At 45.8% G+C, this 115343-nt stretch carries 109 protein-coding genes and 4 tRNA genes (1 of these 113 running past the window's edge); 82 read left to right on the forward strand and 31 right to left on the reverse strand.

The features are described 5' to 3' along the window. The 3 genes from HNR50_RS18955 to epsC form a co-directional block, all read right to left on the reverse strand. The coding region (locus HNR50_RS18955) for a PPi-type phosphoenolpyruvate carboxykinase family protein (protein ID WP_184748380.1) at positions 1-2796 on the reverse strand (2796 nt) is incomplete at its 3' end. A gap of 114 nt (positions 2797-2910) precedes the next feature. After that, positions 2911-3207 carry a helix-turn-helix transcriptional regulator gene (locus HNR50_RS18960; RefSeq protein WP_184748381.1) on the reverse strand — a complete coding sequence of 99 codons (297 nt, stop codon included), beginning with the start codon at positions 3205-3207 and terminating at the stop codon, positions 2911-2913. 58 nt (positions 3208-3265) lie between these two features. Further along, complete coding sequence (epsC, locus tag HNR50_RS18965; protein WP_184748382.1) at positions 3266-4159, reverse strand: serine O-acetyltransferase EpsC; 894 nt, start codon at positions 4157-4159, stop codon at positions 3266-3268. 93 nt (positions 4160-4252) lie between these two features. Between epsC and HNR50_RS18970 the strand changes: the two genes are divergently transcribed. The 5 genes from HNR50_RS18970 to HNR50_RS18990 all read left to right on the forward strand — a co-directional run bounded on the left by HNR50_RS18970 (position 4253) and on the right by HNR50_RS18990 (position 10267). Further along, the gene (locus tag HNR50_RS18970) at positions 4253-5320 is read left to right on the forward strand and encodes a KamA family radical SAM protein (protein WP_184748383.1); all 1068 of its coding nucleotides are present in this window, start codon (positions 4253-4255) and stop codon (positions 5318-5320) included. Continuing rightward, positions 5320-5883, forward strand: a complete 564-nt coding sequence (locus HNR50_RS18975; RefSeq protein ID WP_184748384.1) for an NUDIX hydrolase — start codon at positions 5320-5322, stop codon at positions 5881-5883. The genes HNR50_RS18970 and HNR50_RS18975 overlap by 1 nt, the downstream gene beginning before the upstream one ends. A gap of 79 nt (positions 5884-5962) precedes the next feature. Continuing rightward, complete coding sequence (locus HNR50_RS18980) at positions 5963-7900, forward strand: ATP-binding protein (RefSeq protein ID WP_184748385.1); 1938 nt, start codon at positions 5963-5965, stop codon at positions 7898-7900. Continuing rightward, a complete protein-coding gene (locus tag HNR50_RS18985) occupies positions 7893-8345 on the forward strand; it encodes a response regulator (protein WP_184748386.1) in 453 nt (150 codons plus the stop codon). The genes HNR50_RS18980 and HNR50_RS18985 overlap by 8 nt, the downstream gene beginning before the upstream one ends. Further along, entirely contained in the window at positions 8345-10267 is a 1923-nt protein-coding gene (locus HNR50_RS18990) for a response regulator (RefSeq protein ID WP_184748387.1), read from the forward strand. The genes HNR50_RS18985 and HNR50_RS18990 overlap by 1 nt, the downstream gene beginning before the upstream one ends. Before the next feature lie 76 nt (positions 10268-10343). Here the strand turns inward: HNR50_RS18990 and HNR50_RS18995 are convergent, their stop codons facing one another. The 7 genes from HNR50_RS18995 to hisC all read right to left on the reverse strand — a co-directional run bounded on the left by HNR50_RS18995 (position 10344) and on the right by hisC (position 15372). Beyond that, positions 10344-11114 (reverse strand): metal ABC transporter substrate-binding protein, encoded by a 771-nt coding sequence (locus HNR50_RS18995; protein WP_184748388.1) that lies wholly within the window; start codon positions 11112-11114, stop codon positions 10344-10346. Next, a complete protein-coding gene (locus HNR50_RS19000; RefSeq protein WP_184748389.1) occupies positions 11111-11917 on the reverse strand; it encodes an iron chelate uptake ABC transporter family permease subunit in 807 nt (268 codons plus the stop codon). Before HNR50_RS19000 ends, HNR50_RS18995 begins: the two co-directional genes overlap by 4 nt. Continuing rightward, complete coding sequence (locus tag HNR50_RS19005) at positions 11911-12972, reverse strand: DUF1893 domain-containing protein (protein WP_184748390.1); 1062 nt, start codon at positions 12970-12972, stop codon at positions 11911-11913. The genes HNR50_RS19000 and HNR50_RS19005 overlap by 7 nt, the downstream gene beginning before the upstream one ends. 377 nt (positions 12973-13349) lie before the next feature. Further along, positions 13350-13422, reverse strand: a tRNA-Met gene (locus HNR50_RS19010). A 73-nt stretch (positions 13423-13495) separates the two neighbouring features. Then, positions 13496-13568: transfer RNA gene (locus HNR50_RS19015), tRNA-Met, on the reverse strand. 92 nt (positions 13569-13660) lie between these two features. Further along, positions 13661-14320: a PrsW family intramembrane metalloprotease gene (locus HNR50_RS19020; RefSeq protein ID WP_246434130.1), complete on the reverse strand. Its 660-nt coding sequence runs from the start codon at positions 14318-14320 to the stop codon at positions 13661-13663. Further along, a complete protein-coding gene (hisC, locus tag HNR50_RS19025) occupies positions 14317-15372 on the reverse strand; it encodes a histidinol-phosphate transaminase (RefSeq protein WP_184748392.1) in 1056 nt (351 codons plus the stop codon). Before hisC ends, HNR50_RS19020 begins: the two co-directional genes overlap by 4 nt. 142 nt (positions 15373-15514) lie before the next feature. Here hisC and HNR50_RS19030 point away from each other — a divergent pair, with 142 nt between their 5' ends. Both HNR50_RS19030 and clpB read left to right on the forward strand, forming a co-directional pair. Further along, a complete protein-coding gene (locus tag HNR50_RS19030) occupies positions 15515-15949 on the forward strand; it encodes an Lrp/AsnC family transcriptional regulator (protein ID WP_184748393.1) in 435 nt (144 codons plus the stop codon). A gap of 300 nt (positions 15950-16249) precedes the next feature. Next, the gene (gene clpB, locus HNR50_RS19035; protein WP_184748394.1) at positions 16250-18817 is read left to right on the forward strand and encodes an ATP-dependent chaperone ClpB; all 2568 of its coding nucleotides are present in this window, start codon (positions 16250-16252) and stop codon (positions 18815-18817) included. Positions 18818-18820: 3 nt separating this feature from the next. Here the strand turns inward: clpB and HNR50_RS19040 are convergent, their stop codons facing one another. Then, a complete protein-coding gene (locus HNR50_RS19040; protein WP_184748395.1) occupies positions 18821-20374 on the reverse strand; it encodes a hypothetical protein in 1554 nt (517 codons plus the stop codon). A gap of 96 nt (positions 20375-20470) precedes the next feature. After that, positions 20471-21550 carry a metallophosphoesterase family protein gene (locus tag HNR50_RS19045; RefSeq protein ID WP_184748396.1) on the reverse strand — a complete coding sequence of 360 codons (1080 nt, stop codon included), beginning with the start codon at positions 21548-21550 and terminating at the stop codon, positions 20471-20473. A 140-nt stretch (positions 21551-21690) separates the two neighbouring features. On the opposite strand from HNR50_RS19045, the gene trxA reads away from it, so the two are divergent. Together trxA and argH are read left to right on the forward strand one after the other, a co-directional pair. Then, positions 21691-22047 (forward strand): thioredoxin, encoded by a 357-nt coding sequence (gene trxA / locus HNR50_RS19050; RefSeq protein ID WP_184748397.1) that lies wholly within the window; start codon positions 21691-21693, stop codon positions 22045-22047. 330 nt (positions 22048-22377) lie between these two features. After that, positions 22378-23760, forward strand: a complete 1383-nt coding sequence (argH, locus tag HNR50_RS19055) for an argininosuccinate lyase (protein ID WP_184748398.1) — start codon at positions 22378-22380, stop codon at positions 23758-23760. Here argH and HNR50_RS19060 read toward each other — a convergent pair. Beyond that, positions 23735-25021, reverse strand: coding sequence for a FecR domain-containing protein (locus tag HNR50_RS19060; RefSeq protein ID WP_184748399.1), 1287 nt, complete (start codon positions 25019-25021; stop codon positions 23735-23737). The two genes, argH and HNR50_RS19060, sit on opposite strands and share 26 nt — an antisense overlap. Before the next feature lie 58 nt (positions 25022-25079). Between HNR50_RS19060 and HNR50_RS19065 the strand changes: the two genes are divergently transcribed. Then, complete coding sequence (locus HNR50_RS19065; RefSeq protein WP_184748400.1) at positions 25080-25436, forward strand: diacylglycerol kinase family protein; 357 nt, start codon at positions 25080-25082, stop codon at positions 25434-25436. Here HNR50_RS19065 and HNR50_RS19070 read toward each other — a convergent pair. Together HNR50_RS19070 and HNR50_RS19075 are read right to left on the reverse strand one after the other, a co-directional pair. Further along, entirely contained in the window at positions 25424-25741 is a 318-nt protein-coding gene (locus tag HNR50_RS19070; protein WP_184748401.1) for a hypothetical protein, read from the reverse strand. The genes HNR50_RS19065 and HNR50_RS19070 overlap by 13 nt on opposite strands. A gap of 21 nt (positions 25742-25762) precedes the next feature. Next, complete coding sequence (locus HNR50_RS19075) at positions 25763-26674, reverse strand: histidine phosphatase family protein (protein WP_184748402.1); 912 nt, start codon at positions 26672-26674, stop codon at positions 25763-25765. Between the two features lie 107 nt (positions 26675-26781). Between HNR50_RS19075 and HNR50_RS19080 the strand changes: the two genes are divergently transcribed. Continuing rightward, positions 26782-27849 carry a 6-phosphofructokinase gene (locus tag HNR50_RS19080; protein ID WP_184748403.1) on the forward strand — a complete coding sequence of 356 codons (1068 nt, stop codon included), beginning with the start codon at positions 26782-26784 and terminating at the stop codon, positions 27847-27849. Then, entirely contained in the window at positions 27849-29897 is a 2049-nt protein-coding gene (ppk1, locus tag HNR50_RS19085; protein WP_246434122.1) for a polyphosphate kinase 1, read from the forward strand. Before HNR50_RS19080 ends, ppk1 begins: the two co-directional genes overlap by 1 nt. Before the next feature lie 62 nt (positions 29898-29959). Here ppk1 and HNR50_RS19090 read toward each other — a convergent pair whose 3' ends face one another. The 4 genes from HNR50_RS19090 to HNR50_RS19105 form a co-directional block, all read right to left on the reverse strand. Then, positions 29960-31612, reverse strand: coding sequence for a Na/Pi cotransporter family protein (locus HNR50_RS19090; RefSeq protein ID WP_184748404.1), 1653 nt, complete (start codon positions 31610-31612; stop codon positions 29960-29962). Beyond that, a complete protein-coding gene (locus HNR50_RS19095) occupies positions 31612-32169 on the reverse strand; it encodes a hypothetical protein (protein WP_184748405.1) in 558 nt (185 codons plus the stop codon). Before HNR50_RS19095 ends, HNR50_RS19090 begins: the two co-directional genes overlap by 1 nt. Positions 32170-32447: 278 nt before the next feature. After that, positions 32448-33830, reverse strand: coding sequence for a sigma-54-dependent transcriptional regulator (locus HNR50_RS19100; protein WP_184748406.1), 1383 nt, complete (start codon positions 33828-33830; stop codon positions 32448-32450). Then, a complete protein-coding gene (locus HNR50_RS19105; RefSeq protein ID WP_184748407.1) occupies positions 33823-35490 on the reverse strand; it encodes a histidine kinase dimerization/phospho-acceptor domain-containing protein in 1668 nt (555 codons plus the stop codon). The genes HNR50_RS19100 and HNR50_RS19105 overlap by 8 nt, the downstream gene beginning before the upstream one ends. Before the next feature lie 398 nt (positions 35491-35888). Here HNR50_RS19105 and HNR50_RS19110 point away from each other — a divergent pair, with 398 nt between their 5' ends. The 4 genes from HNR50_RS19110 to HNR50_RS19125 all read left to right on the forward strand — a co-directional run bounded on the left by HNR50_RS19110 (position 35889) and on the right by HNR50_RS19125 (position 41465). Next, a complete protein-coding gene (locus HNR50_RS19110) occupies positions 35889-37934 on the forward strand; it encodes a sodium-translocating pyrophosphatase (RefSeq protein WP_221439936.1) in 2046 nt (681 codons plus the stop codon). Positions 37935-37946: 12 nt separating this feature from the next. After that, positions 37947-38732, forward strand: a complete 786-nt coding sequence (locus HNR50_RS19115; RefSeq protein ID WP_184748408.1) for a hypothetical protein — start codon at positions 37947-37949, stop codon at positions 38730-38732. 113 nt (positions 38733-38845) lie between these two features. Then, positions 38846-39874: a membrane lipoprotein lipid attachment site-containing protein gene (locus tag HNR50_RS19120; RefSeq protein WP_184748409.1), complete on the forward strand. Its 1029-nt coding sequence runs from the start codon at positions 38846-38848 to the stop codon at positions 39872-39874. A 91-nt stretch (positions 39875-39965) separates the two neighbouring features. Further along, complete coding sequence (locus HNR50_RS19125; RefSeq protein ID WP_184748410.1) at positions 39966-41465, forward strand: hypothetical protein; 1500 nt, start codon at positions 39966-39968, stop codon at positions 41463-41465. A gap of 53 nt (positions 41466-41518) precedes the next feature. Here HNR50_RS19125 and HNR50_RS19130 read toward each other — a convergent pair whose 3' ends face one another. The 3 genes from HNR50_RS19130 to HNR50_RS19140 all read right to left on the reverse strand — a co-directional run bounded on the left by HNR50_RS19130 (position 41519) and on the right by HNR50_RS19140 (position 44625). Further along, positions 41519-43021: a tripartite tricarboxylate transporter permease gene (locus HNR50_RS19130; RefSeq protein WP_184748411.1), complete on the reverse strand. Its 1503-nt coding sequence runs from the start codon at positions 43019-43021 to the stop codon at positions 41519-41521. A gap of 10 nt (positions 43022-43031) precedes the next feature. Continuing rightward, positions 43032-43595 carry a tripartite tricarboxylate transporter TctB family protein gene (locus tag HNR50_RS19135; protein ID WP_184748412.1) on the reverse strand — a complete coding sequence of 188 codons (564 nt, stop codon included), beginning with the start codon at positions 43593-43595 and terminating at the stop codon, positions 43032-43034. Between the two features lie 85 nt (positions 43596-43680). Further along, the gene (locus HNR50_RS19140; RefSeq protein ID WP_184748413.1) at positions 43681-44625 is read right to left on the reverse strand and encodes a Bug family tripartite tricarboxylate transporter substrate binding protein; all 945 of its coding nucleotides are present in this window, start codon (positions 44623-44625) and stop codon (positions 43681-43683) included. Positions 44626-44821: 196 nt separating this feature from the next. Between HNR50_RS19140 and HNR50_RS19145 the strand changes: the two genes are divergently transcribed. After that, complete coding sequence (locus tag HNR50_RS19145; protein ID WP_184748414.1) at positions 44822-45910, forward strand: DHH family phosphoesterase; 1089 nt, start codon at positions 44822-44824, stop codon at positions 45908-45910. Positions 45911-45955: 45 nt separating this feature from the next. On the opposite strand, the gene HNR50_RS19150 is transcribed toward HNR50_RS19145, so the two are convergent. Continuing rightward, complete coding sequence (locus HNR50_RS19150; protein ID WP_184748415.1) at positions 45956-46870, reverse strand: LysR family transcriptional regulator; 915 nt, start codon at positions 46868-46870, stop codon at positions 45956-45958. Positions 46871-47000: 130 nt separating this feature from the next. Here HNR50_RS19150 and HNR50_RS19155 point away from each other — a divergent pair, with 130 nt between their 5' ends. From HNR50_RS19155 to HNR50_RS19165, 3 genes are read left to right on the forward strand one after another with little or no spacing between them, the layout of a single operon-like run. Then, on the forward strand, positions 47001-47645 hold the full coding sequence (locus tag HNR50_RS19155) for a DUF47 domain-containing protein (RefSeq protein WP_184748416.1): 645 nt from the start codon (positions 47001-47003) through the stop codon (positions 47643-47645). A gap of 11 nt (positions 47646-47656) precedes the next feature. After that, positions 47657-48709 carry an inorganic phosphate transporter gene (locus HNR50_RS19160; RefSeq protein WP_184748417.1) on the forward strand — a complete coding sequence of 351 codons (1053 nt, stop codon included), beginning with the start codon at positions 47657-47659 and terminating at the stop codon, positions 48707-48709. Positions 48710-48736: 27 nt separating this feature from the next. After that, positions 48737-49378: a hypothetical protein gene (locus HNR50_RS19165; RefSeq protein ID WP_184748418.1), complete on the forward strand. Its 642-nt coding sequence runs from the start codon at positions 48737-48739 to the stop codon at positions 49376-49378. A 132-nt stretch (positions 49379-49510) separates the two neighbouring features. Here HNR50_RS19165 and HNR50_RS19170 read toward each other — a convergent pair whose 3' ends face one another. The 6 genes from HNR50_RS19170 to HNR50_RS19195 all read right to left on the reverse strand — a co-directional run bounded on the left by HNR50_RS19170 (position 49511) and on the right by HNR50_RS19195 (position 57016). Then, on the reverse strand, positions 49511-51157 hold the full coding sequence (locus tag HNR50_RS19170) for a Na/Pi cotransporter family protein (protein ID WP_184748419.1): 1647 nt from the start codon (positions 51155-51157) through the stop codon (positions 49511-49513). Between the two features lie 254 nt (positions 51158-51411). Beyond that, positions 51412-52473 (reverse strand): butyrate kinase, encoded by a 1062-nt coding sequence (gene buk / locus HNR50_RS19175; protein ID WP_184748420.1) that lies wholly within the window; start codon positions 52471-52473, stop codon positions 51412-51414. Positions 52474-52564: 91 nt separating this feature from the next. Further along, positions 52565-53383, reverse strand: coding sequence for an ABC transporter permease (locus tag HNR50_RS19180; RefSeq protein WP_184748421.1), 819 nt, complete (start codon positions 53381-53383; stop codon positions 52565-52567). Next, positions 53380-54444 carry an ABC transporter permease gene (locus HNR50_RS19185; protein ID WP_184748422.1) on the reverse strand — a complete coding sequence of 355 codons (1065 nt, stop codon included), beginning with the start codon at positions 54442-54444 and terminating at the stop codon, positions 53380-53382. The genes HNR50_RS19180 and HNR50_RS19185 overlap by 4 nt, the downstream gene beginning before the upstream one ends. After that, positions 54441-55988 (reverse strand): ABC transporter ATP-binding protein, encoded by a 1548-nt coding sequence (locus HNR50_RS19190; protein WP_343060245.1) that lies wholly within the window; start codon positions 55986-55988, stop codon positions 54441-54443. The genes HNR50_RS19185 and HNR50_RS19190 overlap by 4 nt, the downstream gene beginning before the upstream one ends. Then, positions 55976-57016, reverse strand: coding sequence for a BMP family ABC transporter substrate-binding protein (locus tag HNR50_RS19195; protein WP_184748424.1), 1041 nt, complete (start codon positions 57014-57016; stop codon positions 55976-55978). The genes HNR50_RS19190 and HNR50_RS19195 overlap by 13 nt, the downstream gene beginning before the upstream one ends. Positions 57017-57168: 152 nt before the next feature. On the opposite strand from HNR50_RS19195, the gene prs reads away from it, so the two are divergent. The 47 genes from prs (at position 57169) to HNR50_RS19430 (ending at position 93384) form a co-directional block, all read left to right on the forward strand. After that, a complete protein-coding gene (gene prs, locus HNR50_RS19200) occupies positions 57169-58410 on the forward strand; it encodes a ribose-phosphate diphosphokinase (RefSeq protein WP_184748425.1) in 1242 nt (413 codons plus the stop codon). A gap of 1 nt (position 58411) precedes the next feature. Then, positions 58412-59803, forward strand: a complete 1392-nt coding sequence (locus tag HNR50_RS19205; RefSeq protein WP_184748426.1) for a xylulokinase — start codon at positions 58412-58414, stop codon at positions 59801-59803. An 84-nt stretch (positions 59804-59887) separates the two neighbouring features. Continuing rightward, a tRNA-Thr gene (locus HNR50_RS19210) sits at positions 59888-59960 on the forward strand. Between the two features lie 46 nt (positions 59961-60006). After that, the gene (gene rpmG / locus HNR50_RS19215) at positions 60007-60183 is read left to right on the forward strand and encodes a 50S ribosomal protein L33 (protein ID WP_184748427.1); all 177 of its coding nucleotides are present in this window, start codon (positions 60007-60009) and stop codon (positions 60181-60183) included. 12 nt (positions 60184-60195) lie between these two features. Further along, positions 60196-60269 (forward strand) — tRNA-Trp (locus tag HNR50_RS19220). A 26-nt stretch (positions 60270-60295) separates the two neighbouring features. Further along, positions 60296-60475 carry a preprotein translocase subunit SecE gene (gene secE / locus HNR50_RS22875; protein ID WP_184748428.1) on the forward strand — a complete coding sequence of 60 codons (180 nt, stop codon included), beginning with the start codon at positions 60296-60298 and terminating at the stop codon, positions 60473-60475. 22 nt (positions 60476-60497) lie between these two features. Further along, a complete protein-coding gene (nusG, locus tag HNR50_RS19230; protein ID WP_184748429.1) occupies positions 60498-61052 on the forward strand; it encodes a transcription termination/antitermination protein NusG in 555 nt (184 codons plus the stop codon). A 58-nt stretch (positions 61053-61110) separates the two neighbouring features. Beyond that, positions 61111-61542, forward strand: a complete 432-nt coding sequence (gene rplK, locus HNR50_RS19235; RefSeq protein ID WP_184748430.1) for a 50S ribosomal protein L11 — start codon at positions 61111-61113, stop codon at positions 61540-61542. Position 61543: 1 nt separating this feature from the next. Beyond that, the gene (rplA, locus tag HNR50_RS19240; protein ID WP_184748431.1) at positions 61544-62221 is read left to right on the forward strand and encodes a 50S ribosomal protein L1; all 678 of its coding nucleotides are present in this window, start codon (positions 61544-61546) and stop codon (positions 62219-62221) included. 17 nt (positions 62222-62238) lie between these two features. Next, complete coding sequence (gene rplJ, locus HNR50_RS19245) at positions 62239-62850, forward strand: 50S ribosomal protein L10 (protein WP_184748432.1); 612 nt, start codon at positions 62239-62241, stop codon at positions 62848-62850. A 207-nt stretch (positions 62851-63057) separates the two neighbouring features. Then, entirely contained in the window at positions 63058-63438 is a 381-nt protein-coding gene (gene rplL, locus HNR50_RS19250; protein WP_184748433.1) for a 50S ribosomal protein L7/L12, read from the forward strand. A gap of 88 nt (positions 63439-63526) precedes the next feature. After that, positions 63527-67027 carry a DNA-directed RNA polymerase subunit beta gene (rpoB, locus tag HNR50_RS19255; RefSeq protein WP_184748434.1) on the forward strand — a complete coding sequence of 1167 codons (3501 nt, stop codon included), beginning with the start codon at positions 63527-63529 and terminating at the stop codon, positions 67025-67027. 8 nt (positions 67028-67035) lie between these two features. Further along, the gene (rpoC, locus tag HNR50_RS19260; RefSeq protein ID WP_184748435.1) at positions 67036-71247 is read left to right on the forward strand and encodes a DNA-directed RNA polymerase subunit beta'; all 4212 of its coding nucleotides are present in this window, start codon (positions 67036-67038) and stop codon (positions 71245-71247) included. Between the two features lie 162 nt (positions 71248-71409). After that, a complete protein-coding gene (gene rpsL / locus HNR50_RS19265) occupies positions 71410-71784 on the forward strand; it encodes a 30S ribosomal protein S12 (RefSeq protein ID WP_184748436.1) in 375 nt (124 codons plus the stop codon). A gap of 15 nt (positions 71785-71799) precedes the next feature. Further along, complete coding sequence (gene rpsG / locus HNR50_RS19270) at positions 71800-72270, forward strand: 30S ribosomal protein S7 (RefSeq protein WP_184748437.1); 471 nt, start codon at positions 71800-71802, stop codon at positions 72268-72270. 381 nt (positions 72271-72651) lie between these two features. Next, the gene (gene tuf, locus HNR50_RS19275) at positions 72652-73839 is read left to right on the forward strand and encodes an elongation factor Tu (protein WP_184748438.1); all 1188 of its coding nucleotides are present in this window, start codon (positions 72652-72654) and stop codon (positions 73837-73839) included. Positions 73840-73889: 50 nt separating this feature from the next. Then, the gene (gene rpsJ / locus HNR50_RS19280) at positions 73890-74198 is read left to right on the forward strand and encodes a 30S ribosomal protein S10 (RefSeq protein ID WP_184748439.1); all 309 of its coding nucleotides are present in this window, start codon (positions 73890-73892) and stop codon (positions 74196-74198) included. A gap of 33 nt (positions 74199-74231) precedes the next feature. Next, positions 74232-74852: a 50S ribosomal protein L3 gene (gene rplC / locus HNR50_RS19285; protein WP_184748440.1), complete on the forward strand. Its 621-nt coding sequence runs from the start codon at positions 74232-74234 to the stop codon at positions 74850-74852. 9 nt (positions 74853-74861) lie between these two features. Continuing rightward, the gene (rplD, locus tag HNR50_RS19290; protein ID WP_184748441.1) at positions 74862-75485 is read left to right on the forward strand and encodes a 50S ribosomal protein L4; all 624 of its coding nucleotides are present in this window, start codon (positions 74862-74864) and stop codon (positions 75483-75485) included. An 8-nt stretch (positions 75486-75493) separates the two neighbouring features. Further along, on the forward strand, positions 75494-75808 hold the full coding sequence (rplW, locus tag HNR50_RS19295) for a 50S ribosomal protein L23 (RefSeq protein ID WP_184748442.1): 315 nt from the start codon (positions 75494-75496) through the stop codon (positions 75806-75808). A 14-nt stretch (positions 75809-75822) separates the two neighbouring features. Further along, positions 75823-76647, forward strand: coding sequence for a 50S ribosomal protein L2 (rplB, locus tag HNR50_RS19300; protein WP_184748443.1), 825 nt, complete (start codon positions 75823-75825; stop codon positions 76645-76647). A gap of 9 nt (positions 76648-76656) precedes the next feature. Continuing rightward, the gene (gene rpsS, locus HNR50_RS19305) at positions 76657-76932 is read left to right on the forward strand and encodes a 30S ribosomal protein S19 (RefSeq protein WP_184748444.1); all 276 of its coding nucleotides are present in this window, start codon (positions 76657-76659) and stop codon (positions 76930-76932) included. A gap of 10 nt (positions 76933-76942) precedes the next feature. Then, positions 76943-77305: a 50S ribosomal protein L22 gene (gene rplV / locus HNR50_RS19310; protein ID WP_184748445.1), complete on the forward strand. Its 363-nt coding sequence runs from the start codon at positions 76943-76945 to the stop codon at positions 77303-77305. After that, positions 77306-78007 carry a 30S ribosomal protein S3 gene (gene rpsC, locus HNR50_RS19315; protein ID WP_184748446.1) on the forward strand — a complete coding sequence of 234 codons (702 nt, stop codon included), beginning with the start codon at positions 77306-77308 and terminating at the stop codon, positions 78005-78007. It abuts the gene before it with no gap. Then, positions 78007-78417: a 50S ribosomal protein L16 gene (rplP, locus tag HNR50_RS19320; protein WP_184748447.1), complete on the forward strand. Its 411-nt coding sequence runs from the start codon at positions 78007-78009 to the stop codon at positions 78415-78417. Before rpsC ends, rplP begins: the two co-directional genes overlap by 1 nt. An 8-nt stretch (positions 78418-78425) precedes the next feature. Further along, positions 78426-78626: a 50S ribosomal protein L29 gene (gene rpmC, locus HNR50_RS19325; protein ID WP_184748448.1), complete on the forward strand. Its 201-nt coding sequence runs from the start codon at positions 78426-78428 to the stop codon at positions 78624-78626. Between the two features lie 8 nt (positions 78627-78634). Beyond that, on the forward strand, positions 78635-78895 hold the full coding sequence (gene rpsQ, locus HNR50_RS19330; RefSeq protein ID WP_184748449.1) for a 30S ribosomal protein S17: 261 nt from the start codon (positions 78635-78637) through the stop codon (positions 78893-78895). Positions 78896-78909: 14 nt separating this feature from the next. Continuing rightward, positions 78910-79278: a 50S ribosomal protein L14 gene (gene rplN / locus HNR50_RS19335; protein ID WP_184748450.1), complete on the forward strand. Its 369-nt coding sequence runs from the start codon at positions 78910-78912 to the stop codon at positions 79276-79278. Positions 79279-79288: 10 nt separating this feature from the next. Further along, a complete protein-coding gene (gene rplX / locus HNR50_RS19340) occupies positions 79289-79606 on the forward strand; it encodes a 50S ribosomal protein L24 (protein WP_184748451.1) in 318 nt (105 codons plus the stop codon). Continuing rightward, positions 79606-80163, forward strand: coding sequence for a 50S ribosomal protein L5 (gene rplE, locus HNR50_RS19345; protein ID WP_184748452.1), 558 nt, complete (start codon positions 79606-79608; stop codon positions 80161-80163). The genes rplX and rplE overlap by 1 nt, the downstream gene beginning before the upstream one ends. A 13-nt stretch (positions 80164-80176) precedes the next feature. Further along, entirely contained in the window at positions 80177-80362 is a 186-nt protein-coding gene (locus tag HNR50_RS19350; RefSeq protein ID WP_184748453.1) for a type Z 30S ribosomal protein S14, read from the forward strand. 9 nt (positions 80363-80371) lie between these two features. Then, complete coding sequence (gene rpsH / locus HNR50_RS19355; RefSeq protein WP_184748454.1) at positions 80372-80770, forward strand: 30S ribosomal protein S8; 399 nt, start codon at positions 80372-80374, stop codon at positions 80768-80770. 14 nt (positions 80771-80784) lie between these two features. Then, a complete protein-coding gene (gene rplF, locus HNR50_RS19360) occupies positions 80785-81321 on the forward strand; it encodes a 50S ribosomal protein L6 (RefSeq protein ID WP_184748455.1) in 537 nt (178 codons plus the stop codon). A gap of 12 nt (positions 81322-81333) precedes the next feature. After that, positions 81334-81696, forward strand: coding sequence for a 50S ribosomal protein L18 (gene rplR / locus HNR50_RS19365; protein WP_184748528.1), 363 nt, complete (start codon positions 81334-81336; stop codon positions 81694-81696). Positions 81697-81706: 10 nt separating this feature from the next. Next, a complete protein-coding gene (gene rpsE, locus HNR50_RS19370) occupies positions 81707-82210 on the forward strand; it encodes a 30S ribosomal protein S5 (RefSeq protein WP_184748456.1) in 504 nt (167 codons plus the stop codon). A gap of 2 nt (positions 82211-82212) precedes the next feature. After that, the gene (rpmD, locus tag HNR50_RS19375; protein ID WP_184748457.1) at positions 82213-82404 is read left to right on the forward strand and encodes a 50S ribosomal protein L30; all 192 of its coding nucleotides are present in this window, start codon (positions 82213-82215) and stop codon (positions 82402-82404) included. Next, positions 82404-82847: a 50S ribosomal protein L15 gene (gene rplO / locus HNR50_RS19380; protein ID WP_184748458.1), complete on the forward strand. Its 444-nt coding sequence runs from the start codon at positions 82404-82406 to the stop codon at positions 82845-82847. Before rpmD ends, rplO begins: the two co-directional genes overlap by 1 nt. 27 nt (positions 82848-82874) lie before the next feature. After that, positions 82875-84206, forward strand: coding sequence for a preprotein translocase subunit SecY (gene secY, locus HNR50_RS19385; RefSeq protein ID WP_184748459.1), 1332 nt, complete (start codon positions 82875-82877; stop codon positions 84204-84206). A 12-nt stretch (positions 84207-84218) separates the two neighbouring features. Continuing rightward, positions 84219-84332 carry a 50S ribosomal protein L36 gene (gene rpmJ / locus HNR50_RS19390; RefSeq protein WP_184748460.1) on the forward strand — a complete coding sequence of 38 codons (114 nt, stop codon included), beginning with the start codon at positions 84219-84221 and terminating at the stop codon, positions 84330-84332. A gap of 10 nt (positions 84333-84342) precedes the next feature. Further along, positions 84343-84708 (forward strand): 30S ribosomal protein S13, encoded by a 366-nt coding sequence (rpsM, locus tag HNR50_RS19395; protein WP_184748461.1) that lies wholly within the window; start codon positions 84343-84345, stop codon positions 84706-84708. A gap of 16 nt (positions 84709-84724) precedes the next feature. Beyond that, positions 84725-85111, forward strand: coding sequence for a 30S ribosomal protein S11 (rpsK, locus tag HNR50_RS19400; protein ID WP_184748462.1), 387 nt, complete (start codon positions 84725-84727; stop codon positions 85109-85111). 117 nt (positions 85112-85228) lie between these two features. Further along, positions 85229-86269 (forward strand): DNA-directed RNA polymerase subunit alpha, encoded by a 1041-nt coding sequence (locus tag HNR50_RS19405; RefSeq protein ID WP_184748463.1) that lies wholly within the window; start codon positions 85229-85231, stop codon positions 86267-86269. Between the two features lie 2 nt (positions 86270-86271). After that, positions 86272-86835: a 50S ribosomal protein L17 gene (gene rplQ / locus HNR50_RS19410; RefSeq protein ID WP_184748464.1), complete on the forward strand. Its 564-nt coding sequence runs from the start codon at positions 86272-86274 to the stop codon at positions 86833-86835. A 440-nt stretch (positions 86836-87275) separates the two neighbouring features. Continuing rightward, positions 87276-90161: a hypothetical protein gene (locus HNR50_RS19415; RefSeq protein ID WP_184748465.1), complete on the forward strand. Its 2886-nt coding sequence runs from the start codon at positions 87276-87278 to the stop codon at positions 90159-90161. 71 nt (positions 90162-90232) lie between these two features. Further along, on the forward strand, positions 90233-91765 hold the full coding sequence (rny, locus tag HNR50_RS19420) for a ribonuclease Y (RefSeq protein ID WP_221439938.1): 1533 nt from the start codon (positions 90233-90235) through the stop codon (positions 91763-91765). A 45-nt stretch (positions 91766-91810) separates the two neighbouring features. Beyond that, entirely contained in the window at positions 91811-92608 is a 798-nt protein-coding gene (locus tag HNR50_RS19425) for a TIGR00282 family metallophosphoesterase (protein WP_184748466.1), read from the forward strand. Next, entirely contained in the window at positions 92608-93384 is a 777-nt protein-coding gene (locus HNR50_RS19430; protein ID WP_184748467.1) for a TlyA family RNA methyltransferase, read from the forward strand. The genes HNR50_RS19425 and HNR50_RS19430 overlap by 1 nt, the downstream gene beginning before the upstream one ends. Here the strand turns inward: HNR50_RS19430 and HNR50_RS19435 are convergent. Next, a complete protein-coding gene (locus HNR50_RS19435) occupies positions 93371-94195 on the reverse strand; it encodes a GerMN domain-containing protein (RefSeq protein WP_184748468.1) in 825 nt (274 codons plus the stop codon). The two genes, HNR50_RS19430 and HNR50_RS19435, sit on opposite strands and share 14 nt — an antisense overlap. An 89-nt stretch (positions 94196-94284) precedes the next feature. Between HNR50_RS19435 and ptsP the strand changes: the two genes are divergently transcribed. From ptsP to HNR50_RS19475, 8 genes are all read left to right on the forward strand, one after another. Continuing rightward, entirely contained in the window at positions 94285-96027 is a 1743-nt protein-coding gene (gene ptsP / locus HNR50_RS19440) for a phosphoenolpyruvate--protein phosphotransferase (RefSeq protein WP_184748469.1), read from the forward strand. Further along, on the forward strand, positions 96008-97342 hold the full coding sequence (gene der, locus HNR50_RS19445; protein ID WP_246434125.1) for a ribosome biogenesis GTPase Der: 1335 nt from the start codon (positions 96008-96010) through the stop codon (positions 97340-97342). Before ptsP ends, der begins: the two co-directional genes overlap by 20 nt. 6 nt (positions 97343-97348) lie before the next feature. After that, positions 97349-98680 carry a hypothetical protein gene (locus HNR50_RS19450; protein WP_184748471.1) on the forward strand — a complete coding sequence of 444 codons (1332 nt, stop codon included), beginning with the start codon at positions 97349-97351 and terminating at the stop codon, positions 98678-98680. An 83-nt stretch (positions 98681-98763) separates the two neighbouring features. Beyond that, the gene (locus HNR50_RS19455) at positions 98764-99402 is read left to right on the forward strand and encodes a MotA/TolQ/ExbB proton channel family protein (protein ID WP_184748472.1); all 639 of its coding nucleotides are present in this window, start codon (positions 98764-98766) and stop codon (positions 99400-99402) included. 4 nt (positions 99403-99406) lie between these two features. Then, the gene (locus tag HNR50_RS19460) at positions 99407-99823 is read left to right on the forward strand and encodes an ExbD/TolR family protein (RefSeq protein ID WP_184748473.1); all 417 of its coding nucleotides are present in this window, start codon (positions 99407-99409) and stop codon (positions 99821-99823) included. Next, entirely contained in the window at positions 99820-100815 is a 996-nt protein-coding gene (locus tag HNR50_RS19465; RefSeq protein ID WP_184748474.1) for a prolipoprotein diacylglyceryl transferase, read from the forward strand. Before HNR50_RS19460 ends, HNR50_RS19465 begins: the two co-directional genes overlap by 4 nt. A gap of 249 nt (positions 100816-101064) precedes the next feature. After that, positions 101065-101721 (forward strand): HAD family hydrolase, encoded by a 657-nt coding sequence (locus tag HNR50_RS19470; protein WP_184748475.1) that lies wholly within the window; start codon positions 101065-101067, stop codon positions 101719-101721. Positions 101722-101738: 17 nt separating this feature from the next. After that, positions 101739-105575 carry a SpiroCoCo family coiled-coil protein gene (locus tag HNR50_RS19475; protein WP_184748476.1) on the forward strand — a complete coding sequence of 1279 codons (3837 nt, stop codon included), beginning with the start codon at positions 101739-101741 and terminating at the stop codon, positions 105573-105575. 188 nt (positions 105576-105763) lie between these two features. Here HNR50_RS19475 and HNR50_RS19480 read toward each other — a convergent pair whose 3' ends face one another. Next, positions 105764-106045, reverse strand: coding sequence for a hypothetical protein (locus HNR50_RS19480; protein WP_184748477.1), 282 nt, complete (start codon positions 106043-106045; stop codon positions 105764-105766). 120 nt (positions 106046-106165) lie between these two features. Between HNR50_RS19480 and HNR50_RS19485 the strand changes: the two genes are divergently transcribed. From HNR50_RS19485 to nuoF, 7 genes are all read left to right on the forward strand, one after another. Beyond that, positions 106166-108118, forward strand: coding sequence for an AMP-dependent synthetase/ligase (locus tag HNR50_RS19485; RefSeq protein WP_184748478.1), 1953 nt, complete (start codon positions 106166-106168; stop codon positions 108116-108118). 87 nt (positions 108119-108205) lie between these two features. Further along, positions 108206-108856, forward strand: coding sequence for a nucleotide exchange factor GrpE (gene grpE / locus HNR50_RS19490; RefSeq protein ID WP_184748479.1), 651 nt, complete (start codon positions 108206-108208; stop codon positions 108854-108856). 97 nt (positions 108857-108953) lie between these two features. Further along, a complete protein-coding gene (dnaK, locus tag HNR50_RS19495) occupies positions 108954-110867 on the forward strand; it encodes a molecular chaperone DnaK (protein WP_184748480.1) in 1914 nt (637 codons plus the stop codon). A 16-nt stretch (positions 110868-110883) separates the two neighbouring features. After that, positions 110884-112005, forward strand: coding sequence for a molecular chaperone DnaJ (dnaJ, locus tag HNR50_RS19500; RefSeq protein ID WP_184748481.1), 1122 nt, complete (start codon positions 110884-110886; stop codon positions 112003-112005). A gap of 102 nt (positions 112006-112107) precedes the next feature. Then, positions 112108-113622 carry a methyl-accepting chemotaxis protein gene (locus HNR50_RS19505; RefSeq protein ID WP_184748482.1) on the forward strand — a complete coding sequence of 505 codons (1515 nt, stop codon included), beginning with the start codon at positions 112108-112110 and terminating at the stop codon, positions 113620-113622. 82 nt (positions 113623-113704) lie between these two features. Then, complete coding sequence (gene nuoE / locus HNR50_RS19510) at positions 113705-114208, forward strand: NADH-quinone oxidoreductase subunit NuoE (protein ID WP_184748483.1); 504 nt, start codon at positions 113705-113707, stop codon at positions 114206-114208. Further along, positions 114205-115343 carry the 5' portion of an NADH-quinone oxidoreductase subunit NuoF gene (nuoF, locus tag HNR50_RS19515; RefSeq protein ID WP_184748484.1) on the forward strand. 661 nt of this gene lie beyond the right edge of the window, so 1139 of the gene's 1800 nt are visible here — the first part of the coding sequence; its start codon is at positions 114205-114207; its stop codon lies beyond the right edge, outside the window. Before nuoE ends, nuoF begins: the two co-directional genes overlap by 4 nt.

Genomic DNA, 115343 nt, shown 5'->3' on the forward strand with positions numbered 1-115343 from the left:
ATCATGATCGACTTTGTAATCCGTCCCGATGTATCCCGCGGCGGATGTGAATCCGTTGTAACCCGTGAGGATGAAAGAAAGCAGAGCGTTGTTCAGGTCGGTCGTTGCCGTCAGAGCGTTGAAAGGCGCTTTGGTCAGAGCTCCTTCCGAACCGGCTCCCGTTGTCGAAGGCGATTTTCCCGTGAGGGAGCAGATGAAGTCCATAAACAGCTCGGGCAGTTCCTGGAAGTGGATCGGTCCGTAAACCGCCAGAGGACGGATTCCCGCCTTGTGGTCCGCCGGGTTGTTCCGTCTTCCCGCCAGAATGGCGTTGACCGGAACGGAAAGGGGCGATCCCGCAGGAATTTTCCTGAACAGGCGCATTCCCACTTCGCCGAGGTATTTGGATGTACCGTCCACATGATCCGGTCTGAGCTGGAGATATCTCTGGTTCTTCGTCGGTACTCCATCGACAATTCTCGGGTGGGAGGAGGAGATAAAGTACTCACCCTCTTTTCCTTTCTGAGCGAATTTCTTAATGACTTTTCGCATCGGTTCGGTATAGGCGTAGTAACCGGCGGTCTTTTCATAAAGATCAACGGCGTTTTCCTTATTCAGGGGCTCGAAGTTGCAGATGAAGTTCCCTCTGGAAGCGAGATCCGCTTCGGCCTGCTTGTCCAGACCGCGGTGAATGGCGTCATCGGGCCTCTGGAAGAAGCGGTTTTCGCAGTTCTCCACGATCTTGATACTGGGGTAGGTGTTGGTTTCGGAAAGTCCCTGAACCTCCCGGGAAGGAACAACGATGGACGCCGATATATCGTCTTCCATCTGAACCTTGACCGCCGGCATGAAATCGAGGCGCAGCTTGTTGGTTACCCAGCTGCCGTTCTTGTCCGTACCCACTTTCAGGTAACTGCCCACCAGCTCGCGGTTCTCGAACTTGAGGACATGGCCCGGTTCGGAGTTGATAATATCGACGGAGAACTTGTCCCGCCAGTTTTTGCCCCATTCAGGCTGATAGAACCGTTTGACGACGAAAACAAGAGCTTTTACCCTCAAGGGAATCGTAGCCAGCCACTGGTTGAACTCATCGGTGTTGTTCGACGAAGGAGAGAGGAGCTTGATAACCGAACCGAGAGACCGCTCTTCGCTGAGAAGGGGTCTGGTCGTATGCCCCGGTTTCAGGGTTTTTCTGTATTCGGGTTTGAATCTCTCGCCGTAATTGTAATTGATGATCTCTTCGGCTTTATCCATATCGGTCTTGAAATCGCCGATAAAAACGGAGCCGTAGGTCATGGCGTCGCTGATGGATTTGGAAATCTCCGATTTACCGCCGCCGGAAACCGTACAGGGTTTGTGGCAGAAGGTTCCCTCGGCAACAGTTCCCACAAGTCTCCAGGCGGGAGATGCGGGATGTTTTTCCATCCGCACTTTGTAGCCCGAAGGATGAACGTAAATATTGTCGGGAAGAACTCTGAGCGATCTCTTTTTACCCTCGTGTGTCCAATGGGCTTTCTGGGTTTCCAGATCGATACGGGCATCCTCGGGAATGTAGATGATATTGCTGAAGTTCCGGTCGATCCCGTAGCCCTCTTTCTGCTCGACGAAATCCTCGCCCAGTACGGCCTTGAAGTTGTCGAAGCTGTGGTCTTTCTCCAGGTGGAGAAAATGCATATTTGTATCGGGAAGGAACTGGGCTCCCAGGTTGAAACTGGGGAAAGCCAGGGCTCCGCCGGCATGTTCCTCCTCGGCCAGACCGAGAAGGTTGGCCGAATAGCCGATCTGGGTCTTCACTTCTTTTTTGGAATAGCCGAAATAGTTGTCGGCGATAAGAGTGACGATAACACCGCTCTCATCGCGTGCCGTCAGTTTGAAGGGAGAACCGTCGTTGTAAAGCTCCTCTTCCGACTCCCAGCACATCCCTTCCGCTTTCTGGCGGTCAGTCGCTTCACTGATATGGGGCAGGCCGACCTCTTTTTTCGTTGTTTCAATAAGATGGGGCGCCAGGATAACACAGCCCGTATGGCCGGTCCAGTGCTCCGGATCGAGAGCCGCATCGTGCTCCGGCAGATAGGGGTCCCCGGCATTTCCGAAGATGGATTCGACGAAATCGAGGTTGCTCACCAGATTCCCGGGAGCGAAAAACCGGATCTCCATGGTTTTTCTCGGTGTAAACCCTTCCACTTCGGGAACGACGACCGGCCTCAGAAGGAGAGAGAGAAAAACGCGGGCTTTTTCATCCTGCTCCGATGTAAAGGGGAGGACTTTAAGGTCTGCCGGCGCATCATTTATAGCTTTGCTCAATAAAGCGGCAAAAGTCTGCTTTGGAACGGATTTTTTATCGAAAGGAACGGGGAGCCCGCCTTCGGCCACATGAAAAGACCCCTTTGTCGTTCTCCTGTCGTTCTTCGGGTTATTCAAAACACCCTGTTTCACTCTGTAGGAGCTGATGATATCGGTGATAAATTCGTTTTTCTCCGGAGGGAGGCTCAGTTCCCGCGCCAGTCCGTAGCGGTCCAGGACAAGTGAATCTGTCGGAAGTTCCGGTTTGGAATCAAGATTCAAATCATCGAGATACCTGTCCAGGAAATTCTGAATCCTCTGGTCTACGGGACAGAGATAGGTAGAGAGAAGGCGATTCTTCTCTTTGTAGTTTTCAATCAGGTCCCGGGCAATTTCCAGTTCCGACGAATCCTGTGTATCCTGCACTGGAAGTCCGAGGGATGCCAGTTTAAGGTTGATGTACCTGATAATCCTCTCTCTCTCTACTGGGGCGTCACCGGAACCGATGATACCGAGAGTTCTTATTTTATCCATAAATCAATCTACTCCTTTTAGAGTTTTTTTTAAGTCTACAGAACTGTAATTCCAGAGTCAAGCTACATGAAAAAGAATACATGAAAAATAATTCGTGTTTTGAAATAAAAAAAATCAGCTGTAAATCAGATTGATCAGATCGTCGATTTTTCTGTGCGATTCAATTTTGTGCTTGAGCTGCAAGTCTCTGTTGATCTTGTAGATATTGTTGCGCCCTCTCTTCTCTATGCTGATATAGCCGCATTCGGTCAGTTCCGAAATAATCCGCTGTACCGCTCTTTCCGTAATGCCGACTTCCAGAGCGATATCCCGGATTCTCATAGCCGAATCGGCGGCCAGACAGAGGAGAACATGGGCATGATTGGTCAGAAATGTCCAGTTGCCGCAGCTGTTCTCTTTTTTTTCCGCCATGAATCCTTCCTGTTGTTTTATTTGCTCATTTTATATACTACAGTCTACAGGGGATCTGTCAAGCCAAGCCGTTTTTTATAATGTATTCCGGCGGCTTGAGGTAAATCCGGCTGTTAGCCGGTACGGAGCTGGTTATCCACACATTACCGCCGATTGTCGTATTTTCCCCTATCACCGTTTCGCCGCCGAGAATGGTGGCTCCCGAATAGATTGTCACATTGTCATCGATCGTGGGATGGCGCTTCACTTCCGCTTCCTCTTTAACAACTTTGAGAGCACCGATGGTCACACCCTGATAGACGCTGACATTGTTTCCGATAATGGTTGTCTCTCCGATAACGATACCCGTGCCGTGGTCCATGAAAAAGCGTTCGCCGATGGTCGCTCCGGGATGGATATCGATCCCTGTGTGGCGGTGTATGTATTCGTTCATCATACGGGGGATAAGGGGAACTTCTTTCAGATACAGCTCATGGGCGAACCGGTGGACCACAATGGCTTCCAGTCCCGGATAGGAGAGAATGACTTCTTCGCTGGACCTGGCCGCCGGGTCTCCCGCCAGAGCGGCTTCCACATCGAGGAGGATTTTTTCACGGAGTTCGGGAATCTTGTTGAGTATGGCGAGAGTTATCTGTTCAGCGCTTTCGGCACATACGGTGCAATGCTCCGTTTTATGTTTCATTCTGCAGCCGAACTTCAGGCTCTTGCGGATTTCCAGGGTCAGATCTTTGGCCAGCTGCTGGATTTTCGCTCCGATGGTGTAGGAAATCAGTTCGCTGTCCAGATTTTCCTCCGATTCGAAACCGGGAAAAATTATAGACTCGTAATTCCGGATTATCTCGCGGATGCTCTTTCTCGACGGTAGGTTGGGGCCTTCCAGATGGTTGAGAACCCCTTTCTCCTTATAGGTCTGTATAATCATTTCCGTGATACGGTCCATAGAATCATTCATTTCTTTAATATAGAGAAAGTCCCGCTTAAAGACAACATAAACCTCGGGACGGGACTATCGAATAAAAAGCGAAACTGGTATATTATCGCGGTTATGGCAGATTCCGAGTGGTCAGATATATTAAAAAAATCATGGCGGAGATTGAGCGATCTTAAGGGTTTCACTCTCACAGAAGAGGAAAAGGCTTTCTTCTCTCACCAGGGGAAGGAGGACAACCTTCAGTTTCTCGTCAATCCCTATTACGCCTCTCTTGCAGAGGATGTTCCCGATGATCCCATCCGCCGGCAGTTCCTTCCCCTCCTTAGTGAATACACCATACTGGAGCGGGAGCTGACCGACCCTCTCGGCGAAAAGTCCTACAGCCCCGTTCCCCGATTGATTCACCGGTATCGCGACAGAGTTCTGCTGCTGGTCACCGATAGCTGCGCCATGTACTGCCGCCACTGCTTCCGCCGGTCTTTCGCCGGCCATGAAGGGCGCATAGTCTCATCCGGAGAAATGGAGCGAATTGCCGCCTACCTAGCGGATCACCGGGAGGTTAATGAGATTCTTCTCTCCGGGGGCGATCCGCTTACATGCACCGACGGCAGACTGGAATCCATTCTCAAGGCCATCAGAGAGGTCCGGCCCGATATGGCTATTCGTCTGGCGACGCGGATCCCCGTTGTTCTCCCCCAGAGGATAACCCCCGAACTGGTGGACATCCTGCGCAGGAATGGTCCGCTATGGGTTGTCACCCAGTTTAATCACAGTCGGGAAATAACTGCACAATCGGAAAGGGCTGCGGCCCGGCTTGTCGACGGGGGAATACCGGTCCTCAATCAGTCCGTTCTGCTCCGGGGGGTCAATGATTCGGTTTCGGCCCTCGAAGATCTTTTTCAGTCTCTGGTGCGTTTGAGAATCAAACCCTATTATCTCTTTCAGGGAGATCTGGCCGCGGGAACCTCTCATCTCAGAGTTCCTCTGAAAAGAGGACGGGAGCTGATGAAAGAGCTGAGAACACGAATCTCCGGACTGGCTCTTCCCGTATATGCTGTCGATATGCCCGGCGGCGGCGGAAAAATCCCCCTGACCGAGGATTATTCCGTCGGGGAAGATGAAGAAAATTACTATTTCAGGAATATAGAGGGACAGGAATACGCCTATCCCAGGGAGAACTAATGGATAAAGACCATCTTTTATGGGAGACCGACAGCCAGAAAACCGAAATGGACTGCCGGATCTTCAAAGTGAAAAGCATATGGAGGACGGCGGCTGAAAACCGCAAGGGGAAATTCACCCTGATAGATTCGCCCGACTGGGTCACCATTCTCCCCATCGTGAAAAACAGCCGGGGAAAAGACTGCTTTCTCATTGTTCAGCAGTTTCGCCACGGATGCGCCTCCCTGACCAAAGAATTCCCCGCAGGCCTTATCGACTCAGGAGAATCCCCTCTGGATGCGGCCAGGCGGGAACTGGAAGAAGAAACGGGCTACCGCGCCGGCAAAATGACGCAGATCGGCACCATCAATCCCAATCCGGCTTTTATGAATAATCATTCCCACACCTTTCTGGCTGAAGAGCTTGTTCCCCTGGGACAGCGAAATCTCGATGAGCATGAAATGATCGATATGGAACTGGTTCCTGTCGAGGAGCTGGCGGCTGAGATCGGGACAGGTCCTTACAACAGCGCTATTACACTGCAGGCCTGGTTCTGGTACCTGAGGCATAGAGGAAAAGCCTGATTATCCTCAGGATAATGACACTGCCGGGGAAAATTTATACATTTTTTTAAAGAGCTCTCTTCTGTACTATAATGATAGCATGATGAAAGCCGTTCCTTCAGCGATTATCCTTTTTCTTCTTTTTCTCGCTTTGCCTCTTCCCCTTTTGGCAGACCCCTACAGCGATATCGATAAAACTGTCAAAGTCGGAATATTTCCCTTTGAACCGATGAATTTTATCGATGAGGACGGCCGGGCGGCCGGTCTCTATCCCGATCTGCTCCGGGAAATGTCGAGAGAGGAACCCTGGGGGTTTGTTTTTGTTCCGGGAAGCTGGGCTGAGGGGCTGGAGAGACTCCAGACTGAGGAAATCGATCTTATGATCTCCGTCGCCTATTCGGAAGAGCGTGATGAAATCTTGGATTTTAACACAGTTTCCGTTATCGAATTGTGGAGCCAGGTGTTCACCCGGCCGGAAGAGCAGTCAATCAATATAAACGATCTTGCCGGTCAACGGGTCGCTATAATGGCCAAAGACATTAACGGCCAGCACTATATAGATACGGCGGCCGAACTGGGAATTGAGAGCATCATCGTGGAATATCCCACACACAGTGATGTTTTTGAAGCCGTTCGAAAAGGCGAGGTTCTGGCCGGTGTGGCCCCCCAGCATTTCGGTCTCCGTCATGCGGAGCAGTATGATCTCATTCCCAGCAGCATACTCTTTTCCCCTTTTTCCATTTATTTCGCAGCGAAAGAAGGGAAGATGGCGGATGTCCTCCGCCATATTGACTATCATCTGATCGAGTGGAAAGAGCAGAAGGACTCTTTCTACTACAGAACTCTCAATTTCTGGATGACCGGTAAGGAATTGCGGCTGGTCGTCATTCCCCCCTGGCTTATTGCCGCCCTGGCGGTTCTCTTCATAATGGCAGTCCTTTTCTTCCTCTTTGTCATTGTGCTCCGTCATCAGGTGAACCTGAGAACCGGGGAACTGATCATACAGAAGCGGCAGTATGAATCCCTTGTAAAATACGCCAGCACCATTATTCTCCGGCTCAACAGCAGCGGAGAGGTCATAACAGTCAATCGGTACGGGGAGGAGTTCTTTTCTCTGAAGCAGGGGCAGCTCAAAGGGCGGAATCCCGTGGGGACGATTTTTTCTGAAGAATGCGGACTCTCCGAAAGGCTGAAGAAAAACAGCGACAACTTTGTCGACAGGCTTATCCTTCAGGAAGGCCGCGATTCCTTTATCCAATGGAACCTGAAATATATAAGAGATGACAGCCTGAATCTGAAAGAGACACTCTGTATCGGCACGGATATAACGGAGCGGCTGGATATTGAAAAAAATCTCAAAGAGACCAATGAACAGCTGGAAGAGATGGTTTATATTGCCTCCCATGATCTTCAGGTTCCCCTGGTATCCATGAACGGATACGCCGGCGAGCTACTGGAAAATTACGGCGACAGGTTCGACGAAGAAGGGTTATTCTGCCTGGAGAGGCTGCAGGTAAACTCCATGAGGATGCAGAAGCTTGTCCATAGCCTGCTCGACCTTTCGCGGCTCAATACGGAAAAGAAAAACATTTCGCGGTTTTCCCTCAATGAACTTATCGGGAAAATTGAAAATGATATGGCCATACTGCTGGAGCAGGAGAAGGTTAAGATCCATTGCGGTTCTCTTCCCGTTATTTCGGCGGACCGTGCCAGGATCGAAGGGGTTTTCCGGAATCTCATCCTGAACGCTGTTATGTATGAGGGGAAGAATGTGGATATAAGCGCTTTGGAAAACAGAGTGCTGATAAAAGATGACGGACTGGGCATCCCCTCATCTCAGCTGGAGAAGATTTTCAAGCCCGGCGAAAGGTTGAAAATGAATAATTCAGAAGGTGTGGGAATGGGACTGACTTTCAGTAAAAAAGTGATTGCGCAGCACGGAGGAACTATCAGTGCAGACTCAGCGGGAGAGGGCAGGGGAAGTACCTTTACCATTGAGTTCCCCGCCGCGGTTTTATCGGGGGACGATCATGATTGATGTTGACAGAGCTCCTGTCCTTCTCGTCGAAGATGAAGAGGATCATGCCCGTTTTATCGTCCGGACCATTACCGCATTGAAGGGGAACACACATCCAGTCATCCATCTGAAAAACGGTAAGGAAGCCCTGGATTTTTTCATTAAGAACAGCCGATATCAAGAGGGGATGGATAGGTTGCCTCTGTTTATCCTTCTCGACATAAATATGCCAATGATCGACGGTTTTGAAGTTCTGGAAGAAATTAAAAAGAATGAGACCCTCAGGATGGTCCCTGTAATAATGTTGACCACGACTTCCCGCGCTGAGGATATAAAGAGAGCCCTGAACCTGGGAGCTAATGATTTTATCGTAAAACCGGTCAGTTTCAGCGATTTTACAGACAAGATCAGACAGCTTGCCCTTTACTGGGGTTTCGTTAGCGATATAAAGGAGATTTTCTGCTGATGAGTTCTTTTATTGAAATACTGATCGTTGAAGATAATCAGGATGACCTTTTTTTTATTGAGAAAGCATTACAGTCATCGAAGTACAGAACAAAAGTAATTTCTTCAGGTCTGGAAGCCTACACTTATCTCAATGAGGGAACGGGATCTCCCGATATCGTCCTTCTCGACTACCGCCTTCCCGGTATGGACGGTCTGGAAATTCTCGACGCTCTGGGAAGGAAAGACCGCGATTACTCTTTTATCTTTCTCTCTGTGGACAGTTCCATCGGAACAGTTGTCGAGGCAATGAAAAGGGGAGCTCTCGATTTTATCGTCAAATCGGAAACGCTGAAAAAGGAGCTGCCCTCCAAAATCGATAAAGTCTATGATCTCCACCTTTCGCGTATGCGGAAGAAGAAAATGGAAGCAGAACTACTGGAAGCCAAAACCGCTGCGGAAAACAACGAACGGAAATACCGGATTCTTGTAGACGCCGTATTCGACGCCATTATTGTGACGGAAGAGGGTGTTATCGTAGAAGCCAATAGCCGCGCTGTCGAGAATAGCGGTTTCTCCTATGATTATTTATTGGGAAAAAGAGCCCTGGATTTTATAGAAACCGATGACCCCGCCATTTTTTCCGAACCGGAAGACCGGGACTGGAGAAATGTGGAAGGAAGGATACGCTGCGCTTCCGGGGAAATCAAAATGGTGATCATCAATTCCAGAACCACCGAACTGAAAGGACGAAACGTGGTTATTTCTTCCATTCACGACATTACGGAGAGCCGGATTCTCGAGGAAAAGCTCAGGCAGTCTGAAAAAATGAACGCTATCGGACAGCTTGCAGGGGGGATAGCCCACGATTTCAATAATCAGCTCTCTCCGATCATCGGTTACGCCGATATGCTCTGCCATCAGCTGGAGAACCCGCAATACAGGAAATTCGCCAACAACATTCTCCACAGCGCCCTTCGATCCGCCGATTTGACAAAAAAGCTTTTATCTTTTGCACGCAAAGGGCAGGTTATGCTCGAATCTGTGGATATCAATGACAAACTTACCGGTCTGCTCAGCGAAATGGAACGGGAAATCCCCTCTTCCATTACCATCCAAGAGAAATTGGATCCTCTCTGTAACGTGGTAAAAGGGGACCCCAATCAGCTGGAACAAGCTTTCCGCAATATTATTAAAAACGGAATCGAAGCCATGTCCGAAGGAGGCAGGCTTACCGTTGAAACAATCTGTCTGGAGATAGAGAAGGAAGAGGATCTGGTTTTATCCAATCATCTGGAACCGGGACATTATGTCAGAATTAAAATAAGTGATACGGGATGGGGAATACCTTCCGAACTGAAAAGGAATATCTTCGAGCCTTTTTTTACCACGAAAGATACCGGTCAGGGATCGGGCATGGGACTGGCTTCGGCTTACGGTGCCGTGGTGGAACACGATGGCTACATCACTTTCGCCAGTGAAGAGGGCATGGGAACGGACTTTGTCATATATCTGCCACTGGATAGAGATTCGGATTACTTTATGGAAATACAGAAAAATGTCGAAGACATGACAGCCAGAAACAGTACGATTCTCATTGTCGACGACGAGATGATGCTGAGAAACATGCTCGAGGATATTCTCATCAGCGATAATCATTCTATTATCAGCTGTGCCAGCGGGGAAGAAGCACTGGAGACATACAAAGAAAATAAAAACCGGATTGATCTTGTTATCCTCGATATGGTCATGCCGGGTCTGGATGGTTTTGAAACATTCACCCGACTGAAAGAGATGAATCCCCTTGTGAAGGTGCTTATTTCGAGCGGCTACAACATGAAGAGGGAAATCAAAAAACTGCGTGAAGCCGGAGCTCTGGGATTTCTCAAGAAACCTTTTAAAATGAATGAACTTCGAAAACAGCTGAAAAATATTCTGGGTTAAAAAAGATGATGCCCTATCCCGAAAAACGGGATAGGGCGGGAATCCTTATGTTCCTATCCGTTTTCCGGAACAGGGTCTACAGGTTGTATTTCAGTATTTCTTCCAGATTTCGTTCAGCCACAGAGGGCAGATCCGATGGCGTTTCCCTTCCCCCTTCCATGGGAAACCCGGGGAAATTGATCAGAACGACTGCGTCCAGATTGAGAATCTCTTCAAGGGGAGCCGCCATGGGATTGTGTATGTTGTCGAGAATCAGTTCCGGCTCGAGACGACCCAGTTCTGCAATCGCTCGGGGATTCAACGGCTGGGGACCGAACACTCCCAGAATATTAAAGCCCAGAGCCTGAGCGAATGGCTTCTGGTGAAAGTTGACCAGTACATCTCTTCCGAAAATGCCCTTCTCTTTAAGTCGGTTTTGGCTCTCTGTGATAAACTTCCTGTATTCCGCGATATTTTTTTCCGCAACGGATCGGGTTCCGATCTTGTCGGCGATAGCCAGCACCGATGCTTCAAGCGTTCCCGATTCATAGCTGGTCGTGATTTGAATCATCCGGTCTTCCGGTTTTTTAAAACTTTCGAGCACGGTTTTCATAAGAGCTTCATACCCCGCATATACCAGAAAATCGGCATCGCGGATTTTAACCACATCGGACACTTTCAGCTCGTATTCCGGCGGGTGGACCATGTCGGCCGGAGCAAGGAGTTCGGCATTTCCTCCCGCCATTTTGACGAATGCGGCTGTCCAGGCATTGGTCGCCAGAACTTTCGGAACAGACTGGGCGGAAAGACCGGCTGTCGCTGCAAAAGCCAGAACCACTATTGAAACAATGGAAATCATTTTCTTCATGTTTTTTTTCCTCGTTTGAAAAATATAATTATGATAAAAACCGCAGCTGCCGGTATGGCAATACCGGCGCTGACGGGGATATCGAACAATAGGGCGGTGAAAAATCCTATGAGAGAGAAGGCCCCTCCGAAAAGACAGGAATACACCATAGTCTGTTTTAACCCTGAAGCGATGAGCCCCGCTATGACAACAGGAAGTATCAACTGGACATCGAGAAGCAGGGCTCCCATCAGGTTCATGGCCGATGCGACTGCCAGCGATGTGATCAGCATTATTGCCAATTCGAAGCGGGAGACTCTGATTCCCATCGAAGATGCTACCTGTTTGTCGTGAAAAATTACTGTCAGCTTCCTGAAATTCAATACTGAAAAGAGGACGAGCGAAGCACTGACAGCACCGGTTATCGCAACCGTAAGGGGGGAGCTGGCATAGAGGCTGCCCCAGAGCAGAGTCAGGGTGTCTTTGGCCGGTACATGAAATACCGATGTGATAATAGATGCCGCCGCAACGGAGAAAACCATGAAAAACATAGTCAGATGACCGTATCCTGTTTTCAACTTCCGGGAGCTCTGATTGAGAATGATAATCATGAAAACATTCACAGCCACGCTTACTAGCGAGGGGTTCCAGCGAAGGGCCAGGCCCAGGGCGCCGCCGAGCAAAACGCCATGCATCAGCAGATAACGGATCGGCAGGAGGTTCATCCGCAGGACAAAAACTCCTGCCAGAGGAAAGGTGAATCCAGAAAAAACAAGCAGCATCAGGCCACGGTATATGGGAGGATAGGATAGCAGTTCTAACACAGGACTCCGTCCTTCAGTTCCCTGACAGCCCATCCCAGCTTTTCAATCCACTGGTGATCGTGGGAAACCATGAGAACCGTAGGGCTTGTGCTGGCGATCACCTGATTGAGGATTTCCAGAAAGTCTTCTTTTGAATCCCTGTCCAGGTAGGAAGTCGGTTCATCCAGGAGAATCAGCCGGGCCTGCTGACAGAGGCATCGGGCCAGAGCGACTCTCTGGTTTTCCCCTCCGGAAAGAGTGTTTACATCGCGGTTCTTCAGATGATGGCAGCCGGTTCGCTTCATGGCTATCTCAATACGGTTTTTCTGTTCTGTCCTGCTGATCCGGGTTCCGATCAGTCCCAGGGAAACAATCTCCCCGGCTGTTGTGGGAAACGACGAGTCGGGGCGTCCCTGATTGACATATCCAATAGGAGAGGGGCCGCTATTTCTCTTTAAATCTGTCCCGTCGAGGAGAATTTTACCTGAAATGACTGGTTGAACCCCGATCAGGGTTTTCAGTAGGGTCGATTTTCCCGTTCCGTTGTCTCCGGTAATGACGAGATGCTCTCCTGCTTCGACAGTGAGATCCAGCCCCCTGAGAACGTCATGAGAACCATATCCGGTCCACAGATTCTGTATCTCCAGAGATAGTCCCATTGCATATCCCGCTCTCTTGCGGATCATCAGATAAATGCTATGGAGATCCATCTCTTCAGTTATGAGATTTTCAGTCCTGCAGTCGATTTTTTCTACGAGGTTTCCATACCGGCAGTTCACCTTGTATTTGTTGAAAAGATCCAGAGCCGGTTGGCTTATAAGGTCAATTTTACAATTGAGAAAACCAAGCCGCACAATCAGGGCTGCTGCCGCTCTACCGGCGATTTTATCATGGAGGATCAGTTCTTCTCCCGTGAGATTCCGTGATTTTAGATAAGTTTCCACTTCAAAGAGGGGATGAAGCCATTTCCCCGAGCTTTTAAGCAACAGGATTCCCTCTTTGTCATAAAGATGAAGAGATTCGCTTTCATCCAGATCGGGAAGGCTATCAACTTTGTATTCCGATTTTTCCAGCATAGAGTCCTAGATTAATAGATGGAGTTAACTCCAGGTCAATAGGTGCTGATTTTTTTATTCTCACAGCCCGGAAGTTATTTGAGAGTTCAGGATGTGGTTTCGGGGCTTACTGATTTTCGAGTCCTCCCCCTGAATCGGTTATAAAGCAAAAAGACTCCCTTACGGAAGTCTTCCTGAATTGCTTATAGCAGGGGTAGGACTCGCCTTCCACTCATCGGCATCGTGCCGATTCCTTACAGGCCGATCAGTCGCTGACGCATCCATCCATGGATGCTTTTCCTCCCTATTCGGTCGGCGCTTACTGATTTTCGAGTCCTCCCCCTGAATCGGTTATAAAGCAAAAAGACTCCCTTACGGAAGTCTTCTTGAATTGCTTATAGCAGGGGTAGGACTCGAACCTACGGCCTTTGGGTTATGAGCCCAACGAGCTGCCAACTGCTCCACCCTGCGTCGCTTAATAATTTATTGTTCCTGAAACAAAGATAATGAAAAAATGGAGGATCGTATACTCTGTTTCAGATTATAGCAGGGGTAGGACTCGAACCTACGGCCTTTGGGTTATGAGCCCAACGAGCTGCCAACTGCTCCACCCTGCGTCGTTTCGTTCAGTAAATTATAGCTAATAGGATTTTTTGTCAATGCTTCTTATCAAAAAAGAAGAATATTATAAATGGGGATCAATGAATCATCAATTCTTTTCTTGTGAAGCTTTCAGTTTTATCAGAAGGACAAACATTCCCGCCAGAAGGGGAAAAATCAATATGGGCCAGAAGGAGGGGAGGCGGAGTATGGTGTTGTAGGTTCCGTGAAGCAGAACAGGAACGAAAAGACTCAAGAAGCTGAAGCTCCCCGTGTTCCGGAGGTTTTCCGATAGGAACAAACCCATAAAAGCTCCGCAGAGAGCATGCAGCGGCAATGATGTTATGCCGCGCAGGAGCATGAGCGGGACGATGGAGTCCGTACCGGTCAGGTATAGTATGTTTTCTCCAATGGCGAAACCGATTGCCGCCGCAGTGGAGTAAATCATAGCCGCTCCTGTTGTCCGGCCTTCCGGCAATCTTCTCAGCAATAGCCAGATGACAGTCAGTTTGGCAGATTCTTCGATGAGCGATACGGCAATAAATGGAGAAAGCAGTTCCGGAACAAAACCCTTTCCTTCAAAAAATCCCGAGAGGAGGCTTACTGCAAAAACGGCAGGTATCAGTATGAGAAGGCCACCGGACAAAAGCTTGAAGAAAATCTTTGGGTCCGGTGTTTTTCCTTTATGTGATGACAGGAGAAGGGAAATTAATAAAACAGCGGGGAGGATTGAGAACAGGGCTATCTTTCCCGCCAGGGCTATTATCATTTCAAACACTCTTCCAGTATCCGGATCAGGAATTTATTGTCCTCTTCCATACCGATCGTTATGCGGATCCACTCGCTGAGGCCGAAGCTCGCCAGTGGGCGGATGGTTATGCCTTTTTCCATCATGGTCCGGAACAGTTCCTTACTATCCCTTTTTACATGAATGCAGATGAAATTGGCCTGGGTCGGGTAGTATTTCAAACCCATTTTATCCAGTTCTCCATAGAGGTATTTTTTGCCCTCTCCGTTCATCTCCCTGCTTTTTTCGTAAAATGCCCTGTCGTACAGAGCGGCTTCTGCGGCTCTCTGCGCCGGGGTGTTGACATTAAAAGGCTGCTTCGTTACCAGAATCTGATCGATAACTTCTTCTCTGGCAATGGCATAACCCACCCGCATGGCCGCCATGCCGTAAATTTTGGAGAAAGTTCTGAGGATCATGAGATTGGCGTATTTAGCCAGAAGGGCTTTCCAGTCCGGAAAATCATCGGCATCGCTGTAATCGGCATAGGCTTCATCGAGAACAAAAAGAACATCTTCGGGAATCCGGGAAAGCATGGAATCAAGCTTTTCATGGGATACATAGGTTCCCGTGGGATTATTGGGATTGCAGAAATATATGACTTTTGTCCGGCTGTCAATAAGCTTCAGAATTCCATCGGGGTCAAAAGTTCCCTCTTTCATAGGGGTTTTACGGATTTCGCCGGCATAGAGTATGGTGGCAAATGTGTACTCGGAAAATGTGCTCTCCGCTGTTATGGCATTGTCTCCCTCGCCGATATAGGTAGCGGCAATGAGAGTCATGATTTCGTCGGAACCGTTCCCTACGACAAAATTGCCCGGACTCATTCCGTGTTTTTCCGCCAGAGCGTTTCTCAGTCTGCGGCAGCTCCCGTCGGGATAGATATGAACTTCCGCAAGTGATTCCGCAGCGGCTTTCACCGCCAGAGGAGAGGGTCCGAGTCTGTTTTCATTGGATGAGAGCTTCAGAGCCCCCTCTTTCAGAACTCCCGGCTTGTAAGGTACCATCTGCTTGAGATTTGTCTTCATTTTCATGTCCTTACTTTACTTGGAAAAAAGAATTTTGGTAATAGGATGAAAACAATAAAATTAAACTACGAAATCCAGAAATATCACTTTACAATTTACGAAAAACGAATACAATATGTCTATAACATATGGAAAGGATGTATTTAATATGCAGCCAGATGAAATAGATTGGAAAATCATCGATATCTTAAGGGAAAAATTTGTTCCCAATAACGCTATAGCCCGGGAATTGGGTGTATCGGAAGGTATGATCCGGCAGAGGGTAAAGCGCCTCAAGGAAGCGGGAATCTTAAGGATCCGTGCTCTGATCAACCCCGATGTGCTTGAAAATCTGCAGTTGGCTTTAGTCGCTGTTAATATTACGGAATCCTCTTTGCTGAAGAAGAAAGCAGATCAGATCGCGAATCTGGAGAACGTTCTCTCCGTCTCCTTCACTTCCGGTCGATACGATCTTTTTGTGGAAGTTCTCGTCTCTTCCAACAGAGACCTGGTGCGGTTTCTTACCGAGGAGCTGCCGAACGTAGAAGGTGTTACGAACTCGGAGACATTCATGATGCTCCGAAGCTATAACAAATTCGTATAATCCACAGCATTTCCCAATCATAACCTCCTGTTTCCGGGAGGTTTTTTTTACATCCATTTGTCTGTTCAGGTTGTTGCTTGGCCGATCAGCTGACACAGATCAGTAAAGTTAACAGAAATGAGACAAGGATTACAGCCTGAGAGAACACTGCCTGAATCGGCGCTTTCATTCTCTTATCATCCTCTTTATTGATTTAATTTTAATTTATTGTGTTTATATAGTTCTCTATTTGACGATGCCTCTCTTTTCTGCTTATTTTTCCAGTGTAAATTAGTTGTAGAATAATGGAGGATATATTAAGTGCAGGATAGATTTACCATTAAAGCGCAGGAAGTTATTGAACTCGCGTCACGCATTGCATCAGAGAAACAGCACAGTCAGATCGAGCCGATTCATATCCTTCAGGCCCTTATCAGACAGGAAGAGGGAATTGTCTCGCCTCTGCTGGATAGACTGGGTGCCGAAAAAAGCATACTCGCACGGGACATCGAGGACCTGCTGGGCAAAGTCCCCAGGGCCTACGGCGACACGCTGCAGGTTTCCCTGTCGAGCCAGTCCATGTCATTGCTGAAAAAAGCCGAGAAGGAATCTTCCGATTTAAAAGATGATTTTATCTCTACCGAACATATGCTCATTGCCCTGGCCGCTTCCGGGGGATCAGTCGGCGATATGCTTAAAAAGCAGGGTATCACGAGAGACTCGATCCTCCAGGCGCTGATATCCATCAGAGGGAATCAGCGGGTGACTGATCAGAATCCCGAAGGGAAATACCAGGTTCTCGACCGCTACTGTACCGATCTGACAGCTCTGGCGAGAAAGGAAAAACTCGATCCCGTTATCGGAAGAGATGAGGAGATCCGCCGGGTCATGCAGGTCCTGTCGCGCCGGACGAAGAACAACCCCGTGCTCATCGGAGAGCCCGGCGTCGGTAAAACGGCCATTGCCGAAGGACTGGCGCGGCGTATCGTTTCGGGAGATGTTCCCGATTCCCTGAAAAACAAGAAGCTGCTTGCTCTTGATATGGGGTCTCTTGTAGCCGGTGCCAAATTCCGGGGAGAGTTCGAAGAGAGACTGAAGGCGGTCATTAAAGATGTGACGAAGTCGGAAGGGGAGATCATCCTTTTTATCGACGAGCTTCATACGCTGATGGGCGCCGGTGCTGCCGAGGGTTCGACCGATGCGTCAAATCTCCTCAAACCGGCTCTGGCCAGGGGGGAACTGAGAACCATAGGGGCCACGACTCTCGATGAATACAGAAAACATATAGAAAAGGATGCCGCTTTCGAACGGCGGTTCCAGCAGGTTTACACCTCCGAACCATCGGTCGAGGATTCGGTAACCATACTCCGCGGTATCAAAGAGCGATACGAAATCCATCACGGGGTCAGAATCCGCGATGACGCTCTCATCGCCGCGGCCAGTCTGTCTGACCGCTATATCACATCGCGCTTTCTACCCGACAAGGCGATCGACCTTGTCGATGAAGCGGCCAGCCGTCTGAAAATGGAAATCGAAAGCCAGCCGGAAGAAATCGACCGGCTCGAGAGAAAAATGCTGCAGCTGGAAATAGAGAAACAGTCGCTCTCCCGGGAGGATGATTCCGCATCGGAAGAGAGAAAGAAGAACATCGCTGCCGAACTTGCAGAATTGAAAAGCGAATTCGATTCCCTCTCCCTGCAGTGGCAGAATGAAAAGAGCATAATTGAATCCATCCGCGATCTGAAGCAGCGGATCGAAGATTTTCAGGCTCAGGAAACCATTTATGAAAGAGAAGGCAACTATGCGGGAGCCGCGGAAATCAAACACGGGAAACTGCCGCAGACCCACGCCGAGCTTCAGAATAAGACTGAGGAGCTGGCCCGGATTCAATCAGGCAAGAGCCTTCTTCAGGAAGAGGTGACAGAAGAGGATATCGCCCAGGTCGTTTCGGCCTGGACGGGAATTCCCGTCTCGAAAATGATCAGCTCGGAAAAAGAGAAGCTTCTCAAGCTGGAGAGAATTCTGGAAGAGAGGGTGGTGGGACAGAATGATGCGGTCGAAAAGATCTCCGATGCCATTCGCCGTAACCGGAGCGGTCTCTCGGAGAGCGGACGTCCTCAGGGCTCTTTTATCTTCCTGGGACCGACCGGCGTGGGGAAAACCGAGCTGGCCAAAACTCTCGCCGACTTTCTATTCAATGACGAAAGGGCGCTCACCCGTATCGACATGAGCGAGTATATGGAGAAGTATGCTGTGTCCCGCCTCATCGGGGCTCCTCCCGGTTACGTGGGATACGAACAGGGCGGCCAGCTTACCGAAGCGGTCCGGCGCCGACCCTATTCGGTCATTCTGTTCGATGAGATCGAAAAAGCCCATCCCGATGTGTTTAATATTCTTCTTCAGGTTCTCGATGACGGCCGGCTCACTGACGGGCAGGGGAGGATCGTCAACTTCCAGAACACCATTATCATTATGACAAGCAATCTGGGAAGCGATATTATTCTTCAGGGATTGCCTTCCGATGAACTCCGCCTGAAAATGAACGGTCTGCTCAAGTCTACCTTCAAACCGGAGTTCCTCAACAGAATTGACGATATCATTATCTTCAATCAGCTTACGGAAAAGAATATACTGGGGATTGTCGATATACTCACCGGACAGCTGGCCGACAGGCTCAAAGAGCAGAAAGTGGATCTCCGTTTCAGTCCGGAAGCTCTCCGGCATCTGGGGCATGAGGGATATGATCCTCTATTCGGAGCCCGGCCGCTTAAAAGGACCATTCAGAATCTTGTACAGAATCCGCTTGCCAGGAAAATCCTGGCTGGAGAGTACCCCGAAGGTTCAACGGTCCAAGTCGATGTGAAGGATGGGGAGATCGTTTTTTCCTGAAGACTACCGTCTCAGATAGGATAGTTCGGAAGGCAGAACAATATTATTCCCGAAGAGGTCCTCGCCGTATCCGTTTTCGGCGAGGATTTCTATATCTTTCAGAACCCGTTTGTCTCCGGAGAAGGTGACCGTAAGCCTGCTCGAAATGTCGATTTTTCCCAGCGCCAGATAAGTCGTGATCGCCCGTTTGACGTAATCGATCAGATTTTCATCCTCGAGGGGATCCAGTTCTTCAAAGGAGAAACTGTTTTCGTAGAGGAGCAGGGTTTTCTGTTCCATCAGATCGAGAAAGATGATCCGGAGTTTCTTTTTCATTTCTTCGGTCGATAGCTTTTCGATTTTCAGCTGCCGGATAAGGGGATGTTTCATTATTTCCCTGGCAGCAGCGGCTCTTTTGTCGGAGTTTATGACTTCATTGGCTCTGAACAGTTCAAGAGGCATGGATGCATCATAGATCTGATCGTGGAGCTGCATTTTCACATTGCCGCCGTAATGAAGAACGATCTTTGAGATAAGAGTCGAAGGGCGGACATGGAAGCCTCTGTAGTTGGGAATGCTGACGGTTATCCTGTCGGGTACAGAATACTGGCGTAGCACGGATCGACAGACTTCCTGTGCGGAAACAATGAACCTATCGCAGTAGGTGATAAAATAATCCATCAGTATGGACAGGCATTGGCCCTCTTCAATATGTTTCTTATATTTCCATTTCTTGCTGAAATAGCCGGCATGCCTTTCTATATAATGAACGAGAACCGTGGCTGTTTCCAGAAGATTGTAAACCAGGGAAATCTGTCCTCTGAGGACGGGAAGATTTTTATCATGGAGTGCGATATCGGTCAATTCCAGATGGGTGTCGTAGATGGACTGGAGGTTGTGAAACTTGTTCTCCAGTATTCTCATCCCCTCTTCGCTAATTATATCGGGGATACAGCTTCTGTACTCTCTGCGGCTCATTTTCTTATAGATTTTCAGGCTCTTGCTCTCTTCTGCCAGATTGAGGAAGGAAGTGGCCAGGTTTATGGCAATGCGCGAGGGGAATCTTGTTCTCCGTCTTTTGCGGTTGTTAGGCAGCTTCCCTTCGGGGTAGAGCTCTGTAAAATCATCAATATCGTAAGCGCCTTCATTTATGAGAATCTTTTTTTTCTGAGCGATACTGATCATGGTCCGGGAATTCTGTATCAGGCTTTTGAGAATAATATCGCTGATTTTATCTGTTTCATTGAGAAAGTCGCTGTCCACTTCGCTGAGATTATAAAGAGGCGCGGTCTGTTTTATATGAAGCAGGTTATAGGCAATTGTCGTAAAGGATTTGCTGACGGCGATGGTCTGACGGAAGGGGTACCAGAATCTGTTCTGCTTTGCGCCGTAATGATCGAGGATTTCTTCGCACCGCGTCGATTCGAGATGTAATTTGCCTATGATAGGCCGCTGAATATTGTCATAACTGGATTGCCTGGAAAGTAATTTTGTCAGTGAGAGCAGTTCGCCCATCTCATTGGAGACAAACAGTCCGAAGCTTTCCTCTTCCAGTTCAATTGCCTTGGTTAGTTGCATAAATGACTGATTTCCTAAAATTGAATCATACTTCAGTGCTGTTTTCTTTGCAAGGGAGAGGCATTTAAATCTTCCCTTTTAACGATTTCCTGTTTTTTATGTCAGAAGATCTATCCTGGTGAAAATGTAATCAAGAGAGTCCTTCTTCAATCGGGCCCGGCAGTAACTGGTGTCATCGAGCCTTTTATGAGTCACCGGATTATACGTTATATTGCTCTTCCTGTTGGTTTCGTCGTACCAGGATACAAGTGATATATGACCGTTTTCGATTTCCAGGCAGTTGATGCCTTTCCTGTCGATGACGCAGCCTGAATTGAAAAGGCAGGGAATAATCATATGGTCGTATATGCTGCTGAAGGAATCGTAGTGGTCTCCCGTCTTCAGGAGTTCCTTGAGAGCGTCTGCCAGCACCCTGATGGAGGATTCCAGTCTGGCCCTTTCATGCTCATCCGATTCCAGATATTTTCTTATCCTCTGCTCGATGTTGTATTTCAGGTAATCCGCTTCCGACAGTCCTTCGAAAAGGGCTCTGTGGGTATGACCGACAAGAGAAAGGATTTTCTTATCCTTGCTGAAATCGTAAATTTTCTCTTCAGCTTTCAGTTTTTTCACATTGGTATAGGGCCGCTTGATGTTTTTTATCATAAGAGGGTGGGCTATGTATTTCAGCGAAAGACCGACAAGCGAATTGATGAAACCGTGGTAATTGGAAGCCTGATGGCCGTGAAGAACGAAAATAGTGTTGTCTTTGTATTGCAGTTTCAACCCCGGAAGGATCTGATAGTTGATATCATTGGGGCGGAAATTTATGGTGTTTTTAATCAGAAGGAGATCTCCGTCGTGGTTGCCGACAATTTTGTAGAGTCCGTCGCGGTCTCGGAACTTCCCGAAGAGTTCGTAGAGGTCATGCCATCTTCTGTAGATGGTTGTCAGCGAGACTTTCTGCAGTTCCTCAACATCCCCGTTGAGGATCAGTTTGTATCCCCCGTCGTAATAATACTTCTGCAGAATGGTAAAAAACATCTCTGAATTCGGGAGAAAATCATCGCGGCTTTTTCTTCCGCCTAAATGAAAATCGCTGAAAATCACAATTTTATCGCTGTCATCTATATCGATGGAAGGACAATTGTTAAAGAGTTTTTCAAGTTTTTCCTGGTTGTGGTGACTTTTCTTCATTATATTAAATTATAAGTGCACAGTGCCTAATGGCAAATATTATTGAAAAAGTGCCGAAACGATTAAAAATTATTTATATGTCTTGACTATATATGGAAAGTTATATATATTGACATCAACAAAAGAAAAGAGGTGATGTAATGGCTGAACATCTTACAGTGGATACTTTCAAAGAAAAAGTATTCAATTATACAGAAAACAAAGATTGGAAATTCGAAGGGGACCTGCCCTGTATTATCGATTTCTACGCAGACTGGTGCGGTCCTTGTAAAATGGTCGCTCCCATTCTGGAAGAGCTTTCGACAGAGTTCGAAGGTAAAATGAATGTTTACAAAGTAAACACGGAAGAGCAGCAGGAACTGGCTGCGGCATTCGGAATCCAGAGCATTCCTTCTCTCCTGTTCGTACCTAAAGACGGACAGCCCCAGATGGCTATGGGAGCTCTTCCCAAAAACAGCCTTCTGGACGCTATGAAAAACGTTCTGAATGTTGAATAATTCTTTCTTTTAATCAATGATAGAAGAGGCGTTGCTATATACAGCAACAGCCTCTTTTTTTTACAAAAAAAGTGTCTTTGAACTGTATGTTGCGTTGTGCGGTGCTCGACATGCTCAAATAGCTCCGCTATTCTGCGCTTTCTGTGCTCCTGACGCCTTGCCTACAGCCCAAATACATCTTTTTTTCAAAAATGCGCCTTTGGCCCGCATGCTGCGCTGCGCTGTACTCAGAATGCTCAAATAGCTCCGCTATTCTGCGCTTCTTCCGCTCCGACAGCTTCGCTTTCGAGCCAAATCCATCATTTTTGCACTATAGACGGGGAGGAAGTTATGGGGAAATTGTGGGAAAAAAATTATTCGACCGATAAGCTGATCGAGGAATTTACCGTCGGGAGAGACTACCGGCTCGATATGAATCTGGTTCCATCCGACTGTCTGGCTTCTCTGGCTCATGCTTCCATGCTCCAATCCATCGGCATTATCAGTTCTGCCGATCTGGAAAACCTGAAAAAGGGTCTGATTTCCATTATGCATGATCATGCCGAAGGTCATTTTGAAATAAAACTCAGTGATGAGGATGGGCACACAGCTATTGAAAACCGGCTGGTGGAGATATGCGGCGACGCAGGGAAGAGGATACACACAGGCAGAAGCCGGAATGACCAGTCCGTTACAGCGGTCCGAGTCTACGGGCGGTCCGTTCTTATCGGCATAATGGAGACCGGCGTAACCCTTGTCCGGACCTTACTGTCCTTCGCTCGGAAATACAGCTCCGTGCCAATGCCCGGGCGAACCCACATGCAGACGGCCATGCCCTCGTCGGTGGGACTCTGGATGGGCAGCTATGCCGAAGAGCTGGCTGACGATCTGAAAGTCGTATATAACACCCTCGAACTGATTAACCAGAATCCCCTGGGAGCGGCGGCCGGTTACGGCGTCCCCCTTCCTCTGGACCGCGAAATGACTGCCCGGCTGATGGGGTTCCCCGCTGTTCAGAACAATGTGATTTATGCCAATAATTCAAGAGGGAAGTTCGAGTCCATCATTCTCGACTCTCTTGATCAGATCGGTTTGACCCTGAGTAAGATGGCTCAGGATCTCATTCTGTTTTCCCTGCCGGAATTCGGTTACTTCAAGCTGCCCGATGAGTTGTGCACCGGATCGAGCATCATGCCTCAGAAGAAAAATCCCGATGGACTCGAGCTGACCCGTTCCGCCTCAGCTGTTCTCTCCGCTGCGGCTACAGAGGTTAAAAACATCATCCGTTCGCTACCTTCCGGTTACAATCGCGATGTGCAGATGACCAAAGAGCCTTTTATCAGGGGAACCCGGCTGGCTCTCACCATGATGAGAGTCATGGACCTGACTGTCAGCCGGTTGAACGTCCGGGAGGATCAGCTGATTAAGGGGTTCACACCCGATATCCATGCAACCGATGCGGCTCTGGAAATGGTAGCAGCGGGAAGCACTTTCCGCGAAGCCTATAAAGAAGTGGGGCTTAATCTGGATAAACTCGGTGACCGCGATGCCCGTGAGGCACTGGCCAGCCGAAACTATAAGGGCACAACGGGAAACCCCGCCTTCGACCTATGCCGGGAGAAAATTGATTTACTTGAAAAGAAAACTCTCTCCCTGTCAGATGAAGTTGAAAAAGCCTTCAAAAATCTGACAGGGGAGACGATGGAAATCATTCCCCTGACGGATTATCGCTAGATTCGCCGGGATCACTGGATATTTCCTGAATCTGTTTTATCAATTCGCGGAGTTTGGCTTCCCGGGCTTCGCTTTCGTTCAGCTTTCTCTCAAGCTCATCTATATCGGTAGCCAGGTCTATCTGTTTCCGTTCCAGTTCCTGAATTCTTCCCGTCATCCGGCGTATGCGGTTCTCATCTTCTGCAGACTGTGAAATCAGATCGCTGTTTTCATCTTTCAGCTCAACAATCAGTGCTTCGACTTCTTTCAGCCTTTCCGTCCGGGACTCGAGTTCCATTCTGAGTCTGTCGGCCAGTCCCTGCTCGGCGCTTATGGCCCGCTCCCGTTCGAGAATCTCCTGATCAGTCTGTTCCGGATCGAGAACCACTCGGTATTCAAGATCGGTTTCCGCGTTTATCATCAGGACTTTATCGGCATATCCTCTTTTGCGTACCAGTACGGTTAATTCTTCACCCGCCGGGAATATGCCTGTAAATAGGCCGCGACCGGAAAGATAACCGTTTACATAAATCTGAGCGTCCGACGGCACGGTTACGATACCCGTTTTGACAAGAGATCCTTTATCTCCCGAAAGATCGAGGATTTTAAAGCTCTCTCCGTCGACGATCATTTCCCTGGAAGATTCGGACATAGGCGCCAGGGTTCCGGTCGTTTCGCCCCGGACAACGAAATATTCCTGTCCCGCTCCTGCTTCCACAAGTTCGCCCGAACCGTCTTCAAGAGCCACGTCAACCTGTCCTTCATCGACAATCAGGTATGTGCCGTCTCCATTGCGGTCCACGAGGAAGGTCGTGCCTTTGACGGAATATATCTTGTCTTCCGATTTAACTTCGAGTTTTTCCCCTTCCCGCAGTTTGTTGACCCGGTAGAGCATGGTTCCCGTTAGGATTTCCGTCTTTATATCCGGAGCACTGTCCATATTCAGGAGACTGCGGATTTTTATGATCGTGTTGCTCCGGAGCCGGGCAGAAGCCACGGTTGAGAACTGGACCTGACAGAAAGACTCGTCCACGACCTTGATTATATCGCCCGCGTAGAGGGCGGTTCCCGTCTCGGCTTCAATGATGCTGTCGTCTCTGAGAATAAATACTTCTCCCGAGATGGCTGTGATGAAAGCTTCCTCCTCTCCCGTCAGGGAAAGAGGATTGAGCTTTCTTGTTTCTTTCGGGGCTGAAGTCATATCAAAATAAAAATAGACACCGATAGCTGCGATTATCATACCTATGAGAAAGACAAGTACTGTGCGGATCAACTGTTTCATAACTATAAATATACATACAGCAGGGTATAAATCACAAGATCCATGATAAAATATAAATATGAATATCTTTGATCATATTACAAGAAAATTCGGATATGCCTTTAAAGGTCTGAAAATCGCCATCATAACGGATAACAGCTTTAAAATACACTTTCTCTTTGCTTTTCCTGTTGTCCTTTCCGGTTTTTTTCTTCATTTCAACAGATACGAGTGGATGGCAATTGTTCTTTCCATCGGTCTCGTGCTCGTAGCGGAGCTGTTTAACACATCTATCGAATATCTGGTAAAGATGTTTACTGACGAGTACCATGAACTGGCGGAGAAATTACTGGATATCAGTGCGGGAGCCGTCCTCATGGCGGCCATTATGGCTCTGGTTATGGCAGCCTTCGTCTATTATCCCTATGTTATCTGATCGCGGAGATTTCCCAGTATCAGTTTGAGAACTTCCGGCTCCAGGTTGCTTCCTTTCTGCTCCATCAATCTGATAAGTCTTTTTTTATTATACGGACCGTCACATGTCAGAGATGAATGGCCCGCATGGGAGCTTTTCCAGGTTACGGTTCTCTGAACGGATCTTTTATCGTAGGATATCTGAAAACCCGTCGGTTTATTCTTATCCTCTTCGTACCAGAGGATCAAATCCATATCGCTGTCGATAAACCACCGCCGTTGTCCCTCGTCGGGTATTTGTCTCACATTTTCGATTTCAGTCAGCACAGTTTTTCCCTTTTACTAACATTAATGTAACACATTTTTCGGGTAATCATAAAAAATTTCCCGGCACTGTTTTTTTCCGCATCCATTCCAGGATTCCGTTTCCATGATGAAAAGGCCGCAAGTGGGAAAACTATCTCTGCCCATGCCGGTAAAGTAGTATTCCGCCATCTCTATCGAGGGATTATGTCCGATGATGATGATAGAGCGTATAGAATCATCCATACTTCTGATCAGTTCTCTGAAATCGCCAATTTCACAGAGGTACAGGTCCTCTTCAAAGCGGATTTTATTCATGTCATAACCCAGCCCTTCGGCTATCCGCTCCGCAGTCGAAGCTGCCCGGATAGCCGGACTGCTGATAATCAGGTCGGCCCGGAAGTTTCTGGCGGCCAGTCTTCTCCCCATTTTCAGGCTGTCTTTTTCCCCTCTTGCGTTCAGGGGGCGGTCGAAATCCCGCATTATGGAACTGCCATGAGCTGATTTGCCATGACGGATAAAACAGATTTCTTTCATAAAACCCTCTCTGCTCTGTATTATCTGAGTGATTTGCTCAAAACTTTTTCTCAATTTCCGGGGCCAAATTTTTTTCCGGCCCGCATCAATGGAAAACCACTTTCTCTTTCTCTTTTTCTCTTCGGGCCAATGCTCTGCGACATGACTGACTTTCATCAGGAATAGTTTGACTTTTACTTTGCTATTCCCTTTCGGATGTCCGTATTTCGTAAAGGCCGAGTCAAAAACCGTTCCTTCGATTCCCGCTTCCTCCCGGGCTTCCATCAAAGCAACTTCCCGATTGGAAAGGCCCTGTTCTTTGTGCCCTTTGGGCAGCATCCATCGGGAATCGCCTCTCTTTTTAATAAGAAGAATCTCAATTTCAGAGTTACTGTTTATTCTGTAGGGAACGACTCCGCTATGGGTTGCTTTCTTTTTCATATTTAAAATGCTGTCCTTTTATATGTTAATGCAAAAATTAACGTCAGGTTGACATAAAATTCATCATGACAAAATAATTAAAATAGATATATAAGGGGATTAACCATATGAGTACGATAAAATCGAAAGGAAAAAAAATCGGGATACTGACCGCCGGCGGAGATTGCCCGGGGCTCAATGCCGCTATCCGGGGGGTCGGGAAGACGGCTATACTCGAATACGGCATGGAGGTTTACGGCTTCTCTTCGGGGTATCTGGGGCTGATCAATAAAGAGTACCGTCAACTTTCGGAGAGAGATCTTTCGGGGATTCTCACGCTCGGTGGCACCATTCTGGGAACATCGCGGGAAAAACCCTATAAAAATGTCGATTATGATGATTACATAAACAGTAAGCCGGCGCAGATTGTCGAAACCTACAGGGAGATCGGCCTCGACGCCCTGGTCTGCATCGGGGGAAACGGTACAATGAAAACGGCCCATAAACTTCAGATGGAAGGCCTGAATGTCGTTGCCTTACCTAAGACAATTGATAATGATGTCTGGGGGACGGACCTGACTTTCGGTTTCGATTCGGCCGTGCAGATCGCCGCAGAGGCAATTGACCGCATCCATTCCACAGCGAACTCTCATAAGAGGATCATGGTCGTCGAGGTCATGGGGCATCACGCCGGGTGGCTGACGCTCTATTCGGGAATTGCCGGCGGGGCCGATATGATTCTCATTCCCGAAATCCCCTACAAGGAAAAAGTGATTAAAAAATATCTGGAGCATCGCTACAATGAAGGGAAGCCCTATTCGATCATTATCGTTGCCGAGGGGATCAGCATACCCAGGAAATCCAGCGGAGCATCAGCAACGATCAGACCGGCCCATTATATTGCCAAGCTTGTAACAAAGCTCACGGGTCTCGAAGCACGCGAGACAATACTCGGGTATATTCAGAGAGGCGGTTCTCCTTCACCTATGGACCGGATATTGGCCACGCGCCTCGGATCATATGCTGCGGATCTCATAGCCCGGGAGGAATTCGGAACAATGGCTGCCCTGGAGGGGGATCGGATCGTCGCCCGGCCTCTGGAGGAGGTGGCGGGTAAGCTGAAGCTGGTTACGGAAGATCTCGATCTGATACGCCATGCCAGAGCAATCGATACCTGTTTCGGGGATGCCTACTGATGGAGCAGTTTCGAAACAAGGAGGTCAGCTGGCTTTCCTTTAACGGGAGGGTTCTGCAGGAAGCGGCCGATCCTTCGGTCCCTCTGGCCGACCGCATTAAATTTCTGGGTATTTATTCCAACAACCTCGATGAGTTTTTCCGGGTTAAAGTCGCCGGTCTTATCCACATGGTAAAACTGGAGCGGATCGATCCCGAACTGATAGGCGGGTCTGATCCCCAATCGGTACTGGATGAGATCGCCGAAATTGTCAAAAGGCAGCGTGCCCGTTTCGAAGAACTCATCAATTGCGTAGTCGAAGAGCTGAAGACTGAAAAAATCATAATCAAGCGCTATACAGAGTTATCCGCCGAACAGGAGATCTTCGTTCAGGAATACTTCAACAAAAAAGTTCGCTCTCATATTTTTCCCATGGTTCTGGATTTCCGGTATAAGTTTCCCAAGCTCAAAGACCAGGTTTTATATCTCGCCGTAGAGCTTCATCTGAAACAGCGGGGAAAGAAGTACAGTATTATAGAAATCCCCACGAAAATTCTCCCCCGCTTTGTAAAGCTCCCAACGGAAAGCGGTGAAGATCATATCATTTTCATTGATGAAATTGTGCGTTTCGGTCTTCCTTCCATTTTCAGGATGCTGAATCTCAAAGAGTATCACTCCTACAATATCAAAGTCACCAATGATGCGGGGCTCGATCTGGAAGACGATCTGGAGACCAGCTATGTCAGTAAAATCAACAAGAGCCTCAAGAAGAGAAAACAGGGGCCTCTGGTCCGCTTCGTTTACGATAATACCATACCCGATGAAATGTTCCGCCTGATCCATTCGAAGATGAAACTGGGAAAAACTCAGTTTCTCACACCGGGCGGACGGTATCATTATATCAAGGATTTCACGCAATTGCCTTCCATGACCTTACTGAAAGAGGAAAAGCGGCATAATCAGTTGAGGCATCCCGCTCTCTTGGGCAAAAACAGGATTCTCGGCGTATTGAAAAAGCAGGACCTGCTGCTTCACTTTCCCTATCACAGTTACGAAACGATCATCGACTTCCTCCGGGAAGCTTCCATCGATCCCAATGTCGAATCCATCAGCATCACTCTGTACCGGGTCGCGCGGTATTCCAGCATCGTCAACGCGCTGATCAATGCCTTGAGAAACAGAAAAGCCGTAACCGTCATCGTCGAGCTTCAGGCCCGGTTCGATGAAAAATCCAATATTTTCTGGGCCGAGAAGCTTAAGGAAGAAGGGGCCAATGTCATTTTCGGTTTCAGCGGCATGAAGGTCCATTCCAAGCTCTGCCTTGTTACGAGGAGAAACAGGAAGCGGGAGCTCGAATATTACAGCACAATCGGCACGGGAAATTTCAATGAAGATACGGCCAGGCTCTACACCGATACCTATCTTCTCACAGGCAGCAGAGAAATCGGAAAAGAGGTGGAATCTGTTTTCGCGTTTCTGATCAGATCCTATTATATCAAAGCTCCGGAATATCTGCTCCTTTCTCCTGTAACGAACAGAACGGGCATTACAGCTTGTATCGAAAGGGAGAAACAGAATGCTCTTGAGGGAAAACAAGCCTTTATTTATATAAAGATGAATAATTTTGCCGATGTCGATATGGGAGAAGCTCTTCTGCAGGCGGCGGAAGCCGGCGTTCGGGTAAAGATGCTCGTCCGGGGAATGTTTACGCTTCAGCTCGATGGGAAACGGGGCGGAGGCAACATAGAAGCGCGCAGTATTGTCGATAAATACCTGGAGCATTCGCGCTATCTGATTTTCTGCAACGGCGGAGATGAAAAAGTCTATATTACCTCTTCGGATCTGCAGCCGAGGAACCTCGACAGGCGTGTAGAGGTCAGCTGCCCCATATTGCATAAAAAACTCCGGAGGGAGATCATCGATATTTTTGAAATATACTGGCGGGATAATGTCAAAGCCCGGATCCTCGATTATTCACTGGCGAATAAATATGTCTCGGAGCAGGGAGACACTCCTTTCAGAGCTCAGGATGAGATCTATCGTTTCCTCAGCGGAAATACTGAGTCCTGAAAACAACCCCGGTCTGTCTAGACTGACCGGGGTTTATAAGGCTTATATTCAATAGAAATCCTTTACTGTTGATCAGCCGGAGTCAAACGTCCGGCTATATAGGCTATATGGCTGTTGATTCTGCTGAAATAGGAGATCAGATCGAGGTGAACAGAAGAAGTGGCAATTGATTCGGAAAGGCCTTTGGACAATCTTCCGATGTGCATCTCTTTGTATTTTTCCTCATCCTTGTCCTTATAGGAATTGACGACTTTCATCGCCTCGACACTATCGTCGTTACGGAGAGCAGCAGTCAGTGATTCAAAGTTCTTGTTGACCTTGTAAATCAGATGCTCCAGCTCGTGAAAGCCATCTTCAGAAAAGAGTAGATCCTTCTCTATTTTCTTCGCTGCCAGGACCATTATATTCTTATCAATGACATCTCCGATCGATTCAAGCTCATTCTGAATATACATATAATTCATGCAGCGCCGGGACTCTTCCGAAGAGAGCTCCTCCTGTGAAAGTCTGGCGAGGAATGTCATAATCGCTTTGTGAAGAATATCCACTTTGGAGTCCAGTTCACTGAATTTACCAAGAATCTCCGTATTTTTGCTTCGGAAAGCCACTTTCATTTCACTTATCATTTCCTGAATATATTCTGAGACTCTGATAATTTCTTTTCTGGTCATCATCAGTGAAAGTTCGACGCTTTTCCCGATAAGTCCGTTGTTAATGTATTTAGGACCGAATGGCTTGGGAGCTTCTCTTTCGGGGAATAACCGGTCAAAGAGTTTGACAATCAGTTTAAGATTCGGAAAAACGATTATATGGTTGATAACCGGCATAAAAGTGAATCCCATGGCTATCTGCCGGGCTAGACTCTCAGTTCCCAGAACATGAAGGGTAAACCACTTTATCCCCCAGATATACAGCCTTTCTCCCTGAAAGGGAATACTCAGGAGGATAAAGACCCAGAAAGCTCCGATCAGCTGGAACAGGATATGGATATATGCGGAACGCTTCGCTTCCCAGTTGAGCGTTATGCTTCCGAGAACCGCTGTTATACAGGTCCCTACAGCCGCACCGAGATTTATGGGAATGGCCTGTTCGAGAGATATGGTTCCTGACATGGCCATGGCGATTGTTATTCCCGTTGTGGCACCCGATGATTGGATTATCATAGTAAAAAGCATTCCCAGAATGATTCCGAGAACAGGTGTTTCCACATTCTTCATCAGATCGATAAAGGGCTGATATGTTCTCAGGGGCTTCAGAGAAGAGGACATCATATCCATTCCCAGAAAAAGCAGTCCGAAAGTAAATATGGTCATGCCGATGTGCCGGCTCTTTTTGGTTTTTGCTGAAATCAGCAGAACAAATCCTATAAATACGATAAATGTTGAAAATTTGGTTATCGAAGGGAAGGCGACCAGCTGAGGAAGGAAGGTTGAACCGAGTTCCGCCCCGAGCGTAACAGCCAGACTCTGCTGGAAAGTCATCAATCCCGCCCCGACAAGAGCCGCTTCCAGTACGGTGGTCGCGGAAGAAGACTGATTGACTATGGTGATTCCCAACCCGGTCAGATAACCTCTGTATTTATCTTTGGTCAGGGTCAGCATGATACCCTTCATTTTACTGCCTGCAATTGATGTCAGGTGTTTGTTCATCTCCATCATCCCGAATAGAAAGACGGCTAATCCTCCTACCAGGGAAAAAAGATTCCAGATTGACATTATATAACTCCTCTTTTTACTTTTCTTTTTGTCATTCCCGTATCCAGTTTGGTCAGTCTGGTCAGGATTCGTTTATTGCTTTCGTCAATTTGATTGAGATTACGCGCAATCTCTTCTGTATGTTTCTGCCAGGAAACCAGGTTTTTCTGTATCGAAAATTGATTAACCGTTACAGAGAATTTCCCCATTATTTCGGAATAACGCTGAACAGCGCCTGCCGAAATGTTATGAGAATCGAAATAACCTTGAACGATTGTCACAAGAGCACTTATAAGCTCTTTTTCAACGCTGAAGAACTCGGCGTACTGAGACAATCTGCCAACCATGAAAATTGAATTCTGAATGTTCATGATTCTTTCGGTTATCCTGACTATCATCTGATAAATAAAGCGAATGTTGCTTTGTTCCATATCTGATATGTATATGTATTTTTCCGGACAGATTTCATAAGCATCTGCGTTCGTCAATTCAATCTTATATTTGAGAAATACATCGTGATTGTATCCCTCTGAAGTAGATTCCAGTAGATCCGATATATAGTTTATTAACAGAGACATCACTCCGTACAGGGTGCCTTCCGACTGAAATTTTCTTGAAATACTTATGGCATTCTGATGTTTCCAAAATGGCTTTAACGTATTAAAACCGGAAAGGGTACGATTTTCTTTTCTTTTCCTTATTTTCATATCTCACCTCTACTGCTACATATTGCAAATATCATACCAGGACAATATGATTGTTTTTTTATTCTATCTAAGTCCTTTTTATGTAAGCAGATGCGAAATCTGAATAAAAATTATACTGCCTCCTTTTTCTATTTATGCTCAAAGATTGATCACGATCTGTTCATTTTCTTTGCAAGAGTGACGCGGCTGATTCCCATTTTTTCCGCGATCTGGGATTTATTAAAATTGTATTCATCCCGGAGAATCCTGATGAGCCGCTGTTCCATCATTTCTGTTAATGGCTCCAGCAAATCGCATTTCTCCCCATTGTTTCTGACAAAATCGGAGAGAAACCGATCCATATGATCGATAGGAGCCATAGACCCTTTTTCCATCAGATAATCGGGAACAGCGGATTCCTCAATGATTTCACCATGAGTTTTAATGCACATGTTTGTGACAGTATTCTCAAGCTCCCGGACATTTCCGGGCCAGTCATACTTCATGAGTTTTTCCAGAATATGTTCAGGTAATCCTTTTATCTTCTTATTCAGCTTTCTGTTCGATTCCGAAACAAAATAATCGAGCATTAAGGGGATATCTTCGCGACGGTATTTCAATGGGGGAACATGGAGCCTGGTGGCGTTGATCCGGTAAAAGAGATCCCGTCGGAATTGCCCGTTCTCGACTTCTCTTTCAATGTCCACATTAGTGGCGGCAATAATCCTCGCCGTCATTTTTACAGCTTTGTTTCCGCCTAATCTGTGAAATTCCCTTTCCTGCAATACCCGGAGCAATTTGGACTGAAGAACGAGGGGCATCTCTCCGATTTCATCGAGGAAGATCGTTCCCTCTGCGGCCTTTTCAAATTTTCCGATCATTCGGGAATCGGCCCCTGTAAATGCCTGTTTCTCATGTCCGAACAATTCATTATCCAATAGTGATTCACTTAACCCGGAGCAGTTCACGGCGACAAAAGGTTCGTTTTTTCTCCGGCTTCCGTAATGGAGAGCTCTGGCAATCAATTCCTTTCCCGTTCCGTTCTCACCTGTAATCAATACAGAAATATCTTTATTGAGGAGGAGGCCGATCTGCTTGAAAATGCCCTGCATGGCTTCGGATTTTCCGATAATCCGGTTCAGGCTGTAGTAGCTGCTCTGCTCTTCAACCATGAAATTAATAACTTTCTCAATTCTGCTGGTTTTCAGTACCCGGTTCAAAATGACCTGGATTTTGTCAATATCGAGCGGTTTTTCAAGATAATCATAGGCTCCCATGGCCATGGCCTGAATGATCACTTCGAAGTTGCCCTGTCCTGAAATCATTACGACACAGAGGTCCTGCTTATGCTTCTTCACTTCCCTGAGGATTTCCAGTCCGTTTTCTCCGGAAAGGTTATAGTCGAGAAAAAGGACATCGATTGTCTGATTCCCGATGATTTCCAGAGTTTTCCTGCGGTTAGATGCTCCATAAACCCTGTGCTCTTCGGAGAGAAGAGATTGAAAACTCTTTATGATATTTTTCTCATCATCAACAACAAGAATCTCAGCCATAGTATTCATCCTCCCCGTAATCATTAAGTGGCAGAATGATTTTGAAACAGATAAATCCATCGATCATTGAAACTTCCATATCTCCGTTATGCCGATCGATCTCAAGTTTGGAAATAGCCAGTCCCAGGCCGGTGCCATCTTCTTTTGTAGTATAAAAAGGCTCGAAAAACTTGTCTGTTTCCAGTTCCCGCTCGCAACTGTTACAGATAGTTATGTAGGCCTTATTGTAAAATCGTTTTGTAGATATAGTCAGTTCTCCGCCGTTAGGCATAGCCTGTACGGCATTGACTATAATGTTCATAAAACAGATTCTGATTTTTTCCCCATCAACATAGAGGTCCGGCAGGCCGGGATCAAAATCCTTTGTCAGGTTGATCTCATTTTCAGACAGATTATAGGCGAGAAGATTGAGAAGACTGTCGATGATCGGATGGATGTCCTGCCGGGAGAAATCCATACGGCTTGGTTTGGCAAACTCGAGAAGCTCTTTTACCTTAATGTTTATTCTGTCAATCTCTTCCAGAATGATATCCATCTCTTCTCTGCCGGAAGGTCCCTTCAGGTATCTGGAACGGACTATCTGGGCCATCATTTTTATAGAACTGAGCGGATTTCTTATTTCATGGGCCAGATTTGCCGCGATCTGCCCGGCCGTTGCCAGTTTCGCCGACTTTAAGAGGTCGTTTTGGAGTGTTTCTATTCTCTTGTTGTAAATTTCGATTTTATAAATCAGATCATTAAAATTCCGGGCAATTATCCCGAACTCATCACTTTCCTCCAGCTCTATGGGCAAATTGGGGTGATCGAAACTGTAATTGGTAATACCGGTTATAACTTTCTCAAGAGAACTGTTTATGTTCCGGGCCAGAAGAAAATAGATAACGAGGGCCAGGAGGATTCCGCCAAGGACAATGTATATGACCTGTCTATTGGAATATTGAAATATTCGTTCACTCTCCTGCTGGGAAATCCCGAGGCAGACTGCTCCCCAGTAATCTCCCCGTGAAAAAATAGGCTTTATAATGGCATGATAGGGCGAACCGTTGATCTGTAATTGATCTCCCAGGTAGATTTCACCCTTTTTCAATTTTGCAAGAATGGTTTCATCGAGAATTTCCAACCCATCATAGGTGGAAACGACCTTGCTGTTATTCCGGTATATTCCATTTTCCAGGAGTGTCAGAGTTTTCAGATTGTCAACAAATTCATCGGAAAACCGTTCCCCGGCCATAAACAGCCCGATAATATCCCTGTTATTTTTTATAGGCGCTACGGCCCGTATGGCAAAGCCTGTCTGTCCGGATTCAAAGCCGATGCTCTCATTGCCATCAAGCCCCTCCTGAATAAGCTGTTGATCAATCTTGCTGTCTCCGGCGCGGTCGGGGTTATGTCCCCTGAAAATGACTTCTCCTTTCGCATCTTCGATTTCAATGATATCAACGACACCCATTCTGTAAAAATCGATGATATCTTGTCTGAAGAGAGGGTTGTCGCCATTGAGAATATGATCGATTACGAAATCTTTTTCCGAATAAATGGATACTATGGTCTGGCATTTCTGACTGATGATTTCAAATTCTTTAAAGTAAACCGAAACCCCTTCGCGCAGCCGGCTTTCCACTTCGGAATGAACGGTTATATAACGCGTATAATAGTTCATACCCAAAGAGAAGAAACCGGGGATAATCAGTATGAATAAGAAAGCTAACAGTATCTTTCTGTTTAATTTGTAATGAAAAAAATTCAGCAACGGGGACCTTCCGCAGACAGGTTTTTGAGATTCGTACTTTATTGAACTATAAATATCATCCCTATTTAACCTTTATATGTCCAATAAATATTCTGAATGGAAACGATTAAAGATCCTTATGCTTTTCCTTTAATCCCTTCCGGAAGCATCTCTTTCCAGCTTGAAATCAAAAATCTTTAATTCGGTGTAGGGTAGAGCTATTTATTATTTTTCCTGATGGAACTCATAAAAAATGAAAATTGGATAGGAAAAGCAAAGCTGTGTAAAATCTTTATTTGATACAAAAATCAACAAATAGGAGTATACATATGAATCCAGCTGTTCTTTCAGCATTGTTAATAGGATTATTCTTCCTGATAATTGCTGTATACAGAGCTCTGTGGATATTCAGACAACCGGTCAAAGAAGGGAAAATCAAGGAAATTTCCTATTACATCTCAGAAGGAGCTATGGCTTTTCTTAAAAGGGAGTACATTGTGCTCATTCCCTTCATACTTATTATTGCTTTACTCTTGCTGCTTGGAAACAAAGGAGTTTTGAAATGGCAGGTCCTCAGCTTCATACTCGGTTCGACATCTTCAGCTCTAGCCGGTTATATAGGGATGAAAGTGGCAACCGCTTCTAACTCGCGAACAGTGACAGCTGCTGAGGAAGATCTCAATTCCGCACTGAAAGTGGCCTTTACCGGCGGGAGTATTATGGGGCTGAGCGTTGCCGGACTCGCCGTGCTGGGAATCTTCGTCGTACTGTTTACCGGAGAGCAGCTCTTCGGTTTTGAGACAACCACATTACGGGAAACCGTTTTACCCATCCTGACAGGCTTTTCTCTCGGTGCATCCACAGTAGCGCTTTTCGCTCGTGTGGGTGGTGGTATTTTTACCAAAGCTGCCGATGTGGGTGCCGATCTCGTTGGTAAAGTTGAGGCGGGAATTCCTGAGGACGATCCCAGAAACCCTGCAGTTATCGCCGATAACGTAGGAGATAATGTAGGAGATGTGGCTGGAATGGGAGCCGACCTTTTCGAGTCCTTTATCGGTTCTCTGATCGGAGCTATGATTCTGGGAATCAACGCTCCGGCACTGGAAATCATGCAGAGAAAACTCGTTTTCTTTCCTCTTTATATGATCGGGATCGGAGGGATCGCCTCTGTCGCCGGAATGATGATGGTTCGCATTAAAAAAGGCATTTCTCCTCAGAAAGCTCTCAACAGAGGCTCTTTCGGTGCAGCTGTTCTTACGGTGGCCATTCTCATTCCCTTTTCTCTTTATTTTTTCGGAACACTGGAAACCAATGACGGGACGGGAGTCTATCAGATCCTTCTGACATCGGTTCTCGGCCTCATCGCGGGAGTCGCCATCGGACTGATAACCGAATACTTTACCGGAACAGAGAAGAAACCGGTCATTCGAATTGTAAAATCCTGTGAGACCGGTTCGGCGACAAACCTTATTGCCGGCCTGGGAGTCGGTATGCAGTCGACAATGATGCCGATCCTCATTATTGCCGGAACAATTCTCGGCAGTTATTTTCTGGCCGGTTTTTATGGAATCGGAATCAGCGCCCTGGGTATGCTTATGACAGTGAGTATTCAGCTCGCTGTTGATGCCTACGGTCCCATAGCTGATAATGCCGGAGGGTTGGCCGTCATGGGAGAATTATCCAGGAAAGTGAGAGAAAGAACTGATTCCCTTGATGCTGTCGGAAATACGACAGCTGCTGTTGGAAAGGGTTTTGCTATCGGTTCGGCGGCTTTAACGTCGATTATCCTTTTTGCTTCTTTTCAGAAAGCGGCCGGACTGTCGTCTATAGACCTTATGAATCCTGCTGTCTTAGCCGGAATCCTTGTGGGAAGCATGATTCCCTATCTCTTTTCATCTCTGGCTATGGATGCTGTTGGAAAAGCCGCTTTCGCCATGATCAAAGAGGTTCGGCGCCAGTTTAATGAGAATCCCGGAATCCTGAAGGGTACAGCTCTACCCGACTATAAGAAATGTATCGATATCAGTACAAAATCCGCCCTGACCCAGATGGCACTGCCCGGATTGATTGCAACGGCTGTCCCTGTACTTACGGGTTTTTTCGGTGGTGCCTATATGCTGGCGGGTATTCTTGTCGGTGTTACTGCGTCGGGAGTCCTTATGGCGACATTTATGTCCAATTCGGGCGGTGCATGGGACAACGCCAAAAAAATGCTGGAAGCGGACAATAACATAGATAAATCAAGCGAAACTTATAAAGCTTCTGTCGTAGGAGATACCGTTGGCGATCCCTTTAAAGACACGGCAGGTCCTTCTCTTAACATTCTAATTAAATTAATGGCTGTAATTTCACTGGTCATAGCACCTATGCTTTAACTGGAGGTTTCAATGAATTACGACAAGCACCTGTATATGGTTTTATATCCGAGTAATTTTCTCATTGCTTCTCAATTATCCCCGGAAGAATTGGGAAAACACTATTTGACTGGGTCAAAACAGAATTACGACAGCGGAATGATATTCGCTGAAATCGATAATTCGTACCGTCATGACTATCTCGATATCGAATGGGGGCTGGATCAGCTTGTTCCCCATGATGACGGAACACCCAAAGCAACGAAATTTATCGCGGCTTACCGGGTCCTGGAGCATATAGATCTGGATAGTATCAAAAAGCTTTATCTCTCCTCAGCGGCGGGACATATCCTTCCCATCGAGTCTGAAGAGTTTGTAAAACCGGAAAAGACATCGAGGTTTAAAATCTTTGCGGGAATCACTCCCTTGAGAATGATGTCCGTTTCAACACTGGATTTTGAGGAATATGGTCAACATATGATTAATGAGAGAAAGCACAAAGGCGCTCCGGTCCTTTTTTACGCTCAGCTCGAGTTCAATTCCAGACAGTTCAGAATCGAATACGACGAGAATCCCCTCATCCCTTCACCGATTCCGGGGATTCATCCGGCCATATTGAGATCAAAGATTGACGAAATAAAAGCCAAACCGGAAAAAACGACAAAGGGATTGAAGATTGAAGCCAATGTCCATCGGTTCCCTCCGCAACTGTTCCGTCATGGATTTATGTTCTTTTCAGCAGAGAAGAGCCTGTATTTCCCTATGCCGAGCCGCGATGAAATCGAAGACAATTTCTTCAATTACTTCAGGTCTATGTAAAAGGGAATTCCTTCTGAAACAATTCATAAATATATCTAATGGAAACCATATGATATTTTTATTGGACTGTAGGGGGGTAAAGAGGGAATCATATGGGAAAGGAGTCCTATAGTATGAAAAAATTACTCTTGTTTCTTATCTCGACATTAATGCTTGCCGCCTGCGCGACAGCACCGGATACAGCCTCGTCTGAAGATGAAGCTGAAAACCGGGGAATCCTCGCCGCGGAAAAAGGCTATTATCTGCTTGATGATGAAAGAATTGTTGAAAAACTTGATTCAGCTGAATACAAAATGCTTATCAATCTTGAAGATTATTCACCGGAAATCCTCTGGGATCTGATGAAAGAAGCTGCCGCGGAAACGGGCGTTGTCATTGAAGAATTCGAGGAGCCCATGAAGCGGAATTACAGAGATATTCAGTATCTCGATACAGATTACGGCATGGTTAAAAACCTGGGTTACATTCTTCGCTACAGATTCCCCTGGGATGTTTATGAAGGACCTGGAGCAGCAGCGAATGAGCGGGACAGCAAATACGATATAACCATAAAAGTCAGAGATTCCGATATGAATAAGGCTATCAGCGTTCCCCTTTCTGTAGGCGAGGAGTTTGCTGATATCGAGAAAAGCCCCGAATTGGAAGCGGATATATCCCCCTACGGAATGAAATTTGCCTGGGCGATAAAAGTTAAGCCCAAAACCAAAGATTTTGGTCCTTTTGAAGATCTTTTCGAACCGACTCTCGAATCCTTTTCAAGGCTGTATCCCCAGGTTCTCAACACAGGTCTTCCCCCTGAAACGGTTATCGGACCTGTGGCAGGTAAGACAATATTGGAAGAGAAAGTTGAACCGGCTCTTATGTTCCTTTCCTGCGGTACCGAAATGGAAGTGGCTTTCAGCACATTCTTTATGGATGGTGAGAAACTGGTGACCGAAGCTTCTTTTGACTTTGATACGGTTTTCGATAAAGTCGATGAAAACGGAAATGAAGTCGAGTACAAAATGACTCTGGAAGACTTCAGACAGGTTGAAGAATTCTATAAAGTCATTCTTCAGAAATACAATAACAGAATTGATTTCGGCTGGTCTAAAACACAGTTTGTATACGATACTCTTTTTCCCGATGCAAGTGCTGAATAAGCGGTTACGGTTTTAATTCCGGCCATTGCCTCTCCTTTCGGGGAAAGGCAATGGCCTTTTTTCGTTTAATATCAGAAAGAATGGAGAGTTAATGGAAGTTGAAAAAATATTTAAAAGCAGCATCGTGGAACGGGGCCGTAAGCAGATCGAAATAAAAACGGATTATGTCCTGAGAAGAACGAGGAAAAAAAAGCAGAGGTTTTGTCTGAATGCCTATATTTACACGCCTTCCCAGCTGGGGATTCACAATGAGAGATATTCCAAGGAGACATTTTTCCATAATTTCGTCTCCCATACGCGGTACAAAACACCCTCTATGTCTTTTGATGAACTTCTCTCTCCCGGCTATGAACTGAGTCCTCTTATCCGTTTGCAGAATGTCTTTTATAAAAAGGATAACAGACAGCCTGATGAAAAATATGTCATTTATGAATTGAAAACACTTTTAAACATTTTCCAGAAGGAACTCCGGCTGAAAAGCAACAGGCTCGTGCGCGGGATTAAAAGCGGAAAATATGCCGAAGATTACATCCTTGAGAATTCGGGAACACTTCTCGATCAGGTCGAATCCATACACAGGATTATCCGGAAGCTCATGACTGAAACGGCGGACAGGGACGTATCCGAAGTCGTCCGGAAAGCTTTTTCCTGGGTGGATGAAGGTTTGAGCCTCCGCATGGAAAAATCTATCGGCCGTCTTTATAACTCGTTGTCAAAAAAGAAGATTCTTCCCGGATTGTGTGAGCGTTCCATTAAGATTATAAGCGATGAAATTGATTTGAGACAGCAGGCCGGGTACGGAACCAGAGTCAGCATTAGCAACCCCGGCAGGACTGAATATCTTCTCTATCGGGAACAACAGATTAAAAAGTGGGCGGAAAGTTCCATGTATATGTCTCAAAATGAAACAAAGACAATCGACAGACTTATCCAAATCATGTTCGGAGCCGCTGCTGCTGTGGCTATGACTTTCGCTGTAGTCGCCTCGATTCTGTCTCTGCGATGGTTTGATTCCGGAAGCGTATACTGGGCCATAATCGCCGTCATCGCCTACATACTTAAGGACCGCATGAAGGATGGCCTGCGGATCTTTTTTACGAGATTCATACCCCGTTTTATAGCCGATAAAGTACAGATCATCATCGATCCGCGTTCTGGAGTGGCCTGTGGAAAAACAAAAGAGAGAATCTTTCATCGCAGTATAGACACTGTTCCGTCAGCCGTTCAGACTCTCAGGTATAAAAACAAGGATGTCCTTCTGAAGGAACTGGTTTCAGAAGATATCATTCAGTATCAGAAAACCTTCGTGATCAACAGCAACAGGCTCTTGTCCGAACACAAGAGAATATCTTCTCTCAATGATATTATGAGGCTCGATATGAGACAGTGGTTTTACAGAATGGATACGGACCGGGAGTTCAGAATGCACTATAACGGAGAAACCTTGAACACGGTCAAAATTGACAGATTATACCACTTTACAATTATTCTCGGTATGAGCGAGGTTTATTCCGGTATTGAAGAGGAGCTGAAGCGGTACAGAATCGTCGCAAACAGCAACGGGATAAAACGGATCGATGAGGTCCGATAAAAAAAGGGGAGCTGTCCCGCGATGGAACAACTCCCCTGAAGGTGTGCTGTAAATTATTTCTGTTCTGTGGCTCTTTCCTTCTTATTGGCTTTATGGGTCTGGTAGAGCGGTACACCGAATGAGAGTAACGCCACTATCAGCAGGATAAGGCTCACAGGCCGGGTGAAAAACACGCCGTAACCGCCCATGATAACGGCCCGTCTGAAATTCGTTTCCGCCAGTTTTCCCAGAACCATACCCAGAACGATGGGCGCTCCCGGTATGCCGTATTTTTTCAGAAGCCATCCGGCCACACCGAAACCTATACAGGTTCCCACGTCAAAGAAGGAATAGTTGACCGCAAAACTTCCGACTATCGAAATGGCCAGGATAGATGGCAGGAGAACTTTTTTCGGTATGACCGTTACTTTGATCCACAATCTCGCACCGAATAATCCCAGTGCCAGCATAACGATGTTGGCAATGAGAAGAGCGGCAAAGAGTGAGTAGATAATATCCGGTCTCTCGACGAAAAGAAGGGGACCGGGTACGAGGTCGTGAATCATCAGGGCACCGACCAGTACCGCAGTTGTCGCGCTTCCCGGTATACCTAGAGCCAGCAGAGGCACAAGCGCTCCTCCTACGGAACTGGAGTTCGCCGCTTCCGCAGCCGCCACTCCGTCGGGATTTCCCTGTCCGAAGCTCTCGGGATCTTTACTGCTCTTTTTCGCCAGGTCATATGAGAGGAATGCCGCTATGGTCGCTCCCGCTCCGGGAAAAATTCCAATGAGGGTTCCCAGTACGGAGGAACGGAAAATAGTCAGCTTCAGTTTCCAGTAGTCGAGAAAAGAGGGCCACTGAGTCTCTTCAAACTCAGTTTCCTTGCCTTTGTCCAGTTTGTACTCCTCGATTCTGGTAAACACTTCGCTAAGAGCGAAAAGGCCGATAAGCGCGGGAATGAGAGCGAAACCGTCAAACAGTTTATAGGTTCCGAAAGTGAATCTTTTTACCCCTGATATGGGGTCGATTCCGATTGTATTAATTAAAAGACCGAGCATAGCGGCAAGAAATGCCTTTGCCCAGTTCTTTCCTCCCAGCGATGCAACTGTGGTTAGGCCGAATATAGCCAGTGCGAAGTATTCTGCGGGATGCAGCTTAACCGCCAGCCTCGCCAGTGGGACCGAGAAGAAAATCAGGATAATCGTTCCGATAATACCGCCGACTGTCGATGCCACCAGCGATGTGCCGAGTCCGACGCCGGCCTTTCCCTTAAGCGTAAGAGGATACCCGTCAAAGGATGTTACGACTGCCGAAGGGGTTCCGGGAGTGTTTATTGTTACAGCGGTAATAGATCCGCCATAGTTTGCCGCGATGTATATTGATACGAGAAGGATCAGAGCTACCTGGGGCGATAAATTATAGGTAAACGGTACCAGCAGGGCCACACCCATAGAGGGGGACAGGCCGGGCATGGCTCCGGCGAGAATACCGAGGATGACCCCGACGACTATAGCTATGATCGGCTGATATCCCATCAGATATCCAAATCCGTTAAGTAGATTTGCTAATAAATCCATCATCTGCTCCTTAACCGAAAATGCGCTCTATAATCCATCCCTTGGGAAGGGGGACATAGAGTAGTTTGTAGAAAGCGAAGTAGGAGAACAGAATCCATCCCACTGACATGGAAATCATCACCTTCCAGTTTCTATATGTCAAAAAATACATTCCCGTTATGAGGAACAGGATCGTTGCCAGAAAATATCCGATCAGCTGCATGATCAGGAGATAGGCAACTATCAAACCGATGTAAATGAAGACCTTTCCGATATGCCCCCATGGGGGATCAATTTCTTCATACCCCAGAAACACTCTCATAAGGAGAACGATACTGAAGATAATAATGAAGATAATCCATAAACCTGGAACGACACCCGGACCGACGACATCTCCCTTATTGGGGAAAGTCAGCGTCAGAAGACCGAATACAACGGCCATCTCGATAAAAAAAACAGGAACGATAATCCGTCCGATATACTCTTTTTTCGATGACCTTTTGAGAATAAGGGCAATGACAGCCAGAATAATTGTCATAACTCCCAGAAGTAGCCAGAAACCCGGCCCCTTTTCAAAAAACTTGAATATTTCCATTTTACCTGCCAGAACTCTAAACAAAGGGATGGAAAGCCCTTAAGCATTCCATCCCCGCCAGAGTCAATTCCTGTAAATTTTTGTTCTATCTTGCAGCTTTGTAGGCATCGTAATCGAACTGAACCATAGCATTGAATTCATCCCGGGTTTTGTGAACCAGCAAATTCCCCTGGGGTTCATATGTAGCTTTCCATTCCGGATCGTTGGTTACTTTTTCAAAGATGTCATCATACCAGGCGATAATGGCATCGTCAGTTCCTCTCTTTACGGCAAAACCTCTCCACATAATTTCATTCTCGAGTCCGTCAACTCCCAGCTCCTTAAAAGTCGGCACATCGGGGAACTGGGGAAGTCTCTCTTCCGCGCAGATCGCTGCAACCGAGTAATCGGGGTTGGCCAGTGTTTCTCCGGGGTTTCCTACATAAACAGCTCCCTGTTTACCGAGAAGTCCTGCAAGAGCTTTGCCTCCGCTGTCAAAGGGAACCCATTTGGCTCCAATTCCGGACGCTTTCCAGATATTCTGTGCTGTAACGTGATCGAGACCGCCGGCCGCGGGACCGAGCCAGAGCTGATTTCCGCCCTTGGCTTCCGCATCGGCTACGACATCATCCCAGGTGACTATATCTGATTTATTATTGGTGATGACGCATTCAGGGTCGATCTGCATCAGGGAGATCCAGTCGAAAACCATGGGGTCCAGTTCGGAATCAGTTGTAACCAGTTTAGAGATATTTGATTTTGTCATATACATCAGGGTGTAGCCATCGGCTTTTCCCGCCGCAACATATTCCATAGCGACGATTCCGCCGGCACCGGCTTTATTTTCCACGACGAAAGTGGCATCGGTATATTTTGAAGCGATATCGGTGAATTTCCTAGCCAGAATATCACCGGCACCTCCCGGTGCGAGATAGACAACGACTTTAATAGGTTTTGTAGGAAAGCTTGCCTGACCATCCTGCTGACCTTCTGCAAAGACAGAAAGCGCCAGGAAAGAAGTCAGCAATAGAAAACTAACAACTTTTTTCATTTTTTCTCCTTGTGTAAGCAAAGTCCTGAATACAGTATAATATCTGAAACGTTTTTTTGCTTTTTAAAAATATAATGAATGTTTCACTGCATAAAGTACAATTAAAATTACTTATAGCTAGCATAGAAATGTTTGATGGTTATTCCTCTTTTAAGATTTGTTAAATGATTCAATAATATTTCTGGAGGATTAAATAATGAGTAATAATTTTAAAACATACCTTAAAAACATTAAAAATGACCTATCCTATGATAAGCCGATGACTGTTGTCGTCGGTAACGAAGCCGCAGACCTCGATTCCATGGCTACTGCTGTTTTGTATGCCTACTATCTTAAAAGCCTGGATGGGGCGGTTAATTCCGTCCCTCTGATCAATATCCCCAGGGCCGATTTCAAGTTGAGGACTGAAGCGGTATATCTTTTCGACGCAGCGGGCATTGATAGCGATGAACTGATTTTTGCGGAAGACCTCGATTTGAAACGATTGAATGACAAAGATCTCTTAAGCCTCATTCTCGTCGACCACAACAAGCTATCAACTGCACACAGTGAGTTTTTAAATTGCATAACAGGAATACTCGATCATCACGCAGATGAGAAACAGTACCCTGAGGGAATCTTTACTGATATCAGACCGGTCGGTTCCGCTTCCACTCTTGTAGGTGAGCTTTTTATTAAAAATGCGGAAGAAACAGTTTCCGGTCCCGTCGGGACGCTTATCCTGGGAACAATATTGCTCGATACTGTCAATCTCGACCCCGATGCGGGCAGGGTCACCGATGCCGACAGTGCCGTTGCGGAAAAGATCATGGCGATAACGGGACTCGACAGAAAAGAGCTTTTTGACAAACTTCAGTTTGAAAAATTCAATGTTTCATCTCTGGGCTCCTACGATCTTCTCAGAAAAGACTACAAAGAGTGGCAGATGGGATCCGTCAAATGCGGAATCGGTTCTGTCCTGCTTCCTGTAGAAGACTGGATTGCCAAGGATCCCGGGATTGTTTCAGCTTGCGAAAAGTATCTGAAAGAGAGAGAGCTTGATGTTCTCTTTGCTATGAATGCCTTCACCAATCCCGAGTTCACACGGCAGATCGTTGTTTATATTCCCGATGAAGATCTGAGAAGAAAAACAATAGATTTTCTGGAAGCTTCTGATCTCGGCCTGTCAGAAATTGACAGCACTTCTGTTGAAGGGAGCGAAAAATGCGCTTTTTACAACCAGGCGAATCTTGGAATCTCGCGGAAGAAGCTGCAGCCGATAATCAAAGATTTTTTTGAAAAATAAAATATGAGAGCAGTATCCATCGGGTGCTGCTCTTTTTTTATGAGTTTATCCTGATATGAAATTATCCTGTTCATCAATGTTAAAAATAAAATCATGGAAAGCCTTTGAGGCGGGATTCAATTCTTTTGTTTTATTGTAGGCCAGCTGGATATAGCTGTAAAATGGTATTCCCTCCAGTTCGAGAGGGCAGATCAATTGAGATTCAACTTCCTTTTTGATTTCGAGAGAACTGAAAAATGCAATTCCGAGATTCTTTTCAACCATTGTTTTCATCATAGATTTATTTTCGATCTCATATTCGATATTCAAGGGAAGAGACAGGCGGTTGTACAAGTCGATAATAGCCTGATGAGTTACTGTATCCTTGGGGGATACGATCAGAGGGTTTTGTGAAAGGTCTTTCACTCCAATGCTCTTTTTGCGGGCCAGAGGATTGTCATAGCTGACTCCGACTACATATTTATCCCGGTAGAGAACCTCTGCTCCTATAATGGACGTGTTGATGTTTTCTTCACTGCTGACAATGAGCCCGAGGTCGAATTTTTTCAATTTCAGCAAGTCGAGGACTCCAGCGGATTTTTTCTCTCTGATGGATATATGAATGTCGGGATAAATCTCTCTGAACCTCGACAGCGCTGCGGGAAGGAGGCGGGCTCCCGGTAATCCGCTGACTCCCAGTTTGATGGATCCCTGACCGGCTTCCTGTAAAAGGCTGATCGCATGAAGGGAATCATCATAAATATCGAGAAGCTTTTTTACGAATGGAATGAGCTTTTCTCCGGAATCTGTCAGTTCTATCTTCCTACCGTTTCTGTTGAACAGCTTTGTCTTGTATTCAAACTCCAGATCTTTAATCTGCGCGCTGACTGCCGGTTGGGTCAGATAGAGAATTTCAGCCGCCCGGCTGAAATTGTTCAGTTGGGCAACAGTATAGAAAGTCTTTAGTTTATTCAGATCCATTCGACTAAGTCCTCGGGTTTTCGGGGATAAAATATGCTTATTGAATGGATAACTATATTTGATTAGACGAAAATATTCAAGAATCATATTATTTACTGAGCTGACATAATTTTAGATTCAGGAGAATGGAATGCTATTTAACAGGGCTAAATCAGTCGAAGCCAATATAGAGAAATTTCTCGAAAATATACTTAAAGCGAGCTTGATTTTCGAGCAGGCAATAAAAGACTACTTCGACGGCAATATGGAAAATTTTGATATGAGAAAAGAGGAGATCAGCAAGCTCGAGAGCGAAAGCGACAGTATCCGACGCGATATCAAGCACACTCTCTACAAAGAACTTCTGATTCCTGAATCGAGAGGAGATGTACTCGGACTGCTCGAATCTCTCGATGATGTTATTGATACCTCCCAGAATGTTCTTGTCAGATTTTCCATAGAAAAACCAAAAGTCTGGAATCAGTTGAAAGATGATTTTATAGAACTCAGTGCCGTAGCGGCAAAATCTGTTGAGGAAATTGTAAGTGCATCCAGAGCCTTTTTCCGGGAAACGACTAAAGTCCCCGAGCACCTTGTGAAAGTGCATTTTCACGAACACGAAGCCGACAAGATTGAGGTCAGAATCATGAAAAAAGCTTTTGACGGAGATTTTATCGAGAAATTCAGTGAGAAGGTCCACATGAGATACTTTGCCGAACGTATCTCCCTACTGGCTGATGAATCGGAGACTGTTGCTGATAAGCTCGATATCTATACTATTAAAAGATCGATTTAAACGGGAATTGTATGATTACAATATTAATATTTTTATCAAGCGGTTTGTTTCTGGGGTGGTCCCTGGGAGCCAACGATGCCGCAAATGTCTGGGGTACCGCTGTCGGAACGCGAATGATCAAGTTCAAATCAGCGGCGCTCATCTGCAGTGTCTTTGTTATTCTGGGAGCTGTAATCAGTGGTGCGGGGGCATCCCACACACTTGGCAAACTCGGGGCGATAAATGAGTTGGCCGGAGCCTTTACGGTTGCCCTCTCGGCAGCACTTTCCGTATTCTGGATGACAAAAGCCGCTCTGCCCGTATCCACCTCTCAGGCAGTTGTCGGCGCTATAATCGGCTGGAATCTCTTTTCGCAGTCCGCTATCGATATGAAGGCTTTGACTAAAGTTATGGGGACCTGGGTTTTTTCTCCGGTTCTTTCCGCCATAGTCGCGGCTATTCTGTATTTTGCGGTTCTAGCTCTTCTCAAGGTCTGGAAAATCCATCTCATTCGGCTCGACGGTATAACCCGGGTAGCTCTTCTGGCAGCCGGTGCGTTCGGTTCCTACAGCCTCGGAGCAAATAATATAGCGAATGTTATGGGTGTTTTCGTAGAGAGCGCTTCAGAGCTTTTTACTTCATTCAATATCGGAAGTGTCTTTACGCTAACGGGGGTTCAGCAGCTCTTTTTTCTAGGTGGCGCCGCCATTGCCGTCGGAGTTTATACCTATTCCAAAAGGGTTATGATGACTGTAGGCTCAGGGATCTATCATCTGTCTCCCATAACGGCTTTCGTCGTTGTCCTGGCAAGTTCCATCGTTCTGTTTCTCTTTGCGTCGAAAGGGCTCAAAGAATTCCTTGTTTCCAATAATCTTCCCTCTTTCCCTCTGGTTCCGGTTTCCAGTTCCCAGTCAATTGTCGGGGCTGTCATCGGTGTTGGCCTGGCGAAAGGCGGAAGGAACCTTAATCTTAAAGTTCTCGGCCGGATCAGTCTCGGCTGGGTCGCAACACCGCTTATCGCCGCAGTCGTTGCATTTGTGGCTTTATTTATTGTTCAGAATGTTTTCGGGCAAATTGTTTTTTAAAACTTAAAATATACTTAAGGAGAAAGTATGGCAAAATCAAATTTAGAAGTAGGCGCTATTTCGGATCCCCGCTTTGAATTCAGAACTTTTGGAAGAGAGTTTGATGAAGCAGCAAAAAGAATGGCAAGACTGTCCAATCCCGTTCCTGAAAAAGTATGGGAAAGACGATCAAAAGAGATTTACATTGTTTCTGCCACCAATGACAAAAACAACACAAAAATCCGTGACGGGAAAATGGATATTAAGACTTTTGTAACTGAGAAAGAGGGTCTGGAGCAGTGGAATCCCCTTATGAAAGGTGAATTCCCGATTTCTAAAGATGTTCTTGAAAAAGAGGTTTTCCCGGCCTTTGCAGTGGAAATGCCCGCTTTGACTAAAGATACATATACGCTTGACGAATTTCTTGAAATGGTAAAAGCCAACAGTTCGCTGAAAGCTGTTTCCGTTGAAAAACAGAGATTCGGATATATGGTAAACGATACGATCTGCGAAGTCGCGAATGTCTGGATAAATGGAGCGAAACTGGTCAGCATCAATTCTGAATCGACAGTTCTTGCAGATATCCTTAAGACAATGAACGATGTGGGAATTGATCAGTATGAAAATATCAACTATCTGCAGGCTGTAAAGCGTGTTATAGGAATGATAGACAAGCCTTTTGCTACCTGATCGGAATAACTTCTAATTTAATTATTACACCGGTTTGGAACCTGTTTTTACTCAGTCTCAGGTTTTATTCTTGTAATTGTATTCGGATAAGTTGCGGTCTTTTGTAAACCCGGACCGCAACTTATCCTCTTTTTATTTCATCCTTCTCAAAGTCTGGGCAATATTGAGACAGTAGTCTCCGATCCTTTCCATATGCCTGATAATATCTATGTAAAGGAGTTCTCCCTTAACATCGGCTCCGCCTTTGATTTGCTTTCTCGCTTCTTTACGAAGTTTGTTTCTGTAGCTGTCAATTTTATCTTCCAGATTATTTGCTTCCTCAAGCTCGTCAGCTGATAGGTGATTGTTAATATGCTCCTTGATAAACTGGAGGAATTGGTCAACCAGTTTTGAGTAGCTCATAACTTCATCTATGGCATTGTCGTGAAGGGGGATTTTTTTCTTGTATTTCTTTTGAGAAAGCATGATAAGACTGAAGCAACTGTCGCCGATGCTTTCCAGTTCCGAAACGATTCTGATCATTGACGAAACCTGGTTTCTTCCGGTCTCATTGAGATTCTCTTTGGAACATTCCAGTAAAAAAGATGTAATTTTTTCCTGCATCTGGTCGGAGAAGTCTTCCTGATTACGAAGTTTTTCCACTTCGTCGCCCATTTTTTTATCCGGGTTGCTGAAGACATTGAGGTATGTTTTGAACATGTCTTCCACAAGCTCTGTCATATGGCCGACTTCTTTTTGAACCTGAATCAAATTCAATTCCGGAGTATCCTGGATGATCGAGGAGAAGTAATCCAGATGGTATTCCTGAGGATCCTTGTCGGATTCTTTTTCCGGTACCATCTTCTCGATAAGCCTGGCTATCTGAGGAACGAAACCGATAAATACGAAAGTATTGGTTATGTTGAATATGGTGTGGAACATTGCCAGCGTCGTTGTAATTTCATCACCCGGCACAATCCACTGGATCATTTTCAGGAAAGGCCTGAAGACAACGAGTATGACAAGAACCCCGAAGACATTGAATAGCAGGTGCACTCTTGCCGCACGCTTTGCATTTGTCGTCGCGCCGATCGAAGCCAGATAGGCATCTATAGTCGTTCCGATATTGCTTCCCATAATCATGGCCGCTGCCACATCAAGCCCTATCAGTCCCGATGCAGCCATGGTCAATACAATGGTCATGGACGCGCTGGAGGAGTGTACGATAATAGTGATGATCGCTCCGAAAATAACGAATAGGGCAATGGAGCCGAAACCGAAGTTGGTGTAGGGGGTTATGAAGTCGATAAGCGCCTGATTGTCGGAAGGCACAGACTTCTTCAGGAAATCCAGACCGATAAAGAGAATACCGAATCCGATAAGAAACTCACCCCAGTATCTCCTCGTCTCTTTTTTTGAGAAGTAGAGGGGAAGGCCGAAGGCAATAATTTCCAGTGCCAGAGCGGAAATCTTCAGTTTGAATCCCAATAGGGAAACAATCCACCCCGTAACGGTTGTACCGATATTGGCACCCATGATAACGCCGATTGATTGAGTCAGAGTCAGAAGGCCGGCGTTGACGAACCCGACAACCATAACCGTCGTAGCCGATGAGGACTGAACAATGGCCGTAATGAAAAAACCGGTGAAAACAGCAACGAAGCGGTTGGCTGTTATCCGGTTCAGAACATTCTGCAGTCCTTCCCCGGCGGCTTTCTGAATTCCGTCACTCATAATCTTCATTCCGAAGAGGAAGACACCCAGTGACCCGATAATTTCAAGAATGATTACTATAAACATTTAAACTCCATGGATTCTCTCATACCCAATTCACTTGATTAACAGGGAATCTAAAGCAATTGCCGGTAGGAAAAATCGGAATAGTTTTTTACATTTGATAATTTCCGCAACAGACTAATGTTATCATTTAAACAGGTAAGTGTTAAAAATCAGTTAGATATAAGCAAAAGTTATCAAATGTATAACAGATGTTTATCAAAAAAATAAAAAAAAGGCGACCCGTTGGCCGCCTTATAAGTATCATTTTTTGATAATCAGTAGACGCCCGCTTCCTCTTTGCCTTCCAGTACTCTCAGAACGCCGCTGGTCATAGACAGCAGCTCATTTTCTCCCGGGAGTATATGAAGCGGTGCGATAAATGAGACCCTTTCCCCGATCCTGTCGGTCACAAAGCTGTTATAGGCGACTCCGCCTGTAATCACGATGGCATCGACTTTTCCTTTCAGAACGGTGGCGCAGGCTCCGATTTCCTTGGATATCTGGTAAATCATGGCTTCGAGGACTTCTCTGGCTTTTTCATCGCCATCTTCAGCTGATTTCACTATTGCCTGTACATCGGAAGTTCCCATGTAGGCAGTCAGTCCTCCCCGTCCCACGACTTTCTTTTTCATGTCATCTTCGCTGAATTTCCCGGAATATGACATCTTTATAATCTCCAGGACAGGAAGCCCCCCGGATCTCTCCGGTGTGAAAGGCCCTTCTTCCAGGCCGTGATTGACATCGACAGCTCTGCCTTTCTCATGAGCCGCGATAGTCGCCCCGCCTCCGAGGTGGGCGATGATCATATTGATGTCTTCGTATTCCTTCCCCAGTTTCTCACAGACGGTTCTGGCTGAGGCTTTCTGGTTGAGGGCGTGGAAAACACTGACTCTTTTTATTTCCGGGTGGCCGGAATATCGGGCCAGAGGACCGAACTCATCAGTTGTAACCGGGTCGACTATATAGGCTTCGACACCGGCCATCTTTGCGATTTCCTTAGCAATAAGAGCTCCCAGATTGGAGGCGTGAACACCGTATTTTGCACTTTTCAGATCGGAGATAATAGCATCGTTGACTATGAATGTTCCCCCGTGCGTCGGTCTGAGCAATCCCCCTCTGCCGACAACGCCATCGAGATCTTTTACTTCGATTTTCTGTTCACTCATCCAGTCCATAATGGCGGATTTTCTCATATCATACTGATCTGCGATGGTTTTGTATCGGGCTATTTCTTCCTGATCATGCCTGATGGTAATAGAGGATTTACACTCTCTATCTTCGAAATAACCGATTTTTGACGATGTGGAACCGGGGTTGATCGCAAGAATTTTTTTCATCTATAGTCTCCGTGTGTTTACGATATTCAGTTAATTACATATATAAAAATACTATATGATATTAAATGGCGCAAGAAAAATACGTAATTCTTTACTTTTGCCGATTCTTTATGATCGAAAAAAGGACGAGACCGGTAATTGTGATAAAATAGGGGAAGCTGAGAATCAGGTTGGCAGGTATTTCGATGATCCCCTGAGCGGAGTCGGAAAGAGATTCGGCCAGAGCAAAAATGAAACAGGCGAGCAGAACCGGAAAGGGTTTTTTAAATCCCAGATAAACCGCTACGAGAGCTATCCAGCCCTTTCCTGCCGATATCCCCGGAATAAACACGCCGAGTTTTAAGGAGATGATGGCTCCGGAGAGGCCGCAGAGAAGGCCGGAGGCTATGATTACCAGGCTTTGTATGCGTTCCGGTCTGATACCTCTTGAAAAGAGAAAATCCGGATCGGTTCCCGCTGTTCTTATGTGAAGCCCGAGAGGTGTGTATTTCAGGATTGCCCAGATAGAGCCCGTAAAGAAAAGCACCCACACCGCGGCGCTTGCAGTTGTGAGATGGAGAGAATCGGCTGTCAGGCGGATGACTCCTCCCGATCCGTAAAACAATTTGGAAACCATGGCGATAAGAGGCGGGGTTATCAGATTGATAGCCAGCCCCGTTACAAAAATATTGCCCTTCAGCTTCAAAGATGTAAAAGAGAATAGAACAGCCAGCAAGCCCGATACGGCCATCGCTGCTATGAAACCGGCCGTAAGGCTGCCGGTTAAGTCAACGGCAAGGACCGCAGCGAATGCACCCGCCAGTATCATCCCTTCCAGAGCTATGTTCAAGACTCCCGCAAGTTCCGTAATCAGCCCGCCCATCGCAGCTATGAGCAGGGGAACCATAAAAATAAGCGTTTTGCCGATCATTTCCCGGCTCCTTTTTTTTCTTTTATAAAGGAGAGAATTGATTCGGCTTTCTCCGCCAGTATTTTGGAAGATATGAAAAGGAAGACGACAGCCTGTATCAATCCTCCCAGTTCAAAGGGGAAATCGGCCCTCATCATGGCGGTTGAGGCCGCCTGGTTGAGAAAAGCGAAGACAAAAGCTGAAGGTATAACGGCGAGAGGATTGGTGCCGGCGATAAGGGCGACAGCTATTCCGTTCCAGCCGATCCCGCTATAGAAACCTTTAATGGTACTGTGGTGAATACCCAAAACAGCCGATGAGCCGACCAGACCCATAACGGCCCCGCTGAGAAACATCGGCAGAATGATATACAGGCTTGTGTTCAAGCCGCCGTAATAGGCAAACTCCCTGTTCATGCCGCATATTCTCAACTCGTAACCCTGCTTTGTGTAATACAGAAACAGAGCCATGGCCGCCACTGCGAAAAGAGCTCCGAAGAAGCTGCTGTTCAGATTGGACGGCGGCATCAGTCTTGTCAGCCAGAAGGCCTCTCCGACGGTTCCTGTTGTCAGAAGGTAACTGTTCCTGTCGGACAGAGGGCCGGTAATAAGGTAATCGATGACATGAATGATTCCTCCCGATAAGAGAAAGGAGGAAATCAGTTCGTCGACATTCCACCGCGCCTTCAGCCACCCCGATAGCCCGGCGAGAATTCCGCCTGCCAGAGCCGCGGTTCCCGTCGCCATCAGGATTCCCCATTCTCCGCCCATGGCGGGAAATCTCAGGAGGAAAAATGTGGCTGCCAGAGCGCCGATATAAATCTGCCCCTCTCCTCCCAGGTTAAAAACATCGGCGCGGAAAGCCACCGTTATAGCCAGACCGGAAAAAGTGAGAAGGGTAAAGGAGCTTAACATATTTCCAATGGAAAGACTGGTGAGAAAAGGCCCGGCAAAGAAGTAATACAGTGATTCTCCCTTGTCATTGCTGAAAACAAGGAGAAAAAGGACGGCGGTCAGAAATACCGCAATCAGAGTGATCATGGTTCCGGCGAAGCGGCCGAAGAGTCTGTGTCGGCCCCTCAAGGCTCTACCTCCAGCCCCAGCATGGCATTGCCGATCATCGACCGGTCTGTTTCCACTCTCTTCTTCTGCATAACAACTTTACCATTGTAAAGGACGGCAATCCGGTCGGAAAGGGTGAGTATTTCGTCTATATCGGAACTGATGAGGAGGATGGCGGTGCCTCTTCCTGCTGTTCTGTCCAGTTCCCTGTGAAGGCGGTTGCGGCTGTTGAAATCCAGACCCCAGCTCGGTTCGCTGATAATTATCAGGTCCGGTTTTTCCTCCAGCTCCCTCGAAAGAATCACTTTCTGAATATTTCCTCCCGATAGATGACGGATCGGCTGCTGGGGCTCTCCCTCTATGCTGTAGGTGCTCTGAATTTCTTTCGTCCACCGCTTTACCGAGGAGGGAATCAGAACGCCCATCTTGTGCATTCTTTTATAATTAAGGAGGATGAGATTCTCCGCAATGGAAGAATCCCGGCTTATGCCCCGATTTAATCTATCTGCCGGGACATAGGATATTCCCATTTTTCTCAATTCGGCGGGTCCGGATCGGCTTACATCTCTGCCGTTGAAATACAGCTTTCCTTCCTGGGGATGGATCATCCCCGATATGATATCCTCAAGGAGTTCCAGACCGTTTTCCCGTATTCCCGTAATCCCCAGAATTTCTCCCTCTTTTATGTTGAGACTGATGTTTTCAAGGAACCGGCTTTCCGATTTCCGGTATCCCGTTTTTTTCAGCTCATAGAGCCTTCTTCCATGATTTTCCCCTTCGGGTCTTTCGCGTTCCGGGAAACTGAGATCACCCTTTCTTCCGATCATTAATGACGCCACTTCTTCGGGATTGAGATTTTCCGCCCTTTTGTGGAGCAGGATCTTACCTTTTCGCATCACTGCGATTTCATCAGCCATAAGAAAAACTTCTTTAAGCTTATGGGAGATGAATATGATGGTTTTCCCCTCTTCTTTCAGTCTCTTCAAACGGCTGAAAAAAAACTCTGTCCCTATTTCCGAAAGGCTGGCCGTCGGCTCATCAAATATCAGGATATCTCTGTCCAGATAGAGAAGGTGGAGAAGTTCCATGTTCTGAATCTGGACGGAATTGAGTTCAGAGCAGGGTGAATCCAGGTCAAGCTCTATCCGGTACTCCTCCTGAAGGGAAGCGATGTATTTTCTTGCTTCTTTGCGGTTTGTCAGGAAGTAGTGCTTTCTCGGTTCAAAACCCAGGATGATGTTATCCAGTACGGATAAAGAAGAGGAGCACATAGGGTGCTGGTGGACCATTCCGATTCCGGCACCGGCTGATTTTCCAGGGCTGCCCGGCTCGACCGGTCCCGATGCGGTGGAAAATGATCCGCGGTCCGGCATGACCGTGCCGCAGAGAATATTCATGAGGGTGGATTTTCCCGCCCCGTTTTCCCCCACGACAGCGGTAATGGTTCCTTTCTTTATCTGGAGATTAATATCATCGCAGGCATTGACATATCCCGGAGGAAAGCACTTGGAGATTTCAGATATTGTCAGCGACAGGTTCCCGCTCAGAGAATCTATCCCTCTGATCCGGCGGGCAGGGTTATATTCCCCGCTCTCATGTCTTTTATGATTTTATCCATCTCTTCCCGGATGTTTAGAGGTACATACTTCTGGTAGTTGGCATCATCGTCTATGAAATCAATATAACCCTCTTTAACTCCGGCCTTGATCGCTGTTCCTCTTGTGAGAGATCCGTCGATAGCCCGATTGACCATTTCAATCGCCGCTTTGTCCTCCCGGATTATACCGGAACCTATCACGACGCCCGGCTCAATGGCATAGCCGTTGGAATCATACCATAAGACGAATTTTCCTGCAGTCTTTGCCGCGGACACGACGCCCTGATTGGCTCCCCCCGCAATGGTGAGAATAATATCAGCCCCGTTCGCATACATATCCGCTGCGAGATCGGAGGCTTTTGAAGCATCGTACCAGTTTCCGATAACCCGGAAATCCAGTTCAATATCGCTATTGATGTTTTTAAAGCCCATCTCAAAACCCGGTTTTATCAGATTGTTCATATCGGGATATTCCTGTCCGGCGATAAGGCCGACTTTTTTTACGGAAGATCCATCCATTCGGCTATCGGTAACGAGGCCGGCAAAATTTCCAAGCAGAAAAGCCAGTTCTCTGTGGTTAAAGAAAAAAGTTGAAATCTGATCGTCCGGTCTTCCGCTTCCTTCGAGGATGAGGAAATCCTGATCGGGGTAGTGCTTCTGAGCTTCGCGGCTGATCTCCGGCATGGAGGGGTTGGAAGAAACAATCAGATCGTATGTTCCTTCAGCAGCGAGAGCCGTTACTTTCTCCGCCCATTCGGCCTGATTGAACCCGCCTTCGACTGTTTTTACAGTGGCGCCTTTTTTCAGAGCCGCAGCGCGCACACCCTTGTCCATCATTTCATAAGTGGGGCTTCCCGCCAGAACTCCCGGCACAAAGACGGCTATGGAGAAACTCCTGTCTTCTTTTTCTTCTTTTTTTTCGCTGCAGCCCGTCAGCAGGAAAGTCGCCATTATGGCGGGAATCAGATATTTCGATATCTTTTTAAAACAGATCATTTGTTTCATCCTTTATATAAAATTGCATTGTGATTTTACCAAATTCAAATTTCTTTAACAATCGCTAATCACTCACAGAGGCGACATTGACCACGCTTAAACCACCGTGCTACTCTACACTCAAATATATATATTTCATATAAGGGAGACAAATGAGCTTCTCAAAGCCGACTACCCTCGGGATTATAGCTTGCCCCGGAGGTGAAAAATTTGCCGACTCTATTATAGCCCATCTGAAGACGATCTATGCCCGGAGATTTGATATCAAAGCTCAGGGAATAGCGAAGCTTTACGGCCTGGATAAAGAGAGTGCGGTAAAAGAGCTTAATATGGCCAATGACCTTAACAGCCACAGGGTCAAAACCATCGGAGACGGTACTTCCTACAGAATTCCGTCGTTTAAAATTCCCTGTAAATTCACAAAGTTTGCCAATGGTGAGTTTAAAACGGAAATTCTCTATTCCGTCAGAGGGAAGGATATTTTCATTGTTCAGGATGTGGAAAACCGCGGTCGTCTGCCTTTTGCCGGATCGGAAAACGGTCATGTCCTTTCGGTTAATGATCATATCTTTAATTTATTCGTCACTATCGATGCTGCCAAACAGTGCGGCGCGAGAAGAGTCACTCTCGTGCTTCCCGCATATCCTTATGCAAGACAGCACAAGAAAAAAGGCAGGGAAGGGCTGACCGCATCCAGCCTCGGAAGGATTTTCGAGAATATGGGTGTCGACAGGATCATTACCCTCGATCTGCACTCCAAAGAAATAGAGCATACTTTTTCCACCCTTCATCTGGAAAATATGCATGCCTCTTACCAGATCTTGAGAAAACTGAACGCTCATTTCAACCTTCCTGCTGAAGATCTGGTTGTTGTCTCTCCTGATACGGGAGCCATCGACAGAAACAAATATTATGCAAACTCATTGCAGAAGCCTCTGGCCCTTCTTTATAAGGAAAGGGATTATTCCAAGGTCACGACTAGCGCCAAGGATTCCAATATCGTTTCGGCTCGGCTCCTGGGCGATGTGAAGGGGAAAACCGTTTTTATAGCCGATGATATGCTCGGAACAGGGGGAACCCTGATTAAAGCTATGAGGCTTATAAAGGATATGGGGGCGGAGAAGATCGTCTGCGCCATCTCGCTTCCTCTGTTTACAGGAAATGCCATTGAGCATTTTGATAATGCCTTTAAAGAAGGATTGTTTGATTACATAATCGGGACCAATGCCGTCACTGCTCCGGAGGAGCTTCAGAAGCGAGCCTGGTATCTCAATGCCAATGTATCCAACCTCTTTGCCCGTGTTATCTCGAGAATCCATCATAACCGGTCGCTTTCGCCGCTGCTGGACAATAATAAAATGATTCAGCGGATGCTGGTGGGAGGCCGTAACTGATTTGATACTGGCTGTTGACATCGGCACATCGTCGATAAAAGGGGCGATTATCTCTCCTGAAGGATATGCTTTCGCCTATCATAAGGTACATCTTTTCCCGGAAGACAGGAATTATCCCGGGGAAGGGTATGCCGGCAGTTGGAAATCGGGATTTATTGAAATCGCCTCTATTTTAAGGAGGCAGGATATCTCCGCCGTTGTCATAAGCGGAAACGGACCCACTATTGTCCCCCTCGGAAAGGAGGGGGAAATCCTCCATACCCCCCTTATGTGGATGGGGCGGGAAAACTCATCTCTCGAAGGGACGCATTCCTTCTATCTGCCGAAAATCAACTGGTTGAAAGAAAACTGTCCCTCTGTCTATGAGGCGACAGATGTGTTCTTAACCACTTCTTCTTATATTACCTGGCTGCTGACCGGTGAGAAAGCTGTCGTCTCGGCTCATGATGAGTTCGATCGCTATATATGGAGCGGGCAGGACATTGAAAAATACCATATGAAGGAAAGCCGTTTTCCTCCAATCGTCACCATGGGAGCCGTTATCGGGAAAATTTCTTCTGCCGGTTCTTCTCTTACCGGTTTGCCTGCTGGTGTGCCTGTAGTCGGAGGCGGCGTCGATTTTATGGTATCGCTTATAGGAACCGGAGTAGTGCGGCCGGGAAGAACCTGTGACAGAGCCGGAACTTCGGAAGGGATCAATTTCTGTTCGGACAAGCCGGTTCCCGATACCCGCCTCAGGACTCTCCCCCATGCTGTGGAAGGGCTTTATAATGTGTCGGGAATACTGTCGTCCACCGGAAGCCTTTTCGAGTGGTACCGCCGTATCACCGGCCAGGAGAATTACGGTTATGCAGAAACTCTGTCGGCGATAAAATCCGTCGCGGCGGGATCGGGCACTCCTATGTTTTTTCCGGGATTGAAAGACGGGGGACTCTGGGAATTTTCCAATGGCATGGCCGTAGGGCTGGAAGCTTATCAGGGCCGGAATGAGCTTGGCCGTGCTGTTATGGAATCCATAGGATATGCCGTGCGGAGAGCCGTCGAGCTCTTTGAAGAGAATGATTGTCCAATCGGGGAACTGCGTGTATCGGGCGGGCAGGGGAAAAATGTCATATGGAATCAGATTAAAGCTGATATAACCGGTTGCTCCATCCTCGTGCCGGAGGTGGAGGATGCCGAACTTCTCGGCGGTGCCTGTCTCGCTTCAGCCGCACTAGGACGGTTTGATAACTTTCTGGAAGCTTCCGATGAGCTCGTGCGGATTAAAAAGATATTTTATCCCGACAAAAAAGAAGAAGCTGTATATAGAGAAGAGTATGAGAAATATAAAGCCGTCTCGGAAGAGGCAAAGAAATTTCTCAGAAATATAGAGGAAATGAAAGGCTCTTTTTAATAATATTTTTTTAATTTCACTTTTATGGAAATTCTGTTGACAAAGAAAATCCTTTTTTGATACTCTACCTGAGCGTTGAGGCAAGCCTCTGTAGCTCAGTCGGTAGAGCACATCCATGGTAAGGATGGGGTCACCGGTTCAAGTCCGGTCGGAGGCTCTAATGATCACAGCTTGATGTGTGTCAGGCTCAGATAGGAGAAATCATGGCTAAAGCTAAGAAAGGTGCTGTTGAGCTGATAGCGCTTCAGTGTAGTGATTGTAAAAGAAAAAATTACACATCACAGAAAAATAGACGTAATGTTCAGGGTAAACTTGAGCTCAAAAAGTACTGTAAATGGTGTAAGACCAGCACAGTTCACAAAGAAACAAAAATTAAATAGTAATTTGCATACAGGCCAATAGCTCCAACTGGCAGAGCGCCGGTCTCCAAAACCGGATGTTGCAGGTTCGAATCCTGCTTGGCCTGTATTTTTTTATTTTCGGGAGTATCTTATGAGAAAAATCTGGACTTTTCTGACCGAGAGTTATGGCGAATTGCGAAAAGTTGTGTGGCCGAGTTGGGACTCTGTGGTTTCGTCGGTGAAGGTTGTGCTTGTTTCAACTGTTCTTTTTGCTGTGTTTTTCGGGCTGGTTGATTATTTACTGCTCAATGGATTATACTTGTTTTTCTGATCATTATAATTAAGGAAGATTTATGGCTAAAGGCTGGTATGTATTACATACTTATTCCGGGCACGAGAACAAGATTGAGAAGTACATAAGGCTCTATATGGAAGACGGCACCCTGGGGGGTGCTGTTTTTGACGTAAAAGTCCCTTCGGAAGAAGTGGTCGAAGTGCGTAACGGGAAGAAGAGAACTGTTAACAGGAAATTTCTCCCCGGCTATATCCTTATTGAAATGGACCTTCCCGATAGGGGATGGAAGCCTGTTTGTACGGCGATCAGAAGGATTCAGGGTGTAATGGGTTTTGTCGGGCAGGCTCCCGGCGCGAAGCCTCAGCCAATTTCTTCTGACGAGGCAAGGGCGATCTTGCAGAAAACCGGAGAGATTAAAACGGAGAAAACCTTTCATGTCAAACAGGAGTTTGTCGTGGGGGAAGAGGTTCGCATTATGGAAGGACCCTTCGAGTCTTTCTCCGGTAGTGTGGAAGAGGTTATGCAGGAGAAAGGAAAGCTCCGCGTAGTCGTTGGAATTTTTGGAAGAAATACGCCTGTGGAAGTTGATTTTTCCCAGGTGGAAAGAGTGTAGCTCTTTTAAATATATGGGAGTCCCGGCCAGGGGCGTTAGTACCACATAGGAGAAATAAATGGCAAAGAAAAAGGTAACGGCTTTCATAAAGCTGCAGGTACCGGCTGGTAAGGCTACTCCTGCACCTCCCGTAGGTCCCGCTCTGGGTCCTCATGGTGTAAGTGCGCCTCAGTTTGTACAGCAGTTTAATGACCGTACAAAAAACATGGAACCCGGTTTAACTATACCGGTAGTAATTTCTGTTTTCAGTGACAGAACTTTTACTTTTATTACCAAGACTCCTCCTGCGGCAGTTCTTATTAAGAAAGCTGCAAAGTTGGATAAAGGGTCTGCTGAGCCTCATAAAGTTAAGGTCGCTACAGTGACCAGAGAGGATTTGAGACCTATTGCTGAGCTGAAAATGCCCGACCTCAATGCTAATGACATTGAAGCGGCGATTAATATTATCGCCGGAACTGCCCGTTCTATGGGTGTGAAGGTGGAGGGTTGAAATGAAGCACGGTAAGAAATACAAAGAAGCCGCAGCAAAAGTTGACAGAGATGCTCTTTATACCTATGAAGATGCTCTTTCTCTTGTAAAAGAGCTCGCTTTTGCGAAATTCGATGAAACTATCGAAATGGCAGTGAATCTTAATCTTAAGAAAAGCCACACAGTTCGTGACACACTGGTTCTTCCTCATCAGTTTTCCGGTGAGAAAAAAGTGCTCGTTTTTGCAAAAGGCGAAAAAGCTACAGAGGCGGAAGAAGCCGGTGCGGCTTATGTCGGAGCTGAAGAGCTTGTTGAAAAAATCAAAGGCGGATGGCTTGATTTTGATGTCTGTGTTGCTACTCCCGATATGATGAGGGAAGTTGGTAAACTCGGACCGGTTCTTGGAAGAAGAGGCCTTATGCCTAACCCTAAAACAAGAACTGTAACGATGGATATTAAAGGTGCAATCGCGGAACTTCAGAAGGGTCGTGTTGAGTATCGTGCCGATAAAACCGGCGTTGTTCATCTTCCTGTTGGAAAAGTTTCCATGGATCCTGCACAGGTGAAGGAAAATATCGATGTTTTTATGTCTGAACTTGTGAAGAAGAGACCTAGTGATGTTAAAGGCGACTTTATCAAAACTGCTGCTGTTTCTTCCACAATGGGGCCCGGCGTCAGAATCGCTGTTGGTGCCAACTAAGGGCAAAGGAGAAAGAAATGGCTGAAGTTAAAATACAGCAGAGTAAAATAGACGCCGTTAAATCTCTGAAGGAAGCATTCGGTGAAGCAAATGACTTCATTTTTGCAGATTTCAGAGGAATTAACGTAGAAAAAGTAACTGAGTTGAGAAGGAAGCTTCGCGAAGGTGATGCTGAACTTAAAGTTGTAAAAAACAACTATGCTAAGATTGCTTTTAAAGAACTTGATCATCCCGAAGTCGCCGAGTTCCTTGTTGGACCCACGGCTGTGGCTATGATTAAAGGTGAAGCTGGTGCAGCTGCTAAAACTCTTGTTGAATTCGAAAGTGAGACTCCTCTTAAACTTAAAAGCGGTTTGATTGGTGGTGAGCTTTTCGATCTTGAGAAGATTGTGGCTTTTTCCAAGCTTCCCACGAAGAAAGAGCTTATTCAGATGCTTCTTTTTGCAATCCAGGGTACTACAACCAAGCTTGTTAGAACTCTTCAGGCTGTTGCAGATAAGAAAGCGGAAGAAGGTGATGCTTCTGCAGTACCTACTGCTGAGGAAGCTGCTCCGGCTGAAGAGGCGGCTCCGGCTGCTCCTGCAGAAGATGCTGCACCCGCGGCTGATGCGGAAGCTTCCGCAGAATAATAAGTCCTTCAGGGATTTTTTAGTTGTGAATGTTGCGGCTTAGCCGCTCATAGGTCAGTCTTTGTGCCGGAGACAGTTTCCGGCATGTAAGGTTGGCGAAAAATAAATCAGGCCCGCCTGGCGGGCATATGAAAATATTTATTGCAGCGTTAGTCTTCTAAACGTGTTGTGTGCTATCGTTGCGTAAAAAATTAAGGAGAAGATAATATGGCAGCACTTACTAATGACCAGATTCTGGAAGCAGTAGCAAATATGACAGTTCTTGAGGTTTCTGAACTGATCAAAGCTATGGAAGAAAAATTTGATGTATCTGCAGCAGCTCCCGTTATGGTAGCTGGTGGAGCAGCAGCACCCGGTGCGGCGGCCGCTGAAGAGCAGTCTGAATTCGACGTAATCCTCAAAGGATTCGGAGATAAGAAAATTGCTGTAATCAAAGCTGTAAGAGAAATTACTGGTCTCGGTCTTAAAGAGGCTAAAGAAGTAGTTGAAGCTGGAGATAAAGCTGTTAAAGAAGGCGTTTCCAAAGAAGAAGCTGAAACTATTAAAGCTAAACTCGAGGAAGCTGGCGCATCAGTTGAGCTTAAATAGTAGAGTTTCTAACTAATAAAAGACTTTCTCGTTAAACCACTGGGATAAATTTCTATCCCGGTGGTTATATATTGTCAGGGGGTATTGAGTGTTTACACGAGATAAGGATACTAAACGAGTATTTATTGGTGATGAGATTGAAGAGGTAATTGAGTTACCTGATCTTATCAGTATACAGCTCACATCATACGACAACTTTCTTCAGAGAAATACTCTGTTGAAGGGAGAAGCTCTCAACAATCAGGGTCTGGAAGAAGTATTTCAGTCAATTTTCCCTATAGAAAGTACCAACGGTGAGCTGGTGCTGGAATATGTTAATTATACCCTCGATGAAGATAATGTCCCTCTCTCTGAGGCTGAGTGCAAAAAGAAAGGCTTGACCTATGCAGTTCCGGTCAAGGCTAAAATAAATCTGATATTCCAGTCTACCGGAGAAATCCGGCAGAAAGATATATATATGGGAGACATCCCCTTAATGACTGACAGGGGTACCTTTATTATTAATGGTGCTGAAAGGGTTGTCGTTTCTCAGATCCACCGGTCTCCCGGTGTAATTTTCTCTTACGAAAAAGGCCTGTACTCTTCAAGGATAATTCCTTACAGAGGTTCCTGGCTCGAATTTGAGATAGATCAGAAGAAAGAGCTTATATATGCCAAAATCGATAGGAAGAAAAAGATTCTCGGTACTCTTTTTCTAAGGGCTCTCGGTTTTGATTCAAGAGAGAAAATTATTGAGCTTTTCCATAAGACAGCAAAAGTTTCTGTTGATAGTTCAAGAGAAGTGAAGGAAGCCCTTGTCGGGAAAATCCTAGCTAAAGCTGTTTATACCGGTAAGGGCGATGAAAAGAAAAAGATTTATCGCGCCGGTGAAAAAATCCATCCTCACGATACTGATGAGCTTGTACACTCCGGTATCTCGGAAATAGAGATTATAGACTTTGCAGCAGTTGATTCTCTGAATTCTAAAGTTGTAATCAATTGTTTTGATGTTGAGGAAACCAAATTTAATAAAGATGATCCCGAAAGAGATGAGCCGTCTAAAGAAGAGGCTCTTTCTGCGATTTATGCTATTTTAATGCCCGGTGAACCTATTACGGTCGAAGCTGCCGAAAGAGATATACTCTCCATGTTTTTCTCTTCCCGCCGTTACGATTTAGGTAAAGTCGGTCGTTACAAACTCAACAAGAAGTTTGATTATACGCACGATGAAGAATCTCTGGTTCTCACAAAAGAAGATGTTTACAGGACTATGGGGCATCTTATTAAGGTTTACGAAGGCGAAGCTTCAGTCGATGATATCGATCATCTTGGAAGCAGAAGAATCCGTTCTGTCGGAGAGCTTATTTCAAACTCTATTAAGACCGCCTTTACGAGAATGGAGAGGATTGCCAAGGAAAGAATGTCTCTTAAAGAGATAGAGACGCTCAAGCCTCAGGATCTCATCTCCATTAAACCGATCGTCGCTGCCATTAAAGAGTTTTTCGGGTCCAGTCAGCTGTCCCAGTTTATGGATCAGGTCAATCCTCTTTCCGAGTTGACTCACAAAAGAAGACTTAACGCTCTGGGACCCGGTGGTCTTTCAAGAGATCGTGCGGGATTTGAAGTCAGAGATGTACATTACACCCACTATGGTAGAATGTGTCCTATTGAAACTCCTGAAGGTCCGAATATCGGTCTTATTGTCTCTCTTGCCAATTACACAAGGGTTAATGAGTACGGTTTTCTCGAGACTCCCTACCGGAAAGTTGTCGATGGTGTGGCAACCAAAGAAGTTGAATATCTTTCAGCTATCGATGAAGAGAAATACTTCATAGCTCAGGCCAGTGCTCCGCTTGATAAAAACGGTAAGTTTGAGTCCAATACGGTAGCTGTCCACAAAAGCGGTAATTATACGACGCGACCTGTTGATGATATTAAATACATGGACGTTTCTCCCCGTCAGATTATTTCTACGGCGGCTTCTCTCATTCCTTTCCTGGAACATGATGACGCCAACCGTGCTTTGATGGGTTGTAACATGCAGAGACAGGCTGTGCCTCTTCTGTTTCCCGAAGCTCCGATCGTCGGAACAGGAATGGAAGGAAAGGCGGCTTATGACTCCGGAGTTCTCGCTAAAGCTAAAAGAGCCGGAGTTGTTTCTTACGTTTCCGCGGACAGAGTTGTCGTGACACCCGATGATCGGGAAAACGATTATGATGTCGACGTCTATGAAATGATAAAGTTTCAGAGAACCAACCAGGATACCTGTTTCAATCAGAAACCGATTGTCCGAAAAGGTGAAAAGGTTAATGCCAGATCTGTTCTTGCCGACGGCCCGGCTACGAAGAATGCAGAAATTGCTCTCGGAAGAAACCTTCTAGTAGGATTTGTTCCCTGGAACGGATATAACTTCGAGGATGCTATTCTTATTTCTGAAAAAGTTGTAAAAGAGGATTATTACACCTCTATTCATATTAAAGAGTTTGTTACTGAAGTCAGGGAGACAAAGCTCGGTCCTGAAACTATCACGATCGATATTCCCAACACTTCGGAAAAAGCTCTTGAGAACCTCGATGAAGAAGGGATTATCAGAATCGGTGCTAAGGTAAAATCCGGCTCGATACTGGTCGGTAAGGTTACTCCCAAGTCCGAGACAGAAACAACTCCCGAATTCAAGCTTCTTAACTCCATTTTCGGAGAAAAAGCAAAAGAGGTCCGTGATACGTCCCTGAAACTTCCTCATGGTGTTGAAGGTACTGTAATCGATATTCAGAGGCTGAAAAGAAGTGAAGGTGATGACCTGGCACCCGGTGTAGATGAAATCGTCAAGGTTCTTATTGCCACCAAGAGGAAACTCAAAGAAGGGGATAAGATGGCCGGACGCCACGGAAACAAAGGTGTTGTCGCCCGTGTTCTTCCCGAAGAGGATATGCCTTTTATGGAAGATGGAACACCTCTCGACATTTGTCTTAATCCGCTTGGGGTCCCTTCCCGTATGAATATCGGCCAGATCATGGAAACCATGCTCGGTATGGCCGGGGGGCATCTGGACAAATTCTTCGAAACACCTGTTTTCCAATCTGCTTCAACAGATCAGATCGAACAGGCTCTTGTGGAAGCCGGACTTGCACCCAACTCTAAATTCACTCTTTTTGACGGGTATACCGGTGAGGCATTCGAAAATCCTGTATTTGTCGGATATATGTATTACCTTAAGCTGCATCACCTTGTTGATGACAAGATGCATGCCCGTTCAACCGGTCCTTATTCTCTTGTGACTCAGCAGCCGCTCGGTGGTAAAGCTCAGTTCGGTGGACAGAGACTGGGAGAGATGGAAGTTTGGGCTCTTGAAGCTTATGGTGCGGCCAATACCCTCCAGGAGCTTATGACGATCAAGTCGGACGACATGACCGGAAGAGCCAAAATTTATGAAAGTATAGTCAAGGGCGATACGGCCACATCAGCCGGTATTCCCGAGTCATTTAACGTTCTTGTTCAGGAACTCAGGGGTCTGGCTCTCGATGTCAGAATCTTCGACTCAAAAGCGAAGCAGCTGCCTCTGACCGAACGTGATGAAGAACTGATAAACAGACAGGACAGTCGTTTCTAGGGGGCAGAATGAGAGATATTCAAGACTTTGACAGTTTAATGATAAAACTGGCTTCTCCTGAGCAGATCAGGGCCTGGTCTTACGGAGAAGTTAAAAAACCCGAAACTATCAATTACCGAACTCTCCGTCCGGAAAAGGACGGTCTGTTCTGTGAAAGAATTTTCGGAACTACCAAAGAGTGGGAGTGTTACTGCGGTAAATTCAAGTCTATCCGTTACAAAGGAGTGATTTGTGACCGTTGTGGTGTAGAAGTAACCCACTTCAAGGTAAGACGTGAGAGAATGGGGCATATTGAACTTGCTTCGCCCGTCTCCCATATCTGGTATTACCGTTCCGTTCCTTCGAGAATGGGATTGCTTTTAGATCTTTCCATTGCCGCTCTGCGATCTATTCTCTACTATGAGAAATATGTCGTCATTGAAGCCGGTGATACGGATCTGAGAAAACTACAGCTTCTTTCCGAAGAGGAATATGCCGAAGCGCGCGAGCGATACGGTATGTCCTTTACGGCCGGAATCGGTGCAGAAGCAGTTCGCACTATTCTGGAAAACCTCGATCTTGATGAGCTTTCAGCTGAACTGAGAGCCAAAATGGTTGATAAAGGGGCGAAAGCCGATAAAAGACTTCTCAAGAGAATCGAAATTGTTGAGAATTTCCGTGACTCCGGTAACCGGGCTGAGTGGATGATACTTGATGTAATTCCTGTAATTCCACCGGAATTGAGACCGATGGTGCAGCTCGATGGCGGGCGTTTTGCCACATCGGATCTAAACGATCTCTACAGAAGAGTTATAAATAGAAATAACAGGCTTAAGAGGCTTATGGCTCTCAATGCGCCTGATATCATTATCAGAAACGAGAAAAGGATGCTTCAGGAAGCTGTTGATGCTTTATTCGACAACTCCAAGAAGAAAAAAGTTGTTAAAGGAGCGTCGAACAGACCTCTTAAATCGCTTTCCGACCTTCTCAAGGGTAAGCAGGGGCGGTTCAGGCAGAACCTCCTCGGTAAACGTGTAGACTATTCCGGTCGTTCGGTAATCGTTGTCGGTCCGAATCTCAAGCTTCACCAGTGCGGTCTTCCCGCAAAAATGGCCCTTGAGTTATACAAGCCTTTCATTATGAAAAAGCTTGTTGAAATGGATGTCGTTTATAACATTAAGAAAGCTAAATCGCTTGTAGAGCAGGAAACTCCGGAAGTCTGGGCCGTTCTCGACGATGTAGTCAAAGAACATCCCGTACTTCTCAACCGTGCTCCGACTCTTCACCGCCTCGGAATACAGGCTTTCGAGCCCGTTCTTGTCGAAGGAAAAGCGATTCGTCTTCACCCCCTTGTCTGTCATGCTTTCAATGCCGACTTTGACGGTGACCAGATGGCTGTTCATGTTCCTCTGACTCAGGCTGCCCAGATCGAGTGCTGGACATTGATGCTTGCTGATAAAAACCTGATGAACCCCGCGAACGGACAACCGATTGTTTTCCCTTCTCAGGACATGGTTCTCGGTATTTATCACCTGACAAGTCAGCGTCCCGGTGCCAAAGGAGAAGGGAAGTATTTCGGATCTCCTGAAGAAACCATTCTCGCTCTACAGGCTAAAGCTGTTGATTATCAGGCTCTCTGTAAAGTCAAGATAGACGGAAAGTTCCTGGAGACGACTCCGGGGCGGGTTATATTCAATGATCTGCTTCCCTCGGAAGTTGACTATGTGAACTACAGGCTCGGTGATAAAGAGATCAGAGCCCTTATCGCTGAAACTCACGAAGAATACGGCTCTGCTGTTACTGTACATATGCTCGATGTTATCAAAGATACGGGTTACAAGTATGCAACAATTTTCGGAGCTACTATCGGTATGGACGATATTCTCGTTCCCGATGAGAAGAAGACACTGATTTCAAATGCAAACAGTGAAGTTGAGCGTATTCAGAAACAGTATCTTGATGGCCATATCACACAGGAAGAGCGGTATAACCGTGTAATCGAGGTCTGGGGTAAAACCAATGAGGACCTTACCAATGTGATGATGGATCACCTGGAAAACGATAAAAATGGTTTCAATAACGTTTATATGATGGCTGACTCCGGTGCGAGAGGTTCGAGAAACCAGATCAGACAGCTGGCCGGTATGCGTGGTCTAATGGCCAAGCCGTCTGGAGATATAATCGAGCTCCCGATCCGTGCGAACTTTAAAGAAGGTCTATCGGTAATCGAGTTCTTCATATCGACAAACGGTGCCCGTAAAGGTCTTGCCGATACGGCTCTTAAAACAGCTGACGCCGGTTACCTCACAAGGCGTCTGGTCGATATTGCCCAGGACGTTGTTATTAACGAAGATGACTGCGGTACGATCAACGGTATCGATCTGTCGGCACTGAAAGATGGTGAAGAAATTGTGGAATCACTCTCTGACAGGATTAAGGGCAGGTTTACGCTTGAAAGAGTGAAGCATCCGATTACCGGAGAGGTGCTCGTTGATGTTAACGAGGAAATAACTGATGCAATTGCCGCTCAGATTGAAGAGATAGGTGTTGAATCAGTAAAAGTAAGAACTGTTCTGACCTGTGAAGCCAAGCATGGTGTTTGTAGAAAATGTTACGGTCGGAACCTTGCCAACAAGAAAACTGTTGATATCGGTGAAGCTGTAGGAATTATCGCGGCTCAGTCTATCGGACAGCCCGGAACACAGCTTACGATGAGAACTTTCCATGTCGGTGGTACGGCAAGTACTGTTGCGGAAGATAACAAGATTTCTCTCAGATATCCTGTTATTGTCCGGGACATTGACGGTACATTGGTCAATCTTGATAACGGAGATACTCTGTTTACGAGAAAAGGCTATATTACCGTTGCAAAAGTTCTGGAACAGATCCAATTTTCCAAGTCCGACAAGATTCTCGTGGAAGACGGTCAGAAGGTTATCAAAGGTGAAAAGATCCTTGAAAGAAAAGGTGAAGTGGTAGAGGCTCACGAAATCGCTTTCATCAACATCAGGGAAAATCATATACTTCTTGTTGCCCAGGATCAGACTCTCGAGGTCAGAAACGGTTCTACTGTTATGGTAAAAACCGATTCCATCATCGATGCCGATGAACCTATTGCCATGTTCGACCCCTTCAGTGATCCTATTATTGCTGAACAGAACGGTAAAGTTAGATTTGACGATATAATTCTCGGTACGACGCTTAAGGAAGAGATTAATGAAGATACCGGTAACATCGAAAAGAAAATCACCGAGTTCTCTCTCGATACTCTTCAGCCCAGAATCATCATGGAAGATGCGGAAGGCAACGAGCTGGCAAACTATTATCTTCCCGGAAACGCCTACCTCAATGTAGAAGATGGTACGGAAGTGAGAGCCGGTCAGATTCTTGCCAAACTTCTCAAGGAAAGTGCCAAGACTCAGGATATTACCGGAGGTCTTCCCCGTGTAGGAGAGCTATTTGAAGCGAGAAGACCTAAAGATTCGGCAATCCTTTCCAAAATCGGCGGGCTTGTACATTTCCGCGGTATAGCAAAAGGCCGGAGAGTTGTCGTAGTTGAAGACCCCTACGGAAACGAATACAAGCATCTCGTTCCGATGGGAAGACATCTTCTGGTTCGTGACGGTGACCGGGTTAAGGCCTGTGAACCGCTCTGTGACGGAGCGACGGATCCCCATGATATTCTTGAGATTCTTGGAGAAAATGCACTTCAGCAGTACCTTGTTGATGAGGTGCAGGAAGTTTACCGGATGCAGGGCGTTGTCATTAACGATAAACATATCGGTGTAATCATCAGACAGATGATGAGAAAAGTCGAAATAATGGATGTCGGTGATACCAACTTTATCTACGGACAGCAGATTGACAAGTATTCCTTCAGGAAAGAAAACGAAAGAGTTCTGGAGCAGGGTGGACAGGCAGCTATCGCTAAGCCTCTATTGCTCGGAATCACACGAGCTTCCCTGAATATTGATTCGTGGATTTCTGCAGCATCTTTCCAGGAAACTACAAGAGTTCTGACAAATGCGGCAATTGCCGGAGATGTCGATAACCTGAGAGGATTGAAAGAGAATGTTGTTATCGGTCATATGATTCCCGCGGGAACCGGTATGAAGCGGTACAGAGATATGAAACTTTCAAACGATCAGGCAGAAGACCTGGATGCGCATGTTCAGGAAATACTGAAAATCAGAAAGCTCGAAGCGGAACTGGCTGAAGAAACAGCCATGGAAGCGGAATAAAGTTTTCAAAAAAATCAGCAGGGGCGAAAAACGCCCTTGATAAAAAAAATGCATTGTGCTAAATTCCCTGAGGCTGACTCAGGGAAGCCTTTGTATATATATAAGCGGGTGGTATGCTGACGCCTGCAGTTTTGTAAAGAATTTTTAGGAGATTGCAATTTAATGCCTACGATAAATCAGCTTATTAAAAAAGGCCGAAAGTCAAACGTTAAAAAAACCAAATCTCCTGCTCTAGAATCCTGTCCTCAGAGAAGAGGTGTTTGTACAAGGGTATTTACAGCTACCCCCAAGAAACCGAACTCTGCTTTGAGAAAGGTTGCCAGGGTCAGGTTGACTAATGGTTTTGAAGTAACTGCTTATATTGGTGGTGAAGGACATAACCTTCAGGAACACTCTGTTGTTGTTATACGTGGTGGAAGAGTAAAAGATCTTCCCGGTGTGCGGTATCACATTATTCGTGGTGCAAAAGATACGCTCGGTGTAGACAATAGAAGACAGGCTCGTTCTAAATACGGAACTAAAAAGCCTAAAGCTTAATAAGGAGAGGATGTAATGCCAAGAAGAAGAGTGGCGCCGACTAGACCGGCTATACCTGATTCAAAATACAACAGCACCGTTCTCGCCAAATTTATTAAGAGAATGATGGTTGATGGTAAGAAGTCCATTAGTATCAGCAATATGTATGGTGCAATGGCTATTATTAAAGAAAAGACAGGAAATGAAGAGCTTGAAGTTTTTCTGAAAGCTGTTGAGAACGTTAAGCCTTCCGTTGAGGTTAAATCCAGAAGGGTTGGTGGTTCTACTTATCAGGTTCCTGTTAAAATTAGAGATTCAAGACGTGAAGCTCTTGCTATGAGGTGGCTGATTGCTGCAGCAAGAAGCAGAAGCGGAAGAAGTATGAGTGAGAAGTTGAGTGCTGAGCTGATTGATGCTTTTAACTCAACCGGATCTGCTTTCAAGAAGAAAGAAGATACTCACAGAATGGCTGAGGCCAATAAGGCTTTCTCTCACTATAGGTGGTAGATTAGTCTTTCAGGCGGCATATGGACGTTGTTCCGCCGCCTGAAAAGCCCTCTTGCAGGATGCCTGGTGATGATTGTCAGGCCGCTACTGATCGAGGTTTTGTTCTTTATATATGGTGTGGGTTATTAACCCTTTTTTGGATGAATTGATCAAACCGGTGATTTATCACTAGGTGATTGTTTCTCAAAGGCCATTATTAAACATTATCTTTCTCTGAATTACACAGTATTGTACTTTCTTTGTTGTGTAGCTTTAGCGGTAAAATCATCTCCACTCGCACTTACTCCTGTTGAGACCATTGGCAGGATTTGGTAATATCCTGTTTAGTGCCGTTTTGTACGGTTATATAGTTGTTTTTTTTTAAAAGCCGAGGAGGAATGAATGGCTAAGGAAAAATTTGAAAGGTCTAAACCGCATATCAACGTTGGTACAATCGGACACGTTGACCATGGTAAGACAACTCTTACAGCTGCAATCTCTATGTACTGTTCTGCAAAGAACGGTGGAAAGATTATGAGCTACGAAGATATTGATAACGCTCCCGAAGAAAAAGAGCGTGGTATCACTATCAACACAAGACACGTTGAATACTCTACTGATGCAAGACATTATGCTCACGTAGACTGTCCCGGACATGCCGACTACGTTAAAAACATGATCACTGGTGCAGCTCAGATGGATGGTGCCGTTCTTCTCGTTGCAGCTGACTCAGGACCCGAGCCTCAGACAAGAGAGCACATCCTTCTTGCAAGACAGGTTGGCGTTCCCAAGCTGATCGTTTTCATGAACAAAATGGACCTCGCCGATCCCGACCTGGTTGAACTGGTTGAGATGGAAATCGTTGAGCTTCTCGACGAGTACGGATTCCCCGGAGAAGAAACTCCTATTATTAAAGGATCCGCATTCCAGGCTATGTCCAATATTCAGGATGCAGAAGCTACAGCTGCTATTCAGGAGCTTCTCGATGCGATGGATACATACTTTCCTATCCCCGAAAGAGCTGTTGATAAGCCTTTCCTTCTTCCTATCGAAGACGTTTTCTCAATCTCCGGTCGTGGTACAGTTGTAACAGGACGTGTTGAGAGCGGAATCGTTCACGTTGGTGACGTTTGTGAAATTGTCGGTGTTAGAGAAACTCAGACAACGACTTGTACTGGTGTTGAGATGTTCAACAAGCTTCTTGATGAAGGTCAGGCCGGTGATAACGTAGGTTGTCTGCTCAGAGGTATCGATAAGAATGCTGTAGAAAGAGGACAGGTTCTCTGTAAACCTAAATCTATTCTTCCTCACATGAAGTTTAAGGCAGCTCTTTACTGTCTGACTAAAGAAGAGGGTGGTAGACACAATCCTTTCTTTACAGGATACAGACCCCAGTTCTACTTCAGAACAACAGATATCACAGGTACAGTAACTCTTCCTGCTGATAAACAGATGGTAATGCCCGGTGATAACACTGAGATCGAAGCTGAGCTGATTCACCCCATCGCTATGGATAAGGGACTCCGGTTCGCTATCCGTGAAGGTGGTAGAACAGTTGCTTCCGGTCAGGTAATCGAGATTATCGAATAAGGATATGAAGTCGGGAGTCGCAAAGAGCGATTCCCGATTCTGGAGGAATAATGGCTAAAGAAAAGATACGTGTAAGGCTGAGAGGTTTTGACGTAGAATTAATCGATCAGAGTGCGCGGTCTATTGTGCAGGCTGTTCAGAAGCAGGGGACCAAAGTTTCCGGACCGATTCCTCTGCCGACCCGAATAAATAAATATACTGTTTTGAGATCGCCTTTTGTTAACAAAAAGTCGAGAGAGCAGTTTGAAATGAGAACTCATAAGAGACTCATAGATATTTTGGAACCAACCTCTGCTGTTATGGATGCTCTCATGAAGCTCGAGCTTCCCGCTGGAGTCGATGTAGAGATTAAACAGTAAGAGCGGATCAAAGGAAATTGAGGTAAAAATTAAATGTTGAGTTTGATCGGCAAAAAAGTTGGAATGACACAGGTGTTTGACGAAACAGGAGTTTTGACTCCCGTTACAGTCGTCAAAGTTGAAGAAAACGTTGTTATTGCTAACAAAAGCATCGAAAAAGACGGCTATGAAGCTGTTGTGCTCGGTTCTGTTGAAAGAAAAGAAAAGCACACTACAAAGCCTGTAGCAGGTCAGTTCAAAGAGGGAGTTACTCCCAAAAGAAAAGTGGTCGAAGTTCGTGACTTCGGAAAAGAATGTGCTGTCGGAGATACTTTCGGTGTTGAGCTTATCGAAGGTGTCGAGTTTGTAGACGTTATCGGAACTTCAAAAGGTAAAGGTTATCAGGGTGTCATGAAACGCCATAACTTTGGTGGTGGACGAAAGACACACGGTTCAAAATTTCACAGAGCTAACGGTTCTACCGGTATGGCTGCTTACCCTTCAAAGGTTATCAAAGGAACTAAGATGGCTGGAAGAATGGGTGGTGAAAGGAAAACTGTACAGAACCTGCAGGTTGTTAAAGTTGATACGGAAAGACAGGTTCTTCTCATTAAGGGAGCCGTTCCCGGTACAAAAGATAGTTTTGTCATAGTTCGCAAGGCAAAGAAATTATAGAGGATAAATATGGACAAAAAGGTCTATTCAATAGAAGGAAAAGAGCTTAGAGATATCACTCTTGAAGACAGCGTTTTTGCGCGTGAAGTTAGTGAAGGTTCTATTTATCACGCCATTAATAACGAGCTTGCTAACAAAAGAGTGGGAACTGCTTCTACTAAGACTAGAGCAGAAGTTCGCGGAAGCGGAGCTAAGCCCTGGAGACAGAAGGGAACCGGTCGTGCGAGATCCGGTCACAAAAGATCTCCAGTCTGGGTTGGTGGTGGTATCACCTTCGGGCCCAAGCCCAGGGATTACAGCTACACGCTCCCCAAAAAAATTAAAAGACTGGCAATGAAGTCTATTCTCAGCCTTAAAGCTGCCGGAGAGACTTTTAAAGTTGTAGAAGATTTCACAATTGAATCGGGAAAAACCAAAGAACTGAGAACAATTCTCACAAAACTGGTTTCCGAGGAAAGAACAGTTGTGATTTTAAAAGATGACGATCAGATGATCAGAAGAGCCGGACGGAACCTGCCGAATGTCAAGTTCCTTTCTTACAATAGGCTCCGTGCTCATGATCTGTTTTATGGAAAGAATATTCTTGTGCTCGAAGGAGCCGCTGTAAAACTCAACGAGTTCTACGGAAAATAGAGGTTGAAATGAAAGCGGATCAGATTATTATTGAACCAATATTGACTGAGAAATCCAACATCATGCGCGAAGAAGAGTGCAAGAAGTATGTTTTCAAAGTTGATAAAAGAGCTAACAAGATTCAGGTGATGAGAGCTGTAGGCGAGCTTTTCTCCGTAAAGCCGGTCAGCTGCAATATTGTTAACGTATCTGGAAAAAGAAAGGCGATTCTTCCTGTTTCTGCTTCTACTTACAGAAGAGGTTACGGTAGAACGGCTTCCTGGAAAAAAGCAATTGTTACACTTGCTTCCGGCGAAAAAATCGATAAGTTCGAAGGCGCTTAAGCAAGGGGGATTCAATGGGAATTAAAACTTATAAACCGAGAACTCCATCTCAGCGGTACAGGCAGAGCCTGACTTTCGATGATGTTACAAGAACTTCGTCTGAAAAATCCCTGACTTCCGGGAAGTCCAGCAAAGCCGGTCGTGGAGCAGGTGGAAGAATAAGTGTTCGTCGCCGCGGTGGTGGACACAAGAGAAAATACAGAGAGATCGACTTCAAGAGAAACAAATACGGTATCCCCGGAAAAGTTGCTCATATTGAGTACGATCCCAACAGAAGTGCGAATATCGCACTGATTCACTATGCAGATGGTGAAAAGAGATACATTATTGCTCCCAAAGGGCTGACTGTAGGTCAGGAGATTGTCAGTGGCGAAAGTGCTCCCATAGCACTCGGAAACACGCTGCCTCTCGAAAAAATCCCTGTAGGTAGAGTAATTCACAATATCGAGCTTCAGCTTGGAAAAGGCGGACAGCTCGTAAGAACAGCTGGTGGAAGTGCTCTTCTCGCTGCGAAAGAGGGTGATTACGTAACGGTAAAACTTCCCTCCGGAGAAATGAGACTGGTTTTTCACAAATGTTCTGCAACTATCGGTGAAGTTGGAAACGAGGATCACATGAATGTGAAAATCGGTAAAGCCGGTAGATCAAGATGGCTTGGCAAGAGACCAAAAGTCAGAGGTGTTGTTATGAACCCCGTAGACCATCCCCATGGTGGTGGTGAAGGTAAGACTTCCGGTGGTAGACATCCTGTTTCCCCCTGGGGTAAACCGACTAAAGGTTTCAAGACAAGAAAGAAACATAACAACTCTGATAAATTTATTGTCAAGAGAAGAAAATAGGAGTAAGGCGTGTCAAGATCAATCAAAAAAGGTCCTTTTATCGCTAAAAGCCTCTATAAGAAAATAGTTGATCAGAGCAAGGCATCTAAAAAACAGATGATTAAAACTTACTCCAGAACATCGACTATTATTCCTGAAATGGTCGGGTTGACAATTTCCGTGTACAACGGAAAAACCTGGGTACCCGTGTACGTAACTGAAGCGCTTGTAGGACATAAACTCGGAGAGTTTGCTCCCACAAGAATGTTCAGAGGACACGGCGGCGATAAGAAATCGAAGAGATAGGTGTAGATAGATGGAAGCAAAGAAAGGTTACAAAGCCGTTGCAAAAAACCTCCCCATGTCTCCTACAAAGATTCGTCCCATTGCAAACAACCTGAGAAAAAGACCGGTTGTTGAAGCTGTGGCGATTCTTGAGACTCTGCCCAACAAGGGTGCCGGGTTCCTTAAAAAGGTAATTGAATCTGCAACTGCCAACGCACTCTTCCAGAATAGTAAGCTGGATGAGGAAATGCTGTATATTAAAGAGCTGCTTGTAGATGGCGGACCTATTCAGAAGAGAATCTGGCCCCGGTCAAGAGGTAAAGCCGACAGGCTTCTCAAGAGATCGAGCCACATCTCTGTAGTTGTAGATGAAATAGGGAATACGGGGGAATAAATGGGACAGAAAGTACATCCTTACGGACTTCGCCTTGGTATAAACAAAACCTGGAAATCTAAATGGTATGTTAATCCGCGCAACTATGCGGATATCCTCCATGAAGATCTGGCTTTGAGAAAAGCTCTTGAGCAGAGTCCCGAAGCCCGCGGTGCGGAAATCGGTGATATCGAAATCATCAGACAGCCCCAGAGAGTTACCCTGATGATTCACACGGCAAGACCCGGTGTTATCATTGGTACCAAAGGTGCGAATATTGAGAAGATCAGCAGCAGACTTCAGAAAATCACTGATAAGAAACTGCAGATCAAGATTAAAGAAGTTAAAAGACCTGAAGCTGATGCTCAGATCGTTGCCCTGAATGTCGCAAGACAGCTCAAGGGTAGATCTGCCTTCAGGAGAGTTTTAAAGATGGCTGTTGCCAACTGTATGAAAACAGGTGTTCAGGGGATCAAAATCAAGATTTCCGGAAGACTTGGCGGTGCGGAAATGGCAAGGTCTCAGGAAATGAAAGACGGAAGAATTCCTCTGCATACACTGAGAGCGGACATCGACTACGGATTCGCTGAAGCCGATACGACATTTGGAAAAATCGGGGTTAAAGTCTGGATTTTCCGCGGTGAAGTATACGGTATGGATCAGAAAGAAGACGCTGGTCTCCTTGCTAAAAACAAGAAAGAAAAAGCGCCGAGGAGCAAGTAATGCTGAGTCCCAAGAAAACCAAGTATAGAAAACGAATGCGTGGCGTCATGAAAGGTGAGGCCACCAGAGGTAACAAAGTTTCCTTCGGTGAGTTTGGACTTGTTTCTCTTGAAACAAAGTGGATCACTGCAAGACAGATCGAAGCAGCCCGTATTGCCATGACGAGACATATCAAGCGTGGTGGTAAAGTCTGGATTCGGATTTTTCCCGATATCCCTTATACCAAAAAACCTGCTGAGGTTCGAATGGGTAAAGGAAAGGGAGCTCCCGAGAAATGGGTTGCAGCTGTTAAGCCTGGAACTGTAATGTTCGAAATTGCCGGAGTTGACCAGGAATTGGCCCAGCGGGCGATGGAACTTGCCGGTAGCAAACTTCCGATCAAGGTTAAGTTTGTAAGTAAACAGGGATAGGGGAAGTTATGAAAGAAACTTTTAACGATCTCTCACTGGACGAGATGGTTGCTAAACGTGATGAGTTGAAAAAGAATCTTAATAACCTGAGATTTGATATGGTCCTTGGCCATGTAGAGAATCCTATGGAAAAAAGGAATCTTAAAAGATCAATCGCCAGACTGAATACAAAGATCCGTGAAGTGGAACTTGGAATCAGAAAGGCTTAGGTGAAGTCATGGAAAACAAAAAGACTAATAAGAGAGAATTCACCGGACTCGTTGTGAGCGATAAAATGGATAAGACAGTCGTTGTTAAGATTACGACAAAAGTGCTTCATCCTCTTTATAAGAAATATGTTACCAAGTCGGTAAAATATAAAGCACACGATGAGAACAACGATGCTAAAATCGGTGACACAGTAAGGATAATGGAATGCAGACCTATCAGCAAAGAAAAAAGCTGGAACCTGCAGGAAGTTATTGAAAGAGCGAAATAGGCAGGAGGGTTTAAATGGTACAGGATAACACAATGTTAAACGTAGCAGATAACTCTGGTGCTAAAAGAGTTATGTGCATTAAAGTTCTCGGCGGTAGCAAGAGAAAATACGCCAGCGTCGGAGACATAATAGTTGTAGCTGTAAAAGCTGCCCTCCCCAACGCACCTATTAAAAAAGGTGAGGTTAAAAAAGCGGTTATCGTCAGAGTTCACAAAGAATACAGACGAGAAGACGGTACTTATATCAGGTTCGATGATAACGCCTGCGTAATCATCGATGACAAAGGTGCTCCTGTCGGTAAACGTATCTTCGGGCCCGTAGCAAGAGAGCTTAGAGACACAGGTTATATGAAGATCGTATCTCTGGCACCAGAGGTCCTTTAGGAGAAGTTTGATGGCAGAAGTAAAATATAAACTGAAGAAAGGGGACCAGGTTAAGCTTATAGCCGGAAAGGATAAAGGCAAGACTGGAACAATCCTCAAAGTAGACAGAGAAAACGGACGTGTTATTGTCGACGGTCTCAACATCGTCAAGAAGACAATGAAGCCCCGGCAACAGGGCGAAAAGGGAAGCATCGTGGAAATCGAAGCTCCCGTCCACATCTCCAATGTTATGATTATGTGTCCCAAATGTGGTCCCGTTAAAGTCGGTGTCCGCAAAGACGGTGACAATAAAGTCAGATTCTGTAAGAAGTGTGAAGGGGTACTGTAATGGCAGATAAGAAATATACTCCCAGACTGAAGACTGCTTACAATGACAAACTGGCCAAGGAAATGATGAAAGATTTTAAATATAAGTCTTTCATGCAGGTTCCCAAGCTGGAAAAAATCGTTGTGAGCATGGGTGTCGGTGAAGCTATCACAAATAAAAAGCTTCTTGATGCCGCTGTTAACGAGCTGAGTCAGATTACCGGTCAGAAAGTAATGAAGACAAAAGCGAGAAAGTCAATTGCGGGATTCAAAATCAGAGCCGGACAGGAAATCGGAGCCAAAGTTACCCTTCGCGGTGACAGAATGTATGAGTTCCTCGAAAGACTTATCAGTATTGCACTTCCCCGTGTAAAAGACTTTAGAGGAATTAACCCGAAAGCTTTTGATGGAAATGGAAACTACTCTCTCGGTATTACCGAGCAGATCATTTTCCCTGAAATCAACTTCGATAAAATCGAACAGGTTAGCGGGCTCAATGTGGCTATAGTAACGACAGCTGAAAATGACGAGGAAGGCAAAGCGCTTCTTACGAAGTTCGGCATGCCTTTTGCGAAATAGGAGATGAGGTTTAATGGCTAAGAAATCAATGATTGTTAAAGCCCAGAGAACACCTAAATTCAGCACCCGTGCATACAACCGGTGCAGGATTTGCGGTAGACCTCGTGGTTATATGAGAAAATTTCAGATGTGCAGAATCTGCTTCCGTAAGCTTGCGAGCGAAGGTATGATTCCTGGTGTCACTAAATCGAGCTGGTAGGAGTATAGAATGAGTGTTTCAGATCCTGTAGCGGATATGCTCACAAAAATTAGAAATGCCAGTGCAGCAAAGTTTGAGAAAGTAGATATCAGAACATCAAAGCTGAAACTGGAAATTGTAAAAATCCTCAAGAATGAAGGATTTGTTAAGAACTTTAAGAAAGTAACGATCGACGACGTTAACTATATCAGAATCTTCCTGAAATATGACGGGAAAGAGAATTCTGTTATTCACGGAATCCAGAAAGTGTCTACCCCCGGTAGACGTGTTTACTCCGGTTACAAATCAATGCCCAGAGTATTTAACGGATACGGAACAGTTATCGTTTCCACCTCTTCAGGTGTAATCACAGGCAAGAAAGCCTCTGCACAGAAGATCGGTGGTGAAGTGATCTGTAAAGTCTGGTAAGGGAGAAAAGCATTATGTCTAGAATTGGAAAAATGCCTGTAACCGTACCGTCAGGCGTTACAGTTACAGTAAAAGAAAATGTCATTACCGTTAAAGGCGCCAAAGGTGAGCTTACTCAGGATTTTCAACCTGAAGTTTCCTTTGACATCAAAGACGGAGAAGTGGTTGTCAACCGTGTTGATGATTCCAAAAAAGCCAAGTCTTTTCACGGTCTTTACAGAAACCTCCTGAATAACATGATTATCGGGGTTTCTGCGGGATTCACGAAAACACTTGTTATCAATGGTGTCGGTTACAGAGCGGAACTCAAAGGTGATACCCTTATGATGAACCTCGGTTATTCCACAACCATTGAGTATGTGGTTCCGGAAGGTGTTACTGTTGCCGTAGAAGGTAACAACAAAGTGACAGTATCCGGTATAGATAAGGCTAAAGTCGGACAGGCTGCTGTGGAGATTCGCGGACTTAGACCGCCCGAACCCTATAAAGGTAAAGGCATTAAGTACGAGAACGAAGTTATCCGCAGAAAAGTCGGTAAAACTGGCGTTTAAACAGGGTTGTAGATCATGAAAAGAGTTGATGAAAAAAATAGAAAGAGACTGCAGCGTAAAAAACGTGTCCGGAAAAATATCTCCGGAACTTCCGCTAAGCCGAGAATGTCGGTTTTCAGAAGTAACAAGTATCTGAGCGTTCAGGTCATCGATGATATCGCCGGTAAAACTCTTTCTTCCGCTTCTACCCTTGAAGCCGAGCTTAAAGGAACAAAGAATACAGTGGAAGGCGGAGAGAAACTGGGGAAGGTTATCGGTGAAAGACTGAAAGCTGCCAAGATCTCTACAGTTGTTTTTGATAGAAATGGATACAAGTATCACGGAGTAGTTAAGGCTATTGCTGACGGTGCGAGAAGTGTCGGTATAGAGCTTTAAGGGGAATAGAATGGCTTTTAAAGAAAAAAGAGAAGAAAAAGAGTTTATTGAAAAACTTATCCGTCTCAACAGAGTTTCCAAAGCCGTAAAGGGTGGACGCAATATGTCGTTCTCCGCCCTTATGGTTGTCGGAGATGGAAAAGGACGGGTAGGCGTCGGATTCGGAAAAGCAAACGACGTTTCAGAAGCTATTAGAAAGAGTGTAGAAAAGGCTAAGAAAAACCTTATCACCGTGCCTTTGAAAGGCAATACACTTCCTCACGAAATTCTCGGTAACTTCAAGAGCGCTTCGGTTCTTCTGAAGCCCGCAGCGCCCGGTACCGGAATTATTGCCGGCGGACCTGTTCGTGCCGTTATGGAAGCAGTTGGTGTTAAGGATATCCTGGCCAAATCACTTGGTTCTGGAAATACAATGAATATTGTAAAGAGTGTATTCGCCGGTCTGGACGGACTCTTTGATGCCAAAGAGCTCGCTTCAAACAGAGGCAAATCGCTCAATGAACTGTGGGGTTAATTATGGCTAAGACTAAAAGAATCAGGGTTCAGCTGGTACGCAGTACCATTGGAAGAAAGCCTGAACAGAGAAAAACTGTTAAAGCATTGGGTCTTAAGAAAATTAATTCAGTTGTAGAAAAAGATGCTACCCCATCGATCTTAGGTATGGTAGAATCAATTTCTCACTTGGTTAAAGTTGAGGAGATCAGCTGATGAGTGCGTTTGAATTAAAAGCACCGAAAGGCGCTAACAGAGATAAAAAGGTTCTCGGACGCGGTAGAGCGACCGGAACAGGTAAGACTTCCGGAAAGGGACATAAAGGTCAGAAAGCGAGATCGGGCGGTGGAACACGTCTCGGTTTCGAAGGTGGCCAGATGCCTCTTTACAGAAGGGTTGCCGCAAGAGGTTTTTCAAACCATCCATTCAAAGTGGAATATGTTGGAATTAACGTCGGTTCACTGAACGAGCGTTATAGCGATGGTGAAAAAGTAAATCACGAAACTCTTGTTGCCAAGGGTCTTGTAAAGAATGGCGAAAAGAATATTAAGATTCTCGGAGCCGGAGAACTGGACAAGAAACTTGAAGTAGAGATCACGAAAGTGACTGCCGGAGCGAAAGATAAAATCGTCAAAGCCGGCGGATCCGTGGTTGAATAATAAAAAATAGGAATAGTTGGTATAAAGATGGCTAGTAATCCGGTTGTTGACATTTTCAAAGTGAAAGATCTGAGGAAAAAGATTCTTTTCACTTTAAGTATGCTTGTAGTTTTCAGACTCGGGGCTGTTATTCCCATACCGGGAATTGACGTAAACGTCCTGAAAAGTTATTTCGCTTCGCAGGGAGCCAGTGGTTCCTCGATGGGTATAACCGAGTATCTGGACTTCTTCGCAGGCGGTGCCTTCAAGAATTTTTCAATCTTCATGCTGGGTATTATGCCATATATCTCGACTTCCATTATCATGAATCTTCTTCTCCTGGTTTTTCCGGGATTGAAGAAGATGTCTGAAGAAGACGGTGGTAGGAAAAAAGTCAAGAGATATACGCGCTACGGGACGCTTCTTGTTTGTCTGATCCAGTCCTATGCGGTTGTCGCTTATGCACGAATGATTCCTAACGCAATTGTACCTTCCATGAGCGGAATGAAATATACGGTTATTGCCATGCTTACGGTAACGACCGGAACGATGTTTCTCATGTGGTTAGGTGAACAGATCAACGCAAGAGGTATCGGAAACGGTATCTCCCTGTTGATTTTTGCCGGTATTGTTGCTAGAATGCCTGGCGGGATAAATGTTCTCGGCTTGGAGATCAGAAACGGAAATCTGAACCCTGTATTCGTAATTGTTGCAGCATTACTGTTCGTAGCTATCATCACCCTTATTGTCTACGAGCAGCAGGGACAGCGGAAAATTCCTGTGAATTACGCTAAAAGAGTTGTAGGCCGTCGTATGTTCGGTGGACAGAATACCTACATTCCGTTTAAGATAAATCCTTCGGGTGTAATTCCGGTTATTTTTGCCGGTTCTCTTTTGACATTCCCTTTGCAGATTGCAGGGGCTTTGGGCGCGTCCAGTGAAGGTTGGTCTATATTTTCCAACATAATGAAGCCCAATGGCGGTCCATATATGATTGCCTATACAGTTTTAATTGTTTTCTTTGCATACTTTTATACACAGGTATCCATGAATCCGATTGAAATTGCCAGGTCTATCAGGGAGAACGGCGGATCTATTCCGGGAATTCGTTCCGAAAATATTGATCAGTATCTGACAAAGATACTGCGTAGAATAATACTGCCTGGATCGTTGTTTCTTGCAGTGATAGCTTTGATTCCTTCCGTAGTTGTCAACCTGTTCGGGTTTCCCACACAGGTGGCTTATCTAATGGGCGGAACTTCTTTGATTATCATGGTTGGAGTCGATCTTGACTTGATGTCCCAGATTGAAGGTCATCTTAAGATGCATCATCATGACGGGCTTGTGAAAAGCGGCAAGTTGCAGTCCAGGAATTTGTAGTAAGGGGATATTGTGAAAGTTAGAGCAAGCGTTAAACCCATATGTGATAACTGCAAAGTTATAAGAAGAAGAGGAGTTGTCCGGATTATCTGTGACAACCCCAAACATAAACAGAGACAGAAGTAGGAGGTAGTAAGTGGCTAGAATTGCAGGTATCGATTTACCTAATAAGCATACAGAGATAGCTCTTACCTACATTTACGGTATTGGTAGAACCACAGCAAAAGAAATTTGCGAAAAGACAGGTATCGACCCTAATGTGAGAATTAAGGAACTTTCTACTGACGACGTTGCAAAACTGAGAAAAATCATTGAAAATGATTACAAAGTAGAAGGTCGCTTGAGATCAGAGGTGGCTCTTAATATTAAGAGACTCATGGATATCGGCTGTTATCGCGGTTTACGGCATAGAAAAGGTCTCCCTGTCAGAGGACAGAGAACAAAGACCAACGCACGTACCAGAAAAGGTAAAGTGAAGACCGTTGCCAAGAAGAAGAAATAGGCTGGGGGTTAGTTAATTGGCTAAGGCTAAAGTAAAGAAAAGAAAAGACAAAAAAACGGTATTTGAAGGTAATGTCTACATTCAGGCAACTTTCAATAATACTATCGTTACTATAACAGACCTCAAAGGAAATGCTTTATCTTGGTGTAGCGCCGGATCTCTCGGATTCAAGGGTGCCAAGAAATCGACTCCTTTTGCAGCTCAGTCTACTGCTGAAACAGCGACAAACAGAGCTAAGGATTTCGGTCTGAAAGAAGTAAACGTTTTTGTAAAGGGTCCCGGTGTCGGCCGTGAATCTGCAATCAGATCACTAGGTGCTTTGGGGTTGAGAGTTAAGTCTATCAATGACGTCACTCCGATTCCCCATAACGGATGCAGACCCAGAAAAACAAGAAGAGTTTAATGTCGGGGCAAGAGGGATCTACTTTGTCAGGTGTAGTTCCCTGCCTTTTATTAACCTGATTGATGTAGAGATTAGTAGAAAAACGGATCGGAATTAGGTCCTGCATAAGGAGCAGAGATGGCGCGTAAAAACCTCTTGAAGGGATTTAAACGACCTAAGGGTATTACATTTGAACACGTTGATGAAACGCCGTATCAGGGTAAATTTGTAGCTTATCCATTTGAAAGAGGGTATGGTTCAACTGTGGGTAATACCCTCCGAAGAATTCTGCTTTCTTCTATTCAGGGATATGCGGTGTCTGCTATCCGCATTACAAGTTTTAATGAAGAGGGCAACTCTCATGTAATCTCGAGCGAATTCGAGTCCGTTCCTGAAATTGTTGAAGATACACCTGAGATTATCAGTAACTTCAAACAGATCAGGCTTAGCCTTCCCGAAGATATTGAAGAGAAAACGATTCTTGTCGAGTGGAAAGGCGGAGGTGAAATGACGGCTGCTGCTTTGGAAAAAGACGGCGTAGTTGTTTCCAATAAGGATTTGAAACTCTGTACCATGATGGATGGTGCAAATCTTGAGTTTGAGATTCAGATTGATCTCGGTCGTGGATATATTCCGGCGGAAGTTAACGAGAAATACGTTGAGATTGTCGGTACAATCCCTGTCGATTCAATTTTTTCACCAATTACCAAGGTGAAATACAATATCGAAAACACCAGAGTCGGACATCGTTCCGATTATGATAAACTTGTTCTTGAAATCTGGACTGATGGCACAATAATGCCTCAGGACGCTCTTGCTGAAGCAGCAAAGATTGCAAAAGATCACTTTACCATTTTCATTAATTTCGATGAAGGTATTGTTGCAGCTGATGATGAAGTTGATAAGGAAGTAGAGGAAATTGAAAAACTTCTCTCCACTCCCGTTGAAGAACTTGAGCTGTCTGTCCGGTCAAGCAATTGTCTGAAAAACGCTAATATTAAAACAATTGGCGATCTGACCAGAAAGTCGGAAGATGAAATTGCCAAGACAAGGAATTTCGGTAAAAAATCTCTCATGGAGATTAAAGAAAAGCTGAAAGAGTGGAATCTTAGTCTCGGTATGACTGATTACAGCGTACTGAAAAATACGATTAAACTCGATAAGAATAAGGAAGACTAGACATGCACAATAGAGTAGGTTTTAACAGACTGGGTAGAAAATCCAGTCATAGAAAAGCTCTTCACAGAAATATGGTAACTTCTTTGTTTAAGTATGAAAGAGTAAAAACTACTAAGGCAAAAGCTCTGGAAATCAGAAGAACAGCTGAAAAAATGGTTACACGTGCAAAAGTTGATTCTGTACATAACAGAAGAATGGTTGCGCGGATGATCTCGGATAAAGCCGTTCTGAACAAACTCTTTGTTGAGATTGCACCGAGATTCGTTGAGAGACCCGGCGGATACACCAGAGTTCTTAAACTTGGAAAAAGAGCTGGAGATGCAGCTGAAATGGTAATTCTTGAATTTGTTGAAGGTGCTGAAAAAGCTCCTGAAGTTGAAGAACCCAAGAAAACTGCTAAGAAAGCTGCTTCCAAAAAAACTGAAGAGAAGAAAGCACCTGCCAATAAAACGGCAGCAAAGAAAACTGCAGCAAAAAAAGCTCCTGCGAAAAAAGCAGCAGCAAAGAAAGCTGCAGCAAAAAAGGCTCCTGCAAAAAAAGCGGAAGCTGAAAAAACTGAAGAATAATCCTGATTTCCTGACGAAACAAACTAATAAGTTTCTAAGGATTTCATTGTTCTTTACGATAATAGAAAGGAAGGCGTCTGTTTACAGATCCTTCCTTATTTTTTTGCTAAAATCTTTTTCCGGGAGTATGTTTGGAGTAAATGAGGACGATTCATAAAGTTTTAATAAGTCTTCTTATCTCTATAGTTCTCCTCGGAGGATTTTTAGTCCTGGGATTTACTGGTTTATTTGATAAAATAGAAACCCGTTTTTATAATCAGCGAATCCTTTTAAACAAAGAAGAAAGAATCAATGAAATACATTCTCTTTTCTCTGAATACAATCAAATAACGTTTCAGCGCCTCGAAATCATTTTAGGCAATGACAGTTTCAAAAAAGTTTTTTCCCTTAATCAGCCGATTAAAGATATCAATGAAAGAAATACAATTATTGGAAACCTTGTGGATGAATTAGTCGGTTTCGAATACATGAGAATTGTTGACTTGAATCAGGAAAGTCAAAAAATCCATTTCAGTTCATATAGTCAGGATATCCGTAGTTCGACATCAGACAGAATTATCTACTATATGTGGCGTAATTCAACAGATTTCGTTGAAGATTTTGTTACGGAAAGTACTGGCAAAGAACTGACATTTGATGACGTACGGGATACTTTTATTTACAGGATTCCCGTTTATGATGATCTCGGGTTAAAAAAAGGGCTGGCTTTAATCTATTTTTCTTCCAGAGGATTTAAAGATTTTCTCTTTCAGAAAGGAGTCGCAGCTTCTGAAGATATAATTCAACTATACGGAACTTCAGGATTGCTGATTGATCTGAAGGAAGAGCAGAAAGAGGTGGTTAGAGGAAGACTGGGTGAAATACTTACCTCGCGGTCCGAACAGCTTCAGTTAATTTCCAGTTCAGAAGATCTTGAAGAAAGATATTATCTAATGTCCCGATATTTCGATGATATATCGGTTTCTATCGTTATAAAAGAATCGGAACTCGAACTTAATCCTCTTCTTGTCGTTGTCTTATTGACGCTTTTATTTACTTCCGTATTTCTTTTTGCTTTCCTTTTACTCAATATCAAACAGGATAGAACTGTAATAATAGCTTCCAGGATTAAGAAATTTCAAATGAGTTTTCTGATCGATTACCTGGATAATAAAAGCGAACTCGATTGGGATATGTGGGAACGGGAAATGCGTTCCCGCCGCGATCAGGTTCGGAAAGAATTTAAGAAAGGTCTTGGACGTTTTAAAAAAGACGAAGAGGATCAGATCGATAAACTCATCGACAGTAATTGGGATGAAATAATTTCTGTTCTCAGTAAGAAAAAAGAAGAGAAACAGGATGATCGCGATTTTGATCTTAAGAAAATTGAGCAGATTATTGAGAAAGCACTTAAAAATGTAAAAATCACTGTTCCACAGACCATTGAGACTAAATCTGTTCAATCTACAAGACCGGTAAAACGCGTACCTGTTGAAGTCGAGGATATTACTGATGATGAGGATCTCGAAGAGCTTGAAGATCTGGGCGAACCGGTAGCTGTAGAAGAGCTGAGTGATGATGAGGATCTCGAAGAGCTTGAGGATCTGGGCGAACCGGTAGCGGTAGAAGAGCTGAGTGATGATGAGGATCTTGAAGAGCTTGAGGATCTGGGCGAACCGGTAGCTGTTGAAGAGCTCAGTGATGATGAGGATCTCGAAGAGCTTGAGGATCTGGGCGAACCGGTAGCTGTTGAAGAGCTGAGTGATGATGAGGATCTCGAAGAGCTTGAAGATCTGGGCGAACCGGTAGCAGTAGAAGAGCTGAGTGATGATGAGGATCTCGAAGAGCTTGAGGATCTGGGCGAACCGGTAGCGGTAGAAGAGCTGAGTGATGATGAGGATCTCGAAGAGCTTGAGGATCTGGGCGAACCGGAAGCTGTAGAAGAGCTGAGTGATGATGAGGATCTCGAAGAGCTTGAAGATCTGGGCGAACCGGTAGCTGTTGAAGAGCTCAGTGATGATGACGATGTTGAGGAACTGATTGATCAGAAAGAGCTGATTGCAGATGAAGTTTCTTCAATTGACGAGTATGTTACTGAAGAAGAGTTGGAAGAACTTCTCCCGGTGATGGAAATGGAAGAGTTGCCTTTACTGGAGGAGGAGGAGCTCGAATCCATCCCTGTTCTGGCAGGAATGGGTGAAGCTTCTCTTGTTGAAATGGGAAATAAATCGGATACCCTGAATTATGTAGATTTTTCCGGTCAATCACAACATATTCTGAAAACAGATTATTACAGTGAATCTGCTGATCTTATCGATCTGGATTCAGGAGATAGCTCTTTTGTTATGGATAAGTCCCGCAGTGATCATCCGCTTGATGGTGAGTCATTTGATGAGCTGGAGGAACTGGAAGAAATGGATGTTATAGAAGAGCTCAGTGGTGATGATGATATTAATACAGTTGAGGATTTCGAAGAGATAGAGGATCTTGAAGAAGTAGAGGATCTTGAAGAAGTAGAGGATCTTGAAGAAATAGAAGATCTCGAAGAAGTAGTGGATCTTGAAGAAGTAGAAGATCTCGAAGAAATAGAAGATCTCGAAGAAGTAGAGGATCTCGAAGAAGTAGAGGATCTCGAAGAAGTAGAGGATCTCGAAGAAGTAGAAGAGGTCCAGAGCCTGACGGAATACTTTGAAGAGATCCAGTATCAGCTATTCATGGGTCGTGATTCAGAAGAATACATCAAGGCTGCTCTTAAAAAAGAACCTTCAGAAGAATCTCTGGACTCTCTTGTCGACGCTGTTCTCGAGGCAGGAGATGATGAGGATCTCGATTTTGTTCAGGTTTATTCCGACGATCTTCTTCCTGAATTTCTCGGCGATATTAAGGAAGAGAAAACAGATGTTCCGTCAGCAGAAGAGTCTTTCTTTCGTCCTGTGAATGGCGGGTTTGACTTTGATTACTATGCTTCTACCCGAAAGGATGAGTATAAAGCTTTAATCGGTATAACAAGAGATATAAATGCTGTCGGCGGAATCGTTTATGCTGAAAATGAAACAGGATATAATGTAGAATTATCTCTTGGGATTGGCGGTGAATTAATAGCCAGGCTGAGTACTCTGCTGCTCAAAGATGAGATTAAAGAAATAACATCGCGACGGAATATAGTTCATATTCATGACACGGAGCATAAGGAACTTCAGGATATTATTAAAGATTCGGACAGACGGTTTCTTAAGGCCATTTTGTTTGTACCGGTTATATATAACAGTCGCCATGCCTATCTTTTCCTGGGATTCAAAAAAAGTCTATCCAATATCGAGCAATTGCTCAAATCCATCAGCCTTTAAAGAATCAATGTTCTTGACAAATAAAGTCCTAACGCTATAATCATAAGATATAAATAAATGTGAGGGATTATATGATCAATATTATTTTATTTGTATCACTCCCCCTCGTCGGTTTGTTTTTAGGTTGGACAATTAGATGGTTTTATGCCAGATATCAACTTTCGTCTTCTGAACAGAAGGCGGAACGGTTAAAACAGGATGCCGTTAAAGAGGCAGAGCAGGAAAAGAAGAGTATTCTTCTCGAAGCTCAGAATCAGATTCTTAAAGATAAACGCTTACATGATAAAGAATTAAGGGAAAGAAGAAATGAAGTCCAGAGATTTGAAAGACGTGTACAGCAGAAAGAAGACAATCTTGATAAGAAAACTGCCTCTCTAGATAAGAAAATTGCAACTATTACAGAACGCGAGAAAGAATTCGATACTAAAGAACAGGAACTCTCTAAACAGGAACAGTACTGGATCCAGGAACTGGAGAAGATCTCCGGCCTGACAGCTGAAGAAGCTAAAAAGCTCCTTATCAAAAACCTCGAGAATGATGCCAAGCACGACGCTCAGGGTCTTATTAATAAGATTGAAGAAGAAGCAAAGCATACAGCTGAGAAAAAAGCGCGCGATATAATTGTCACGACGATTCAGAGATTGGCGACAGATGTGAGTTCTGAGATAACAGTCACTTCGGTCAGTCTGCCGAACGATGAAATGAAAGGTCGTATCATAGGCAGGGAAGGGCGGAATATCCGTACTCTTGAAACACTGACAGGAGTTGATATCATTATTGATGATACGCCGGAAGCTGTTGTTATCTCCTGCTTTGACCCCATCAGAAAAGTTATAGCGCAGATGGCTCTGGAGAGACTGATCGTTGACGGAAGAATCCACCCCGCCAGAATTGAAGAGGTGGTTCAGAAAGTCACAAAAGAGATCAGCCAGACTATCTACGAAGAGGGAGAGAAAATCCTCTACGAACTGGGAATTCACGATATGAGTCCCGATGGAATCAGGGCTCTCGGCAGATTGCACTTCCGAACCAGTTATGGACAGAATGTCCTTTCCCACTCCAAAGAGGTTGCTGTTATTGCCGGTATGATCGCTGCTGAAGTGGGAGCCGATAAGGAGATCGCCAAGAGAGGTGCTCTTCTTCACGATATCGGTAAGGGGCTGGAAACCGACGGTGACGGAAACCATGCTGAAATCGGTATGGAGATGTGTAAGAAAATCGGCGAGGATCCCCGTGTTGTCAATGCTGTGGGTGCCCACCACAATGATATCGAAATCGAATCGATCGAAGGTGTTATCGTTCAGCTGGCTGATGCGATTTCCGCTGCGAGACCCGGAGCGAGACGGGAAACTCTGGACAATTATATCAAGCGTCTGGAGAATCTTGAAAAAATCGCAGAAAGTTATGAAGGTGTTGATAAGGCTTTCGCCATTCAGGCCGGTCGGGAATTGAGAATCATGGTCAATCACGAGCTGGTTAATGATAATAAAGCGAAAGATCTCGCCAGATCAATTGCTAAGCAGATTGAAGATGAGTTAAAATACCCCGGAAGGATCAGGGTGACTATCATCCGCGAAACGCGGGTAGTCGAATACGCCCGCTGATAAGAAGCGGGTGATAAATATACCCATCGATATACAAAGGGTTTTATGAAAAAAATAAGCGCTCTGGTCCTGGGAGATGTCGTTGGACAGCCTGGATGCAGGGCGCTTTTTTTTAAACTCCCGGGACTGATAAAAAAATACAAGGCCGATCTGGTCGTCGTTAACGGTGAGAACGCCTCTGATGGTTTCGGCATTCTGCCGGAAGATGCAGAGAAATTCTTCTCCAAAGGTGTCGATGTTATTACAACGGGAAATCATATCTGGCAGAAACGGGAAATCTATCCGTTGATGGATAAAGAGAATTCATCAATTATCCGTCCGGCTAATTATCCACCTGGTGTCCCCGGAAGTGGTTCGGTTACCGTTAATGTCAAAGGTGAAGATGTGACTGTTCTGAATCTGCTCGGGCGGGTCAGGATGGGGATGCCTGTCGACTGTCCGTTCCGGCACAGCAGTGATTTTCTGAAAAAACACAATAAAAGCAAAATCGTTATAGTCGATTTCCATGCGGAAGATGTTATGGAGAAGGAATCTCTGGCCTGGTATCTGGACGGAAAGGTTTCAGCTGTTGTGGGAACTCATACTCATGTTCAAACAGCTGACGAAAGAATCCTTCCCGGCGGAACCGCTTATATCACAGATATCGGGATGACCGGGCCGAAAGATAGTGTAATCGGCACTAAGCCGGAAATTTCCATCGAACGATCTCTGACTCAATTGCCTTTGAAGGTTGAAGTCGCCGATAATGAATCTGTCATTCACGGTGTTCATCTACTGATAGACGCCGAAAGCGGAAAAGCTGTTTCCATAGACCGTATTGTTCAGAGCGAAACCGGCGAGTAATGAAAAAAATCAAGCTTCTTGATATCTTGTGCTCCCTGTATCCCGATCTCGAGAGGAAAGAGCTTTTTTCTGAAGTCATGTGCGGTAAAGTGAAGATAAACGGAGAGACAATCCGCGATCCTAAACGCATGGTTTCCTCAGACGTTAAACCTGAAATTGCAAGAAAGAAATATGTTTCCCGGGGCGGTTATAAACTTGAGAAAGTTCTCCGGTTCTGGGAAATCGATATTAATGGAAAAGGGTTTCTCGATGCGGGAGCTTCGACAGGCGGTTTTACCGATTGTCTTCTACAGAACGGGGCTTCTTTTGTTCATGCGGTAGATGTCGGTTATAATCAGCTTGATTACTCGCTTCGCGTCGATGATCGGGTTTTTGTTCATGAAAAAACAAATATCATGCATCTGGATTTTCTCGATCCACCGCCATCAGGGGCGGTGGCAGATTTGTCCTTCCGGTCAATCAACGACGCTGCTTCGAAAATTCTGTCTTTGACAACGGAACGATACTTGATCGCTCTTGTAAAACCTCAGTTCGAGATCCGACAGCCTGATGATTCCTTTGACGGCATTTTGCGCGATTCAGAGGAGATTCTCAGAGTCGCTATGGAAGTTCTCTATCGGCTCCGGGAGGAAAATTGCTTTGTTACCCGGGTGGATCTCTCTCCCGTGAAAGGTAAAAAGGGTAACCAGGAACTCCTCTTTTATATTACAGACAAAGAAACCATATCTGTTGAAGATATTCAAGATAAGCTCGAATCTCTTCTTAAAATGTGTTGAAGTAATCCCTGTCTATAGGTGCACCAATATAAACGCCTTCGGCTCCCAGATAATCGAGTTTTTCCCCCTGGATCAGTATCTGCACATTACTGACGGAATCAAACTCCGTCGCCGTGTATACAATTTGCATAAGCTGGGCTTTATAGCCTTCAAATCCGAGAGAGTTGTATCGGAAGTTTTCGTTGAAGTCCAGAAAAGCGGTGCCGCCTGATATCTTTACTGATAGCAATTCAGAATTCTGGGGAATGAGATTAAGAAGCCCTTTATTCAGATCAGACCGGTCGGGACCGAGCATGAGAGAGCGCATCGTTTCAGTCAGAGGAGCTGTATCGTAAGGTATGGATCGGATGATGCTCTTTATGCTGATCTGTCCTTCATCATTTACTTTGACAAAAAACAGCCGGGATTTCATTTCTTTGGCCGGGGTGGCTGTCGCCTCCGGTTCCGGCAGACTCTCTTCTTCTGTCAGGGGGACTTCTTTCGTAACGGCGAAAGTGTCATCATCTTTTTCCTCTGTTGAAGGGAGTTCCGTTTGTATTATTTCAGGCCGCTCGATGGTAGGGGGAGCTTCGGTGTCTTTGGATATGAGAGAGGAAAGGAATGAGCTGCTTTCTCCGAAGGTCAGATAAAGAGTGGCGATAAGAAGTATAATCAGTATTATCAGAAGGGGGATGAGGGATTTATTTGACTTTTCTTCACTGCTCTTTTTCCTGATAATTCCTTTCTTTTGAGGGGCTCTTTTCTTACCGGAATTTTTTTTTGAAGGAGCTGGTTTTTTCTGTCTGTTCTTTTCTTGTTCTGTTCTGTTCATAGTACTGATTTTTTTATCGGCATTTGATGGTGAATCATGAGGTTCTCTGATTTGACAGTACAAATAAAGTTGCGTATGATTGTATTAAAATGAAAGAATTTCACGGTATTTCAGCTTCCCCGGGTATCGCTATAGGCAGAGTCTTCCTTTATATGGAAGACAGCATGGCCGTACCTAAATACACTATAGAACACGACTCTATCGATACGGAAATCTCCCGTTACGAGGAAGCTGTCAATAAAGCCACCTCGGATCTCAATCAGTTGAAAGAGCAGCTGACCAAGGAAGTGGCAGAGGAGAACAGCCGGATTCTCGATTCCCATCTTTTGATGCTCAGCGATTCCATGTTCAATGATCAGGTTTTTCAGAGAATGAAAAATGATATGATCAATATCGAAGCGGCTCTCAAGTCGGTTATAGAGGATCTGGTCGATAAGCTCAACGCATCCAGGGATCTCTATCTGCGCGAAAGAACCGTTGATATTCTCGATGTGGCCAAACGGATAATCAACCATCTTATGTTCAGGGAGAGATTATCCCTCGCCGATATCAATACGGAAGTGATTCTCGTTTCCCAGAATCTCATGCCCTCGGATACGCTCTTAATGAATAAGAGAATGGTGAAAGGCATTGCCATGGACAGCGGAGGGCGAACCTCTCATACGGCGATTCTGGCTAAATCCTTTGAGATACCCGCGGTTCTGGGATTGAGGGAGCTGACCAAGAGCATCAATACCAACGATCTGATCATTGTCGACGGACATCATGGTAAGGTCATTATTAATCCTGATGACGATACACGGGCCCTCTATGAGAAAATGCTTCTCGAGTATCAGAAGCGTGAAAGCGAACTGCTCAATATGAATATGCTGGCCGCCGAAACGAAAGACGGCAAGCTGATCAATCTGCAGGCAAATATTGAAATCCCCGAGGAAGTCGATTCGGTTCTGGTTCACGGCGCCGACGGTATCGGTCTCTATCGAAGCGAATTCCTTTTTATGCAGCCCGGACGGGTTCCATCGGAAGAACAGCAGTATGAAGCTTACAAAACCGTTCTGGAAGCGATGGAAGGCAAGCCCGTCACGATTCGTACTCTCGATGTGGGCGGAGATAAATTCATCCCGAAAGTGAATAATCTGGCGGAGAACAATCCCCTTCTCGGGTGGCGGGCTATCCGGTTCTGCATCGAGCACAAGGAGTTTTTCAAGCAGCAGTTGAGAGCTCTTCTCAGGGCTTCGGTTTTCGGAAATCTCAAAATCATGTTTCCCATGATTTCCGGAGTTGAGGAACTTGAAAAGGCTCTGGCCATTCTGGAAGAGACCAAAGATGACCTCAGAAAAGAAAAAATAAACTTTATCGAACGGATTCCCGTAGGGATCATGATAGAAGTACCCTCTGCAGCCATGACTTCCGACATACTTGCGCGGAAAGTGGACTTCTTCTCTATTGGAACCAATGACTTAATCCAGTATACTATCGCGGTTGACCGTGGAAACGAAAAAATCGCCACGCTTTATGAACCCTTTCATCCCGGAGTGCTCAGGCTCATAAGAATGGTAATAGAGAACGCCCATGAACAGGGGCTCTCGGTCAGCATGTGCGGAGAAATGGCTGGAGATCTATACTCTTCCGTCATCCTGCTAGGTCTGGGGCTTGATGTGTACAGTATGAGTGCCATCAGCATCCCGGAAATTAAAAGAATCATCCGTTCCGTCTCAATGTCGGAAGCCGAGGAACTGGTCGGTACGATTATGGCCATGAAGTCCTTCGGTGATATCGACAAGTATGTCAGGAATTGGATGGAGGAAAAATTTGACAATATCAGATACTAATAAAATACTGCCCAGGATCGTTATCGTAGGCCGTCCGAATGTGGGAAAATCCACTTTATTCAACCGGATTCTAAAAAAAAGACGAGCCATCACCGACCCGACGCCCGGTGTTACAAGGGATGCCATCGAAGAGAAAGCGATAATAGCGGGACGGGAAGTCCTGATTGTCGATACGGGCGGTTACAAAGTTGAAAGGGATGATCAATTCGATGAACTGGTCGCACAGAAGAGCCTTAATGTTCTTGGCGATGCCGATCTTATCCTCTTTATGCTCGATGTTAACGAACTGTCCGGCGAGGACGAAGCTTATATTGAACATCTCCGTCCTCATATGGGTAAGACTCTCCTAATCGCCAATAAAGTAGATCATGTGGAGAAAGAACCTGAAATCTACAATTTCTACACCCTCGGATTTGAACATATTATCGGGATTTCAGCGGCTCATGGCCGGAATATTCAGGAGTTGGAAGATAAAATCCTCTCGATGATCGATTTCGATAACCTGAAAGCCCGCGAGGATCATGAACCGGATATCAGGATTGCCATTCTTGGAAAACCCAATGCGGGTAAATCGACGTTGACCAACGCTTTAACGGGCAGGGAGGATTCCATTGTCTCTCCTATTGCCGGCACGACCAGAGATGTGGTGCAGGGGCACTTTAAGTACAAAGGCCAGGTGTTCCGCGTTCTGGATACGGCGGGGATCAGAAAGAAAAAGCGGGTCGTTGAAGATGTGGAATACTACTCGGTCAACCGCGCCATCAAAAGCATCAGCCAGTCCGATGTGGTTCTTCTTCTGATCGATGTGGAGGAAGGGCTTTCGGAACAGGACAAAAAAATCGCCCATCAGATCGTCAAGAAAGGGAAAGGCGTTATTCTCGTCGTTAACAAATGGGACTTGAAGAAGGACATCAAGAACGAATTCAAAGCCGTGGAGGACAGGATGAGGTTTCTGTTCCCCATTCTGGATTTCGCGCCGATCGTTCCCATTTCAGCTCTGAAAAACGAGGGTATGAAAGAACTTCTCAATACGGCGCTGCAGGTACGGAAGCAAATGAAACAGCGGGTTGATACGCCGATTCTCAATGACGCTCTCGCCGAATGGGTCGATTACACTCCAATCCCCATGGTTAAAGGTAAAAACTTTAAGATCCGATATATAACACAGGTTTCAAGTGATCCGGTACAGTTCGTTCTCTTTGTCAACAGAGAGAAAAACTTTCCCGAATCCTATGTGCGTTATATTAAGAATCAGATTAAAAAGGAATTCAATTTCAACAAGATTCCCTTTTCCATTGATCTGAAGGAGCGGTAAAGAGCTGTGAAAGGCCCGGTGATAAAGACTCTTGCAACATGGACAGCCTTTCTGCTCTTGATGACTGTCTTTCCTGACCTTCCGGCGCAGAGTAATATCGGCGCGACATACCGGATGCTGGAAAGCGCGGCTTTTTATGAAAATTATGAAATACGTCAGGAGCTGAAGGAGACAGTATTCGCTCCTTTTCTGACGGTTCTCAATACTCCGAAAAAGATCTTCACCCAGTCCGGATCACCCGTTCCCGTAAAATTCGAAGTGCGTAAAACGGCGGAACACTTCTACCTTCTTTTTCTCAATGAATTCGAATACTCTTTTCCCGTATGGGGACGGGGCAGTTACATTATAAAAAGAGACATCCTTTCAGGACGCTTTCTCCAGTTAAAAATATTTATACAGAATGATGAAGGGTCCTATATCCGCCTGTTTCCCGAAGGAAGCCGTACGCGGATGGATGTCTATCTTTTCGGTGTGCAGATTTACGAAAGCATTCTTATTCCCGTCGAATTCGAGCGTATGGTCGTCGCTCCTTTTTCCATGCTGATCAACCTGACTTCGGACAGTATAGACTGGGGATCCATTTTTACAGATGTGTCATGGTCGGAATGGGATATGATCGAGCATATGGTTCGGGAAATACGGCCTCATCTCACATCGATCAAAGAGGTCGACGATGGTGCACAGAACCGGTTCGGAGATTTTGTTTATATTGAGACAGAGCAGCGCCAGCGGGATGAGAAGGGCATGAACTGCTCCGGTTTTGTAAAATGGATCGGCGACGGCGTCTATTCCTCTTATCGCGGAGAAGTCGATCTGTTCGGACCCTATATGGATCTGGAAACGCTCAAGCGGGAACCGGCGTACGATGATTCAATGAACTCCTGGAATGATAATTACCGTGACCGCGATCCGCTGTTCGGACTGGACTGGATTCGCAATATTGCATCGGAGCTCTATGAGAAGAAAACCGGTGTGGTTCCCGGGATTAAGGATTTTGATGTCAACGAAACGCCGTTTTTCCACTATACGGAAAATGTGGGGTATGCGATTGAAGATCTTATGGCCGTTCTCTATCTCCAGGCTGTAAAAAACCCCGGATCTTTTTATCTGGGAGCCATAAATACGGAGTTCGGTACAGCACCGGTTCTCCGCCAGTACCGTCATGTCGCGGCATTTTTCCCCTGGTTTACCGAAGATGGCAATTTCCACGTGTCCGTTATGGATACGGGACTTGAAAAATTCCCCGTAACTCTTGAAGGGCAATTCCCCGGCGGTTTTATTCACCTGGTTCGCATTGAAGGTGTTGAATCTCTCAATCTCCCCACAGTCGATCCGTAACCTTTAACTTTTTTACAGGTTTATCCATTAAATTGTGATATATACTTAATTATTGAATTAAGTGAATGTAAACAGGAGTGAATATGCTGGATATACTGATGAAAGGGGGAGTGATCCTCTGGATAATTCTTCTGCTGTCTCTGGTCGGAGCAGCTATAATCATTGAAAGGCTTCTTTATTTCAGAAAAACGAGAGTAGACGAGGACAAGCTTTTCAACCGCATTAAAGCAACGGTCGAGAAAAAACACTTTGACGAAGCGATTTTTATCTGCGAGAGCACCGTTTCCCCCTTTACCCGGTTAATGAAAACCGGAATAGAGCATCGTAATTATCCGAAACATGTTCAGAAAGAGGTTCTCCAGGAAGCGGCCAATCAGGAGATTCCCCATCTGGAACGGTCTCTGTCCTTTCTGGGGACAATCGCTCACATCAGCCCGCTTCTCGGACTGCTCGGTACAGTAACCGGTAATATCCAGGCTTTCGGGGTTCTGGGCAGTTTCGGCGCTGTCAGCGACCCTTCTGTACTGGCCAGAGGAATTTCCGAAGCCCTGATTACCACAGCCGGCGGGATCATTGTCTCCATTCCCGCTGTGATCTTTTACAACTATCTTGTTGATAAGGTCGGCAAGATACTGATTAAAATGGAATCCCAGGTCAATGATATGCTCATTCTCCTCAACGAGGAGGAGACGGTAGAGCCGGAACCCCGGTCGGGGGAGTAAATTTATGAAATTCCAAAGACGGTTGAAGCCTCAGGTTGTAGTCGATCTGACTCCTCTTATCGATGTGGTTTTTCAGCTGGTGGTATTCTTTATGGTTTCCAGCGTTTTCAATACATCGCCGGGGATTGAACTGGAGCTGCCCGAATCATCGACAACGACTTCCGTGGCGATTACCGAAATGATTATAACAGTTGAAAACCGCGACACCGTTTATCTGAACAGCATTCCCTACACAATGGAAACTCTTCCCGATGCGGTAGCTTCTTTTGAGTTCGATCCCACCGACGAAGGTGAAAACGTGGTACTCGAATCGGCGAAGGATATTCCCTACCAGATGATTATAACCATTCTCGATGTTCTCCGGTACAACGGTTATGACGCGGTCAGTCTGGTAACGCTCAGGTCCGAGGTTGATGAATGAAAGCTTCAGTTGCTGTAAAAGAGCAGAGAAAGCGGGATTTTTCCGCAATCGGTATAGCTCTTTTAATTCATCTGATTGTGGTCGGTGCCTATCTCGTATCCGATTATCTCTTTATTGAGGATCTGGTGGATTACAGTGGTCCGGTATTGATCAAGCTGGGCCGTGCCGATGCACCTGAAGAGGTCACGGACTCTCTTCCCGCGGCTCCTGTTGAAAATATTGATGAGCCCGATGTCACAACTGAGCAGCCTGTTGAGACCGCGGAAGAGCGGAAGAGCGGAACGGTTGAAGAGACTGTGAAACCGGAAGAGCGGGAGTCTGAAACAGCCCGGGAAATACCTGTCGCCGAGAAGGAAGCGGGAGATGAGGGACAGGCTGAACAGAGCAGCGAAAGCCGGACCGGAGAAAGCGGGCCCGCCGTTGCTGATGCTCCTCCTGCAGAGGTGGAGAAAGTTGTCGATGTAACGTCCGGTAAAGAGGAGGGGAACTCCTTCGAAACAACATTCGATGCTACTCCTGGACTGGTGAGCCGGTCTTTCGGAGCGCCCATTTATTTTTATCTGCCTCTGCCCCCGGTTATCAGCAGTAGTGTCTTTGATTCGCTAAAAGATGATCCGGTGCTTTCCACAAGAACCGCAGAAAAGAAAAAAGGAATCCTCAATCAGTATTTTGCATTGAGTGACGGGGATTATTACAGAACCAAACAGCCTCCGCCGCAATACAGACCTGAGCTCTGGGCGATTCTGGCTGAAGGCGGATATGATATCGGTGTATATAAAAGTGTCGATTACAATCTTAAAGGGAAGCGTGTCGTTTTTACCTTTGTCGTTGAAGATCGAGAGGGAATGACTGTTTTGTCCAATGTCAGGTTTACAGACAGGACAGGTTTTGCCGAGATTGATGAAGCCGTTTTCTACGGTTTTCAGCAGGCCACCTTTTCCAATTCTTCTGAAACTCCCATCAAAGGCCGTTTCACCTACCGCTTTGAATGAATTGCTTGATAATTGGGGTATATTCTAGTAATGTGTAGTTTGAAGTAGTTCAATACTCATCTTTTCACCATCTTCTGCGATGCCCATAAGCTTATTTACAGACGTAACTGTGCTTCCGGGCGCCTTGATTATGATGAAAATATCTGATTTTGAGAAACTTCATATTAATAATAAGCGAGGGGGGCGCTTTCATCTCTTTTTCTTCTGTTCAGAGGAGAGAATTCATTATAAAAGTGCCTCAACAATAACATGGCGGTAAAAGCGGTAGCGTTCGACATTGACGGAACTCTCTATCCCAACTGGAAAATGCAGCTCAATTCTGTACCCTTCTTCGCGTTTCATCCCCTTCTCATCTATAAGTTCGGGGAAATTCGAAAAGAGATCAGGAAACGGGATAATATTGAAGATTTCTACGCTGTTCAGGCTCAGCTCCTGGGTGAGACCCTGCGCATCTCTGCCGACAGAGCGAAAGAGATCATCGATGATGTTTTCTACACACGATGGGAGAGAACTTTTTCCCGAATAAAACCTTACGGTAATGTCAAAATGGTTATAGAATCAATTAGAGCCATGGGATTGAAAACGGCTGTTCTCTCCGATTTTCCCATAGGGCGGAAACTGGAATATTTCGGTTTGGAAAATCTCTGGGATGTCGAGCTTTCATCGGAGGAAACCGGTTATCTCAAACCCCACAAACGGCCTTTCGAGGTTCTCAGCGAGCGTTTGGGAGTCTCTCCGAAGGAAGTGATTTATGTGGGCAACAGCTATTCCTATGATGTTACCGGCTCCAAAAGCGCCGGGATGATATCGGGTCATCTTTCATCGAGTGAAAGGGACGGGACCATTGCTGATTTTACTTTCAGCAGCTATAGCGATTTCATGGATAAAATCAAAAGATATCTTTAGGATTTTGAGAGGATAAAATGATATTTGATACCGGGGATTTAATTGTTCTTGGAATTTTGACCATTCTACTATTTGTTTTCAGGCAGTTTGACAGGAACAACAGGTCTCTGGAGAAGGTCCGCTCATACGCCGATAAAGTCCGGGCGCAGCTCGATGAGATCGTTCAGGAAAAGAAGGATGCCATCCGCGATCTTTCCATCGATATGGATATTCAGGAGAAGACCGACAAGGAAATCCTGAAACGCGTTGAAGCCGCCCGTGATGAGATGATGGCTCACGGCGAGACAATCGATAACTTCAATGAGAAAGTCACGATCTATAACGAACGGGTCGAAGAGCTTGTGGCCATGACGGCCCGGGTCGATGAGAACCTTCTCAAAATCCGTGACGAGTCGGAATATGTCGATACGGTGGGGAAGAGAATCTCCGAGTCTCTGAGAAAGATACAGCTGCTGGAAAAAGCCATGGGGGCTTTGCAGGATCAATTCGTAAAAGAGAACAAAGCCAACCTCGACAACTTTCAGGACAGTTTGCTTCAGAGTACGGAAGAGAGGATACGGACCATTGAAGAGCAGGTCGAGCAGTCCGAGCTGATGGTTCGGCATTTCCGGGAATCTGTTGAATCGCTCGATCAGAAGCACAGCGATCTCTCTCAGGAGAAGCTGGCTTTATTTCAGAAAGAGATGGAAGCGGTTCGTGACACCTATGACGGCTACCTGGCCGATGTGGCCGAGAAGGGGCGCCGCCTTGAGTCCGAGGTTTTTGACGAACTGACAAACAGCATCAATACGACTGCGGACAGAATTGAAGATAACTGGAAAAACGGAATAAATGAGCTTAAGGATTCCATTTCCGTTACGGTTGAAGAAATACGTGAAAAGATCGGCTCAGTTGAAGAAGCCATGTTTATCGTCGAAAAAGATGCGCAGGCGGCTTCCGTTAGGATTGGTGAAGATCAGGAATCTCTGGAAGAACGCATGAAGGTTCTGGCTGAAGAACAGCTGAACCGGGCTGAAGCGCAGATCGCTGAATTTAATGAATCCCTGGATAGCAGAATAGAGCAGATCCGTCTGGAAATGGAGGATTCTTTCAATAAAACAGGTGAGATGATTTCATCGCAGGAACGGGAGGCCGTTTCCCGCCTTGAAGGGCTTACCAGCCGTTATGATGATCTTGAACTGACAGTTAAAAAGGATGCGGCGGAGAAGCATAGCGCATCGCTGGAACTGATTGAAAGTTATTGGGAAAATCTGAAAGAAAGGCTCGATAATGCCAAGGCTCAGATGGATGATGCCTTCCTCCGTACAGACCAGCAGGTATCAGGACATGAAGAGGAAACATCGAGAAGGCTCGATCTTCTGACGGAACGGTTCGGCGAGCATGAAGAGCTTATGAAGCGCGAAGCCGATGAGGTCCTTGACCGCTGCCGCATTCTGATAAAAGACCAGGAGGCGGACAGTTCCGCTCTTGTAGAGAAAATGAAAACCAATATGGATGAAGTGACGGTTTTCAGCAGTAAAATCTCTCAGCAGATGACCAGTTTTAAAGAACAGATAGATTCGGAAACCGAAGATCTGGCTCAAAGGCTTGAAAATATTTCCTCCCATATGGGCGGAAAAATCGAAGAGAAAGCCGCAGAGCTTGAAACAGGTCTCATCCGTTCTGTCGAAGAGAAGGTCGGTGAATACGAGCAGGCGGTGTCCCGCCGTTTTGACCGGCTCGACGGCTTTATGGAAGACCTGGATAATCTGGAAGGCAATCTTAAAATTTCTCTTCAGGAGGCTGTGGCCTCCGTCGAAAGGGATTTTGAAATTTTCAAGGAGAATCTTACGGAGGAAAGGGCTGCGTTCAGGAACTCTCTCGAAGAAGAGGGCAATGCCGTTCAGCTCCGCATGGATGAGCTTGAGAGCGGACTTGAAGCTCTTAAAAGCAGGGCTTACGACAATGTCTCTGAAAAACTCAAAGTTTTTGAAGATGACTTTTTCTCCGATCTGAAAAAACGCGATGCTGCCATGCAGAACAGTCTTGAGGAATGGCAGAAGAACATTGATTTCCGGATGGAGGATATCGATCTGAAGGGCACAAGGGAGAGAGAGGAGCTGCAGCAGTTCTGGTCTTCCGATATGAAAGTGAAGCTCTCTGAACTGCAGAGCCAGATCTATAGCCAGTTCGATATGTTTAAGGGACAGGTGCAGGATTTCCGGGAGTCTGTTGATAATTCGATAAGCACGACGGAAGAGGAGATGAAAAATTTCCATTTGTCTCTCCGCAATGAAATTGACGGATTGCGGGAAAGCTCCTCCGCCATGTTCGATGAGCAGTTCAGCCTGTTCCGGGAAGGTATTGCCGAACGTTTTGATAAAGCGGATAAGTCTGTGGAGATCAAGCTCGATGAAATGATGTCCGATTTCGAAATATCGCGGAAAGAGCTGTTCCTTTCCATGGAGAGAAGCCAGACCGAATTGTCTTCGTGGCAGACCAAAATGGTACAGCAGATGAAAACTGATGAGTCGGCTCTCGCCGACCAGATTCTCGGGTTTAAAACAGATATGACAGAAAACATCTCGATTATCCGCGATGATTTCAGGAGCCAGAGGGAGGAACTTATTGTTTCCACCAATGAAGAAAGAGCTTCTTTGAGACGGGAAATCAGTGAAAACAGCAAGCAGCTTGAAGAACTGAATAAAGAACTTGAGCGCAGCAGTATGCAGGCTCTGGATAAATTCAGATCGGACTACGATGATTTCATTCTCGATTTCCAGAGAAAGTCCCATGAGATCCAGAGTGAGTCGGAACTCCATTCCAAAGATATCCGGCAGGGACTGGCGGATACCCGGGAGAAAGTGGACGCCCTTCAGAAGAAAATGTTCGGCAGAATCGAAGATGATTACAATGTCCTGTCGGGGAACCTGAAAGAGATTGAAGCGAAACAGCAGGATTTTATTGCCCAGACCCAGATCTTTGAGCGGGCCGATACTCTGAAGGAAGCTCTGACAGCCGATATAGAAGCTCTTAAAGATCAGGTAGCTCAGGTCGAGAAGAGCAGCAGCCAGGTTTACGCCATCCGGAGCGACTTTGAGGATATTCTCAGGCTCAATGATGATATACAGACGAAACTCGCCAAAGTTATGAGCGAAAAACAGAAGATCGATACGATGGATGAGAGAATCAGCCGTATTATCAGCCTGTCCGACTCGGTCAACCTCAAGCTCGATGAAGTGTCGACCACTCACGATAGCCTACAGGAATATCAGGTGCGGTTGAGGCAGATCGAAGACCTTCAGGATTCCATAGACAAGCGCTTTGCAAGGCTGGAGAAGAAAGGTCCTGTTATCGATACAACTACAGAAGGCGTTGACCGGAACTTCCAGCTGATGGAAACTATTGAAAAAGCCGTCAATACCGTGCGAACCGATCTGAAACCGCTTTTCGACAGTTTAAATGAAGCCAAAGAGCAGCATTCTGTTCTCCGGGAGGAACAGGATAAGGTTAAAACCGTTATTGATAAGCTTTCCGGTCTGGATGAAATTATCACGGAACTGGATAAACGCATTGAATCGATGAATAAAGCCCGTGAGTGGGTGGCCAGTACGGAAGCCCGTATCGATTCAATCGGCAAGAAGGCCAGAGAGCAGGTTCAGCTTTTCGGAAAACTTATGGAAAAAGAAGGTCGCCCGTCTGAACGGCAGAGAAGAAGTCCCGCCGCCGGTTCTCCCGATATGGAAGTGAGAGAGATGGTTCTGCGCCTGGCTCATGAGGGCTGGAAAAGCGAAGAGATTGCCAGAACGACCAAACTCAGTCAGGGTGAAGTGGAACTGATCCTTGAGCTATCCCCCGATTTTACCAGAAAGTAGATTCTTTTCTGAGAATGTTACAGGCTGCGCTATGTATAAAGCGCAGCTTTTTTTATCTCCAGTGGAAGTGTTTGCCACAGTCTTTCTGTGTCTTTTCTCATATTAAAAGCGCGCGTCGCTTTTGATATAGGGCAAAAAAAAAAGAGCTGCTTCACCGATGAGCAGCTCTTGTCAGTTCAAAGTAAGTATCAGTCGATATCTTCCATTGCCTCTTCAAGGTAGGGAATATCGTTATCCTTGCTGATTTCAACCGATACATTGCCTGAGGCGGCTTTTGTTGACAGTTCCAGAATGCTGAGGAGGATTTCCTCCTGTTTTATCAGAGAACTGTTCTGCTGTTCGAGGAGTTCAATTCTCTCCGCCTGCTGTTTAATAGCTTCGAAAAGAGGATTGACGGAGTAATCAGCTTCACCGTCTTCCACTACGAGGAGAGTATTAATTTTTCCATTTAACAAAACATTGTGAATCATTGGACTGATGGTACCAGTTCTCTTACCTTTAAACAATTGTAATTTTGTGTAAAAACCGAATTATCGATTATAATTATTAACGGAGAGCTGTATAGTTATCTTCACTAAGGATGTAATAAAATGTTGAATTTCAGAAATATAGTTGAAATACCTTTCAGAACAGCGGAAGATTTTCCCGATAGGGTGTCTCATAAAACCCGTATCGGCAACAGCTTTATCGATAAAACCTATTTTCAATTAAGCCGCGATATCCGCGCTCTCGGAACCGCCTTTGCCGAACTTGGTATCGGCGAGGGGGATCATGTCTCCTTTTTCGTATGCAACCGCTATGAATGGATCGTCTGTAATTTTTCTGTTATGCTTCTCTCCGCCGTGACTGTTCCCCGCGGTTCCGATACGACGGTAAAGGAACAGCATTTTATTTACCAACATTCCGATTCCACTTTTCTCATTGTCGAAAACATCAGTCAGCTCAATGAGCTGACAGCCGTTTTTACCGATGAGGACCGTGATCGGTGCCGTAATTTCATTGTTGTGGATGATGGTGATCCGAATGAGGTCGATGAGTCTTTGCGGAGTAAAATCCGTTTCCTCGAGCCTCTTCTGGAAAAGGGAAGAGCGCTCCTTGAGAAAGGAGATGACCGGACGGAGGAATGGCTTGATCAGATCGATCAGGAGCGGACCGTAACCATTGTCTATACATCGGGTACGACGGGTAATCCCAAAGGCGTCATGCTGAATCATAGAAATTTCCTTCAGCAGGTTATTGCCAATACGGAAAGGCTTCAGGTGGATCGTGACAATCAGGAGACGACGGTTATAATGCTGCCGTCCTGGCATGTTTTCGAGATGGCCTTCGAGTATGTCGGGCTCTATCTGGGACTGATGTTCGTCTACTCGTCGCCCATGCGCTTCGCTTCCGATCTCTCCCGTTTCAAGCCGCATCTCATTATTTCCGTTCCCCGCATCTGGGAGTCTATATACCAGAAGATCATCAAAGCCATAGGGGAGATGTCCGGGCTTAAGAAGTTAATCATATTTTCCCTTATCAAGCATAATCAGCGTTATATCTATTCGTCTCTTTATCTGGAAGGAGCTTATATCTCTTATAAAAAACGGACTGACCTTCGTCGGTTCCTTTCTTCGGGAAAACATAAATTCCGCCGATGGATCAATACGCCCCAGCATCTGGCTGCGGAAAAGCTCTTTAAAAGTTTCAGAGATAAGGTGGGCGGCCGACTCCGCGTTGCCGTCTGCGGCGCCGGGTCTCTCCCCCTCTACCTCGATGAGCTGTTCAATTCCATCGGCATACCTATCGTAAATGCCTACGGGATGACAGAGACGGCTCCCGGACTGTTGTCCAGGGAGATTCACAGAAATACTTACGGATCGACGGGCATCCCCTTCGCCAATACGGAAATAAAGCTGTTGAAAGAGGACGGATCGGTTCCCGAGGTCGGTGAGAAGGGGATCCTTTATGCCAGAGGACCCCAGGTTATGCAAGGCTATTACAAAAATCCTGCGGCTACCGAAGCTGTCCTGGATTCCGAGGGCTGGATGAACACCGGTGATATCGCCGTTCAGTCTGAAAACGGTGAATATGTCATCGTCGGCCGGTTCAAGGACACAATCGTGCTGTCCGGGGGAGAAAACGTCGAGCCGGAAAATATTGAATCGAAGATGAAAGAAAGCGCCTATATCGATCACGCCGTAGTTCTGGGACAGGACAGGAAACAGCTGACAGCGCTGGTGGCTATGAATGAAGAGGAGCTGATGAATCTGGCGGCCCGTCTTAAGCTCAGGGAAGGGGATTATCTGGTTTCCGATGAACAGGCCATAGAGAACCCCCATATTCTCGATCATGTAAAGAAAGAGATAGACCGGCTTATTTCAAAAGAACAGGGTTTTAAAGCTTTCGAAAAAATCTCTAAAGTCCTTCTTGTCCGCAATAGCTTCACGATCGGCAGGGAGCTGACTCAGAGTTTGAAAGTGAAACGGAAATATGTCGAGGAAAAATATCAGAACCTTATTCATAAACTGCATATTGACGTAGGTAGAAAACGTAAAAAGTAAGCTTGCAAATTACGGCAGTCAAAATACTTGACGTTTTTTTAGTCTCTTTAGTATTTTATTGACATCAATTAGACAACAGAGGAAACGATGGCCAAGAAAGAAGAAATGGCACCGGAAGAGTCCGTACAGGATCAGAACGCGAATATTGATGAGGAATCTTCCAATGTGGAACAGGTCGTTCCCGAAGAAAAGGCTTCTGCGGAAGAGGAATCATCAGAAGAAGAGAACAAAGAGCTCACAGATGAAGACAGAATTGTTCTGCTTGAAGCTGAAATAGAGAAACTGAAAGAGGAGAACAGTTCTCTTAAGGATCAGTATCTCAGAAAACACGCCGATTTTGAAAATTTCAGACGGCGGATGAACAAAGAAAAGCAGGATTCCATCAAATACGGGAATTCCGGGCTTCTCAAAGACCTGATCGAAGTGATCGATAATTTCGAGAGAGCGATTAAAACCTCTGCAGAGTCCGATGATCTGGCTTCTTTCCGGGAGGGAATCGCCATGATCGAGCAGCACTTCACCTCCATGCTCAGCAGCAAGTGGGGTCTTGAGAAAATTGAGGCTGTCGGACAGGAGTTCGATGCCAATCTTCACGAAGCTCTTATGATGGAAGACTCGGAAGATGTTGAAGTTACCACGGTCGTTGAAGATTTTCAGACCGGGTACAAACTGCATGACAGGATTTTAAGGCCGACTAAAGTTAAGGTCGCCAAACCTGCTGCAAAAGACGCCACATAAGTGATCTTCGGCGCAGCGCCGATTTTCTGTTTATGAGACGCCTTTAGAAAAGAAAAAAAGAATTCATTATTTGGGGATTATTTAAGGAGTAATTAAAATGGGACGTATTATTGGTATTGACCTGGGAACCACAAACTCTTGTGTAGCGGTCATGGAAGGCGGAGAAGCCGTTGTTATCCAGAATGAAGAGGGACAGAGAACTACCCCCTCGATGGTTGCTTTTACAGATAAAGACGAGAGACTGGTTGGTCAGCCCGCCAAGAACCAGATGGTAACCAACCCTGAAAACACAATTTATTCAATCAAAAGATTTATGGGGAGACAGTTCAAAGAGGTCGGTGAAGAACTCGGAATGATCCCTTACCACGCTACGGAAGGCCCCAATGGCGATGTTCGCGTCGATATTAAAGGGAAGCATCAGTCTCCTCCCGAAATATCTGCGGCTATTCTGCAGAAAATGAAAAAAACAGCCGAAGACTACCTCGGAGAAACCATTACCGAAGCGGTTATCACGGTTCCCGCTTATTTTAATGACTCTCAGAGACAGGCTACGAAAGATGCCGGTAAAATCGCCGGACTCGATGTAAAGAGAATCGTTAACGAGCCGACAGCAGCGGCGCTTTCCTACGGTTTCGGAAAAGAGAATAAGGAAGAGAAAATCGCCGTATACGACCTCGGAGGCGGTACGTTCGATATTTCCATTCTCGATCTCGGAGATGGTGTTTTCGAAGTAAGGTCTACCAATGGTGACACTCACCTCGGTGGAGACAACTTCGACCAGAAGATCATTGACTGGCTTGTCAGCAACTTCAAAAAAGATCAGGGAATCGACCTTTCCAAAGACAGAATGGCTCTCCAGAGACTGAAAGAAGCGGCTGAGAAGGCGAAGAAAGAGCTTTCTTCCACTCAGGCGACTGATATCAATCTGCCTTTTATCACGGCAGATGCTTCCGGTCCCAAACACCTTCAGTACAACCTCACCAGATCGGCCTTTGAGCAGATGACTGAGGATCTCGTCGAGAGAACAAGAATCCCCTGTGAAAAAGCTCTGAAAGATGCGGGATACAATCCTTCCGATATCGATCAGGTTATTCTTGTCGGAGGTTCCACGAGAATCCCCGCCGTACAGAAAATCGTTAAAGAAATTTTCGGAAAAGATCCCCATAAAGGTGTTAACCCCGATGAGGTTGTTGCAATGGGTGCCGCCATTCAGGGTGGTGTCCTCGGCGGAGATGTTAACGACATCCTCCTTCTCGACGTAACGCCTCTTTCTCTGGGAATCGAAACACTCGGCGGTGTCAGCACGAAACTGATCGAGAGAAATACGACCATTCCTACAAAGAAAAGCCAGATTTTCTCTACGGCGGCTGACAATCAGAATGCCGTTTCTATCCATGTCCTTCAAGGTGAAAGAGAAATGGCTGCGGCCAACAGAACTCTCGGACGCTTTGACCTGACAGACATTCCTCCCGCGCCGAGAGGCGTTCCCCAGATCGAGGTAACTTTCGATATCGATGCAAACGGTATTGTTCATGTTTCCGCCAAGGACCTGGGTACGGGAAAAGAGCAGAAAATCAGAATCGAGTCTTCTTCCGGACTCAGCGAAGAGGAAATCGACAAGATGGTGAGAGATGCCGAGGCCAATGCCGAAGCGGATAAGGCTCAGAAGGAAGCTATCGAGGCGAGAAATAACGCTGATAACCTGATCTACTCAACAGAAAAATCTCTGAAAGATTTCGGAGATAAGGTTTCCGAAGAAGATAAATCTAAAATCGAATCGGCCAAAGAGGATCTGAAAAAAGCTCTTGAAACAAATGATGCGGCTCAGATCAAAGAGAAAACCGAAGCGCTGGCTCAGGCTTCTCATAAACTGGCTGAAGAGATGTACAAAGCCCAGGCGGCTGAAGCGGGAGCTCAGGGAGCACCGGGAGCTGACCCGGGAGCACAGGCCGGAGAAAACCAGAAATCTGATGAAAACGCGGAAGACGCGGATTTTGAAGTCGTAGATTAAAAGGTAAGTTTTAACAGTGGCAAAACGCGATTATTATGAAGTTCTCGGAATTGAGAAAGGAGCTTCGCCGGAGGAAATCAAAAAAGCTTACAGGAAACTGGCTGTAAAATACCATCCCGACAGGAATCAGAATAATCCTGAAGCGGAGGCCAAGTTCAAGGAAGCTACGGAGTCCTATGAAGTTCTTTCCGATCCCCAGAAGAAGCAGGCTTACGACCAGTACGGTTTTGCCGGTGTGGACGGAATGGGCGGTCCCAGCTTTAACGCTTCCGCCTTTTCCGGATTCGAAGACATTTTCGGAGGAGATTTCTCCTCCATCTTCGATTCCTTCTTCGGAGGCGGCGGAAGGCGCGGCGGCGGCAGAAGAGGCGGTCCCGCAAGAGGTTCCGATCTGCGCTATGATATGGAGATCGATTTCCGTGATGCCGTATTCGGTACGGAACGGGAGATCGAGTTCGCTCATCATGCTCACTGTAAGAGCTGTGGCGGAAGCGGGGCCAAAGAAGGTTCCGGCAAAAAGACATGTACCATGTGCGGTGGGGCCGGACAGGTCCGGCGTTCATCGGGATTTTTCTCTATTGCCCAGCCCTGTCCCACTTGTAATGGAGAAGGGGTTATCATTGAGAATCCCTGTCCCTCATGCCGTGGTAAGGGCATAACAAGGGAAACCAGAAAACTGAAGGTAAAAGTCCCCGCCGGCATAGCTCCCGGTAAAAGGATCCGCCTCGGCGGTCAGGGAGATGCGGGACCTCAGGGAGGATCGGCAGGAGATCTCTATGTTGTAATCCATGTGAGAGAACATGAGTATTTCGAAAGAAGCGATAACGATCTTTACTGCGTTATACCCGTAACGTTCACACAGCTGGCTCTTGGAGCTGAAGTCTTTGTTAAGACTCTGGATAACAAGAAGATCAAGATCAAGATCGCCGCCGGTACGGATAACGGCAAGATGCTCAGAATCAAGAACGAAGGCGTCCCCTTCCTTCATGGAAACGGACGACGAGGCGACATGTATGTGAAGCTTCAGGTTCAGATTCCGAAGAAACTTAGCGGGAAAGAGAAGGATCTTCTCAAAGATTTTGCGGAGAAGCACGGCGAAGAAGAACAGCCCACGCCTATCAGGTTGAGAGATCTTTAAATGAATTTCTGATCTATTAAAATAACCGTCCGGAGAAACACCGGGCGGTTTTTTGTTTATAAGTCCACATTAATCATATAATTAGTGTAATAAGGACTTACTATGGAAATGGATGATCTGAAACAAAAACTCGCCGATATGGAATTCTCCTATATTTACGAAATGAAAACTCTTAATTTCCTCCTTGATGAAAAAGACAAAAATACGGTCATGCTCAATGAGATTGTCGATGCCGGCTTCCGGGAGATGCGGATGGCTCTCGATGAGCTGAAATCCGGCGTGAACCAGATTCTTGTAGCGATTCAGCAGATTGCCGTATCGGTGAGCGAACTGGTCGACTCCATAAATTTCCAGAGACAATCAGTGAAAAGGCTGTTGGAGCATAATGAAAAAGTTTCGGAAAGCAGTCGTCTCAGCAAAGATGAACAGCAGAATCTCAGCGGTGAGATCCTCCTGCTCCAGAAAAACTCATCAGTTATTATCGAGATGATCAATAACATTGACGATATCGCCGAGAGACTCGGAATCCTCAGCATCAACGGTGCCATCCAGGCAGCCAGAAGCGGCGAATTCGGTAAAGGCTTTGCCGTGGTGACGACGGAAATGCGCAAATTGTCGGAAAGTGTTATTGAAAATACCGCCAACCAGAAAAAAACGGCTGAAGGGATAATTTCTCTGATTAACCAGTCCGGGAAGAGCCAGAGAGTTGTTTCCGAAAGAACTGATGATGTTCTCGCGGCTGTGGAATCCGTGGCCTTGAATGTAGAGGAAATCAATTCCCAGATAGACCGGGTCGCAGAAAACTCCGAAGAGCTGTCGGCCACGGTTCAGGAGTTTTCCGCAACGATAGAACAGATTTCCAGGAATGTCGACAGTATTCACGGCATGATGGATTCCATCTTCCAGAACTATATAAAGGAAATGAATCTGAGCAATATCATAAGCGATACTTCCCGGAAAATGAAAGAAATATCAGCCGGGGAGACATCGATGGAAACTGCCTCCATGAAGCATATGAAATACATATATGACAGAATGACAGACGTAGAGGGAAACAGATATCTGGCTATGTGCCGAGTCTTTGTCGCCCTGCCTTTCGATGAGCTGCCTTCTTCCTACAGAGAGAACATCAATAATGAGCCGGGGTATGAGAGTTCCAGATATCTGTGCCTTGTCGGTACGGCCGGTGAGGATAAGTTGTGGAACCGCATTGAAGATTCGGAGGGACATAAGATTATCCGGCTTCCGGAGAGTAAGAGAGAACTTTCAGCCATGCCCATGCTGGATAAAGTATTCTCTTCTCTGGGTATGGACTACTCGAAAATTGTGAACCCTTCGAAAATGGATGCCGGCAATCTCATCGAGGGATATTACCTGGAAGAAGATGCTCCGGGCTCCCCTTATATTCCCGATAAGAAATTCCTGAGAGATTTCGGAATAAAGAGCCAGTTGAGTATCGGCGGCGTTCTTCCTTCCGGGATTGTCTTTACCTGCTTTCTTTTTTTCAAGGAAGATGTAAAGGTTCGAGATGCGGAAACAATCAAAATCCTGGCTCAGGTTATGCAGCTGTGCTATAAGCCCTTCGATCAGGTGGGCCAGTATTGGAATAAGCGATAATCTTCAATATATATAAAAAATTATATTATATGTGTATCCACTATCATCATGTTACAATTGAGATGATTTCAGGGAGGTACTCATGTCCGAAGTGAATCTGGATGGGGTTCGTAATATTCTTGGCCGAATTGATTTGTCTGAAAAACTGACTAATGGCAAAGTCAGACCCGATTATCTTATACCGCTTCTGCAGGATATTCAGGATGAATACGGCTATCTTCCCCGCCCGGCTCTTGAGCTTATAAGCCGTGAAGGCGGGATTCCCCTCAGCCGTATATTCGGTGTCGTTACATTTTATGAGCAGTTTTATCTCGAACCGAGAGGAAAACACATGGTTAAGTGCTGTCGCGGAACAGCCTGCCATGTTAAAAATGGTGCGAAAATCGCCTCGGCCATAAGCAAAGAGCTTGGTATCGAAGAAGGAGGCACGTCAGCTGACGGGCTGTTCACTTTTGAAACTGTTGCCTGCCTGGGGACCTGTTTCCTCGCTCCCGTAATGATGATAGACGATTCCTATTACGGGAATCTTGAAGAAAGCGATGTCAGAACAATTCTGGAACGCTACCGGGAAGGGGGAGTGAAATGACAGGAAGGGAACTGGAAAAACTCCGGAATGAAAATCTGGAACTGAAAAAGAAAACCGAAAAAAAGGTCTATATATGCACAACCGGATGCCGGGCTTCCGGATCACTCGATCTGGTCGATGAGTTTGAAAAAATCCGGAAGGAAAAAGGATTGGATGATTTCTTTGAGATCGTCCGGGCCGGTTGCCTCGGGCAGTGTTCAAAATCTCCTCTGATCCGTATGGAACCGGAAGGCTATTACTACGGCGGTGTTAAAAGGGAAGATGTGGCGGAAATCGTAGAAAAGACCGTTCTCAACGGTGAGCCGGTAAAACGGCTGATTCCGGGAGAAGGATTTTTTGCCCATCAGAAAAAAGAAGTCCTCTCAACCTGCGGCACTGTTGATCCCCGTAGTCTGGAGGACGCTGTTTCCAGGGGAGCCTATAAACAGGCAGCCAGGATGCTGGAGGAGATGAGTCCTCAGCAGGTTATCGATCAGGTTCTCGGATCGGGGCTTCGGGGACGGGGGGGGGCCGGTTTTCCCACCGGTCGGAAGTGGCAGTTCTGTCATGATTCACCCGGTGATGAAAAATACCTTATCTGCAATGCCGACGAGGGCGACCCCGGAGCTTTTATGGACAGAGCCCTTCTTGAAGGAAGCCCCCACCAGTTGATCGAAGGGATGATCATCGCCGCCTATGCGATCGGCGCTAACACGGGCTTTGTCTATGTCCGGGCGGAATACCCCATCGCTGTGGAGCATATCACTCTGGCGGTCAAACAGGCCGAAGAGAGGGGTTTTCTCGGTGAGAAAATCTTCGGTTCCGATTTTAATTTTAAAATGATTATCCGGAAAGGGGCCGGGGCCTTTGTCTGCGGTGAAGAGACCGCTCTTATCGCTTCGCTGGAAGGAAAGAGAGGAATGCCCCGTCCCAGGCCGCCTTTTCCAGCTGTGAGCGGCTATATGGGCAAACCCACCAATATCAACAATGTGGAAACTCTTGCCAATATTCCCCTTATTCTGGAAAAGACCGGTGAGGGGTACAGCGAGACGGGCACGGAAAACAGCAAGGGAACGAAGATTTTCGCGCTGGCCGGCGATGTGAACAATACGGGTCTTGTGGAAGTCCCCATGGGCATATCGCTTCGGGAGATCAT

The organism is Spirochaeta isovalerica, from assembly GCF_014207565.1.
Lineage (GTDB): Bacteria > Spirochaetota > Spirochaetia > DSM-2461 > DSM-2461 > Spirochaeta_F > Spirochaeta_F isovalerica.

Bases quoted from the DNA above. Each gene is read 5' to 3' on its own strand.
- HNR50_RS18960 (WP_184748381.1), bottom strand. From the start codon at position 3,207: ATGGCGGAAAAAAAAGAGAACAGCTGCGGCAACTGGACATTTCTGACC.
- epsC (WP_184748382.1), bottom strand. From the start codon at position 4,159: ATGAATGATTCTATGGACCGTATCACGGAAATGATTATACAGACCTAT.
- HNR50_RS18970 (WP_184748383.1), top strand. From the start codon at position 4,253: ATGGCAGATTCCGAGTGGTCAGATATATTAAAAAAATCATGGCGGAGA.
- HNR50_RS18975 (WP_184748384.1), top strand. From the start codon at position 5,320: ATGGATAAAGACCATCTTTTATGGGAGACCGACAGCCAGAAAACCGAA.
- HNR50_RS18980 (WP_184748385.1), top strand. From the start codon at position 5,963: ATGATGAAAGCCGTTCCTTCAGCGATTATCCTTTTTCTTCTTTTTCTC.
- HNR50_RS18985 (WP_184748386.1), top strand. From the start codon at position 7,893: ATGATTGATGTTGACAGAGCTCCTGTCCTTCTCGTCGAAGATGAAGAG.
- HNR50_RS18990 (WP_184748387.1), top strand. From the start codon at position 8,345: ATGAGTTCTTTTATTGAAATACTGATCGTTGAAGATAATCAGGATGAC.
- HNR50_RS18995 (WP_184748388.1), bottom strand. From the start codon at position 11,114: ATGAAGAAAATGATTTCCATTGTTTCAATAGTGGTTCTGGCTTTTGCA.
- HNR50_RS19005 (WP_184748390.1), bottom strand. From the start codon at position 12,972: ATGCTGGAAAAATCGGAATACAAAGTTGATAGCCTTCCCGATCTGGAT.
- HNR50_RS19020 (WP_246434130.1), bottom strand. From the start codon at position 14,320: ATGATAATAGCCCTGGCGGGAAAGATAGCCCTGTTCTCAATCCTCCCC.
- hisC (WP_184748392.1), bottom strand. From the start codon at position 15,372: ATGAAAATGAAGACAAATCTCAAGCAGATGGTACCTTACAAGCCGGGA.
- HNR50_RS19030 (WP_184748393.1), top strand. From the start codon at position 15,515: ATGCAGCCAGATGAAATAGATTGGAAAATCATCGATATCTTAAGGGAA.
- HNR50_RS19040 (WP_184748395.1), bottom strand. From the start codon at position 20,374: ATGCAACTAACCAAGGCAATTGAACTGGAAGAGGAAAGCTTCGGACTG.
- HNR50_RS19045 (WP_184748396.1), bottom strand. From the start codon at position 21,550: ATGAAGAAAAGTCACCACAACCAGGAAAAACTTGAAAAACTCTTTAAC.
- trxA (WP_184748397.1), top strand. From the start codon at position 21,691: ATGGCTGAACATCTTACAGTGGATACTTTCAAAGAAAAAGTATTCAAT.
- argH (WP_184748398.1), top strand. From the start codon at position 22,378: ATGGGGAAATTGTGGGAAAAAAATTATTCGACCGATAAGCTGATCGAG.
- HNR50_RS19060 (WP_184748399.1), bottom strand. From the start codon at position 25,021: ATGAAACAGTTGATCCGCACAGTACTTGTCTTTCTCATAGGTATGATA.
- HNR50_RS19065 (WP_184748400.1), top strand. From the start codon at position 25,080: ATGAATATCTTTGATCATATTACAAGAAAATTCGGATATGCCTTTAAA.
- HNR50_RS19075 (WP_184748402.1), bottom strand. From the start codon at position 26,674: ATGAAAAAGAAAGCAACCCATAGCGGAGTCGTTCCCTACAGAATAAAC.
- HNR50_RS19080 (WP_184748403.1), top strand. From the start codon at position 26,782: ATGAGTACGATAAAATCGAAAGGAAAAAAAATCGGGATACTGACCGCC.
- ppk1 (WP_246434122.1), top strand. From the start codon at position 27,849: ATGGAGCAGTTTCGAAACAAGGAGGTCAGCTGGCTTTCCTTTAACGGG.
- HNR50_RS19090 (WP_184748404.1), bottom strand. From the start codon at position 31,612: ATGTCAATCTGGAATCTTTTTTCCCTGGTAGGAGGATTAGCCGTCTTT.
- HNR50_RS19095 (WP_184748405.1), bottom strand. From the start codon at position 32,169: ATGTCTCTGTTAATAAACTATATATCGGATCTACTGGAATCTACTTCA.
- HNR50_RS19100 (WP_184748406.1), bottom strand. From the start codon at position 33,830: ATGGCTGAGATTCTTGTTGTTGATGATGAGAAAAATATCATAAAGAGT.
- HNR50_RS19105 (WP_184748407.1), bottom strand. From the start codon at position 35,490: ATGAACTATTATACGCGTTATATAACCGTTCATTCCGAAGTGGAAAGC.
- HNR50_RS19110 (WP_221439936.1), top strand. From the start codon at position 35,889: ATGAATCCAGCTGTTCTTTCAGCATTGTTAATAGGATTATTCTTCCTG.
- HNR50_RS19115 (WP_184748408.1), top strand. From the start codon at position 37,947: ATGAATTACGACAAGCACCTGTATATGGTTTTATATCCGAGTAATTTT.
- HNR50_RS19120 (WP_184748409.1), top strand. From the start codon at position 38,846: ATGAAAAAATTACTCTTGTTTCTTATCTCGACATTAATGCTTGCCGCC.
- HNR50_RS19125 (WP_184748410.1), top strand. From the start codon at position 39,966: ATGGAAGTTGAAAAAATATTTAAAAGCAGCATCGTGGAACGGGGCCGT.
- HNR50_RS19130 (WP_184748411.1), bottom strand. From the start codon at position 43,021: ATGGATTTATTAGCAAATCTACTTAACGGATTTGGATATCTGATGGGA.
- HNR50_RS19135 (WP_184748412.1), bottom strand. From the start codon at position 43,595: ATGGAAATATTCAAGTTTTTTGAAAAGGGGCCGGGTTTCTGGCTACTT.
- HNR50_RS19140 (WP_184748413.1), bottom strand. From the start codon at position 44,625: ATGAAAAAAGTTGTTAGTTTTCTATTGCTGACTTCTTTCCTGGCGCTT.
- HNR50_RS19145 (WP_184748414.1), top strand. From the start codon at position 44,822: ATGAGTAATAATTTTAAAACATACCTTAAAAACATTAAAAATGACCTA.
- HNR50_RS19150 (WP_184748415.1), bottom strand. From the start codon at position 46,870: ATGGATCTGAATAAACTAAAGACTTTCTATACTGTTGCCCAACTGAAC.
- HNR50_RS19155 (WP_184748416.1), top strand. From the start codon at position 47,001: ATGCTATTTAACAGGGCTAAATCAGTCGAAGCCAATATAGAGAAATTT.
- HNR50_RS19160 (WP_184748417.1), top strand. From the start codon at position 47,657: ATGATTACAATATTAATATTTTTATCAAGCGGTTTGTTTCTGGGGTGG.
- HNR50_RS19165 (WP_184748418.1), top strand. From the start codon at position 48,737: ATGGCAAAATCAAATTTAGAAGTAGGCGCTATTTCGGATCCCCGCTTT.
- HNR50_RS19170 (WP_184748419.1), bottom strand. From the start codon at position 51,157: ATGTTTATAGTAATCATTCTTGAAATTATCGGGTCACTGGGTGTCTTC.
- buk (WP_184748420.1), bottom strand. From the start codon at position 52,473: ATGAAAAAAATTCTTGCGATCAACCCCGGTTCCACATCGTCAAAAATC.
- HNR50_RS19180 (WP_184748421.1), bottom strand. From the start codon at position 53,383: ATGATCGGCAAAACGCTTATTTTTATGGTTCCCCTGCTCATAGCTGCG.
- HNR50_RS19195 (WP_184748424.1), bottom strand. From the start codon at position 57,016: ATGATCTGTTTTAAAAAGATATCGAAATATCTGATTCCCGCCATAATG.
- prs (WP_184748425.1), top strand. From the start codon at position 57,169: ATGAGCTTCTCAAAGCCGACTACCCTCGGGATTATAGCTTGCCCCGGA.
- rpmG (WP_184748427.1), top strand. From the start codon at position 60,007: ATGGCTAAAGCTAAGAAAGGTGCTGTTGAGCTGATAGCGCTTCAGTGT.
- secE (WP_184748428.1), top strand. From the start codon at position 60,296: ATGAGAAAAATCTGGACTTTTCTGACCGAGAGTTATGGCGAATTGCGA.
- nusG (WP_184748429.1), top strand. From the start codon at position 60,498: ATGGCTAAAGGCTGGTATGTATTACATACTTATTCCGGGCACGAGAAC.
- rplK (WP_184748430.1), top strand. From the start codon at position 61,111: ATGGCAAAGAAAAAGGTAACGGCTTTCATAAAGCTGCAGGTACCGGCT.
- rplA (WP_184748431.1), top strand. From the start codon at position 61,544: ATGAAGCACGGTAAGAAATACAAAGAAGCCGCAGCAAAAGTTGACAGA.
- rplJ (WP_184748432.1), top strand. From the start codon at position 62,239: ATGGCTGAAGTTAAAATACAGCAGAGTAAAATAGACGCCGTTAAATCT.
- rplL (WP_184748433.1), top strand. From the start codon at position 63,058: ATGGCAGCACTTACTAATGACCAGATTCTGGAAGCAGTAGCAAATATG.
- rpoC (WP_184748435.1), top strand. From the start codon at position 67,036: ATGAGAGATATTCAAGACTTTGACAGTTTAATGATAAAACTGGCTTCT.
- rpsL (WP_184748436.1), top strand. From the start codon at position 71,410: ATGCCTACGATAAATCAGCTTATTAAAAAAGGCCGAAAGTCAAACGTT.
- rpsG (WP_184748437.1), top strand. From the start codon at position 71,800: ATGCCAAGAAGAAGAGTGGCGCCGACTAGACCGGCTATACCTGATTCA.
- tuf (WP_184748438.1), top strand. From the start codon at position 72,652: ATGGCTAAGGAAAAATTTGAAAGGTCTAAACCGCATATCAACGTTGGT.
- rpsJ (WP_184748439.1), top strand. From the start codon at position 73,890: ATGGCTAAAGAAAAGATACGTGTAAGGCTGAGAGGTTTTGACGTAGAA.
- rplC (WP_184748440.1), top strand. From the start codon at position 74,232: ATGTTGAGTTTGATCGGCAAAAAAGTTGGAATGACACAGGTGTTTGAC.
- rplD (WP_184748441.1), top strand. From the start codon at position 74,862: ATGGACAAAAAGGTCTATTCAATAGAAGGAAAAGAGCTTAGAGATATC.
- rplW (WP_184748442.1), top strand. From the start codon at position 75,494: ATGAAAGCGGATCAGATTATTATTGAACCAATATTGACTGAGAAATCC.
- rplB (WP_184748443.1), top strand. From the start codon at position 75,823: ATGGGAATTAAAACTTATAAACCGAGAACTCCATCTCAGCGGTACAGG.
- rplV (WP_184748445.1), top strand. From the start codon at position 76,943: ATGGAAGCAAAGAAAGGTTACAAAGCCGTTGCAAAAAACCTCCCCATG.
- rpsC (WP_184748446.1), top strand. From the start codon at position 77,306: ATGGGACAGAAAGTACATCCTTACGGACTTCGCCTTGGTATAAACAAA.
- rplP (WP_184748447.1), top strand. From the start codon at position 78,007: ATGCTGAGTCCCAAGAAAACCAAGTATAGAAAACGAATGCGTGGCGTC.
- rpmC (WP_184748448.1), top strand. From the start codon at position 78,426: ATGAAAGAAACTTTTAACGATCTCTCACTGGACGAGATGGTTGCTAAA.
- rpsQ (WP_184748449.1), top strand. From the start codon at position 78,635: ATGGAAAACAAAAAGACTAATAAGAGAGAATTCACCGGACTCGTTGTG.
- rplN (WP_184748450.1), top strand. From the start codon at position 78,910: ATGGTACAGGATAACACAATGTTAAACGTAGCAGATAACTCTGGTGCT.
- rplX (WP_184748451.1), top strand. From the start codon at position 79,289: ATGGCAGAAGTAAAATATAAACTGAAGAAAGGGGACCAGGTTAAGCTT.
- rplE (WP_184748452.1), top strand. From the start codon at position 79,606: ATGGCAGATAAGAAATATACTCCCAGACTGAAGACTGCTTACAATGAC.
- HNR50_RS19350 (WP_184748453.1), top strand. From the start codon at position 80,177: ATGGCTAAGAAATCAATGATTGTTAAAGCCCAGAGAACACCTAAATTC.
- rpsH (WP_184748454.1), top strand. From the start codon at position 80,372: ATGAGTGTTTCAGATCCTGTAGCGGATATGCTCACAAAAATTAGAAAT.
- rplF (WP_184748455.1), top strand. From the start codon at position 80,785: ATGTCTAGAATTGGAAAAATGCCTGTAACCGTACCGTCAGGCGTTACA.
- rpsE (WP_184748456.1), top strand. From the start codon at position 81,707: ATGGCTTTTAAAGAAAAAAGAGAAGAAAAAGAGTTTATTGAAAAACTT.
- rpmD (WP_184748457.1), top strand. From the start codon at position 82,213: ATGGCTAAGACTAAAAGAATCAGGGTTCAGCTGGTACGCAGTACCATT.
- rplO (WP_184748458.1), top strand. From the start codon at position 82,404: ATGAGTGCGTTTGAATTAAAAGCACCGAAAGGCGCTAACAGAGATAAA.
- secY (WP_184748459.1), top strand. From the start codon at position 82,875: ATGGCTAGTAATCCGGTTGTTGACATTTTCAAAGTGAAAGATCTGAGG.
- HNR50_RS19405 (WP_184748463.1), top strand. From the start codon at position 85,229: ATGGCGCGTAAAAACCTCTTGAAGGGATTTAAACGACCTAAGGGTATT.
- rplQ (WP_184748464.1), top strand. From the start codon at position 86,272: ATGCACAATAGAGTAGGTTTTAACAGACTGGGTAGAAAATCCAGTCAT.
- rny (WP_221439938.1), top strand. From the start codon at position 90,233: ATGATCAATATTATTTTATTTGTATCACTCCCCCTCGTCGGTTTGTTT.
- HNR50_RS19425 (WP_184748466.1), top strand. From the start codon at position 91,811: ATGAAAAAAATAAGCGCTCTGGTCCTGGGAGATGTCGTTGGACAGCCT.
- HNR50_RS19430 (WP_184748467.1), top strand. From the start codon at position 92,608: ATGAAAAAAATCAAGCTTCTTGATATCTTGTGCTCCCTGTATCCCGAT.
- HNR50_RS19435 (WP_184748468.1), bottom strand. From the start codon at position 94,195: ATGAACAGAACAGAACAAGAAAAGAACAGACAGAAAAAACCAGCTCCT.
- ptsP (WP_184748469.1), top strand. From the start codon at position 94,285: ATGAAAGAATTTCACGGTATTTCAGCTTCCCCGGGTATCGCTATAGGC.
- HNR50_RS19455 (WP_184748472.1), top strand. From the start codon at position 98,764: ATGCTGGATATACTGATGAAAGGGGGAGTGATCCTCTGGATAATTCTT.
- HNR50_RS19460 (WP_184748473.1), top strand. From the start codon at position 99,407: ATGAAATTCCAAAGACGGTTGAAGCCTCAGGTTGTAGTCGATCTGACT.
- HNR50_RS19465 (WP_184748474.1), top strand. From the start codon at position 99,820: ATGAAAGCTTCAGTTGCTGTAAAAGAGCAGAGAAAGCGGGATTTTTCC.
- HNR50_RS19470 (WP_184748475.1), top strand. From the start codon at position 101,065: ATGGCGGTAAAAGCGGTAGCGTTCGACATTGACGGAACTCTCTATCCC.
- HNR50_RS19475 (WP_184748476.1), top strand. From the start codon at position 101,739: ATGATATTTGATACCGGGGATTTAATTGTTCTTGGAATTTTGACCATT.
- HNR50_RS19480 (WP_184748477.1), bottom strand. From the start codon at position 106,045: ATGATTCACAATGTTTTGTTAAATGGAAAAATTAATACTCTCCTCGTA.
- HNR50_RS19485 (WP_184748478.1), top strand. From the start codon at position 106,166: ATGTTGAATTTCAGAAATATAGTTGAAATACCTTTCAGAACAGCGGAA.
- grpE (WP_184748479.1), top strand. From the start codon at position 108,206: ATGGCCAAGAAAGAAGAAATGGCACCGGAAGAGTCCGTACAGGATCAG.
- dnaK (WP_184748480.1), top strand. From the start codon at position 108,954: ATGGGACGTATTATTGGTATTGACCTGGGAACCACAAACTCTTGTGTA.
- HNR50_RS19505 (WP_184748482.1), top strand. From the start codon at position 112,108: ATGGAAATGGATGATCTGAAACAAAAACTCGCCGATATGGAATTCTCC.
- nuoE (WP_184748483.1), top strand. From the start codon at position 113,705: ATGTCCGAAGTGAATCTGGATGGGGTTCGTAATATTCTTGGCCGAATT.